General features: G+C 46.0%; 100 protein-coding genes, 1 tRNA gene and 2 pseudogenes (1 of these 103 cut by a window edge). 38 read left to right on the plus strand and 65 right to left on the minus strand.

What is annotated here, in order from left to right; genetic code table 11:
* Positions 1 to 318: 318 nt before the first annotated feature.
* The 3 genes from SEDOR53_RS0115690 to SEDOR53_RS0115700 form a co-directional block, all read right to left on the minus strand.
* The gene (locus SEDOR53_RS0115690) at positions 319 to 1155 is read right to left on the minus strand and encodes an alpha/beta hydrolase family protein (protein WP_026770561.1); all 837 of its coding nucleotides are present in this window, start codon (positions 1153 to 1155) and stop codon (positions 319 to 321) included.
* A 79-nt stretch (positions 1156 to 1234) separates the two neighbouring features.
* Positions 1235 to 3616, minus strand: coding sequence for a M1 family metallopeptidase (locus SEDOR53_RS0115695; RefSeq protein ID WP_026770562.1), 2382 nt, complete (start codon positions 3614 to 3616; stop codon positions 1235 to 1237).
* A 20-nt stretch (positions 3617 to 3636) separates the two neighbouring features.
* On the minus strand, positions 3637 to 4218 hold the full coding sequence (locus tag SEDOR53_RS0115700; protein ID WP_026770563.1) for a HupE/UreJ family protein: 582 nt from the start codon (positions 4216 to 4218) through the stop codon (positions 3637 to 3639).
* A gap of 53 nt (positions 4219 to 4271) precedes the next feature.
* On the opposite strand from SEDOR53_RS0115700, the gene SEDOR53_RS0115705 reads away from it, so the two are divergent.
* Positions 4272 to 4760 carry a DUF6702 family protein gene (locus SEDOR53_RS0115705; protein WP_026770564.1) on the plus strand — a complete coding sequence of 163 codons (489 nt, stop codon included), beginning with the start codon at positions 4272 to 4274 and terminating at the stop codon, positions 4758 to 4760.
* 2 nt (positions 4761 to 4762) lie between these two features.
* On the opposite strand, the gene SEDOR53_RS0115710 is transcribed toward SEDOR53_RS0115705, so the two are convergent.
* Genes SEDOR53_RS0115710 through SEDOR53_RS0115725 form a run of 4 tightly spaced genes read right to left on the minus strand, consistent with a single transcriptional unit; the run spans position 4763 to position 9107 of the window.
* Positions 4763 to 6058: a hemolysin family protein gene (locus SEDOR53_RS0115710; RefSeq protein ID WP_026770565.1), complete on the minus strand. Its 1296-nt coding sequence runs from the start codon at positions 6056 to 6058 to the stop codon at positions 4763 to 4765.
* The gene (locus SEDOR53_RS0115715; RefSeq protein WP_026770566.1) at positions 6055 to 7710 is read right to left on the minus strand and encodes a glycosyltransferase family 39 protein; all 1656 of its coding nucleotides are present in this window, start codon (positions 7708 to 7710) and stop codon (positions 6055 to 6057) included. Before SEDOR53_RS0115715 ends, SEDOR53_RS0115710 begins: the two co-directional genes overlap by 4 nt.
* Positions 7707 to 8345, minus strand: a complete 639-nt coding sequence (locus SEDOR53_RS0115720; RefSeq protein ID WP_051416698.1) for a phosphatase PAP2 family protein — start codon at positions 8343 to 8345, stop codon at positions 7707 to 7709. The genes SEDOR53_RS0115715 and SEDOR53_RS0115720 overlap by 4 nt, the downstream gene beginning before the upstream one ends.
* A gap of 18 nt (positions 8346 to 8363) precedes the next feature.
* Positions 8364 to 9107, minus strand: a complete 744-nt coding sequence (locus SEDOR53_RS0115725) for a bifunctional 2-polyprenyl-6-hydroxyphenol methylase/3-demethylubiquinol 3-O-methyltransferase UbiG (protein WP_026770568.1) — start codon at positions 9105 to 9107, stop codon at positions 8364 to 8366.
* Between the two features lie 84 nt (positions 9108 to 9191).
* Between SEDOR53_RS0115725 and glmM the strand changes: the two genes are divergently transcribed.
* From glmM to SEDOR53_RS0115740, 3 genes are all read left to right on the plus strand, one after another.
* The gene (glmM, locus tag SEDOR53_RS0115730; RefSeq protein ID WP_026770569.1) at positions 9192 to 10571 is read left to right on the plus strand and encodes a phosphoglucosamine mutase; all 1380 of its coding nucleotides are present in this window, start codon (positions 9192 to 9194) and stop codon (positions 10569 to 10571) included.
* Between the two features lie 21 nt (positions 10572 to 10592).
* Complete coding sequence (locus tag SEDOR53_RS0115735; RefSeq protein ID WP_026770570.1) at positions 10593 to 11720, plus strand: cysteine desulfurase family protein; 1128 nt, start codon at positions 10593 to 10595, stop codon at positions 11718 to 11720.
* Positions 11721 to 11785: 65 nt separating this feature from the next.
* On the plus strand, positions 11786 to 12349 hold the full coding sequence (locus tag SEDOR53_RS0115740) for a hypothetical protein (protein ID WP_157576857.1): 564 nt from the start codon (positions 11786 to 11788) through the stop codon (positions 12347 to 12349).
* A gap of 14 nt (positions 12350 to 12363) precedes the next feature.
* Here the strand turns inward: SEDOR53_RS0115740 and SEDOR53_RS0115745 are convergent, their stop codons facing one another.
* Together SEDOR53_RS0115745 and SEDOR53_RS0115750 are read right to left on the minus strand one after the other, a co-directional pair.
* On the minus strand, positions 12364 to 13914 hold the full coding sequence (locus tag SEDOR53_RS0115745; protein WP_026770572.1) for a sigma 54-interacting transcriptional regulator: 1551 nt from the start codon (positions 13912 to 13914) through the stop codon (positions 12364 to 12366).
* Positions 13915 to 13920: 6 nt separating this feature from the next.
* Positions 13921 to 15018, minus strand: coding sequence for a VWA domain-containing protein (locus SEDOR53_RS0115750; protein ID WP_026770573.1), 1098 nt, complete (start codon positions 15016 to 15018; stop codon positions 13921 to 13923).
* 820 nt (positions 15019 to 15838) lie between these two features.
* Between SEDOR53_RS0115750 and SEDOR53_RS0115755 the strand changes: the two genes are divergently transcribed.
* Both SEDOR53_RS0115755 and SEDOR53_RS0115760 read left to right on the plus strand, forming a co-directional pair.
* Positions 15839 to 18781 (plus strand): FAD-binding and (Fe-S)-binding domain-containing protein, encoded by a 2943-nt coding sequence (locus SEDOR53_RS0115755; protein WP_037361463.1) that lies wholly within the window; start codon positions 15839 to 15841, stop codon positions 18779 to 18781.
* Entirely contained in the window at positions 18781 to 21408 is a 2628-nt protein-coding gene (locus SEDOR53_RS0115760) for a gliding motility-associated C-terminal domain-containing protein (RefSeq protein WP_026770575.1), read from the plus strand. The genes SEDOR53_RS0115755 and SEDOR53_RS0115760 overlap by 1 nt, the downstream gene beginning before the upstream one ends.
* 222 nt (positions 21409 to 21630) lie before the next feature.
* Here the strand turns inward: SEDOR53_RS0115760 and SEDOR53_RS0115765 are convergent, their stop codons facing one another.
* Together SEDOR53_RS0115765 and SEDOR53_RS0115770 are read right to left on the minus strand one after the other, a co-directional pair.
* Entirely contained in the window at positions 21631 to 22041 is a 411-nt protein-coding gene (locus SEDOR53_RS0115765; protein ID WP_026770576.1) for a hypothetical protein, read from the minus strand.
* 132 nt (positions 22042 to 22173) lie between these two features.
* Positions 22174 to 22773, minus strand: coding sequence for a hypothetical protein (locus SEDOR53_RS0115770; protein WP_026770577.1), 600 nt, complete (start codon positions 22771 to 22773; stop codon positions 22174 to 22176).
* Between the two features lie 427 nt (positions 22774 to 23200).
* On the opposite strand from SEDOR53_RS0115770, the pseudogene SEDOR53_RS19165 reads away from it, so the two are divergent.
* Positions 23201 to 24267: pseudogene (locus tag SEDOR53_RS19165) on the plus strand (IS3 family transposase); the annotation flags it as partial.
* Positions 24268 to 24786: 519 nt separating this feature from the next.
* Here the strand turns inward: SEDOR53_RS19165 and SEDOR53_RS0115790 are convergent.
* From SEDOR53_RS0115790 to SEDOR53_RS18710, 3 genes are all read right to left on the minus strand, one after another.
* Positions 24787 to 25158 (minus strand): hypothetical protein, encoded by a 372-nt coding sequence (locus SEDOR53_RS0115790; protein WP_157576859.1) that lies wholly within the window; start codon positions 25156 to 25158, stop codon positions 24787 to 24789.
* 314 nt (positions 25159 to 25472) lie between these two features.
* A complete protein-coding gene (locus tag SEDOR53_RS19350; protein WP_051416699.1) occupies positions 25473 to 28718 on the minus strand; it encodes a DUF2723 domain-containing protein in 3246 nt (1081 codons plus the stop codon).
* A 64-nt stretch (positions 28719 to 28782) separates the two neighbouring features.
* Positions 28783 to 29244, minus strand: coding sequence for a DUF4258 domain-containing protein (locus SEDOR53_RS18710; protein ID WP_084220455.1), 462 nt, complete (start codon positions 29242 to 29244; stop codon positions 28783 to 28785).
* A 96-nt stretch (positions 29245 to 29340) separates the two neighbouring features.
* Between SEDOR53_RS18710 and mtaB the strand changes: the two genes are divergently transcribed.
* Complete coding sequence (gene mtaB, locus SEDOR53_RS0115810) at positions 29341 to 30615, plus strand: tRNA (N(6)-L-threonylcarbamoyladenosine(37)-C(2))-methylthiotransferase MtaB (protein ID WP_026770581.1); 1275 nt, start codon at positions 29341 to 29343, stop codon at positions 30613 to 30615.
* Between the two features lie 4 nt (positions 30616 to 30619).
* Here mtaB and SEDOR53_RS0115815 read toward each other — a convergent pair whose 3' ends face one another.
* Both SEDOR53_RS0115815 and SEDOR53_RS0115820 read right to left on the minus strand, forming a co-directional pair.
* Positions 30620 to 31126: a UpxY family transcription antiterminator gene (locus SEDOR53_RS0115815; RefSeq protein ID WP_026770582.1), complete on the minus strand. Its 507-nt coding sequence runs from the start codon at positions 31124 to 31126 to the stop codon at positions 30620 to 30622.
* A 9-nt stretch (positions 31127 to 31135) separates the two neighbouring features.
* The gene (locus tag SEDOR53_RS0115820; protein ID WP_051416701.1) at positions 31136 to 33274 is read right to left on the minus strand and encodes a carboxy terminal-processing peptidase; all 2139 of its coding nucleotides are present in this window, start codon (positions 33272 to 33274) and stop codon (positions 31136 to 31138) included.
* Between the two features lie 178 nt (positions 33275 to 33452).
* On the opposite strand from SEDOR53_RS0115820, the gene SEDOR53_RS0115825 reads away from it, so the two are divergent.
* From SEDOR53_RS0115825 to SEDOR53_RS0115835, 3 genes are all read left to right on the plus strand, one after another.
* Positions 33453 to 33526, plus strand: a tRNA-His gene (locus SEDOR53_RS0115825).
* A 49-nt stretch (positions 33527 to 33575) separates the two neighbouring features.
* A complete protein-coding gene (locus SEDOR53_RS18325) occupies positions 33576 to 34043 on the plus strand; it encodes a hypothetical protein (protein ID WP_051416702.1) in 468 nt (155 codons plus the stop codon).
* A 143-nt stretch (positions 34044 to 34186) separates the two neighbouring features.
* A complete protein-coding gene (locus SEDOR53_RS0115835; RefSeq protein ID WP_037361465.1) occupies positions 34187 to 36847 on the plus strand; it encodes a TonB-dependent receptor domain-containing protein in 2661 nt (886 codons plus the stop codon).
* Between the two features lie 3 nt (positions 36848 to 36850).
* On the opposite strand, the gene SEDOR53_RS0115840 is transcribed toward SEDOR53_RS0115835, so the two are convergent.
* Positions 36851 to 37507 carry a protein-L-isoaspartate(D-aspartate) O-methyltransferase gene (locus tag SEDOR53_RS0115840; RefSeq protein WP_026770585.1) on the minus strand — a complete coding sequence of 219 codons (657 nt, stop codon included), beginning with the start codon at positions 37505 to 37507 and terminating at the stop codon, positions 36851 to 36853.
* A 91-nt stretch (positions 37508 to 37598) separates the two neighbouring features.
* Positions 37599 to 39326 (minus strand): phospho-sugar mutase, encoded by a 1728-nt coding sequence (locus tag SEDOR53_RS0115845; protein WP_026770586.1) that lies wholly within the window; start codon positions 39324 to 39326, stop codon positions 37599 to 37601.
* A gap of 130 nt (positions 39327 to 39456) precedes the next feature.
* Here SEDOR53_RS0115845 and SEDOR53_RS0115850 point away from each other — a divergent pair, with 130 nt between their 5' ends.
* A complete protein-coding gene (locus tag SEDOR53_RS0115850) occupies positions 39457 to 39759 on the plus strand; it encodes a hypothetical protein (RefSeq protein ID WP_026770587.1) in 303 nt (100 codons plus the stop codon).
* A gap of 9 nt (positions 39760 to 39768) precedes the next feature.
* Here SEDOR53_RS0115850 and SEDOR53_RS0115855 read toward each other — a convergent pair whose 3' ends face one another.
* Positions 39769 to 40269, minus strand: a complete 501-nt coding sequence (locus tag SEDOR53_RS0115855; protein ID WP_026770588.1) for a phosphoribosyltransferase family protein — start codon at positions 40267 to 40269, stop codon at positions 39769 to 39771.
* Positions 40270 to 40445: 176 nt separating this feature from the next.
* Between SEDOR53_RS0115855 and SEDOR53_RS0115860 the strand changes: the two genes are divergently transcribed.
* The 3 genes from SEDOR53_RS0115860 to SEDOR53_RS0115870 are packed head-to-tail and all read left to right on the plus strand — an operon-like array spanning position 40446 to position 43113.
* A complete protein-coding gene (locus SEDOR53_RS0115860) occupies positions 40446 to 41756 on the plus strand; it encodes a (Fe-S)-binding protein (protein WP_037361468.1) in 1311 nt (436 codons plus the stop codon).
* A gap of 25 nt (positions 41757 to 41781) precedes the next feature.
* Complete coding sequence (locus tag SEDOR53_RS0115865) at positions 41782 to 42561, plus strand: (Fe-S)-binding protein (RefSeq protein WP_026770590.1); 780 nt, start codon at positions 41782 to 41784, stop codon at positions 42559 to 42561.
* 33 nt (positions 42562 to 42594) lie between these two features.
* Complete coding sequence (locus SEDOR53_RS0115870; RefSeq protein ID WP_026770591.1) at positions 42595 to 43113, plus strand: hypothetical protein; 519 nt, start codon at positions 42595 to 42597, stop codon at positions 43111 to 43113.
* Position 43114: 1 nt separating this feature from the next.
* Here SEDOR53_RS0115870 and SEDOR53_RS0115875 read toward each other — a convergent pair whose 3' ends face one another.
* Positions 43115 to 45550 (minus strand): TonB dependent receptor, encoded by a 2436-nt coding sequence (locus SEDOR53_RS0115875; RefSeq protein WP_026770592.1) that lies wholly within the window; start codon positions 45548 to 45550, stop codon positions 43115 to 43117.
* Positions 45551 to 45628: 78 nt separating this feature from the next.
* On the opposite strand from SEDOR53_RS0115875, the gene SEDOR53_RS0115880 reads away from it, so the two are divergent.
* Positions 45629 to 45991: an arsenate reductase gene (locus SEDOR53_RS0115880; RefSeq protein ID WP_198018980.1), complete on the plus strand. Its 363-nt coding sequence runs from the start codon at positions 45629 to 45631 to the stop codon at positions 45989 to 45991.
* Here SEDOR53_RS0115880 and SEDOR53_RS0115885 read toward each other — a convergent pair.
* The 17 genes from SEDOR53_RS0115885 to hisG all read right to left on the minus strand — a co-directional run bounded on the left by SEDOR53_RS0115885 (position 45983) and on the right by hisG (position 62109).
* A complete protein-coding gene (locus SEDOR53_RS0115885) occupies positions 45983 to 47071 on the minus strand; it encodes a TlpA disulfide reductase family protein (RefSeq protein ID WP_026770594.1) in 1089 nt (362 codons plus the stop codon). The two genes, SEDOR53_RS0115880 and SEDOR53_RS0115885, sit on opposite strands and share 9 nt — an antisense overlap.
* A gap of 2 nt (positions 47072 to 47073) precedes the next feature.
* Positions 47074 to 47670 (minus strand): bifunctional phosphoribosyl-AMP cyclohydrolase/phosphoribosyl-ATP diphosphatase HisIE, encoded by a 597-nt coding sequence (gene hisIE, locus SEDOR53_RS0115890; protein ID WP_026770595.1) that lies wholly within the window; start codon positions 47668 to 47670, stop codon positions 47074 to 47076.
* A gap of 11 nt (positions 47671 to 47681) precedes the next feature.
* Positions 47682 to 48440 carry an imidazole glycerol phosphate synthase subunit HisF gene (gene hisF, locus SEDOR53_RS0115895; RefSeq protein ID WP_026770596.1) on the minus strand — a complete coding sequence of 253 codons (759 nt, stop codon included), beginning with the start codon at positions 48438 to 48440 and terminating at the stop codon, positions 47682 to 47684.
* Complete coding sequence (gene hisA / locus SEDOR53_RS0115900; RefSeq protein WP_026770597.1) at positions 48434 to 49150, minus strand: 1-(5-phosphoribosyl)-5-[(5-phosphoribosylamino)methylideneamino]imidazole-4-carboxamide isomerase; 717 nt, start codon at positions 49148 to 49150, stop codon at positions 48434 to 48436. The genes hisF and hisA overlap by 7 nt, the downstream gene beginning before the upstream one ends.
* A gap of 6 nt (positions 49151 to 49156) precedes the next feature.
* Complete coding sequence (hisH, locus tag SEDOR53_RS0115905) at positions 49157 to 49756, minus strand: imidazole glycerol phosphate synthase subunit HisH (protein ID WP_026770598.1); 600 nt, start codon at positions 49754 to 49756, stop codon at positions 49157 to 49159.
* A gap of 11 nt (positions 49757 to 49767) precedes the next feature.
* Positions 49768 to 50538 (minus strand): tryptophan synthase subunit alpha, encoded by a 771-nt coding sequence (gene trpA / locus SEDOR53_RS0115910; protein WP_026770599.1) that lies wholly within the window; start codon positions 50536 to 50538, stop codon positions 49768 to 49770.
* A 5-nt stretch (positions 50539 to 50543) separates the two neighbouring features.
* On the minus strand, positions 50544 to 51740 hold the full coding sequence (gene trpB, locus SEDOR53_RS19175) for a tryptophan synthase subunit beta (RefSeq protein WP_026770600.1): 1197 nt from the start codon (positions 51738 to 51740) through the stop codon (positions 50544 to 50546).
* A 6-nt stretch (positions 51741 to 51746) separates the two neighbouring features.
* Positions 51747 to 52364, minus strand: coding sequence for a phosphoribosylanthranilate isomerase (locus SEDOR53_RS19180; protein ID WP_232214791.1), 618 nt, complete (start codon positions 52362 to 52364; stop codon positions 51747 to 51749).
* Positions 52365 to 52374: 10 nt separating this feature from the next.
* Positions 52375 to 53169: an indole-3-glycerol phosphate synthase TrpC gene (gene trpC / locus SEDOR53_RS0115925; protein ID WP_026770602.1), complete on the minus strand. Its 795-nt coding sequence runs from the start codon at positions 53167 to 53169 to the stop codon at positions 52375 to 52377.
* 2 nt (positions 53170 to 53171) lie between these two features.
* A complete protein-coding gene (gene trpD, locus SEDOR53_RS0115930; RefSeq protein WP_026770603.1) occupies positions 53172 to 54164 on the minus strand; it encodes an anthranilate phosphoribosyltransferase in 993 nt (330 codons plus the stop codon).
* Positions 54165 to 54199: 35 nt separating this feature from the next.
* Positions 54200 to 54766: an aminodeoxychorismate/anthranilate synthase component II gene (locus SEDOR53_RS0115935; RefSeq protein WP_026770604.1), complete on the minus strand. Its 567-nt coding sequence runs from the start codon at positions 54764 to 54766 to the stop codon at positions 54200 to 54202.
* 9 nt (positions 54767 to 54775) lie between these two features.
* Positions 54776 to 56191, minus strand: a complete 1416-nt coding sequence (locus SEDOR53_RS0115940; protein WP_026770605.1) for an anthranilate synthase component I family protein — start codon at positions 56189 to 56191, stop codon at positions 54776 to 54778.
* A 199-nt stretch (positions 56192 to 56390) separates the two neighbouring features.
* A complete protein-coding gene (gene hisB / locus SEDOR53_RS0115945; RefSeq protein WP_026770606.1) occupies positions 56391 to 57521 on the minus strand; it encodes a bifunctional histidinol-phosphatase/imidazoleglycerol-phosphate dehydratase HisB in 1131 nt (376 codons plus the stop codon).
* A gap of 50 nt (positions 57522 to 57571) precedes the next feature.
* Positions 57572 to 58858 carry a sorbosone dehydrogenase family protein gene (locus SEDOR53_RS0115950; protein WP_026770607.1) on the minus strand — a complete coding sequence of 429 codons (1287 nt, stop codon included), beginning with the start codon at positions 58856 to 58858 and terminating at the stop codon, positions 57572 to 57574.
* 26 nt (positions 58859 to 58884) lie between these two features.
* Complete coding sequence (gene hisC / locus SEDOR53_RS0115955) at positions 58885 to 59946, minus strand: histidinol-phosphate transaminase (RefSeq protein WP_026770608.1); 1062 nt, start codon at positions 59944 to 59946, stop codon at positions 58885 to 58887.
* A gap of 2 nt (positions 59947 to 59948) precedes the next feature.
* Positions 59949 to 61232: a histidinol dehydrogenase gene (hisD, locus tag SEDOR53_RS0115960; RefSeq protein ID WP_369751314.1), complete on the minus strand. Its 1284-nt coding sequence runs from the start codon at positions 61230 to 61232 to the stop codon at positions 59949 to 59951.
* A gap of 22 nt (positions 61233 to 61254) precedes the next feature.
* Positions 61255 to 62109 carry an ATP phosphoribosyltransferase gene (gene hisG / locus SEDOR53_RS0115965; RefSeq protein ID WP_026770610.1) on the minus strand — a complete coding sequence of 285 codons (855 nt, stop codon included), beginning with the start codon at positions 62107 to 62109 and terminating at the stop codon, positions 61255 to 61257.
* 273 nt (positions 62110 to 62382) lie between these two features.
* On the opposite strand from hisG, the gene SEDOR53_RS0115970 reads away from it, so the two are divergent.
* A complete protein-coding gene (locus SEDOR53_RS0115970; RefSeq protein WP_026770611.1) occupies positions 62383 to 62853 on the plus strand; it encodes a Dps family protein in 471 nt (156 codons plus the stop codon).
* A 4-nt stretch (positions 62854 to 62857) separates the two neighbouring features.
* Here the strand turns inward: SEDOR53_RS0115970 and SEDOR53_RS18330 are convergent, their stop codons facing one another.
* Positions 62858 to 63901 (minus strand): S8 family serine peptidase, encoded by a 1044-nt coding sequence (locus SEDOR53_RS18330; protein WP_232214792.1) that lies wholly within the window; start codon positions 63899 to 63901, stop codon positions 62858 to 62860.
* Positions 63902 to 64028: 127 nt separating this feature from the next.
* Positions 64029 to 64421 (minus strand): annotated as a pseudogene (locus tag SEDOR53_RS19525) (protease pro-enzyme activation domain-containing protein); the annotation flags it as partial.
* Between the two features lie 191 nt (positions 64422 to 64612).
* Between SEDOR53_RS19525 and SEDOR53_RS0115980 the strand changes: the two are divergent.
* A complete protein-coding gene (locus tag SEDOR53_RS0115980; protein ID WP_037361474.1) occupies positions 64613 to 64852 on the plus strand; it encodes a GlsB/YeaQ/YmgE family stress response membrane protein in 240 nt (79 codons plus the stop codon).
* A gap of 64 nt (positions 64853 to 64916) precedes the next feature.
* On the opposite strand, the gene SEDOR53_RS0115985 is transcribed toward SEDOR53_RS0115980, so the two are convergent.
* From SEDOR53_RS0115985 to SEDOR53_RS0116025, 8 genes are all read right to left on the minus strand, one after another.
* The gene (locus SEDOR53_RS0115985; RefSeq protein WP_198018985.1) at positions 64917 to 65798 is read right to left on the minus strand and encodes an RHS repeat domain-containing protein; all 882 of its coding nucleotides are present in this window, start codon (positions 65796 to 65798) and stop codon (positions 64917 to 64919) included.
* A gap of 58 nt (positions 65799 to 65856) precedes the next feature.
* Positions 65857 to 66977, minus strand: a protein-coding gene (locus SEDOR53_RS0115990; protein ID WP_369751278.1) for an IS3 family transposase whose coding sequence is annotated in 2 segments (ribosomal slippage) — positions 65857 to 66716 and positions 66716 to 66977 — 1122 coding nt in all. Because the reading frame shifts where the segments join, the coding sequence is not laid out codon by codon here.
* Between the two features lie 396 nt (positions 66978 to 67373).
* Positions 67374 to 67763 carry a barstar family protein gene (locus tag SEDOR53_RS18715; RefSeq protein WP_051416703.1) on the minus strand — a complete coding sequence of 130 codons (390 nt, stop codon included), beginning with the start codon at positions 67761 to 67763 and terminating at the stop codon, positions 67374 to 67376.
* 9 nt (positions 67764 to 67772) lie between these two features.
* On the minus strand, positions 67773 to 72419 hold the full coding sequence (locus SEDOR53_RS0116005; RefSeq protein WP_037361489.1) for a DUF6443 domain-containing protein: 4647 nt from the start codon (positions 72417 to 72419) through the stop codon (positions 67773 to 67775).
* A 12-nt stretch (positions 72420 to 72431) separates the two neighbouring features.
* Complete coding sequence (locus tag SEDOR53_RS0116010) at positions 72432 to 73892, minus strand: hypothetical protein (RefSeq protein ID WP_026770615.1); 1461 nt, start codon at positions 73890 to 73892, stop codon at positions 72432 to 72434.
* Entirely contained in the window at positions 73889 to 74863 is a 975-nt protein-coding gene (locus SEDOR53_RS18720) for a hypothetical protein (RefSeq protein ID WP_051416704.1), read from the minus strand. The genes SEDOR53_RS0116010 and SEDOR53_RS18720 overlap by 4 nt, the downstream gene beginning before the upstream one ends.
* Positions 74864 to 74903: 40 nt before the next feature.
* Positions 74904 to 75986, minus strand: coding sequence for a hypothetical protein (locus tag SEDOR53_RS18725; protein WP_051416705.1), 1083 nt, complete (start codon positions 75984 to 75986; stop codon positions 74904 to 74906).
* Positions 75987 to 76036: 50 nt separating this feature from the next.
* Positions 76037 to 76528, minus strand: a complete 492-nt coding sequence (locus tag SEDOR53_RS0116025; RefSeq protein ID WP_026770616.1) for a hypothetical protein — start codon at positions 76526 to 76528, stop codon at positions 76037 to 76039.
* Positions 76529 to 76909: 381 nt separating this feature from the next.
* Between SEDOR53_RS0116025 and SEDOR53_RS0116030 the strand changes: the two genes are divergently transcribed.
* Positions 76910 to 77869, plus strand: a complete 960-nt coding sequence (locus SEDOR53_RS0116030; RefSeq protein ID WP_026770617.1) for a hypothetical protein — start codon at positions 76910 to 76912, stop codon at positions 77867 to 77869.
* Positions 77870 to 78099: 230 nt separating this feature from the next.
* On the opposite strand, the gene SEDOR53_RS18350 is transcribed toward SEDOR53_RS0116030, so the two are convergent.
* Together SEDOR53_RS18350 and SEDOR53_RS0116045 are read right to left on the minus strand one after the other, a co-directional pair.
* Positions 78100 to 78279: a hypothetical protein gene (locus SEDOR53_RS18350; protein WP_037326770.1), complete on the minus strand. Its 180-nt coding sequence runs from the start codon at positions 78277 to 78279 to the stop codon at positions 78100 to 78102.
* Between the two features lie 184 nt (positions 78280 to 78463).
* The gene (locus SEDOR53_RS0116045) at positions 78464 to 79681 is read right to left on the minus strand and encodes a peroxiredoxin (protein ID WP_026770619.1); all 1218 of its coding nucleotides are present in this window, start codon (positions 79679 to 79681) and stop codon (positions 78464 to 78466) included.
* Between the two features lie 138 nt (positions 79682 to 79819).
* Between SEDOR53_RS0116045 and SEDOR53_RS0116050 the strand changes: the two genes are divergently transcribed.
* Positions 79820 to 80950: a lactonase family protein gene (locus SEDOR53_RS0116050; protein ID WP_026770620.1), complete on the plus strand. Its 1131-nt coding sequence runs from the start codon at positions 79820 to 79822 to the stop codon at positions 80948 to 80950.
* Here SEDOR53_RS0116050 and SEDOR53_RS18730 read toward each other — a convergent pair.
* Both SEDOR53_RS18730 and SEDOR53_RS0116060 read right to left on the minus strand, forming a co-directional pair.
* Positions 80944 to 81399: a hypothetical protein gene (locus SEDOR53_RS18730; RefSeq protein WP_026770621.1), complete on the minus strand. Its 456-nt coding sequence runs from the start codon at positions 81397 to 81399 to the stop codon at positions 80944 to 80946. The genes SEDOR53_RS0116050 and SEDOR53_RS18730 overlap by 7 nt on opposite strands.
* Positions 81400 to 81456: 57 nt before the next feature.
* Positions 81457 to 82815 (minus strand): GH1 family beta-glucosidase, encoded by a 1359-nt coding sequence (locus SEDOR53_RS0116060; protein WP_026770622.1) that lies wholly within the window; start codon positions 82813 to 82815, stop codon positions 81457 to 81459.
* 323 nt (positions 82816 to 83138) lie between these two features.
* Between SEDOR53_RS0116060 and SEDOR53_RS0116065 the strand changes: the two genes are divergently transcribed.
* Genes SEDOR53_RS0116065 through SEDOR53_RS0116080 form a run of 4 tightly spaced genes read left to right on the plus strand, consistent with a single transcriptional unit; the run spans position 83139 to position 87759 of the window.
* On the plus strand, positions 83139 to 83762 hold the full coding sequence (locus tag SEDOR53_RS0116065) for a TetR/AcrR family transcriptional regulator (RefSeq protein WP_026770623.1): 624 nt from the start codon (positions 83139 to 83141) through the stop codon (positions 83760 to 83762).
* Positions 83763 to 83811: 49 nt separating this feature from the next.
* Positions 83812 to 84855: an HlyD family secretion protein gene (locus SEDOR53_RS0116070; RefSeq protein ID WP_026770624.1), complete on the plus strand. Its 1044-nt coding sequence runs from the start codon at positions 83812 to 83814 to the stop codon at positions 84853 to 84855.
* Positions 84856 to 84857: 2 nt separating this feature from the next.
* Complete coding sequence (locus SEDOR53_RS0116075; RefSeq protein WP_026770625.1) at positions 84858 to 86441, plus strand: DHA2 family efflux MFS transporter permease subunit; 1584 nt, start codon at positions 84858 to 84860, stop codon at positions 86439 to 86441.
* Positions 86442 to 86478: 37 nt separating this feature from the next.
* A complete protein-coding gene (locus SEDOR53_RS0116080) occupies positions 86479 to 87759 on the plus strand; it encodes a TolC family protein (protein WP_026770626.1) in 1281 nt (426 codons plus the stop codon).
* A 57-nt stretch (positions 87760 to 87816) separates the two neighbouring features.
* Here the strand turns inward: SEDOR53_RS0116080 and SEDOR53_RS0116085 are convergent, their stop codons facing one another.
* On the minus strand, positions 87817 to 88200 hold the full coding sequence (locus tag SEDOR53_RS0116085) for an SET domain-containing protein (RefSeq protein WP_026770627.1): 384 nt from the start codon (positions 88198 to 88200) through the stop codon (positions 87817 to 87819).
* A 77-nt stretch (positions 88201 to 88277) separates the two neighbouring features.
* Between SEDOR53_RS0116085 and mgtE the strand changes: the two genes are divergently transcribed.
* Positions 88278 to 89669 carry a magnesium transporter gene (gene mgtE, locus SEDOR53_RS0116090; RefSeq protein WP_026770628.1) on the plus strand — a complete coding sequence of 464 codons (1392 nt, stop codon included), beginning with the start codon at positions 88278 to 88280 and terminating at the stop codon, positions 89667 to 89669.
* 185 nt (positions 89670 to 89854) lie between these two features.
* Positions 89855 to 90289: an FKBP-type peptidyl-prolyl cis-trans isomerase gene (locus tag SEDOR53_RS18360; protein ID WP_051416707.1), complete on the plus strand. Its 435-nt coding sequence runs from the start codon at positions 89855 to 89857 to the stop codon at positions 90287 to 90289.
* Position 90290: 1 nt separating this feature from the next.
* On the opposite strand, the gene SEDOR53_RS0116100 is transcribed toward SEDOR53_RS18360, so the two are convergent.
* The 3 genes from SEDOR53_RS0116100 to SEDOR53_RS0116110 all read right to left on the minus strand — a co-directional run bounded on the left by SEDOR53_RS0116100 (position 90291) and on the right by SEDOR53_RS0116110 (position 93424).
* Positions 90291 to 92177 carry an ABC-F family ATP-binding cassette domain-containing protein gene (locus SEDOR53_RS0116100; RefSeq protein WP_026770629.1) on the minus strand — a complete coding sequence of 629 codons (1887 nt, stop codon included), beginning with the start codon at positions 92175 to 92177 and terminating at the stop codon, positions 90291 to 90293.
* 134 nt (positions 92178 to 92311) lie between these two features.
* Entirely contained in the window at positions 92312 to 92707 is a 396-nt protein-coding gene (locus SEDOR53_RS0116105; protein ID WP_026770630.1) for a hypothetical protein, read from the minus strand.
* A gap of 99 nt (positions 92708 to 92806) precedes the next feature.
* Positions 92807 to 93424: a GNAT family N-acetyltransferase gene (locus SEDOR53_RS0116110; RefSeq protein ID WP_026770631.1), complete on the minus strand. Its 618-nt coding sequence runs from the start codon at positions 93422 to 93424 to the stop codon at positions 92807 to 92809.
* 99 nt (positions 93425 to 93523) lie between these two features.
* Between SEDOR53_RS0116110 and glmS the strand changes: the two genes are divergently transcribed.
* Positions 93524 to 95362: a glutamine--fructose-6-phosphate transaminase (isomerizing) gene (gene glmS, locus SEDOR53_RS0116115; RefSeq protein ID WP_026770632.1), complete on the plus strand. Its 1839-nt coding sequence runs from the start codon at positions 93524 to 93526 to the stop codon at positions 95360 to 95362.
* Between the two features lie 19 nt (positions 95363 to 95381).
* On the plus strand, positions 95382 to 97607 hold the full coding sequence (locus SEDOR53_RS0116120) for a DUF4954 family protein (RefSeq protein ID WP_026770633.1): 2226 nt from the start codon (positions 95382 to 95384) through the stop codon (positions 97605 to 97607).
* A 12-nt stretch (positions 97608 to 97619) separates the two neighbouring features.
* On the opposite strand, the gene SEDOR53_RS0116125 is transcribed toward SEDOR53_RS0116120, so the two are convergent.
* The 3 genes from SEDOR53_RS0116125 to SEDOR53_RS0116135 all read right to left on the minus strand — a co-directional run bounded on the left by SEDOR53_RS0116125 (position 97620) and on the right by SEDOR53_RS0116135 (position 100886).
* On the minus strand, positions 97620 to 98795 hold the full coding sequence (locus SEDOR53_RS0116125) for an MFS transporter (RefSeq protein WP_026770634.1): 1176 nt from the start codon (positions 98793 to 98795) through the stop codon (positions 97620 to 97622).
* A gap of 161 nt (positions 98796 to 98956) precedes the next feature.
* Positions 98957 to 99553, minus strand: coding sequence for a porin family protein (locus SEDOR53_RS0116130; RefSeq protein WP_026770635.1), 597 nt, complete (start codon positions 99551 to 99553; stop codon positions 98957 to 98959).
* 85 nt (positions 99554 to 99638) lie between these two features.
* A complete protein-coding gene (locus SEDOR53_RS0116135; protein ID WP_026770636.1) occupies positions 99639 to 100886 on the minus strand; it encodes a metallophosphoesterase in 1248 nt (415 codons plus the stop codon).
* A 153-nt stretch (positions 100887 to 101039) separates the two neighbouring features.
* Between SEDOR53_RS0116135 and SEDOR53_RS0116140 the strand changes: the two genes are divergently transcribed.
* The 5 genes from SEDOR53_RS0116140 to dapB are packed head-to-tail and all read left to right on the plus strand — an operon-like array spanning position 101040 to position 104885.
* On the plus strand, positions 101040 to 101720 hold the full coding sequence (locus tag SEDOR53_RS0116140) for a metal-dependent hydrolase (protein WP_026770637.1): 681 nt from the start codon (positions 101040 to 101042) through the stop codon (positions 101718 to 101720).
* Positions 101721 to 101743: 23 nt separating this feature from the next.
* Positions 101744 to 102544 (plus strand): ParA family protein, encoded by an 801-nt coding sequence (locus SEDOR53_RS0116145; RefSeq protein ID WP_026770638.1) that lies wholly within the window; start codon positions 101744 to 101746, stop codon positions 102542 to 102544.
* 27 nt (positions 102545 to 102571) lie between these two features.
* Positions 102572 to 103498, plus strand: coding sequence for a ParB/RepB/Spo0J family partition protein (locus SEDOR53_RS0116150; RefSeq protein WP_026770639.1), 927 nt, complete (start codon positions 102572 to 102574; stop codon positions 103496 to 103498).
* 7 nt (positions 103499 to 103505) lie between these two features.
* A complete protein-coding gene (locus tag SEDOR53_RS18735; protein ID WP_051416708.1) occupies positions 103506 to 104117 on the plus strand; it encodes a DUF5683 domain-containing protein in 612 nt (203 codons plus the stop codon).
* A 51-nt stretch (positions 104118 to 104168) separates the two neighbouring features.
* On the plus strand, positions 104169 to 104885 hold the full coding sequence (dapB, locus tag SEDOR53_RS0116160; RefSeq protein WP_026770640.1) for a 4-hydroxy-tetrahydrodipicolinate reductase: 717 nt from the start codon (positions 104169 to 104171) through the stop codon (positions 104883 to 104885).
* On the opposite strand, the gene SEDOR53_RS0116165 is transcribed toward dapB, so the two are convergent.
* A complete protein-coding gene (locus SEDOR53_RS0116165; RefSeq protein WP_157576865.1) occupies positions 104880 to 105449 on the minus strand; it encodes a hypothetical protein in 570 nt (189 codons plus the stop codon). The genes dapB and SEDOR53_RS0116165 overlap by 6 nt on opposite strands.
* A 69-nt stretch (positions 105450 to 105518) precedes the next feature.
* Here SEDOR53_RS0116165 and SEDOR53_RS0116170 point away from each other — a divergent pair, with 69 nt between their 5' ends.
* Both SEDOR53_RS0116170 and SEDOR53_RS18370 read left to right on the plus strand, forming a co-directional pair.
* Positions 105519 to 105926, plus strand: coding sequence for an Rrf2 family transcriptional regulator (locus SEDOR53_RS0116170; RefSeq protein WP_026770642.1), 408 nt, complete (start codon positions 105519 to 105521; stop codon positions 105924 to 105926).
* 14 nt (positions 105927 to 105940) lie between these two features.
* On the plus strand, positions 105941 to 106681 hold the full coding sequence (locus SEDOR53_RS18370; RefSeq protein ID WP_051416709.1) for a DUF3575 domain-containing protein: 741 nt from the start codon (positions 105941 to 105943) through the stop codon (positions 106679 to 106681).
* Here the strand turns inward: SEDOR53_RS18370 and SEDOR53_RS0116180 are convergent.
* Positions 106678 to 107631: an NAD-dependent epimerase/dehydratase family protein gene (locus tag SEDOR53_RS0116180; protein WP_026770643.1), complete on the minus strand. Its 954-nt coding sequence runs from the start codon at positions 107629 to 107631 to the stop codon at positions 106678 to 106680. The two genes, SEDOR53_RS18370 and SEDOR53_RS0116180, sit on opposite strands and share 4 nt — an antisense overlap.
* Positions 107632 to 107715: 84 nt before the next feature.
* Here SEDOR53_RS0116180 and kdsA point away from each other — a divergent pair, with 84 nt between their 5' ends.
* Positions 107716 to 108570, plus strand: a complete 855-nt coding sequence (gene kdsA, locus SEDOR53_RS0116185; RefSeq protein ID WP_232214796.1) for a 3-deoxy-8-phosphooctulonate synthase — start codon at positions 107716 to 107718, stop codon at positions 108568 to 108570.
* 8 nt (positions 108571 to 108578) lie between these two features.
* Here kdsA and SEDOR53_RS0116190 read toward each other — a convergent pair whose 3' ends face one another.
* Complete coding sequence (locus SEDOR53_RS0116190; protein ID WP_026770645.1) at positions 108579 to 108800, minus strand: PspC domain-containing protein; 222 nt, start codon at positions 108798 to 108800, stop codon at positions 108579 to 108581.
* Between the two features lie 204 nt (positions 108801 to 109004).
* Between SEDOR53_RS0116190 and SEDOR53_RS0116195 the strand changes: the two genes are divergently transcribed.
* Positions 109005 to 111275, plus strand: coding sequence for an aconitate hydratase (locus SEDOR53_RS0116195; protein ID WP_026770646.1), 2271 nt, complete (start codon positions 109005 to 109007; stop codon positions 111273 to 111275).
* Positions 111276 to 111413: 138 nt separating this feature from the next.
* Here the strand turns inward: SEDOR53_RS0116195 and SEDOR53_RS0116200 are convergent, their stop codons facing one another.
* From SEDOR53_RS0116200 to SEDOR53_RS18375, 3 genes are all read right to left on the minus strand, one after another.
* Positions 111414 to 111911 (minus strand): DinB family protein, encoded by a 498-nt coding sequence (locus SEDOR53_RS0116200; RefSeq protein ID WP_026770647.1) that lies wholly within the window; start codon positions 111909 to 111911, stop codon positions 111414 to 111416.
* An 83-nt stretch (positions 111912 to 111994) separates the two neighbouring features.
* Positions 111995 to 112684: a YafY family protein gene (locus SEDOR53_RS0116205; protein ID WP_026770648.1), complete on the minus strand. Its 690-nt coding sequence runs from the start codon at positions 112682 to 112684 to the stop codon at positions 111995 to 111997.
* Positions 112685 to 112690: 6 nt separating this feature from the next.
* Positions 112691 to 113374, minus strand: a complete 684-nt coding sequence (locus SEDOR53_RS18375; RefSeq protein ID WP_232214797.1) for a DUF1080 domain-containing protein — start codon at positions 113372 to 113374, stop codon at positions 112691 to 112693.
* A gap of 56 nt (positions 113375 to 113430) precedes the next feature.
* Between SEDOR53_RS18375 and SEDOR53_RS0116215 the strand changes: the two genes are divergently transcribed.
* Complete coding sequence (locus SEDOR53_RS0116215) at positions 113431 to 114627, plus strand: 4-hydroxy-3-methylbut-2-enyl diphosphate reductase (protein ID WP_026770649.1); 1197 nt, start codon at positions 113431 to 113433, stop codon at positions 114625 to 114627.
* Here SEDOR53_RS0116215 and SEDOR53_RS18380 read toward each other — a convergent pair.
* Positions 114624 to 115343, minus strand: the final stretch of a protein-coding gene (locus SEDOR53_RS18380; RefSeq protein WP_051416711.1) for a putative porin. It continues 1314 nt past the right edge of the window; 720 of the gene's 2034 nt are visible here — the last part of the coding sequence; the start codon falls outside the window, past its right edge — the gene reads right to left on this strand; the stop codon is at positions 114624 to 114626. The genes SEDOR53_RS0116215 and SEDOR53_RS18380 overlap by 4 nt on opposite strands.

Raw genomic sequence — 115343 nt, forward strand, 5'->3', positions numbered from 1 at the left:
GCTGTTGTTTCCAAATTTTCAAAGACCTTCCGTATACTTAAACCCCGAAGGGCTTTACGTCGTTTTTAACCGGGGTGCAAAAGTAGCTATTCTCACCATTCCCTCCAAATCTATCTCACACTTTTTCCTGCCTTTTTTCCTACCCCCACCTCCAAGAACTATCCCGCTTTTTTTACAAACGGGTTGCAAAGATATACAGTTTAATTGCACTTCCAAATTTTATTCAAATTTGTTTTCTTTTTTTCTGCAACTCTAACTGATTCTCAATGAACTATACCGTTTTTTATCGAACGGGCGGCGAAGATAGGGAGCGGATAATTACCCACCAATCTTTTCTTGAAAGTTTTCAAAATATTTTTTGAAAAACAGCAATTGGTAATCAACACTATTGCCCCAGAAATCCTTGTTATGTGCACCCGGTCTTTCCGTGTAATCATGGTCTATCTTCATCTCCAGCAGCTTCCGGTGCAGATCACGGTTCACCTGTAAGAAGAAATCCCCTACACCGCAAGCCATCACCAGCTTCAACTCTCCATTCTTCAATCCACCTGCTATATTGATCACCGTATTGCGCTCCCAGTTATCCTTGTGTAACAAAGTATCGCCCAACACCCGCACCATATCCCAATTGCGGGGAAAAGGCCTGATGTCTACTCCCCCGGCCATACTGCCCGCAGCACCAAACAAGTCTTTGTGCCGCATGCCCAGGTAAAACGCGCCGTGTCCACCCATGCTCAGTCCCGCAATAGCGCGACAACGGCGGTCAGCCACTGTGCGGTAGTTGCCGTCGATATAAGTCATCAGTTCACTGGTAACAAAGGTTTCATAACGCACAGTGCTATCAACCGGGCTATCAAAATACCAACTGTTATAACCTCCATCCGGACAAACCAATATCATATTCAACTCATCGGCCTTTGCGGGCAACTGCGGGGCGTCTTTCAGCCAGGAAGCGTAATTACCGCTGTACCCGTGCAATAAATACACTACCGGGAAATGCTTTTGGGCATCCTGGTCATACGCAGCGGGCCTGACGATCACGACTTTAATATCCTTGTGCATACTGTTACTGTACACTTTTATCGTATCGGTCACGGCTGCCCCGGCAGCCAGGGCAAACAATATGCCCATCAAAAACATGGCTGTTCTTTTCATTGTATTTCCATTAAGTTGACGAAATAAAAAACCACCCTTGCTTTACACGCGGGTGGTTTTCTATCCATCAGGTTAAGCATTATTTCTTCTGTGCAGCATGCTGCATAGGATTCTGTCCTTGTGATTGCCCGCGCATAGCCGCCTTCATCTTAAAGAGCGAGAACTTGCTGGGTTCTTCGTTAGCAGGCCAGCTGTTGTTGCTCTCATCGATATCTGCTGTTTCTTTCATAGGATCCAGCTGGATATGAACGGCTTTCTTTTTGGTGAGGAATACTTTGCTCACATTGTTTTCATTCTTGCGCCAGATCTGTGCAGGTATCTTCTCTGTTTCTTTCGTTCCGTCTTCAAAAGTAAACTCCACAATAATGGGCATCACCAGTCCGCCTTTGTTGGAGAAAGATACTTCATACAAATGAATACCCTGGTATTTTGCTTTTTCTGCATCGGTCAGGGATTCCGCCGCTGCGGGCTGTTGTGCCGGTACTTTAAAAGTAGAGTCGTAGGGCTCAATACCACGATCGTAGCGCCAGTAAAAATCGCGCAGTGTTGTATCTGCATCTGTCAGGAAAATAATATTCTTATTCTCCCTGTTGCGTATCTTGGAGATATCTTCAAACGCATTCACAGCAGGCTTATCAATACCATTGCCGCGCTGCATTCCCATCCTGTTGTCATTGCCTGCTGCATACGCGCCGTTGGGATCGTACACTGCATGCTTTACGCTGTCTATGGCAATATCGCAAGGTTCAATACCATAGAACCATCCTCTCCAAAACCAATCGAGGTCTTCACCGCTCGCATCTTCCATGGTACGGAACAGATCGGCCGGGGTGGGATGTTTGAAAGCCCAGCGCCTTGCATATTCCTTAAATGCATAGTCGAACAATTCGCGGCCCATGATGGTTTCGCGGAGGATGTTCAGGCCGGTGGCGGGCTTGGTATAGGCATTGGGACCGAACCGCACAATGTTCTCACTGTTGGTCATGATGGGTTCCAGCTGGCCTTTAGGCAGTTTCATGTAATCCACAATGGTCCAGGCTGCACCTTTGCGTGAAGGGAATTTATTGTCGTACAATTCTTCTGTCAGGTATTCTACAAAACTGTTCAATCCTTCATCCATCCAGGTCCACTGGCGTTCATCGCTGTTCACGATCATGGGGAAGAAATTATGTCCCACTTCGTGGATGATCACACCCAGCATACCATTCTTGGCAGACTCGGTGTAAGTACCATCTTTATCGGTACGTCCGTAGTTGAAGCAGATCATGGGATATTCCATGCCGTTGGCCGCTTCTATACTCTGTGCCACAGGGTAAGGATAGGGAATAGAAAATTTAGAATAAGATTTGATGGTATGTGCTACCGTTTTGGAAGAGAATTTGCGGTACAGTCCGTACGCTTCCTTGCCATAGGCACTCATACACATCACTTTCTTTCCTTCTACATAAGCAGGCATCGCATCCCAAATAAATTTGCGGCTGGAGCCCCAGGCAAAATCACGCACGTTTTCTGCTTTGAATGTCCAGGTCTTCTTCTGCGTGCTCTTTTGTTGCTCTGCTTTTTTCGCTTCATCCAGTGTTACCACTTCTACCGGTTCTTTGGCGTTCTGCGCCTGGTTCCACCTGCTCAGCTGTGCGGACGATAATACTTGTGCATAGTTCTGGCATTGTCCGGTTGCCATCACCACGTGATCTGCAGGTACGGTCATTTGCACGCTGAAATTACCAAATGTGAGCGCGAATTCTCCGCGGCCGGTAAACTGGTGGTTCTGCCATCCCTGGAAATCACTGTACACACAAAGGCGGGGATACCATTGGCTCATGGTGAAGAGATAATTACCGTCTTCGGGGAAATATTCATAACCGCCCCTTCCGCCAACAGTCATGCGGTCGGTTATTTTATAATGCCAGTCGATGTTGAGTACAAACTGCTGTCCTGGTTTGAGTGGCGCAGGCAGGTCTACACGCATCATGGTTTTATTGATGGTATATTTCAATGCCTTACCGTTTGCATCGGTGAGTTTGGTAATCTTATCTCCGTTTCCGTTGTCTGTCTTGTTCTCCAGCAGTTTGTCTACCATCGTCAGCGACACCTGCTTGCCCAGCGTGCTGGACTCCTGGTAGTTGGCATTATCAATGCTGCTGTGCTCGTTTTCATCGAGTTGAAACCAGAGATACGTGAGCACATCGGGTGAATTATTGTAGTATGTGATGGTCTCTACTCCCTTCAGGGTGAGATTGGCTTCATCCAGTTCGCATTTGATGTTGTAGTCGGCCCGTTGCTGCCAGTACTTGGGACCAGGCGCTCCGCTCGCCGTGCGGTATTCGTTGGCCGTAGGAAGAATGGTTCCCAACTGCTCGAACTTATTACCGTGATTGGAGCCGGGATTGTTCATGATGTTTTGCGCGTGCAGCGTGAGACCGGCACAAGCCAAAATCATCATCGATGTAATCTTTCTCATTACTATAGCTTATTAGTTGTTCAAAAAGGTACTCTCTGTAATGCCATTTGCAGGGCTAATGCAAAAATGCCTCCCGATATGTACAAAAGATATTCGCGCCTGCTGAAACGGAAAATGGTTACGAAAATAAATGAAATCAATAACACTGCGATCACAATGACCAACTGCCCCACTTCCAGTCCTACATTAAAGGCCAGCAGTTGCAGCACCACGCTGTGATCCTTGCCCAGCAAGCTTTTCAGGTAATTGCTGAAGCCCAGTCCGTGGATCAGGCCAAAGAATAACGCAAAAAAGTATATGATAGGAAATCTTGATCTGAAGCTGAATTTCTTCACAAACAAATTACTGATAGCTGTAATAACAATGGTGCAGGGGATGAGGAATTCTATCCAGTGCGCCGAATAACGCACCACATCCAGCACGCTCAGGGCCAGGGTAATGGAATGACCAATGGTGAAGGCTGTTACCAGTATCAGTATCTTTGTCCAGTCGGCAAATTGATACCGCAGGCAAAGCGCCATGATAAACAGGATGTGATCGAGCCCTTTGAGGTCTGCGATGTGCTGATAACCGATCTTAAAATATAATCCGAACTCGTTCATGTGCAGCGATTAAATTAGTGATGGACTGGGTTTGGATAAAAAAATAATGTTGAATGGCAAATATACTGGTTCAATGGATGGCAACGATTCTGCTGGCGGTGCTTCATCCCCTTTTCGTGTCGATGATCGATATCAACCACAATGCCAAAGCGGCTACGGCAGAGATCAGCGTGCGCATCTTCACCGATGACCTCGAGAAAACGCTGGAACATTTTTCCAAAAGCAAGATCGATCTTACCCACCCGGCAGATAAAGCTTTTGTAGAAAAGCAGTTGGCGGCGTATGTCAATCAAAAATTGACATTAAAAATCAATAACCAGTCTGTAGTGTTGCACTACCTGGGGTATGAAATACAGCGCGAAAGTGTGTGGAGCTATTTTGAAGTACAAAAAGTAGCGCCTTTTAAAAAAGTAGAAGTCAATTGCAGCCTGCTCTACGATTTCGAGTCGGGCCAGATGAATATCTTTCACGTGAGAAGCAACAAAACAGAAAAAAGCTACAAGCTCGATAATCCTGCAACTACCACCAGTTTCGATTTCTAAATTCAGAAATTATCCAGATCCATCTCTCCTTCCACCATCGTCACCAATACTTTATCAATGCGGTGATGATCCATGTCTACGATCTCGAAACGAAATATCTTCCATTCCAATGTATCGCCGGTGACGGGTATTTTTTCGAGTTTATGAATGATGAACCCTGCCAGGGTATCAAATCCCTGGTCTCCTTCCATCATCCATTCTTCTTTGTCGAACCTGGCTAAGAAATCATAAAAAGGTATTTGTGCGTCTACCAGGAAAGAGCCATCGGCACGTTGAATGATCTCATAGTTTTCATCTTCAGCTTGCGGTATATCGCCTACAATCGCTTCCAGTATATCGTTCAACGTAATGAGCCCTTCCACCGAACCATATTCATTCACAATAAAGCAATGGTGCATTTTGGTTTGTTTGAATTTTTCCAGCACCTGGTACGCCGTATTGCTTTCCGGAACATACATGGCTTCTTTCATCAATGCATCTACCCTTGTGCCCGCATCGGCTGAGAATAATTCTTTGATGGTAACCACTCCTGTTATATGATCGATATTCCCTTCGCATACCGGGTATACTGAGTGCGTCCTGTCCGCCAGTTCTTTGCGAATTTCACCAACAGTGGTCTTTGTATCAAGCCATACAATATCGCTTCTGTGCGTCATGAGTGAAGTAAGGTTGCGGTCGCTCAGATGGAATACCCGTTCTATGATCTCCTGTTCCGCTTCTTCAATAGTGCCCTGCTCGGTGCCTTCATTGATAATAGCTTTTATCTCTTCTTCCGTTACCTGCGAATCATCTTCTTTAACTTTCAACAGGCGAATAATGAGAAATGACGACTTATTCAGCAACCAGATGAAGGGAAATGTGAGCCAGTATACCAGGCGCATGGGGCTGGCCACCATTTTAGCAATCTTTTCCGGGCTGCTTAGCCCGATCCGTTTGGGCACCAGTTCGCCCAACACCAGCGTGAAATAAGTGATGACTACCACAATCAAAATGGTAGCTACGGTATTACCATAAGGGTTAATGAAATCAAACTGCTGTAACCAGCTTTCCAAGGGTTTCTTAAAATTATCACCGGAATAGATACCGGTAAGCACACTGATCACTGTAATGCCAATCTGAACTGTTGAAAGAAACCTGTCGGGGTGGCCTGACATTTCCAGTGCGCGTTTAGCATCTGTATCGCCTTTGGCCGCCTGCGATTCGAGCCTGGCTTTTCGTGCAGATACCAGTGCTATTTCGGCCATGGAGAAAAGTCCGTTGATAAATATCAATCCCAATATGATGAATACTTCTGTCATAGTTGTATGATGGCATATTTGGTCACTTCTTTTTCCCTGGTTGCCGGGTTAAGGAAGGGAAGGCTGAGCATGGATACACCATAGTATGTTCCTTCAAATATAGTTTGCATATCGGGAAACTGTTGCTTCAGTGCCGGGATACTTTCTGCACGCGTGATCACAATATCATCTTTTTTCAATGCGCCCTGTTCTTTAAAAGGAATAATCTGCTGCGCATAAAAAGCCAGTGCGCGGCTCAGGTCGATATTGTATTGTACCATCCGCGATTTATCCAGCTTTTTTTCATGGATCACATCCGCCACTTTATTGCCCAGTTGGTACTCCAGCAGGTGCGGATAGAAAGCCAGGTTGAGAAAAAAGTTAACACCGATCACCGTAAAGAAAGCCGCGCGGAGAAAGGGATGCATCGTTGTATTCCTTGAAACAATCAGCCGCACACACTGACAAAGACCAAGAATGGCCATTACCAGTATCAACCAAGATATGGATGGAAAAGGAAATTTCATCAGCGCTACCACAGCCATCCATAAAATCAGGAAGATCACTGCGTGTATAATCAATATTGGTTTTCGCCATGCCTTCAGTTCATCCGTATAAAAAAGCCGGTGCAAAAATTTAGCGGTGATGATGGCCACCAGCGGAAACACAACAAAAATATAATGTGGCAGTTGCGCCTGGCTTCGGGCGAGTATGCAATAGGTAACAATGAAACCGCCGGTACTGATCCATTCTTCACCGGCATCCAGTTTGAATTTCTTCACCACAATATCTTTCACTGCAAAAAACAAAGCCGGTAAAAAACAAAGTATCCAGGGCAGGAAGGTCCAGAACATGTTTTCGAGCAGGAAGGTGAAATGGCTCATCTCATGGTAATAGTTCTCTCCTGTGTAACGGCCAAAACTTTGTGTCCAGTAATAGAAACGCAAACCGGAGTGAATGGGTATGCCATTGATAAGCTTGCCCGGATGCAGGTCGTATTGCTGGTACAAGCCAATGCTCATAGGTATGAGCAGCAAAGCCACCAGTAACAATCCTACCAGGTATTCCCAGCGGAAGCATTGCTTCCATTCGCGGCGCAACACGATGTGCGGACCAAACGCAAAAACCGGCACCATCAATGCAATGGGTCCTTTCGTCATCATACCACCTGCGATGGCTGCAAATGCCAGCAATAAGTTTTTCCATGCGGGTTTCTGGTACCATTCGGCCAGTTGCCAGAGGCTGAGCGCTACCCAGCCCATCAACATGGTATCGCAACGTACATCGTGCATGATGAGGAACATGGCCTGTGAAGTGGCCAGTACCATTGCAGCGAGGCGGGCGATGGTTTGGTTATAGAACAGCAATGCCAGCCGGTAAGTAGCATATACTGCCAGCAGCGCAAATAAAAAAGAAGGAATCCGGTAAGCCCAGTCGTGCACGCCAAATATTTTCATGCTCAATGCCGAGAGCCAGAACAACATGGGCGGCTTGTCGAGGTAATCTTTGCCCAGGTCGTACACCTGCAGGTAGCTTTTGTTTGCGAGCATTTCCCTGCTGATGGAAGCATATTGTGCCGCATCGATATCCATCAATGGTATGCGGAACATACCTAAGAGGTATACCAGCAAGCAGGAAGCCAGCACAACAAATACGGTTCGATTGGTGATCATATCGCAGCGGTGGGTTGGTTTTCATCGAAAGAAGGAAGACCTATCTGTTTATTGAAAAACCTGGCGGTAACATAACCAAGGACACAGCCAAGCAGTCCTCCGCATAAAATATCTATCGGGTAATGAACCCCTACATACACCTGTCCGTAACTAATAGTAGCCGCCCAGATGAAAAATACTTTGCCCCATTTTTTCAAAATGGGGAACAAGGTCATGTACACATACATCGCAAAGCCAAAATGGTTGGTGGCATGTGAAGAAGTAAAGCTGTATCCGCCGGAGCAGCCGCTCAGTAATAAACGCATTTGTCCCAGTAGGGCACCTTCCTGGCAAGGCCTGGGTCTTGCTACCCAGTTTTTAAGCAGTGTACTGCTTACCTGGTCTGTCAGCACCACGGTGATCACCGCAAAAAGTATCCAGGGAAGTGCTTTTTGTTTGAAATTCATCAGCGCGAACACGATGAGAAAAAGATACAGGGGTATCCAGGTATTGGCGTCACGCCACCAGGGGAAGACGCTGTCCAGGAAACCATTGGTCCAGCGGGTATTGATCTGAAGGAACAGCTCAGTATCCCATTGATTAAGTTGCTGCCATATCTTTTGAAAAGTACTGAGCAACAGTAGGTCGTGCGACATAGTAATGTAAAGTTAGGGCTATTTCTTCTTCGCCAAGATGATCATTCTGGGCGAAGTATGCACGTCATAATGCCCCAACTGGTAATCGCCGAATACTTCCTGCACCTGCATGTTCTGGTAAGAAAGCATATCAGTAAAATCGCCCAGTGAAAACTTGGCTACCCTTTCGGTGTAGAGGTGTTTGGGTGTTTTATTGGAATCGTCGGTGATCTGTATCTGCTTGAAGAAATGTTCTTCATCTTGCCATTTGGTGATATGAAATGCCACATCTTCGATAGTGGTAATGAAAGATTGCTGCAGCCTTTCTTCCACATAATGCACGTTCAGGTAATCGATCACAAACAATCCCTGGTGTTGCAGGCTTTGCGCAATGGTGCGGATGGCATTATCGTGTTCGCGCCGGGTTCTGAAATAACCAAAGCTGGTAAAAAAATTGAATGCATAATCGAAATAATTCACCCAGAACGGCAGGCGCATATCGTGCTGGTAAAAATGCAGGTGCTCATCTTCACCTGCTTTGGCTTCCGCGATGGAAGCTTCCGAAAGATCGATGCCGGTAACATCAAAACCCATATCGGCCAATGCCTTGCTGTGCCTGCCTTTTCCGCAGGCCACGTCCAGCATCCTGCAACCGCAGGGAGGTTTCAGGTAAGCGATCAGGGTTTTGATGAATGCCATGGCTTCTTCCTCATCCCTGTGCTGGTACAACAAATGATAATAATGCGAATTGAACCAATCTTTATACCACGATTTATCCGGCATGTTCGTCCTTTATGCCGCAAAATTACAGCTGCAGGACAAACAAAAATTTTCAATTATGTTTGCAGTCCATCTAAACCCACCTACATGGCATTGATCAAAAGTATTTCCGGTATCCGCGGAACGATTGGAGGCAAACCTGGCGATACCCTGAGTCCATTGGATGTTGTTCGTTTCACCGCTGCCTATGGCACCTGGCTGATGCAACATGCTAAAAACAGGAAGGTGGTGTTAGGACGCGATGGAAGGATCAGTGGTGAAATGGTGCAACGCCTCGTCATCAGTACGCTGAATGCATTGGGTATTGATGTGGTGGACCTTGGACTGAGCACCACACCTACTGTTGAAATGGCGGTGGTATTTGAAAAAGCGGCGGGCGGCATTATCTTAACAGCCAGCCATAATCCCAAAGAATGGAATGCATTAAAATTGCTGAACGAGAAAGGAGAATTTATCAGCGGTGAAGACGGAGCCAAACTGCTGGATATTGCTTCGAAAGACAACTATACGTTTGCATCTGTTGATAAACTGGGCAGCTACACGGTTAATCACACTGCTTTACAACAACACATCGATGCCGTTGTGAACTACCCGCTGGTAGATGCAGCAGCCATCAAAAAAGCAAAGTTCAAGATAGTGCTGGATGCCATCAACAGCAGCGGCGCTTTTGCCGTTCCGGAACTGCTCAAAGCATTGGGTGTGAAGGACATCACTGTTTTAAACGGAGAAGTGAACGGTAAGTTCGCCCATAACCCGGAACCTTTGCCTGAACACCTGGCTGAATTATGCAATGAAGTGAACAAGCAGGAAGCCGACCTTGGCATTGCGGTAGATCCGGATGTGGACAGGCTTTGCTTTGTTTGTGAAGACGGCAGTCTTTTTGGCGAAGAATATACCCTGGTGGCCGTGGCCGATTATGTATTGTCGCAGCGGAAAGGTAATACCGTGAGCAATATGTCTTCTACCCGCGCCCTGAAAGATGTGACGATCAAACATGGCGGCACATATACGCCCAGCGCTGTAGGTGAAGTAAATGTGGTGAACAAGATGAAAGCCGTTCATGCCGTGATCGGCGGTGAAGGCAATGGCGGCATTATTGTTCCCGACCTCCATTACGGAAGGGATGCACTGATTGGCATTGCACTGTTTCTCACCCACCTGGCCAAGGAAAAAAAGTCGGCCAAGCAGTTGCGCAATACCTATCCCAATTATTTCATGAGCAAGAACAAGATCGAATTGCACGACGGGTTCGACCTGAAAAAGATATTCGATCATATCAAGAAGAAATACAAATCGCATCCCATCAACACGGAAGACGGTCTCAAGATCGAGTTCGAGAACGACTGGGTGCACCTGCGTTCCAGCAATACGGAGCCCATTATCCGCATCTATGCAGAGAGCAACTTCGAGACTACAGCAGCCAATGTGGCGGCCAAGCTGATGAAAGACATCAAAGAAGTGATGTAGTATCGTTACTTTTGCAGTGCTATGGAAAGAATTTATTTCGACAATGCAGCCACTACTGCATTAGACCCGCAGGTGCTGGAGGCCATGATGCCTTACCTGACCACCCATTTCGGCAACCCCTCCTCTATTTACAGCTATGGGCGTGAAAGCCGGCTGGCAGTGGAGAATGCCCGCAAATCGGTGGCCAAGACGCTGAATGCACATCCTGCAGAAATATTCTTTACCAGCGGCGGTACCGAGAGCAGCAATACGGCCATTACAGCCGCCGTGCGCGACCTGGGCTGCAAGCATATTATCTCTTCCGTTATTGAACACCATGCCACCACCCATACGGTGGAATATTTGTACCATAATGGCGAAGCAGCGTTGAGCTATGTAAAACTGTTACCGAACGGACATATAGACATGGAAGACCTGGAGCGCATCCTGGCCGAAAGCGAAGAGAAATGCCTGGTTACGCTGATGCATGCGAACAACGAGATTGGCAATATGCTCGACATCCATGCTGTAGGAGAATTATGTAAATTATACGGAGCCATTTTTCACAGCGATACTGTGCAAACCGTTGGGCATTTCCCCTTCGACCTGCGCAATACACCGGTGCATTTTATTACCGGCGCCGGTCATAAGTTCCACGGCCCCAAAGGCGTAGGGCTGCTGTATATTAATGAGAATGTAAAGATCAAGCCCTTTGTACATGGTGGCAGTCAGGAAAGGAATATGCGTGCCGGTACTGAAAATTTATACGGCATCGTTGGTTTTGCCAAAGCGTTGGAACTGGCTACCGTGCATCATGAACAAGACAGCAGCTATATCAAAGGATTGAAAGTATACCTGATGGAACAGTTGAAAAAACACATCAAGGGTATTTCTTTCAACGGCGATCCATTAGGACGAAGCCTGTATACTGTATTGAGTGTAAGCTTTCCCAAGACAGAAAAAAGCGAGATGATCCTGTTCAACCTCGACATCAACAATATATGCGCCAGCGGCGGCAGCGCCTGTACCAGCGGGGCCGACCAGGGCTCGCATGTGATCCGCGCCATCAACCACAACCCCAACCAGGTTACCGTTCGCTTCTCTTTCTGCAAAAACAATACAAAGGCCGAGATCGATGCGGTGGTAGAGAAACTGAAGGACATGATCTGACAAGATTTTTCTTTACAGGCAACACACGCTTTTAGGCCCGTATCATAGATACAGAAACAAGTACTATGAGAACAAGGCTAAACCTTTTATGGGCATGCTGCTTACTCATGCTTTACCATACTGCCGGTGCACAAATCAAACAGTCATCACTTCCCGTTGCAGGGCCTGCGTTGAATATCTATGGCGATGTGGGTGGTCCCGGAGGAATTATTTCCATCAATTACGACCGGCGTTTCACTGGCGAAAAAGGTTTCGGTTTCAGAGCCGGACTGGGCACTATCCTGCTGTCGAAACCTGTATCTGATATACTTACTGAAACCAAGCCACACCTTACTTTTCCGTTGGAGCTGAATTACCTCATGGGTAAAGAAGGAAATTATTTTGAACTGGGCGCCGGTATGACTTTCGTGGGTAACATGTCTTCCAACCCGGCTGTTACAGAGAAAGATGAGTCAACACCTGCAACTGCACCTGATCGTCCGGATGATATGATCTGGCATGCCACGTTGGGATACAGGTACCAGCCACTCAAAAGAGGTTTCACTTCCCGCATATTTTTAAGTCCCGTGAAAACACCCAACTCTTCTGTATTCCTATACGGCGGCGTATCATTCGGTATCAGGATCTGATCGTGGGCAACTTACTATGACTGGTAATCATCTCCATCCGGTTCATCGGTTTCTTCGCCGAGTTCCAGCTGGTTCAGGTTCATCATGCTGCCCATCAGGTCTTTGAATTCAATTCTTGCGCCAATCATTTTTTTGCTGAGCATGGAATAAGCGGCGAGACCATGCAGCAGCAATTCCATCAGCAAAGTCGTTTCCTGCTCGTTGGCTTGCGGATAATATTTTTTAACCACTGCGTGTAATCCGCTTACCTGGTAAAGTTTAGCCACACGGTCTTCGTCTTTCATATCGAGCAGCAGGTCGAGGTGATTGCCTGCATCGAACCAGCGGGTGATGGCTCTGTACGGGTTCTCCGGTTCTTTTTCTTCTATTGAACGTTTGCCGGTATTCCTTTTTTTCTTGAGTTGATCGGGATTGGGAAAATATTGTGAGAAAACGGTACGGATCGATTTATCGAGCAGGTTCAGGGCTACCTGGTAAGGGCCCTCCTGTTCGCCTTCGTACACCAATTCTATTTTACCGGTGATAGCGGGAATGATCCCTGTTAAATCGCTGATCCATACCTGCGTTTGTTTTTCGCGGAACAAGATGGATCTTCTTTCTGCACTGCTGATCGCATTTTCATAAGCAGCGATGCTGAGACGGGCGCTCACACCGCTTTTCTTGTCAACATATTCATTCACCCTTGCTTCAAATGCCACTTGTTCGATGAGCCTCTTTACAAGCTCGCTCACACGTACAATCTCTTGTTGGGCTTTTGGCACATCCGCTTCCTGTTCGGTAATCATCAGCGCCGTTTCTATGTCTTTGGGATAATGCGTGAGTATCTGGCTTTCTATCCGGTCTTTCAGCGGCGTTACAATGCTTCCCCTGTTGGTATAATCTTCGGGGTTGGCGGTGAACACAAATAAAATATCCAGGGGCATGCGCAGTTTGAAGCCGCGTATTTGTATATCGCCTTCCTGCAAAATATTGAACAGCGATACTTGTATGCGCGCCTGTAGGTCGGGCAATTCGTTGATCACAAAAATGCCGCGGTTGCTGCGGGGGATGATGCCGTAATGGATCACTTTTTCATCTGCAAAGCTCAACTTGAGGTTGGCGGCTTTGATCGGGTCGATATCGCCGATCAGGTCGGCCACGCTTACATCGGGTGTAGCCAGCTTTTCTCCGTAGCGATCGCTCCTGTGCAACCATTGCACAGGGGTTTCATCGCCATGCTCGGCCACCATATCCCTTCCAAATTTGCTCAAGGGGTTCAGCGGGTCATCATTCACTTCAGTGCCTGCGATTACCGGGATGTATTCGTCTAAAAGATCCACCATCTGCCGGGCCATACGGGTCTTGGCCTGTCCCCTGAGACCCAGGAAAAGGATATTGTGTTTGCTCAACAGCGCCCTTTCTGTGTCGGGTATCACAGTATCTTCATATCCCATAATACCTGTGAAAGGGTTTTCTTTGTTCCTGATCTTTTCTATCAGGTTGCTGCGTACTTCTTCTTTGATTGATCTTGGCTGGTACCCTGACTTTTTTAATTCGCCCAGGGTTTTGATATGTTGAATGTTCATGATCGTTTAATACACTGTTTTTCTTTTTCCACTTTCAAAATCCCTGAATATAAAAGCCCCCAGGTTGTCGAGCGATGCAAAGAATGCTTTACCATTGTTCATCTCTGTAAACTCCTGCACAAAATTTTGCAGGTAAGGGTCCGATGCGATCATAAAAGTGGTGATGGGTATTTTGAGTTTCTTGCACTGGGCCGCCAGGTTGATGCAGCGGTTCACCACTTTCCTGTCGAGGCCAAAACTATTTTTATAATAACGTTTACCAATTTTCAAGCAGGTAGGCTTACCATCGGTGATCATGAATATCTGCTTGTTCGGGTTCTTGCGCCTGCGCAGGATATCCATGGCCAGTTCCAGTCCGGCTACCGTGTTAGTATGATAAGGCCCCACTTGCAAGTAAGGCAGGTCTTTGATTTCTATGCTCCATGCATCATTACCGAACACCACAATATCCAAGGTATCTTTCGGGTATTTTGTAGTGATCAGTTCACTCAATGCCATGGCTACTTTTTTAGCCGGGGTAATGCGATCTTCTCCATAGAGGATCATCGAGTGAGAGATATCGATCATCAGCACGGTAGAAGTTTGCGTTTTAAAATCACTTTCCCTGATCACCAGGTCGTCTTCCTGCATGTTGAAGCTGCTGACGCCATGGTTGATCTGTGCGTTGCGGATGCTCTCGGTGAAATCAATCTGTTCGGGCATATCGCCAAACTGGAAGGGGCGGGTATCGGAGTTGCTTTCATCGCCCTGCCCGGGTTTGAAAGTCTGGTGATTGCCCTGTTTGGTTTTCTTCAGCTTACCGAATATCTCTTCGAGGCTCCGTTTGCGGATGGTTTGCTCCGATTTTTTAGTGATGTTGAGGCTCCCATCTTGTTGGTTCTCTTGCAAGTACCCGTTTTCTTTCAGTTCATCGATGAAATCGCCCAAACCATAATCGGGGTTGGTGAGTTGGTATTGCCTGTCGAGCTCATTGAGCCATTGCAGGGCTTCTGAAGCATCTCCATTGGTATAGGTGAGCAGCTGCATGAAAATATTCAGCAATTGTTCAAACTTATCCAAACTCCTCTCTGTAGGATCGAATTTTATAAAACGATGGCCTTTCATATCTACTGCAATTTACGAAAATTGGAGTTAACCTAAGAATCAGCAGCAGTTTTATGGATTACTGTTCACTACGATGTATCTCACATGATCATCCACTCTTGACGAGACAACGGAATTAACTTATTCGTCAATATCTCAGCACTGTGGATGCCGTACTGTAGCATAGTGCACCGAATCCACCACACTGTGGACGCCGTACTGTAACATAGTGCACCGAATCCACCACACTGTGCGCGCCGTGCTGTAGTATAGAGCACCGCATCCTCCACACTGTGCGCGCCGTGCTGTAGTATAGAGCACCGAATCCACCACACTGTGCGCGCCGTGCTGTAGTATAGTGCACCACATCCACCACACTGTGGGCGCCGTGCTGTAGTATAGTGCACCACATCCACCACACTGTGGGCGCCGTGCTGTAGCATAGTGCACCGAATCCACCACACTGTGCGTGCCGTGCTGTAGCATAGTGCACCGCATCCACCACACTGTGCGTGCCGTGCTGTAGTATAGAGTGTCACATCCACAGTGTGGTGGGATGCTCCATTTGAACACAACAGAACAGCTAAAGCATTGATTTGCAAGTTATTGGAATGAAATAAGGAAGATTTGACATTAAATAAGAAAGCGTAGCCACTGATTCGACATCAGAATTTATTCATGTCGAATATTTAAACAAAATTCATCATCAATGAGTTTGAATAGTAACATGTAAGTATCCCTAAATCGCAAGCAGTTTAAAATCAGAGATAAACGTCTAAATTTAAGCCGAAAATGAAAAGGCTGTTTGAGTAACAGAACAAAAAGAATAAATGATCTTATAATGAATGTGAAGCTGCAAGAACTATCTGAGCAATTAGAAGGGATGCTATATACCGATACCACCATGCGTACCCTGTATGCAACAGACGCATCGGCCTACCGGGAAATGCCACTGGCGGTTGCTGTTCCCAAATCAAAAGAAGACCTGAAGAAACTGATCGCTTTTGCCAACAGGGAAAAAACTTCGCTTATCCCAAGAACGGCCGGCACTTCTTTAGCCGGACAGGTAGTGGGCAACGGTATCATTGTTGACGTGTCGAAATATTTTACCGAAATAATAGCATTGGACACCGCCCAACACTGGGTACGCGTACAACCTGGCGTAGTTCGGGATGAGCTGAACCTATTCCTGAAACCTCATGGTTTATTATTTGGTCCGGAGACCTCAACCGCCAACCGCGCTATGATCGGTGGCATGGTGGGTAATAATTCCTGCGGTTCTAATTCTGTTGTGTACAGGAGTACAAGAGAACATCTATTAGAAGTAAAGGCTTTGTTGAGCGATGGTTCAGAAGCCGTATTCAACGCCTTATCTATCGATGCTTTCCATGAAAAATGCGAATTGGATAATCTCGAAGGCGCGATCTATAAAAAAATACGCAGCCTCTTAGGCAACTACGACAACCAGGCAGAAATCAGGAAAGAATTTCCCCGAAAAACAGTGGAAAGAAGGAATACCGGTTATGCCGTTGACCTTTTAGTGGAGACCGCCCCCTTCACGGCAGGCGGAGAAGATTTCAACTTCTGCAAACTGATAGCCGGTTCGGAAGGCACACTGGCATTTATTACGGAAGTAAAATTAAATGTGGTACCGCTGCCCCCGAAGGAAACAGGATTGCTCTGTGTTCATTTTAATTCGATAGATGAATCATTGCATGCCAACCTCATTGGACTCAAATACCGGCCCAGCGCCAGTGAATTGATCGATCACTATATACTGGAATGCACCAAAGACAATATTGAACAAAGCAAAAACCGTTTTTTTGTACAGGGCGACCCCGGCGCTATCCTGGTTATTGAATTTACCAGGTCTACGCGCGAAGAGATACTGGAAATAACAAAAGCTGTAGAAGCCGAAATGCGGGCAGCAGGACTGGGCTATCATTTCCCTGTATTGTTTGGAGAGGACACGAAGAAAATATGGACACTCCGGAAAGCAGGATTGGGTCTCCTGGGTAATTTACCCGGCGATGATAAAGCCGTTCCGGTTATTGAAGACACGGCTGTTGATGTGGATGACCTGCCTGCTTATATCCGCGATTTTAATGAGATATTGAAAAAGCATGGTTTGTATTCGGTGCATTATGCACATGCCGGCTCGGGCGAAATCCATCTCCGGCCTATTATCAACCTGAAAACAACAGAAGGCAACCAACTGTTCAGGACCATTGCAGAAGAAGTGGCTACGCTGGTAAAAAAATACCAGGGTTCACTGAGTGGTGAACATGGTGATGGAAGGCTGCGCGGAGAATTCATCAAACAGATGGTGGGCGAAAAGAATTACCAGCTTTTAAGGGAAATAAAATATACCTGGGACCCGGCCAATATCTTCAACCCGAATAAAATTGTTGACACACCACCCATGAATACGATGTTGCGGTACACACCGGGACAATCTACTCCTGCATTCAACACCATCTTCCGCTTCCATCAACAGGATATTTTGCAACACGCAGAGCAATGCAATGGGTCGGGCGATTGCCGCAAATCACATCTATCGGGCGGAACAATGTGCCCTTCTTTTATGGCTACAAGGGATGAAAAAGACACAACCAGGGCAAGGGCCAATATCCTGCGTGAATTCCTTACCAGGTCGGAAAAACCAAACCGCTTTAACCACCGGGAGATCTACGATGTAATGGACCTGTGTTTGAGTTGTAAAGCCTGCAAATCTGAATGCCCTTCCAATGTAGACATGGCCAAATTAAAAGCTGAATTCCTGCAGCAGTATTATGATGCCAATGGGGTACCCTTCCGGTCGAAGTTGATCGCTAATTTTTCCGCTTCTGCAAAATTAGGATCGCTGATGCCGTCGGTGTATAATTTCATTATCGGTAACCGGATCACAGGTACCCTGATCAAAAAGATCTCGGGGTTTGCCGTTAAACGCAGCATGCCTGCATTATCGGAGAAGACCTTATTAAGCTGGTATAAACAACACCAGGCAGCATTGACAGTGAAAGGCAAAAGAAGGGTATACTTGTTTTGTGACGAATTCACCAATTACAACGATGCGCATATTGGCATCACCACGATATTGTTACTGGAAAAATTAGGCTATGAAGTGATCATCCCGCAACACGAAGAAAGCGGCCGTACCTGGCTTTCCAAAGGGCTGATCAGGAATGCACAAAAGATCATCAACAGGAATATTGCGGCTTTGAGTCCCCTCATTACCGAATCCACTCCTTTAATAGGAATTGAACCGTCGGCCATCCTTACTTTCAGGGATGAATACCCCGACCTGGCATCTGATGAACAATTAGATGCAGCAAAGAATTTAGCTAAAAACGTTTTCATGGTAGATGAATTCATCGCCGGTGAAATAGCCAATGGCCGCATCAAAAAAGAACAATTCACCGTCGAAAAGAAGCAGATCAAATTGCATGGACATTGCCAGCAAAAAGCCATCTCTTCCACAGCCCCCTCAGTAAAAATATTGTCCCTGCCCGAAAACTACCAGGTGGAGCTCATACCCTCCGGTTGCTGTGGCATGGCCGGTTCTTTCGGCTATGAGAAAGAACATTATAACCTGTCGATGCAGATAGGGGAACTGGTGTTATTGCCAACCGTACGCAAACAGCCGGCAGACACCATCATTGCCGCACCCGGCACCAGTTGCCGCCACCAGATCAAGGATGGTACCGGTCGAAAGGCACTGCATCCGGTTGAAGTGTTGTATGATGCACTGGTGAAAAACGAAACAAAACAACCTAACCAGTAATGAAAGCAGTACAGTCTTTTTTGTGGGGATGCCTATTACTTCTTATTTCTGTTGGTGGCCATGCACAATCAGACACTTCTTTTTGGTTTGCGGCGCCTGCCGTTACACCCGGGCATTCCGATACGCCCATCGTTGTAAGGTTATCCAGCTATGCACAAGCTGCGGATATCATCATTAGCCAACCTGCCAACCCTTCTTTTCAACCCTACCATATTCACCTCAACCCCTATGCCGCTACAACAGTTGACCTTACCGGTCAGTTAGAGATCATTGAAAACAAACCCGCTAATACCGTGCTGAACTACGGCATCCGAATCAGTGCTACGGCTAAGATATCTGCCTATTATGAAGTAGAGGGAAAAAGAGGAACGACGTACTATAATCCCGAGATCTTTTCTTTGAAAGGAGCGATCAGTAAGGGGCTGCAATTCATGATACCCGGACAAACTCGTTTTCCCAATGGCTCCTATACGCCGCAACCCAGGAACGGATTTGTGATTGTGGCAACAGAAGACAATACTTCAGTTGATATTTCATTAACGAATCCGGACATGGCAGGGCACTCGCCGGGCCAGGTGTTTACCATTGTTTTAAACAAGGGACAAACCTATGCGGTAGTGGCAGCGGGCATTGCAGGTAGTCTTCATCTTGCGGGAAGCAGTGTAAAAGCAACCAAACCTGTATGTGTTACTATTTATGATGACTCCATTGGCCCGCTAACAGGATGTCGCGACCTGGTGGGAGACCAGCTCATACCGGAAAACAGTAATGGAAAGGAGTTCATCATTGTACGGGGTATGTTGACAGTCGATGGTACTGTGGGCGATTATTATTATATCCTGGCTACTACAGATGGCACAACGATTACGATAAATGGCACTATTGCCGCCACCATCAATCGCGGACAAATTTACGAAGGGCTGTTAACGGACCCCTCGGCTTATATTGTTACCAGCAACCCGGTTTATTTATACCAGTTAACAGGAACCGGCTGTGAAATGGCTACTGCCAACCTGCCCAGCATCAAATGCACGGGCTCACAATTGGTCACTTTTGTACGGTCTGCCAATACACCCTTTTACCTGAACATCCTTTGCAGGAATACAGAGACAGGTAGTTTTTTGTTGAATGGCCAGGCAGGCATCATTACTGCAAACCTTTTTAATGCAGTACCCAGCACCAATGGTCAATGGATGGCTGCAAGAATATCCGTGGCCAACCTGGGCAATATCGATAACCTGATTACACCCGGTGTACCCACCGTGGTTTCCAACACATCCGGCTTATTCCACCTGGGCTTCCTGAATGGTGCTTCGGGCAGTGTGTTCGGTTATTTTTCCAATTATGGTAGTATTAATTTATCGCCGGTTGTGAACAGTGCACAATGCGTGGGCAACGATATCCAACTGTCATCCACCCTCATATCCAATACCACTTACCAGTGGAGAGGTCCCAATCATTTTACCAGCAATCAATACAACCCGGTGATCAGCAACCCCACTGCTGTGAATTCCGGAACCTATTATGTAACAGCCAGTCAGCAAGCCTGCGGCAATTTTACAGACAGCATAACGGTAACCGTACACCCTGTTCCTACGGTTACATTAAAAGGAAGCGATACGATTTGTTATGGCGCCAGTAAAATGCTAACCCTGCAACTAACGGGCAGCCCGCCCTGGAGCCTTTTGTATTCAGATGGTACCGGCACAGATACGCTTACCCATATTACGGCGTCTCTTTATACTTTCCCGGTTACTCCCGGTGTTACCACCAGGTATGTTATCAAAAGCGTTACCGATACCAATGCCTGTATCATGAACAAGGGAGGCAACCCAGCCGATACAGTTGTTACTGTTGCCGTGAGGCCGCAACCCAAAGCCGGTTTTACCGCTACACCCGATACGGTTTGCCAGGATGGTACCATTGCATTCAAAGGCCAGGGGAATGGTTCGGGAGGCCATGCAGTAAAATGGGTGTGGGATCTTGCAAATGGAACTGTTGCTGCCGAGCAGAACCCGTGGAAACGGTTCACGGATTCCGGCAGGTTTGCGATCAGGTATTATTTTTTCAATGCGCTGGGTTGTTCCAGTGATACTGTTTCGAAGGACGTGATGGTATTCCCCAACCCCCACCTGGTACTCGATCCATCGATCAGCGTACTGGAAGGCGAGACGGTCATGCTCAAACCCAGGTTCTATTATGGGCAATCGCTGCGCTTTCAATGGACGCCGGCTACTTATCTAAGCAGTGATACCGTTGCAAGTCCGCAATTGATGCCCACAGGCAATATTACCTATACGCTGAAATTGACGGGATCCGGTGGCTGTTCTGTAAGTGATACGGTTTTTATCAGGTTGCTGAAACACCTTAAAGTGCCCAATGCTTTTTCTCCCAATGGAGATGGCATCAATGATACCTGGCAGATCAGGTACCTTGATACCTATCCGGGGGTAATGGTACAGGTATTCAACCGTTACGGGCAGGTGGTTTTCAGCTCTACAGGATATGCGACTCCCTGGGATGGCACGATGAACGGAAAACCACTGCCGGTAGGCACGTATTATTATATCATCAACCCGAAAAGCGGCAGGCAGGTGATCAGCGGATCGGTAACCATCCTTAGATAGTGAATTACCTTATGGAATCTATCTTTTAATTAACGTATAATTTCATCGCTTCTTCTAATTCAATATTCATAACGTCATCGAAAGAAAATTTATAAAGCAAATCGACCAAATGCATCTACATCCGCTTTATAACGTTCATAGATTTTTATTTTATTCAGTGTGATCATGGTTATAAATCGGTTCGACAATTAAGGGGTCGATACAGCCGATAGATTTAAAAAACTATTTGAAAAAAATAATGCCAACCCATAATAATACAATTGGTAGAAACATAGAAATTAAAAAATAAGTGAGAAAAACCTTGCCGTTATAATATTTATATCTTGGCAAAAGTTTTTCATATCGCTTTTTTCGGAATATCAGTAAATAATTGGCTATGATACAAGGAAGAATAAATAATAACAAGTAAGCCAGCAAGTTATTTATCCGTGTTGGTAAAAAAGGCAAATCAATCTTATAAAAATACTTTTTAAAAACGAGCTTTTCTAAAACTGTCATAGCTAAAATAAAATTAGCTGACATTGCCAAAGTCATAAAGATCATTGTACCAAGCTGCCAGCTTTCTTTATTAGCAGACTGTTGTTTTGCTCTTCGTATGCAATCCATCCATATTTTATAGAATAGATCAAACATTTACTAACTTTAGAAGATTAACGTTTTAAGGTTAAATGTATTCATTTCCTTTTAGGAATTTAGTAATACTATCTGTTGCCTCATCGTTCATACAAGCTTGAAATTGAGTATTGCAATGTCATTACGTCACCGTTATTTTATATAAGAGGTGTCTGAGTAAATTTTCCTGAATTGATCCCCTTTCCAAAAGCGTATATCGTCCATATTATATCTTGGCTCATTATTCGAATAAGGATCTTCTGTAGCCCTACGGCCAAAACAATATTCTCGCAAGGTTTCTTTCAGTTCGAAGTAACTGCTAAAATTTACGAAATTTATCGAGCTATAATCATAGATTTTATAATACGGCAGTAGAGAATCTTTCTTAACAAATAAATAATTGCCGTCATAAACGACTTTAACAAGAGAGCCATTTTCTATGGAATTCCTTGAAGTCTTAGTAATTATCAAAGCTACAATGCCTGTTTTATCGGGGCTATAAATCAGCGAATCAATGCTGATAACCGTATTTGATTTGCTAAATGCCTTGATTGGCACAAAGGGAGATTTTCCGAGGGACAGCATATTATAAAGACGTGATAAAATTTCGTCTTTGTCTTTACTAGTTACCATTCTTGAATTAAATCCATTGTAGTATCTATACTGTAATGGCGTTTTATCGACATATCCTGTGCATGAAAAAAAACAAACCGAAGTCATTAAAAAAAATGGGACAATTTTGTATTTATTCATTGTTTTACCTGTAAGTCATCAGCAAAATATGAACCGAAAGTTATCTAAATTTATGAACAGTTTTCACGCATCAAAGTTTTCCTTTTTTCAATAGAATTAAAAAAACTAGCAAAGTGAATGACAGCACGATATAGAGAATTAGGAGTATGTTCCCTTTTTTAATTTTACTTTCATCGTATTGCATTTGTTCTAACTCTGGCTTTTTTATTAGTATAGCAACCAAAAGAAATATTGGTGCTAGGAATAGCCCCATTTTCAAGAAATTACTGGCCTTCGCCTGACTTCCGTCTGTCGGTATTAAATGCATTCCATCAAATATTACTGCGACTTGAAATAAATGAAGGCCATGACCTCTCCCCAAAAAACCGGGCATATATAAAGTAGAGAATCGGGCCAAAATTGTGTAACTTTTAAAAGCAATACGGCCATGAAAAAGACAAAATTTACCGAGCAGCAAATTGCCTTCGCGCTCAAGCAAGCCGATACTGGCACACGAGTGGATGAGGTTTGTCGTAAGATGGGCATTTCAGAAGCGACCTTTTACAACTGGAAGAAAAAGTATAGTGGTCTTGGGGTGTCTGAACTTCGGCGGCTGCGCCAGTTGGAAGAAGAGAACTACCGCTTAAAGCAGATAGTGGCAGACCTGACCCTGGATAAGCAGATGCTTCAGGACGTGTTAAAAAAAAATCCCTGAAGCTGCGACAGCTTAAAGTATGTGTTCAGCGACTGCGTGATCAATATCGTGTGTCTGTTCAACGTGCCTGCAAAGTGGTATGCATGCATCGCTCGGGTTGGTATTATAAAGCGCATAGAAGGCCTGATGGTCCATTGAGACAAAGGATTAAAGAGATTGCAGCTGTTCGTGTCCGATATGGTCTATGGCGGATTTTTATGGTTCTTAGAAGAGAAGGATGGAAGGACGGCGCTAACCGCGTGTACCGGATTTACAAGGAAGAAGGATTGAATTTAAGAAGTAAGCGCCCCAGGCGCAACAAAGCAGCCGCCCATCGGCTGGAACGAGTGGAAAACAATAGTTTAAACCAATGTTGGAGCATGGATTTCGTTTCAGATAATCTCTTTAATGGCAACCGGTTCCGATGCTTAACTGTAGTGGATAATTTTAGTCGCTTTTGTCAGGCGATACGAGTGGGAAAGTCGTTAAAAGGAACAGACGTCGTGGAAGTAATGGAAGCGCTGAAAAAACAAAATCAACTCGTTCCGGAAAGAATCCAGGTGGATAACGGAAGTGAGTTTATCAGTAAGGATCTGGATAAATGGGCATATGAAAACAAAGTCACTTTGGATTATTCCCGACCTGGAAAGCCCACTGACAATCCATTCATCGAGTCCTTTAACGGATCATTCCGCGATGAATGCTTAAATACGCACTGGTTCCTATCTCTGGAGGATGCTTATGAGAAAATAAGTGGTTGGGTAGCGGAATATAATCACTATCGACCGCACAGTTCTTTAAATGGTAAGACGCCTGCTGAAGTAGTAGATGAACAACTGATAAAACAATCAAAAGAGCGAAAGGAAAAAAACGTACCCAAGGTTCCTCTTCATGAAGGGATGTATTTTGCAGCTACAGAAAATCTGTCGGCTTCACCGGAAAATACATACCTTCATAAAGAGTTTTTTTATCCTTCAAACAGTCTGAATTCTCCAACTTAGGGATGCCCGAAATCCGGAGGGAGGTCAGCCAAACATCATAACCAAAGCACAAAGTGTGCTAAAATATGGTATATCGCTTAACGGACCTGTCGAGTAATACCGATAAAATAAATATGCCACAAATTTTACTGTCTTCATATATTAAATTTGCCATTTAAAAAGCGCATTAGTTAACCCACTTAAATCCGCAGCTACAATAAAAGATTCTACAATTGGATTTGTCTTTACAAAAAGTAATCCTGTTTTAAGCGCAGCTTTAGTAATATTTCCAGCTGTTGGATTTTCATACGCTTCTTTTGCAGCAAGAAAAGCATCGGCGAGGTTCCCTAAGATCTACGTTCATAAGAGATAAATAAACACACTCCATTGCAGAATAAAAAATATTACACTAATATAACCCCATAACCTTCTTTTCCAAATTGGGTTTTCTTCAAATTTTTTTAGAACAAGGTCAACTTTATCCTCTGAATAGTATTTCCAAACAAGTACTAGGAGGCCAATACCAATTAAAAAAAAAGAAAGTTTGAATTCAGCGTTATTATGCAGCCTTGAAAGATCAATAGATAATAAGTTTCTTACCATTACTAATATTAAAGCTAATGTTCCAAACATACACATGAACGTAAAAGAAGCTGCTTTAAGTTTTGGCGATTTTTCATACCTATCATAGCATCTATATGTAGATGCAAAAATATTATTATAAAAATTCATAATCATGGTTTCTTATTTTTTGTATCGAAATCCACACTCTCTTGTATGTATTCACTTATACTTTTACCTGTCGTTATTATCGTCATTAAATTGACTCCATACCATAAAGGCGCAAACATTTCACCAACTGTAAATCTTCAGCAAAATCTGGACAGAAAGTTATCTAAATTTAGAGACAGTTTTCATTGTTAACTGCAAATCAACTGCATGCAAGTGGTCGCAAAATGCGACCACTTCCTCTTTTCCATCCAATTGACACATGAAAAAACAGCCGGACTAAAGTCCGGCTGCTCGTATCGTGATATAAGTTGATCTTATTTTTTACTGCTGTCCGCAGGCGTTAACCCCTTCAGTGTTGAAGCAGGATTGTACATCGCCTGCATCTGCTGCAATGCCTGCAGGTAATTATCAGCAAACCTCCTTTCATCAGCCAGGTTATCTGCCATGGTACCACTGAGTGAATTATAATAACGGAGTTGCTGTTGCAGGTCTTTTTTCACCGAAGCAGATACTTTCTGCGCCAAGGCCGAATCGCCGGCGAGATAACAGGATTCCAGGAACAACAGCGAATTGCGGTTGTGCATATTGCCCCTGCTGGTCATGCCATAATCGAAATTGGCAGGGTCCATCATCTTATCGGCCAGGTTCAGCACTTTACGCGCATCTTCCTTGCGCCCTTTGTTGGCGAGATCATTGCCCAGCTCCGCATAAGCCGTACGGATGGTATTCAGGTGCCTGCGATTCTCTTCATCATAATACACGCCTTTGATCTGCGCATTGCCGAAAGCGAATTTATGCAGGGCCTTATCCAACATCCAATCTGTATTCACACGGCTGCCTATCACAGGCACCAGCCTGAAGCTGAGTCCGTCGCGGCGGAGATACTGGTCGAATCCAAGCTCTACCGATGGCTGGGTGAAATAAATTGGCCTGTTCCATTTGTTGGCAGCGATCACATTCAGTACTGCCAGGTCGTTCTTCATCAACGCATTTTTGGGTATTTCAAAACGCATTTCAGACACTACACTGTCCGTTGCGTTAACGGTTGCATTCTTCAGCACATAGTCCCTGTTTACCGCTACCGACATTTTCTTTACAGGATAGGTATTAACGCTTTCTCCACCTCCTCTGTCTTCCATCTTCGCAGGGTCATCGTTACCGACATAATTCTTCATCATATCATACAGATCATAAAAACGATCTTCGGGGATGCCGGGTTTGGGGCGATAGAGGATATAATTCCGTTTATCACCTTCTATCTGTTCAGGCGTCCATACTACATCGATAGGATTGCTCTGGTTCACTTTATAACGCAGTTGATTGATGTACCAGTCGATACCCAACAGGCTATAGTTGATCACGCGTATATCGGGTCGGATACCTTCCACTTCCTGTGCGTACCACAGCGGGTAAGTATCGTTATCGCCGAATGTAAAGAGGATGGCATTGGGTGCGCAGCTTTCGAGATAATCTTTGGCCAGGTCGCGCGCTAATTGTTTCTGGCTACGGTCGTGGTCGTCCCACTCCTGCTGTGCCATCACTACCGGTACTGCCAGCAAACAGATAAGGGTGGCCAGGATCGAAGCGGTAGCTTGTGATGCCGCTTTGCTCAGCCAGTCGCGCACTTTCAATACACCCAATCCTACCCATACTGCAAAAGCATAGAAGCTGCCCACATAAGCATAGTCACGCTCACGTGGCTGGAAGCCTGCCTGGTTCAAATAAATTACAATGGCAAAGCCGGTGAAGAAAAACATCAAGAAATTCGTCACCGCATCATCGCCACGCTTTTTGAAATGATAGAACAAGCCTATCAAGCCAAGTATCAATGGTAATGCGAACAGTTTGTTGTTCGATTTATTATTCTTGAGGCTATCGGGCATGGCGCTCTGATCGCCATAGAATATCCTGTCAACAAAAGGAATACCGGTAATCCAGTTACCATCCCTTACATTGCCGGTGAACAATCCCTGATTATCATTTTGTTTGCCCGCAAAATTCCACATGAAATAGCGGAAATACATCCAGTACGATTGGTAGCCAATGAAGAACTTCACATTGTCTACCTGGTTCGGCGGCCGCTCATAAGAACCGTCTTTCATCCTGCCGATGCCCAGGAAAGCTGCATAATAATCGGCATGGTTCTGTTCATTGCTCGCATCCCATACGCGGGGAAACACCATTTTGTCTTCGGGTGCGTAAACGTATTTTTTATCCGGACCTACTTCAATATACTTGTTCCTCGCTTTTTCATAACGCATGCCGGTATTCTTCACGTCCTTCAGATCGGCAGTGAATTTCTGTCCGTATACCAATGGAAAATCTCCATACTGGTCACGACCCAGGTAACCTACCAGGCTGATGGGATTGTCTACATTGTACATATCAATGGCCGGATCGGCATTACTGCGGATCATGGTGGTTACATACGTACTATATCCCATGAGCATGAAAGACAAACACCATAATCCAAGGCGCAGGTAAGTCCAGCCTTTTTTAGCAGCGAACCGGAATCCATACCAGAGCACCACTGCGAGGAGAATGAAAAAGAAAGCGAAACCGTAGAAGAAAGGCAATCCCATACCGTTCACGAACCAGCGGTCGAATGTGCCGGCCATTTTAACGGAATACTGGATCACCCCTACCTGCACCAGGCCGGTGATCACACATCCCAATACAAAAAAGATATAGATACCTCCATAGTATTCTTTCTTGTCTTTTTTATATCGCTCTGCCAGCAGCAGGAGTCCGATGGCCGCACCAACGCCCAGCACAACCAATCCTGCCATCGTTCCATCCATACCAATACCACGCTCTTCACTCGCTTCGCCATTGGCAGCAATCAAAGCCAGGATGAAAGCCAACACACCGCCAATCAGGGATAACCTGATGAACCAGGTGCGAATCAATTTATAGTTGAAAGAAGGTCTTCTGCGGAAATAATACACCATTACAATGGCGGGGATCGTAAGCAGGTTCAACAGGTGAACGCCGATAGACAATCCCATCATGTAACAGATAAAAACGATCCAGCGATCGGCGCCGGGCTCATCGGCATGGTTCTCCCATTTGAGGATGGCCCAAAACACAATAGCTGTAAAGAAAGACGACAAAGCATATACCTCGCCTTCCACCGCACTGTACCAGAACGAATCGGTAAAAGTGTATGCAAAAGCGCCTACCATACCGGCACCCATGATGGCCCAGGCCTGCGAGCCGGTGATCACATCACTGGTCTTCACATTCATGATGCGACGCGCAAAATGCGTGATGGTCCAGAAAAGGAACAGGATGGTAAAACCACTGGCCAGCGCGTTCATTATGTTCACCGCTTTGGCAGCCCCCATGGGGTTATTACCAAAAAGGATGATGAACAGGCGGCCCAATATCACAAACAAAGGCGCCCCGGGTGGGTGCGGTATCTGCACCTTGAAACAACTGCTCACAAATTCACCGCAATCCCAGAAGCTGCCTCCTGCTTCTGCGGTTAAAATATACACGGCGCAGGCGATGGCACAGACTACCCATCCCACCATGTTGTTAATTCTCTTAAACTGCATACTGGTTTTCTATTTTAAAAGACGGACAAACATAGCCCAATAATTGTAAATAAAATTGAAAATGTCAATGATGATCACCGGGGCAATCGCAGGGCCATTCCCTATCGAGGTCGATGCAGGTAACCACGGTCATCTCATCCCCGCAGGGGGCGAATATCACGCGCAAACGCTGGTTGTCGCTGGTATTACCTTCCACCGCATATTTATGCCGGCAGGGCTCACCTTCCAGTTCGCTTTTCCGGTAGTTGATGGTTCCGTTTTTGAGTATTTGTAAAATCTCTGCCTCATCTATATGCCGGCAACCCATTCTACAGCGAACATGCCTGGTATAGTGCATGCGGGAAGGGTTCCGGTTCAACCCTTCATCCTGGATCGTTGTACCTGTTGGCTCGCTGGGTGAAGGAGCTGTTGCCGCGGGCGGACTGGCCGGCACTACAGGCGTATGTTTATTGCAATGGCGATTCGAAAGCAGGAATCCGATCAGTATAATGGCCAATAAAAGAGGGACTGTTCTCCGGGAGTTCATATTATACAGGATTAGTGAGGCGAATTAAACACATTTTAGTCATAAAACAGGCCCTCAACCCCCATAATTCTTATATGGCTTATCTTTGCGCCCTCTATGGAAAAGAAGCGTTCGGTAGCCTTTCACACTTTGGGTTGTAAATTGAACTTTTCCGAGACCTCCACCCTTTCCCGGCTAATGGAAAGTGAAGGTTTCGAGAAAAAGGAATTTGACGACCTGGCCGACGTGTATGTGATCAATACCTGTTCCGTTACCGACAATGCCGATAAAGAGTGCCGCCAACTGGTACGCCGCATCCAGCGCAAGTCGCCCGAGAGTTTTGTGGTGATCACCGGCTGCTATGCCCAGCTCAAACCAAAAGAGATCGCTTCTATTCCGGGGGTTGACCTGGTATTGGGCGCCGCAGAAAAATTCAACATCGCCCAACACATCAATGAACTGGCCAAAGGCAACGATGCCAAAGTATGCAGTTGCGACATTGAAGAAGTGAGTGGTTTCAATGCTTCTTTTTCCCAGAACGACAGAACCCGCACTTTCCTGAAAGTACAGGATGGATGTGATTATACCTGTTCCTTTTGTACCATTCCAATGGCAAGGGGCAAGAGCCGGAGTGACAGTATTGCCAACGTGGTAAAACATGCTACCCAACTGGCAGCCGATGGCGTTAAAGAGATCGTACTTACGGGTGTGAACCTCGGCGATTTTGGCAAGGGCCCCGATGGCGGCAGGCATGAAGAAGATTTCTTCAGTCTTGTACAGAAACTCGATAAAGTGGCCGGTATTGAGCGTTACCGTATCTCATCCATCGAACCCAACCTGCTCACCAACGATATCATTGTCTTCGTGGCCAACAGCAATAAATTCATGCCGCATTTTCATATTCCCCTGCAAAGCGGCAGTAATGAAATATTGGGATTAATGCGCAGGCGCTATCGCAGGGAACTCTATGCCGAACGCGTTGGCCTTATTAAAACGTTGATGCCGCATTGTGCCATTGGAGTGGATGTAATTGTGGGATTCCCGGGAGAAACAGATAAACATTTCCAGGAAACTTTTGATTTCCTGCACGAACTGGATGTATCGTACCTGCACGTATTTACCTACTCTGAACGCGATCATACCAAAGCACTGGAAATACAGCCGGTGGTTCCCATACCCGTTCGCAATGAAAGAAATAAAACTTTGCGAAACTTATCTTATATGAAGCTGCAATATTTTACGCAGCAGCAAAGTGGACAAACACGTAAAGTATTATTTGAAGGATTTGACAAGCATGGTATGATGGAAGGCTATACCGATAACTATATCCGTGTGAGCACGCCTTATCGCGGAGAATGGGCGAATCAGATCATTGACTGGGAACTCCGGTAAAAATTTATACCACAGACAGGTATTCCGCCGGAAACTCCACCACCATCACCTGCCCCAGGCTTTGCAGCTTCACAAACACTTTTTTCTTTCCACCCCTGATCACGGTTCCTTCATTGCCCATGAATACGCCGTAGTTCACTTTGATCTTCATTTCATCCATGAACCCCTGTTCGGATAATACAGAGATGCTGGCATCTTTTTCTGCAAGGTATTTTTTGATGGTAGCTACTTCTTCATCACGGATCACGGCCGGCCGGCCCAGGTAATAAACAAAATTCAGGATACCGTCTGTAGCGAGCACTTTTGTTCTTTCGGTATCAGCTATCCGAACAAAGACATAGGATTTGAAAAGCGGGTCTTCAATCACTTTTTTACGGTCGCTCCACTGCCGTTCTACCTTCTGTAAAGGGCACCAGCTTTCGATGCCCTTTTTCAACAACAGTGCATCGATTTTTTTTTCCCAGCGTGGCTTAGTATAAAGGGCAAACCATTTTTTGCTCTGCTCTGTCATAATGCTTATTTATTTGACCACCACATGCGCCTGTTGTGCGCGGGCTACTTCCATCACTGTCTTCACGCTTTCACTGATGTACATATCGGATTTAAGCGATTTGAGCCAGTCTTGATAGCGCAGTCCTTTTGCCGTATCAGCATTGTTGTAAAACTTCGCCTTATCATCCTGCAAAGCACTTACCACCATATCAACACTTGGTTTCAACAGGGTGTTGTTCTGCGTAACCGTTGTACGTATTTGTTTTTGCAACTGGCGATATTTTTCCAGGTTGAGGCTGGCTGGTTCATCGGTTACTTTAGAAAGCCAGAGCAGGTTACTGTTCAGCAATGTGAGCGATGCATTTTGTTTGATACGGTCGTTCTCATGGTGAATCACCGATACATAAGGCAGGTCGCCTTTCCATAACTGGTAAGCGGCTTTGGGGATCTCATCCCAGGGCAATGCAGCAGGATTGTCTTTTTCCCTGATCTTCAGGTACTCGTATGTATCGGGCAGGATCACATCGGGTGTTACGCCTTTCAGTTGCGTAGATCCGCCATTGACACGGTAAAATTTCTGGAAAGTGAGTTTCATCGCACCCAATTCTGTGCGGCCACTGTAAGGGTCTATGCGATTGCCAAAAGGAATTGGCTTTTGCACGGTTCCTTTACCATAAGTAGAAGAACTTCCTATGATGATACCCCGCTTATAATCCTGTATGGCCGCAGCAAATATTTCACTGGCCGAAGCGCTGAGCTCGTTTACCATCACCGCCAGCGGTCCATCGTAAATAGCACCCTGTTGCTTGTCGCTCAATACAGATGAACGGCCATCTCTTTCACGCACCTGTACTACCGGGCCCTGGTTTACGAACAGTCCCACCATCTGCACCACTTCATAGAGATAACCGCCGCCATTGCTGCGCACATCTATGATAATGCCTTTCACATTCTCTGCTTTCAGTTTGTTTACTTCACGCGCTACATCTTCTGAGCAACGCGGGCCATTTTCTTTTTCAAAATCGGCATAGAAATCGGGCAGGTAGATATAGCCTATTTTATCTTTTCCCTCTCCGATCACTGCGCTGCGTACATAAGTTTCATCGAGCACAATCTCATCCCGTATCATAGATACCACTTTAACGGTACCATCTGTTTTTTTCAGTGTCAGCCTTACTTCCGTTCCTTTGTTTCCGCGGATTAACTTCACCGCATCTGTGGTTTCATAACCGGTAACATCTACCGGCTCTGCACTACCCTGCGCTACTTTGATGATCACATCATTCACCGCTATTTCTCCCGACTTCCACGCGGCGCCACCGGTCTGGATGCTCACGATCTTGATGCCGTAATCGTCCTGACCCAGTTGCGCGCCAATACCATAAAAACGTCCGCTCATCTGCTCATCGAAAGAACGCTTTTCAGTAGGCGGCATATAATCCGTATGCGGATCCATCAGTCCGGTAATAGCATTGATAAACGCCGAAAAACGCTGGTTCTCCGTAAATGTTGCCCGGAGCCTGTCGTAACGTTTATCCATGTACTTGAGTATCTTACTACGCGCTTCTTTTTCAAGCTCGGCATCTGATTTCACCACGAAATTTTTTTGTCCTTTGTTCTTTTCACGCAGGTCCAGCAGATCTGCATAACGCTCCAGCGTATGAAATTTCAACTGTTTGCGCAGCCTGTCTTTCCGCTCGGCTTCTGAAGCGGCATACTGCAACTTGTCTGCATCCAACACCACGGTTTCGTTGGTGTTGAAATCAAACGGTTTGGAAAGTATCTCCTTATAAAGGGATACTACCTGTTCAATGCGCTTATCATAAATCGCGCTTACCGCGGGTTCAAATTCTATGGGTGCTCCATGTATTTCATCATCGATGCGCAATTCATATTTTTTCAATGAATCGAGATCGGCTTTCAGGAACATTGTTTTATCGGGATCCAGATCTTCCAGGTATTTCTGGAACACCTGTTTAGAGAATGCATCGTTGATATCTTTGGGACTATAGTGTTGCTTTTCCAATAAATATCCAACCGTTGATAATAATTGCTGGCGCTGTGCGGCCGATACATCGGTTCCACCCAGCCACTTATTTCTGAATGCAAAAAATAAACCTCCGAATAAGGCCACAGCCAGTATCAACAACCCTTTTCTACTCTTCATAAATCGTATAAATTTTGGCATTTGCTGCAAGATAGGTACCAAAAATAGCTGAAAAAGGCCGTACCTTATATCCGTACAACCCAATTAACAAAGGTTTGCAAGCTGGCGGGTAAAAAAAAGCCCATTCCCTGGTATTGACTAAAGCGGTTTTACCTTACTTTTGCAAACCCAATAAACGGAGAGCGTAGCTCAGTTGGTTAGAGCGTCAGTTTGTGGCACTGAAGGCCGTGGGTTCGAGACCCATCGTTCTCCCGCTAAAACCTATAAGGATCGTCCTTATAGGTTTTTAAATTTTAGTAAGATGCATTACACTTTGATCCTGATCCCCTTTATTTCGGCTTTTATCGGATGGTTTACCGTATGGATGGGCGTTCGGCTGCTTTTCCGCTCCGGCAAGTCTTTGTTTTCGTTCGATGAGATCAGGCGAAAAATTACCCACCCCGATAATGTGCAGCAGATCATGCCCCTGGTAGAGGCCCATATCGACCATTTTCTGCGCGAGAAACTGTCCGCCGAAATGCCCATGATCAGCATGTTCATCGGTGAAAAGACCATCCAGCAGTTGAAGGGTATCTTCATTGCCGAGATCCAGACCCTTTTCCCCGATATGCTATCGCAGTACCTGGATAAGCTCGAGCGTGAACTGGACCTCAAAAAGATACTGGCGGTACAGCTCCGAAAGCCCTTGCGCAAAGCCCGGATAATGGCCGGGGTATTTGGCTTCGCAGTAGGGTTGGTACAGGCCGGTTTACTACTCTTTTGGCGCTGATCACCGATGTTCAGCCCTTTTATTCCAGCCTTCACCCAGAACTCACCCATTCAGGATTGCCTAATGACCGCTTATATAATGAAGCCGCGGTCAGGGATAGCGGCTGCGCAATTTTGCAGTGTATTTCACTATAAAAGATCATCATGAGAAAGGTTTTTATTCTATTATTTGTATTGATTTCAGGGCTTTCGGCCGAGGCCCAGTTCCCCGGAGGCGGTGCACGCCAGGGCGGCGGCATGGGAGGCGGCGCCAATATCGGCCACCTGTACGGTAAAGTGGTGGATAATACCACCAATAAAGGGATCGAATCCGTAACCATCCAGCTCATGGGCAATAAGTTCGATACTTCCACCCATAAAATGAAAGAAGTGGCCCTAGGTACCATGATTACCAAACCCAACGGCAATTTCAGTTTCGAAAACCTGCCGGTGATGGGGAAATTCAAACTGAAAATTGGGGCCATCGGGTATAAAGCATTAGAAAAACCAGTAAGTTTTGACATCAAAATGCCCTCCCCGGGCGGCGGTATGCAGTCCGGCGGAGGCATGCAACAGATGCTGGGTATGGTAGACAAAGACCTGGGCAATATCAAGCTTGTACAGGATGCTACCGACCTGGGAAATGTTACGGTAACGGCTACCGCCAAACAGCAGTTCGAGCTGGGTATCGACCGTAAAATATTCAACGTAGATAAGAACCTGGTGAGTTCGGGTCAAACAGCTACCGAGGTGATGAAAAGCATTCCTTCGCTGAATGTGGATATCGACGGCAACGTAACCATGCGTAATGCCACCCCTACGCTGTTCATCGAGGGTAGGCCCACTACCCTTACCCTGGACCAGATTCCGGCAGACATCATCGATAAAGTGGAGCTTATTACCAACCCTTCCGCTAAATTCGATGCATCGGGTGGTAATGCAGGTATCCTCAATATTGTGTTGAAGAAAAATAAAAAAACAGGTTATAATGGAGGTGTGCGGGCCGGCATCGACTCAAGGGGTAAGATCAATGGAGGGGGCGACATCAACCTGCGCCAGAACAAATTCAATGTTTCGCTGAATGCCAATTATAACCAACGCAAATCGATCGGTACCGGAACTACCGACCGTGATAATTTCCTTACCATACCAAGTTCGGTACACAACGAGAATGACGGTACCAACCTGGGATCGTTCCGGTTTTTACGGGGCGGGGTCGATTATTTTGCCGACAACCGCAATACCATTTCTGTTGGCGCCAATTATGTACATGGTTCATTCGACAACGACAATTTCCAGAAAGTTGACTCTACCATCAAAGGCGCTTTCTCTTCTTACAGCAATATTGCCAGCAATAGCCAGTTCTCGTTCACCAATGTGGGTACGCAATTAGGCTATAAGCACAATTTTGCCAAGAACGGTGAAAACTTTACTACCGATTTCAACTACAACTCCAGTACCAACGACAACCATTCACTCACAAGCACACAGACTTTTAATCCCGATAATTCTGTAAAAGGGCGTGCACTATTGCAGCAAACCTTGGGTGATGGTTATAATCGTTTCTATACGATACAATCTGATTACGAAAATCCCATTTCAGAAGACAGCAAACTGGAAGCAGGCGCCCGCGCGGCCATCCGCGATTTTGGCAACTCCAGCAACCAGTACATCTTCAACCCCAATACCAACCAGTACATGCTCATCCCTGCGATCAGCAACCACTACAAGTTCAACGACCAGGTGTATGCAGCGTATACTACGTATAGTTTCAAAATAAAAAAATGGAGCTATCAATTGGGATTGCGGGCAGAAAGTTCCAACTATACCGGGACCCTGCTGAATGCAAGCGGCGCCGATTCATCGCAGTTTAAAGTGAAGTACCCGCTGAGCCTGTTCCCCAGTGCCTTCATCACCTACAAATACGACGATAAGCAGGATTTCCAGATCAACTATTCACGCAGGGTAAACCGTCCTAACTTCTTCCAGTTGATGCCTTTCCCGGATTATTCTGATCCGCAGAACATCAACATTGGTAACGCGGGACTGAAACCAGAGTTCACCCATTCTTTTGAAGTGTCTTATAACAATGCTTACAAACGTGGCGCGAATTTCCTGGCTACCGTATTCTTCAAATATTCTACCGACCTCATTACCCGGTATGTATACAGGGATAAGAATGCGTTAAGTCCGACTGGTGACAGCGCGTATTTCAGCACTTTCATCAATGCCAACAACAGTTATTCTTACGGCGTGGAACTGACCAATAAGATTCCGGTGACCAAATGGTGGGATCTTACACTGGCATTCAACCTGTACGATTCCAAGATCAATGCGTCTGTTCCGGGCCAGACATTAGACAATTCGCTCGTGAGCTGGTTTGCCAAAATGAACAGCAATTTTAAATTGACCAAGACCATTTCGGTACAGTTCAGCGGCGATTACCAGGCCAAGACCGTATTGCCTCCCAGCTCTGGTGGTGGTGGACGCGGCGGCGGCGGACCTATGTTCGGTGGACCGCAGGGTACCGCGCAAGGTTATTACCTGCCCCGTTATGGTTTCGACCTGGCTATCCGCAAAGATTGGAACTGGAAGAACGGACAAAGCGGTTCACTTACACTTAGCATGAACGATATTTTCCGCACGCAGGTATTCAAGTCTTATTCTGTGAGTACACTGTTTGACCAGACTGCTGAAAGGAGAAGAGACCCGCAGGTACTGCGCCTGAACTTCAGTTACCGTTTCGGTAAATTCGATGCCACCTTGTTCAAGCGTAAAAACACCAAGGCAGACCAGGGTGGTGGAATGGATATGATGCAGCAATAATCATCAGCCGTTCCTTCCTGTTAACATAGGAACAAAAGAAAATTGGTCGAAGGCTTCTTCTATGAGGGAGCCTTCTGCCGTTTTGGTGATGCGCAGCATGCGTTGCGAGTTGCCTTCGTCTACCGGCAATACCATAATACCGCCGGGTTTCAGTTGTTCTACCAGTTTTGGGGGCACGAAGGGCGCCGCAGCTGTGATGATGATCTTATCGAAAGGCGCAAAAGTGGGCAGTCCCTCGAAACCATCACCATAGAAAAATTTCAGGTTGGGGTATTTGTTGCGGAAGTAATATTTCTTGTGCAGTTCGTATAATTTTTTTTGCCGTTCAATGGTAAATACCCAAGCGCCCATTTCTGCCAGGATGGTGGCCTGGTATGCACTGCCGGTTCCTATCTCCAGTACTTTATCTGATTTCTTTACCTGCAGGAGTTGCGTTTGGTAAGCAACTGTATAAGGTTGTGAAATGGTTTGTCCTTCTCCTATCGGAAAGGCGCGGTCTTCATAAGCTATCTTATCGAAGGCGGAATCGAGGAAAAAATGCCGCGGGATGGCATTGATGGCATCCAGTACTCTTTCATCACTGATGCCTTTTTCTTTCAACAGGTTTACCAACTGGCGCCGCAGTCCCTTGTGCTGATATGTATCTTCGTAACTTCTCATAAACGGCACGAATATACTGTTAACCAGCCAAGCGCCTGGTGCATATAGGTCGTTGTGAAAAGAAAAATCTCACTGTAAAATTACGCACAGTTTATTTCAATTTCAGCCCGGCAATGATGCTTTTGATCTTTGCTTCCAATGCTGCAAACTGGCGGTCGAAATCTTCTTTTTTCTCCAGTTGGGTGCACACGCTGAAATAAAACTTGATCTTGGGTTCTGTACCCGATGGCCTGGCCGATATTTTGCTGCCGTCTTCCAGTATGAACTGTAACACGTTGCTTTTAGGAAGCTTAATGGCCCAGCTTTCACCGGTTAATAAGTCCTTACCCGTTTGCAATTCGTAATCAAGTAATTGCTGCACTTTTACACCGTTGATCTCTTTCGGTGGGTTGTTACGATATCCCTCCATCATATCGGCAATTTCCTTCTGGCCGTTCATGCCTTTCTTGGTAATGCTGATGAGGCTCTCATAGTAGAATCCGTATTGGATGTACAGTTCTATCAACTTATCGAACAAGGTTCTGCCCTGGTTCTTTTCATAAGCGGCCATTTCACACAGTAATGCCACGGCGCTTACGGCATCTTTATCTCTTAGCTGGTCTCCGATCATCAGGCCAAAGCTTTCTTCTCCGCCGATCACATAATTTTCTTTGCCTTCTTTTTCCTTGATGAGTTCGGCGATCCATTTGAAACCGGTGAGCACATTGTAACAGGCTACTCCGTTTTGTTTCGCCAGCTCGTTGATCATAGCTGTAGTAACGATGGTGGTGATGACCATATCGTTGGGTTGTGCAATGCCTTTCGATTTGCGGGCTTCGATGAGGTAGGCAAAAGCCAGTATGGCTGTTTGGTTACCGTTCATGAGCACCCATTCTCCTTTGTGGTTTTTTACGCCAACACCTACCCTGTCTGCATCCGGATCGGTGCCCAATAAGATATCCGCATCCATGGCTTTGGCTTTTTTCAATCCGATGCTCATGGTTTCGCTCTCTTCCGGGTTTGGATATGCCACGGTAGGAAAATCGCCATTGGGTGTGGCTTGTTCTTCCACCACGGTTACATTGGTAAACCCAAAGCGGCTCAACACTTCCGGTACCAAAGTGATGCCAGTTCCGTGAATAGGAGTATATACAATTTTAAGATCGTGTTGTTCGGCAATCACATCGGGGTAAACGCTCAGTCCCTTTACCATGTCCATATAAGCGTTGTCCATTTCTTTACCCATCAATGAAATATTGGCTTCGCCGCCATTCCATTTTACTTCACTCACGCTGGTGATGGCTTCCACTTCTTTGATCACATTTTTATCATGCGGAGGTACCAGTTGCCCGCCGTCGTTCCAATAAGCTTTGTATCCGTTGTATTCTTTGGGATTGTGTGAAGCGGTACATACCACACCGCCCTGGCAATGCAGTTTGCGTATGGCGAAACTGAGCTCAGGCGTAGGCCGCAGGGCTTCAAAGAGAAACACTTTGATACCATTCGCAGCAAATACATTGGCAGTGGTTTCTGCAAAAAAGCGGCTGTTGTTGCGGCTGTCGTGACCAATGGCCACGCGTATTTCAGCCGATCCGTAAGTCTTTTTGAGGTAATTGGCAAAGCCTTGTGTAGCCATGCCCACCGTGTATTTGTTCATCCGGTTGGTGCCTACACCCATGATGCCACGGAGGCCGCCGGTACCAAATTCGAGGCTTCTGTAAAACGAATCGGCCAGGTCATCGGGGTTGGTGGTCTGCAATGATTGGATAGCATCTTTCGTAGCCTGGTCATAATTACCTTCGAGCCAGGTATTCACTCTTTGCTGTATAGCAGTATCCATGGGTTTAGACTTTTAAATATTGACTTTGGTGTTTGTTTTCGTGCTTATACGCAAGTTACTGGATTCATTTTTAATATTTACATAATCTCATTTGTTCGCGGTTGTTCTTCTCCTTCTATACTTTAGTCGCATGAATAACCGCCACCTGGCGCCTGTTACTTATGTTATTGCGTTGGTCGCTTTTTGTATTGCGGCTTATGCAAAACTGTCCGGATCATTGATGCACCCGTTGATCCCCTCCATCTCCTGTTTTGTATCACAGGCAGTCTTCAGCTCCATCGCCATTTACGAAGTGGGCCTGTCTGCCCAACTCAACGCTACAGAAAAAAGGAACTGGCGTTTGTATCTGTTCTTCCTGCCGTTGGTGTTCGGCTTTTTTTATCTCGGATGGGTCCGGAAAAAGGCTTTTGCATCTCCTGCTGAAGCCATCTGAAGCTTATCGTCAAACAATATAAGCGCCTTCTACTTCGCCGTTGGACACTTCTACCTGTATGTGATCCTGTAAAGTAGTGGCAATAGATAATCCTACGTAATCGGGTTTTACGGGGAAGAGTTTGTGCATCCTTTCTACGAGCACCATGGTTTGTATACTCTTGGGATGATAAGCCAACAAAGGCTTCAAAGCGTATAGCAGGGTTCTGCCGCTATCCGTAACATCATCTATCAACACAACGTGCAGTCCGTTGAAATCTATTGATTCACTCAGCGTTACTTCTTTGGGCAGGGTTTTATCCAGGCTGGCGGCAATGATCCTGATCTCGCTCGCGATGTATTGTTTCAGAAAGCTGCCTATTTTCTCCGCTACCACCATGCCGCTGTTGCGGATACCGATCAATACCACCGGTACACCGTCGCCGTTGAGGTTTTCGGCCAATTCCAATGCCATGCGATGTAATTTCTGTATGGCGGCTTCTTTATTCAGGATATTTTTCTTTCCAGGCATAAAATTATTTCTCTTCAAATATACGTCATCCTGAGCGAGCGAAGCGAGTCGAAGGACCTGCTGAAGATGCGGGCAGATCCCTCGGCTGCGCTCGGGATGACGTGCATTGACTCGCTTCGCTTGCTCGGGAAGACGGTTAGAAATTTTCACGCTATCTTAGCACCTTAACCTTGCGTATGATCCAACAGGTAGTTTTTGCAGCGCTCTCCCTTACAGCCATCTGGCTATTTGCCCGGAAAGCCGGTGAGATCAGGCGGAATATTTTACTGGGCAAGGAGGAGGATTTCAGCGGCAACCGCCCCCAGCGCAGGCGTAACCTGTTGTTGCTCGCTTTCGGTCAGAAAAAAATGTTCCGTAACCCGCTGGTAGCCGTCATGCACTTTGTAATTTATGCCGGCTTCATCATCATCAACCTCGAAGTGCTGGAGATCGTGCTCGATGGTTTGCTGGGTACGCACCGTTTGTTCCTGGCGCCCCTGGGTTCGCTGTATAATTGGCTTATCAACGCTTTTGAATTCCTGGCGGTAGGCGTAATCACTGTCTGCGTGATTTTCCTTTGCAGAAGGAACATCATCAAACTGCGCCGCTTCATCAGTAAAGATTTGAATGGCTGGCCCCGAAGCGATGCCAACTACATCCTCATCACCGAGATATGCCTGATGCTGCTGTTCCTCTTTCTCAACGCATCAGACCATGCATTACAATTGCGTGGCAACCCGCATTACCATCCTGCCGGACCTTTTTATTTTTCTAACTTTCTCGTTCCACTTTTTCAAAACACCAGTGAAGACACATTGCTGGGTATAGAACGCACTTGCTGGTGGTTGCATATCGCCGGTATTTTTGCTTTCCTCAATTACCTGCCTTATTCCAAGCACCTGCACATCATACTCGCTTTCCCCAATGCTTATTATGCGAGATTGGATCCAGAGGGTAAGATGAAAAATATGCCCGCTGTACAGAAAGAAGTGCTCTATGCCATGCAGCCCGAATTGGCTCCTGCCGATGCAGCACCGCCGGCTCATTTCGGCGCCAAAGATGTTTTCGATCTCAGCTGGCGTAACCTGATGGATGCCTACAGTTGCACCGAATGCGGACGATGCACAGCCGCCTGCCCTGCCAACACAACGGGTAAATTATTAAGTCCGCGCAAGATCATGATGGCTACGCGCGACCGCCTCGAAGAAGTAGGCAGGAACATCAACCAGCATAAAAATTTTGTGGCCGATAACAAATCACTCCTGCACGATTATATCAGTGTGGAAGAACTGCGCGCCTGCACTACCTGTAACGCCTGTGTGGAAGAATGTCCGGTGAGCATTTCTCCACTCGAGATCATTACTGAGCTGCGCCGGTCACTGGTGATGGAAGAAAGCAATGCGCCGCAGGAATGGAACAGCATGTTCAGCAATACCGAAAATAATTTTGCACCCTGGAAATTCGCACCCGATGAACGCGACCATTGGACGCAGGAGATGGCATCATAAACGATAACACGCATAACCGAAGTATATGAAGGTGAATACCATGGCTGAAATGATGATGAATGGAGAAACCCCTGAAATCCTTTTCTGGGTTGGTTGCGCAGGCAGCTTTGACCAGCGCGCACAAAAGATCACCAAGGCCTTTGCCACCATCCTAAATAAAACAGGTATCAAATATGCCATCCTGGGTAAAGAAGAAGCCTGTACAGGCGATCCTGCACGCAGGGCCGGTAATGAATTCCTTTTCCAGATGATGGCCTACCAGAACATACAGGTGCTCAACGGCTATGGCATCAAAAAAATTGTAACTACCTGTCCGCATTGCTTCAATACACTGAAAAATGAATATCCCGAACTGGGCGGACATTACGAAGTCATTCACCACACAACCCTCCTGCAACAACTGATCGATGAAGGGCGCATCCGCCTGAAAGAAGGCGGGTCTTTCAAAGGTAAAAAAATAGCTTACCACGACAGCTGCTATCTCGGCCGCGCCAATGATATCTACGAAGCACCCCGCAAAGTGCTGGAAGCGCTGGACGCCGAATTGGTTGAAATGAAACGCTGCCGCTCCAAGGGTCTTTGCTGCGGCGCCGGGGGCGCGCAGATGTTCAAAGAAGACGAGCCCGGCAGCAAGCGCATCAATATTGAAAGGACCGAAGACGCCCTGGCTACCGGCGCATCCGTGATCGCATCGGCCTGTCCCTTTTGCAATACCATGATGACCGACGGTGTCAAGAACAAAGAAAAAGAGCAGGAAGTGACAGTACTTGATATCGCCGAATTGATCGCTGCCGACCTCGCCTAGGTCCATTTACCAGGGAATTGGTATTTTTGCAGTATGGATTTCGAATACAGTCAATATGTGCCGGAAGATTTTCATGCTTCTTCCAGGGTCTGGATTTACCAGAGCAACCGTCTTTTTACCATCAGCGAAGCATTACAGATAGAAGACCTGTTAAAGCAATTCCTCGCAGAATGGAAAACACATGGCGAACCGGTGAAAGGTTATGCCAACCTGCTCTTTGGACAGTTCATCGTTTTCATGGCCGATATCACCACCGGTGGCGGCGTGAGCGGTTGCAGCACAGACAGCTCTGTGAGGGTAATAAAAGAAGTGGAAAAAATGTTCGGTGTAGATATGTTCAACCGCCAGAACCTGGCTTTCGTTGTAAAAGAAAAAGTACAGGTATTGCCCATGGCGCAATTGAATTACGCCATTGAAAACCGTTTCATAGAAGCCCACACACCTTATTTCAACAACCTGGTATCTACCAAAGAAGAATGGCTGCACCAATGGCTCAAGCCGGTGAAAGAGAGCTGGCTTTCAACAAAAATACCCGCGTTACAAACGGTCTGATCTAGGATTTGTGCTGTACTTTTTCCAGCGCTTCTTTTTGTTTTTCTTCGCTCAGTTTCCTTTTGATAATTGTTTTATTCAATTGATAACTCACCGTGATCCGGAAGTTGCGGGTATTGCTCCTGCTCTGGCTTTGTATGATGAAGTTGGGCGCATAGGTATACCCGTTGTATTGCAGCAAACCAAGCGGATCAATCGCCGCCACGCCAACGATCAGTTTCCTGTTGAAGAACTTGCGTTGCACACCAAAGCTCATACTCATATTAGTCCGCGATCTACCCTGTGGTGAAGCAAAACTGCTGTAACGGGTACTGCCTTCGATCACTGTTAATTTATCTGGTGTATAACTAAAATTCAAACCTGAATAAAAAGATCCGCCATCGTTGTAGCGATACAGTTGTTTCATCCTCGCATCGTACTGGTTGTAATTGTATCCCGAACTGATGTTCACACGGAGCGACTGGCTCAGCGTAATCCCCGTCCATAAACTGGCGATGTATTCATTCTGATCGGAGATATTCTGGTAGCTGATCTGTGTTTTACCACTATCTACAAGGGTTCGGATGCTGTTGAATACATTCTTGATCCTGTTATATCCTAACGAGGCATTGATATTGAATTTGCGCTGGTTGTAACCGATGTTCAAATCGAAATTATCAATGAGCGAAGGTTGCAGGTACGGATTACCAAAGCGTATATTGTAGGGATCGCTGTAGTCGATGCTGGGGTTCAGTTCCACCATACCCGGCCTTCGGATGGTTTCCCTGAATACCAATGCCATGTTGAGTTCCCTGGTGATATCTTTCCGTAGCGTGGCGTTGGGTAACAATCTCCAATAACCGTTATTGGCATCGGATGCATTGCCTTTGATGAAATGGAAAGTGGTACCGGAATGTTCAGCCTGCACGCCTGTGATCAGGCGCCAGCGCATGGGCAACGATACAACCAACCCCGCGCGAACGGTAAGGATGTCCTGGTCGAAATAAAAATTATTACTCAGCAAATCGTTGCGGATATATTGGTTGTCGCTCTTGCGCAGGAAATCCGTATTGAGCACATTGTGAAAGCTGTTTGATGAATAAGCCACACCACTGGTTAAAAAAGTGGTGCCGGTATCATTGAGCGGCTTGTTGTAATTGAGTTTGGCATACCAGGAAGTAGTATACGTATCAAAGAACTGCGATTGGGTGGAATCGATACCCGTAGGCAGAAAATCGGGCTGCAGGAACTGCTGGTAGAAATCGCGGTTGTTCTCATTCTTGCCCAGGTTATATCCTGTGTACAATTGCAGTTTCTCTACCGGGTTCTTACCCTTCCACTGGTAAGAACCATATATGCCGTGGCTATAACCGCTTCCATCGTAATGATTAGACCTTGAGCTGGCTTTGTACACGTGCAGCAGGCTGTCGAGGTTGGTATAAAAAGTAGTGTTGCTGTTATCAGAATAATTCATGTAGCCCTGGTACACAAAACTCATGCTGTTCTGTTTATCGGGGTCGTAATCTGTCTGGAGCCGCATGTTGGGCATGGTGCTCCTGTTCACGTAAGATGATTGAGAATAAAAATAATTGACCGAATCTTTATAAATATTCTGGCGATGGCTGTACGAATTGCCCCTTGCTTCCAACCAGCCAACACCGGCATTGGCATTGACATTGAGCTGCGCGCTCCGGTAACTGAAATTCGAAGAAACACTGCTCTCTCCCCTGCTTCCCGCACTGGCGCTGAGCCTGCCGTAAATACCTACCCTGCCTTTTTTGGTAACGATGTTGATCACGCCACCCGGATAAGTAGCATATTCCGGCGGCGGGTTGACCATGATCTCCACTTTCTCGATCACATTGGCAGGGAGACTTTCCAGTAATTCGGTAAGTTGCTGCGCGTTGAGGTTCGTAGGTTTCTCATCCATCAATATCAAGGGCTCCTTGCCTCGCAACAGGATGGTACCATCGGAATTCACATTGACCAATGGCATGTTCTTCAGCAATTCAGAAGCATTGGATCCATTGCCAAGCGGACTTTCCGACACATTGTACGATATCTTGCCATCCCTGTTTTCAATGAGCGGCTTCTCTGCATACACGATCACTTCATTGAGTGATGAAGAAAGTTCGTGCATCATCATTTCACCGAGGTTGATATCGGTGCGGTCTGCACGCAATACAATGCTGTCTATTTGCAGTTTAGAAAAGCCAATGGATTGAATAGTGAGCCGATAATATCCCAATCCCAGTTTTGAAAAAGAAAAATTGCCGTCTTTATCGGCGGCCATGGCGTATTGTTTTGCCGAATCGCCCATTCTCCTGAGCTGAACGCTGGCCCGTGCAATGGACTTACCCGTTTTAGCTTCCAATACGATACCGCTGACAGTACCCTGCGCTGAAACATTCCTTATCGTTGCCCCAATAAAAAGAAAAAATATTAAAAATCTATACATGTATTCAATTCCAGCAAACAAAATAAACTATAAGCAGGTATTTATTCAAATAAAATAGCTGATCGGTTAATTTTGCTTATGAAAAATGTAAAAATGTATACTATTTACGGAATTCCGAATTGCGATACGGTAAAGAAAACCTTAAACTGGCTGGAGTTACACCAGGTCAAATATGATTTTCACGACTATAAAAAACTGGGTATCGGCAAAGAGAAATTACAGGCCTGGTGCAAGCAGGCGGGATGGGAAACGATCCTGAATAAAAAAAGTGCTACCTGGCGCGAGTTGGGTGCCGATGTGCAGGCCACCATCCAAACTGAGGCAAAAGCGATTCAGGTAATGCTGGCAAATACCAGCATCATCAAGCGTCCGGTGATAGAAAAAAACGGGAAACTGCTTGTAGTAGGGTTCAACGAAAAACAGTACGGGGAATTATTTTAATACCTTTCTCAATGTTTCCTGCAAGGCCTCTTCGCGAAGGTCGCGGGCGATGATCTTACCATCCGGATCGATCAGCATATTGGCCGGAATGCCTTGTATATTGTACATCCTGGCCACTTCGTTGTTCCAGTATTGGAGGTCACTCACATGCGTCCAGGTGAGGCCATCGGCCCTGATAGCCTGTATCCAGGATTCCTTGTTCTGGTCGAGCGATACACCCAGTACGGTAAAGTTTTTGTCTTTGAACTCATGGAAGGCTTTCACCACATTGGGGTTTTCATTCCGGCAGGGCCTGCACCAGCTTGCCCAAAAATCTACCAACACATACTTGCCTTTGAAAGAAGTGAATGAAACAGGTTTATTTGCCGTGTCTTTTTGGGTGAAGACGAGCGCTTTGGAACCTACCGCCCCTACCCTGGATAATTCAATATTTTTTTCGATCTGTTGTGCATAAGCAGTGGTTCTGGCACCTGCTTTCAACTGACCATAATTCGCTTCGATCTCGCTTATGCCGCTCATCAACGGGGCAGTAACCAACAACACAAAACCACTTACCGGGGAAGCCGGTTTGTCCTGTATAAAACGTGCCGTTGCCGCCACCACTTCATTTTTATACCGGTTGAAGAGTCCCATCAAAGAGTCGCGCCTCGACGGGTCTTTTTCTGCATCGATCTTCATGGCCGCGCCATTCAAATGGTCTTTCAACGGATTGAATCGCTGTTTGAATTCTGCGTAATCATCCTGCACCCATGACCCTTTCACGGTAGCATCATTGATATCCGTTGCTTTGCCGGAAACAGTCACTTTATCATTCGGGTTCATGAACAGGTCGATGTTGTCACTTTTCCCTGGAAAAGTGATCTGGCAAATACCCGGAGCCGTTAATTTACCCTTCAGGGTAAACAGGCCTTGCCTGGCAGCAACCGATGTAATTTTTTTACCATCGGTGCCATTCATCAGCACTACTTCGCTGCCTTCTTTCAATCCTTCCAGTTTTCCACTGATTTGAAAGCCTTCCGGTTTATTGGCCTGGGCCAGTCCCACCAGGGGACACAAAATTGCTATCCAGATCTTCTTCATAATTATTTCGAATGTCTTTTTTGTAACACTTCAATTACCCGCTGCAAATTATGCCCTTTGGCGTTAAGCAAAAGCAAATAGTGAAACAGCAGGTCGGCCGCTTCTTCCAAAAACAACTCATCATTCTCGTCTTTCGCCTCAATCACCAATTCCACTGCCTCTTCTCCCACCTTCTGCGCAATCTTATTAATACCCTTGGCAAACAAACGGGCCACATAGGACTCGTCCGCCGAAGCCTGCCGGCGAAGGCGGATAATGTCTTCAAGATACAATAAAAAATCATTACTGTGGTTGCGTTCACTCCAGCAGGTATCTGCGCCGGTATGGCATACAGGCCCCAGGGGATGCGCTTTGATCAACAATGTATCGTTATCGCAGTCCACCGTAATGCTTTTGAGTTCGAGAAAATTGCCGCTTTCCTCGCCCTTGGTCCACAAGCGTTGTTTACTGCGACTGTAAAAAGTTACTTTGCCCTGCCGCTCTGTTTCTTTCAACGCCTCTTCATTCATGAAGCCCAGCATCAACACTTTGTTGGTGGAATAATCCTGTACAATGGCGGGAACGAGTCCGTCGGCATATTTCGAAAAATCTATTTTCATGTTGCTTTGTTTCAGATGCGCACCACAATGCCTTGCTGGTGCAAATATGTTTTCAAATCGGGTATCGCAATTTCTTTAAAATGAAAAATACTGGCTGCCAGGGCTGCATCGGCTTTTCCTTTGTTGAACACCTCCACGAAATGCGGCATGGTGCCGCCTCCTCCTGAGGCAATCACCGGCACCGGCAATTCCGTGGCCAAAGTTCCGGTAATATCCAATGCAAAACCCTGTTTGGTGCCATCATGATTCATGGATGTGAGCAATATTTCCCCGGCGCCCAGGTCTACTGCCTGGCGGGCCCAGTCGAGACAACGGGTATCTGTTTTCACTCTTCCCCCGTTGAGGTACACATACCATTCTCCATCAGCTTCCTGTTTGGTATCGATGGCCAGTACCACACACTGGCTGCCGAATTCGCGGGCCAGGTCGTGCACCAATGCAGGTTTCTTAAACGCCGCGGTGTTGACCGATATTTTATCGGCGCCATGCTGCAACAGCACCTGCACATCTTCCACGCTCCCGATACCGCCCCCTACCGTAAAAGGTATATTGATATGATGCGAGATACGGTTGACTAATTCACTCAGGGTCTTTCTTTTTTCGTTGGTGGCCGTGATGTCGAGAAACACCAGCTCATCGGCGCCCTGTTGCGCATACAAAGCGCCCAATTCAACGGGATCACCTGCATCGCGGATATTTTCAAAATTGATGCCCTTAACGGTTCTGCCATCTTTGATATCGAGGCAGGGTATGATTCTTTTGGTCAGCATATTTTTTTCAGATCATTCAGTGATATCCTGTTTTCATAGATCGCTTTCCCTACAATGGCGCCCGCGCAACCGATCTCCTGCAAACCATACAGATCATCGAGTGAGCTCACGCCCCCGCTGGCAATAAAATGCAGCGAAGGGAATTGTTCAATGATGTTCTTGTACAACAAGGTTGAAGGGCCTTCCAGCTTGCCATCCTTGCTTACATCGGTGCAGAACAGTTGTGTAATGCCATGCGATTGATATTTCGATATAAAATCGTAGATACCGATCTCTGTTGTTTCCAGCCAACCGCCCACCGCAATCTTTTCGTCTTTTACATCAGCGCCTAACAAGAATTTGTCAGCCCCATATTGTTGCAGCCATTGCACGAATAATGTTTCATTTTTAACTGCGAGGCTTCCAATGGTAGCCAATGCCGCACCCGATTCAAAAATGATCTGCAGGTCTTCCTCTTTTTTGATGCCGCCGCCAAAGTCGATCACCATGGAGGTATTACCGGCAATGGTTTCCAGCACTTTCCAGTTCTTCACAGCGCCGGCTTTGGCTCCGTCCAGGTCAACCAGGTGCAGGCGTTGCAGGCCGGCATCTTCAAACTGTTTCGCTACCTCCAGCGGGTTCTCATTGTAAATGGTCTTCTGTCCGTAATCGCCCTGTGTAAGCCGAACGCACTTTCCATCGATGATATCTATTGCGGGAATGATCTGCATGAAAGCTTAGTGAATTAACGTGATGAAATTTTTGAGTATCTGCTCTCCTACTGCTGCACTTTTTTCCGGGTGAAATTGTGTGCCATAAAAATTATCCTTGTGCAAAGCGGAGCTGTATGGTTGCACATAATCGGTGGTAGCAATCGTATGCTTGCCTAGTGCAGCATAATATCCATGCACAAAATAACAGTAACTGTTCTGCGGCACCTGTGTAAACAAAGGCGTTTGCAGATCGTAGATATTGTTCCAGCCTATCTGCGGCACTTTCACAGTGGTATCTCCCAACCTTTTGAACCACTTCACTTCTTCATCAAAAATACCCAGGCAGTCTGTGTTGTTCTCTTCAGAATACTTACACATCAGTTGCATACCCAGGCAGATTCCCAACACCGGCTGTTTCAGGTTGCGGATCACTGTATCCAGTTTCCTTTCTTTCAGGTAACCCATGGCCGAACTGGCTTCTCCCACGCCGGGAAAGATCACTTTATCGGCCGATTGTATGGCTTCTATATCATCTGTAACCAATGCTTCCGCACCTATCCTTTCCAAAGCATATCGTACCGATTGAATATTACCTGCGTTGTATTTGATAACGACTAAATTCATGTGTTCCTGCTTTACGATAATACCGTAGATAAAAATTCTTTGGTTGAAACAGCCAGGTCTTTTGTTTTCTCCAATGCTTTGATATAGGCCGTTCCGATGATTGCACCGTTGGTGTACTTAGACGCTGCCTGGAAAGTTTTCTTGTCTTTTACACCGAATCCCACCAACACCGGGTTATTCAACTTCATATTTTGCAAACGCTTCAGGTACGCTTCCACGGCGGTAAAGTCTTTGTCCTTGCCCGTGGTAGCGGAAGAACTTACTGCATAAATAAATCCGCTGCTCAGCGTATCCAGTTTGCGCACCCTGGCTTCACTTGTTTCGGGTGTTACCAGGAAAATGAAATCGAGACCGTATTTTTTAATGATCGCACCATATTCTGTTTCGAATTCGTATTCGGGTAAATCGGGCAATATCAATCCGTCAATACCTACTGCTTTCGCATCTGCACAAAATTTTTCAAAGCCGTATTGCAATACCGGGTTCATATATCCCATCAGTATCACCGGCACCTGTATTTCTTTTCGGAGGTCTTTCAGTTGCTCAAACAGGATGGCCATAGTCATACCATTCGCCAGCGCTACGCTGCTACTGGCCTGTATCACAGGGCCATCGGCCAGCGGATCGCTGTAAGGCATACCCAACTCTACCAGATCGGCACCGTTATCCTGCAAGGCTTTCACCACTTGCAGGGTACTATCCAGTTGCGGGTATCCTGCCGTGCAATACACATTCAATACCTGCTTTTGTTTTTTATCAAATAAATCCTTGATCCTGCTCATCGCAATTATAATTTCATGTTGTTCATATAGGTAGCCAAATCTTTATCTCCCCTTCCACTCAGGCAAAGCACTATCTTATCTGTAGGTTTCAGCTTCAGTTGCTTCAAGGCAGCAAATGCATGCGCCGTTTCCAGTGCGGGAATGATACCTTCTGTTTTGGCTACATGGAAAGCAGCCTCCAACGCTTCTTCATCGGTAGCACTCAGGAACAATCCTCGTTTGCTATCGAATAAATTGGCGTGCAGGGGTCCGATGCCGGGATAGTCGAGTCCCGCTGAAATGCTGTGTGGCTCCACTACCTGTCCGTCTTCTGTTTGCATCACCAGGCTTTTACTGCCATGCAGCACACCCGGCTTACCCAACTGCGTAGTGGCGGCCGACATACCGCTGTTCACCCCATGGCCTGCCGCTTCTACCGCTACCAGTTGCACGGAGGGTTCGTCGAGGAAATGATAGAAAGCCCCGGCTGCATTGCTGCCGCCGCCTACACAGGCAATCACATGTGTGGGCAATTCCGATCCGGTAGCTTCTTTCAGCTGCCACCTGGTTTCTTCACTGATCACACTTTGGAAACGCGCTACCATATCGGGATAAGGGTGCGGTCCCACTACACTACCAATAATATAATGCGTGTCGGTTGGATTATTGATCCAGTCGCGTATTGCTTCGTTGGTGGCGTCTTTCAATGTTTTACTGCCACTGGTAGCAGGGATCACTGTAGCACCCAGCATTTTCATTCGCGCTACATTGGGCGCCTGCCTTTCGATGTCTTTCTCGCCCATATACACAATGCATTCCATTCCTTTCAAGGCACATACAGTAGCGGTGGCCACTCCATGCTGACCGGCTCCTGTTTCGGCAATGATCCTGGTTTTACCCAACCTGCGCGCCAGCAATATCTGGCCGATGGTATTGTTAATCTTGTGTGCGCCGGTATGACAGAGATCTTCGCGCTTGAGGTAAAGTGAAGCATTGAGTTCTTTGCTCAACCGGGTAGCCAGGAACAAAGGTGTAGGCCTTCCCACATAATCTTTCAGCAATTGCCTGAACTCTTGTTGGAAAGTTTTCTCCTCCATGATCTCGAGGTACCTTGTCCGCAGCTCTTCTACATTGCGGTAAAGCATTTCCGGTATATAGGCCCCACCGAATTTTCCATAATAACCTTGTTCATTAGGTTGTTGGTATGTCATTGTTGTACTCATGTTCTTTTAAATCTGTTTAACAGCCGTTACAAATGGCCTGAGCTTATTCATGTCTTTGATACCGGGCGAAATTTCGAACCTGCTGTTCACATCAATGGAAAACAGGTCTTTGGCAACGGGCTCGGCAGCAAATGATTTCAACAGGTCTATGTCTTCCGGCTGTATGCCCCCACTCAGGAAAAAGGGTTTGCCAATGTTCAGTCCTTTGAGCACACGCCAGTTGAATTTTTTACCGGTTCCTCCGTATCCTGCACCTTCGGTATCAAAAAGGAACATATCGGCCACCTCCTGGTAGTCTTTGATCTTCCACAATATATTATCGTCTTCACGCAGGCGGAATGCTTTGATCACGCCTACATAGTCTGCGATCTTTTCGCAATAACGGGGTGTTTCATCGCCGTGCAGTTGCACGAGATAGAGGCCGCAGTCATCTACTGTTTGCAGCACTTCTTCTACGGGCGCATTCACAAACACGCCCACTTTATTGATCTGCCCCCTGATCTTTTTGATCTCGGCCCTGGGCATGGAACGGAAAACATAGCGGGGCGATTTGGGATAGAAAATAAATCCGCCAAATTCCACGCCCATTTCATCGAGCTGCAATACCTGTTCGGCACTTGTCATGCCACAAACTTTAATGCGCATGTTGTTTTGCTTTTAGTTGATTAACGAAATCAGTAAAAGCAATCGAAGGGTCAGCCTGTTTCATAAAATTTTCTCCTATCAGGAATCCTTTGAATCCAGCCTGTTGTAAAGTTACGATAGTATCTACATCGCTGATACCGCTTTCGGCAACAGCCGGTTTGGTATGCGGTATCTGCTCTATCAACTGCAGGGAAGTACGGATGTCTACCTCAAAGGTTTTGAGGTTGCGGTTGTTCACACCCACCATATCTACCAGGCCGGTAATATGTTCCAGTTCCGCTTCATTGTGTATTTCCAGTAATACTTCCAATCCCAAACCTTTTGCGCAGGCCGCCAGGTTCCTCACTTCTTCCGGTGTAAGGCAGGCTGCTATCAGCAAGATCACATCGGCGCCCATGGCTTTGGCTTCATACACCTGGTATTCGTCGATCATAAAATCTTTCCGCAGGATGGGCACCTGGTTTACGCGGGCAGCTTCCAGGTCGGCCGTGGCGCCGCCGAAAAATTGCGTATCGGTCAAGACCGATAATCCGGATGCCGCCGTAGCATAAGCACGGGTGACCGCCAACACATCTGCCTTGTCATTGATGATGCCCTTGGAGGGTGATTTTCTTTTGAACTCGGCAATGATACCGGTGCGGGTTTCATCGGACAAAAAATGGCAGAGTGATAAAGTAGGCCGGGCAAAAAAAGGTTGCTTTTCCAACTGCGCGAGTGAAGTAACTGCTTTCCTTTCCGCCACTTCTTTTTGTTTCTGTGCGATGATGGTATCCAGTATGTTCATGTTCATTGCAGTTTGATCAGGGTTTGTAAAGATTGATGGGCTTTGCCGCTTTCCAGGCTCTCGACAGCAGCTTCATACGCCTGTTCATAGTTCTTGTATACACCTGTACAGTGTAACGCCATGGCTGCATTGGCCAGCACCACGGCATTCTGCGCCCAGCTGCCTTCACCTTTGATAATTTTAGTAAACAGCTTAGCCGCCTCTTCTACCGTATTACCACCGAATATGTCTTCGGCTGCCACTATGCGTTTACCCAGTTGCTCGGGTGTCATGATGCGCTCGCCGGTATTGGTGATCACTTTGGTATCGTTGGTCAGTGATATCTCATCATACCCATCGAGACTGTGGATGATGGTGAATGCCTTGCCTGTTTCCTGCAAGAGGTAATTGTAAATACGCGCCATTTCCAGGTTGTACACGCCTACCAGTTGAAAATCGGGTGCGGCAGGATTTACCATAGGTCCCAGCATGTTGAAGAACGTACGGATACCCAGGTTTTTGCGGATAGGTCCTACTGCCTTCAATGCCGGATGAAACATGGGCGCATGCAGGAAACAGATATTCGCCGCTTCGATTTCTTTTTTCAATTGCGCCGTATCATTCTTGAATCGATAACCCAGTTGCTCCATCACATTCGACGCACCGCTAACGCTGGAAGCGCCATAGTTACCGTGCTTGGCCACTTTCTGACCCGCACCGGCCACAATGAAACAAGCCAGTGTGGAGATATTGAACGTGTTCTTACCATCGCCTCCTGTTCCTACGATATCGATCACTTTATAACCGTCGAGGTTTACTTTCACGCAGAGTTCCAGCAATGCATCGGTAAAGCCCTGCAACTCTTCAATGGTAATGCTGCGCATGAGGAATACCGTAACAAATGCGGTAACCTCGCTTTCATTGTACTGGCCCGAAGATATCTGCAACAGCACTTCCTTTGCCTTGCTGCGGGAAAGCGTTTTATGTTCGAATAAATATTGAAGTATTTTTTTCATACACTTAAGAATTGAGTAAATGATGCATCGGCATATTATTGATGCAACCAGTTGTACAATATTTTTTCTCCCTGCGGCGTCAAAACACTTTCGGGGTGAAACTGTACCCCTTGCACATCGTAGGTCTTATGCTGCAAACCCATGATATAATTGTGTTCATCACGCGCGGTTATTTCCAGTTCCTTAGGAAAACCTTCATCACTCACCACCCAACTATGATAACGGCCTACTTTTAGATTTTTATCCAACCCACTGAATATTTTATCGGTATGGTTCAGTTGAATATCAGTGGCCACACCATGGTACACGGTAGACAGGTTCACCAGCTTCGCTCCGAACGCTTCGCCGATGGCCTGGTGCCCGAGACAAACACCCAGGATAGATTTGCTGGAGGCGTAAGCTTTGATCAGCGGTAACAATAATCCTGCTTCGGAAGGAATACCCGGACCGGGAGACAGGATGATCTTATCGTAATCTTTCACTTTTTCCAATACGATCTCGTCGTTCCTGGATACATCTACTTTCTGGTGCAATATCTTTTCTACCAGGTGCACCAGGTTGTAGGTGAAGGAATCGTAATTATCGAATACTAATATTTTCATGTCGCGGTATTAGATGGTGGCGGCTATTTCAATAGCTGTTTTCAATGCGTTGAGTTTATTGTTCACTTCCTGCAATTCGCTTTCAGGGTTGGATGCGGCTACAACACCCGCACCCGCCTGGTAAACCAGGGTATTGTTGCGACTGAGGAAAGTCCTGATCATGATGGCGTGATTACAACTACCGTCAAAGCCCATGAACCCGATGGCGCCGCCGTAATAGCTGCGTGCTGTGGGTTCATAACTGTCTATCAGTTCCATGGCCCTGAACTTGGGTGCGCCGCTCAATGTGCCGGCAGGAAATGTCTTGGCCAGCAATACAAAGGGATTTTGTTTCTCCGGTACTTTAGCGGTCACTTCACTTACCAGGTGTATTACGTGACTGTAATACTGCACCTGGCGGTATTGGCTAACCGTTACGTTTTCACAAACACGACTGAGGTCATTACGTGCCAGGTCTACCAGCATCACGTGCTCTGCATTTTCCTTTGCATCGGCCAACAACCGGGCAGCCGCCTGCTGATCGATCTCATCATCACCGGTGCGTTTGAAAGTACCGGCGATCGGGTGCACAATGGCTTTCCCGTTCTTGATCACCAGTTGCGATTCGGGTGAAGAGCCCATCAGTTTATAATCGCCGTAGTCGAAAAAGAACAGGTATGGTGAAGGGTTAACGCTTCTCAATGCACGATACACATTGAACTCATCGCCACTGAATTGTTGTTCAAACTTCCTGCTCAATACGATCTGGAATACATCTCCGCGCAAACAACTCTGTATGCCTTTCCGCACCATCTGGCGATAGTCTTCATCGGTCATGTTGGAAGATTCCGCACCTTTCACGCTGAACGGGTACACCGGCACATCCTTGCTGCGTATCAGGGATTCTACTGCATTCAGGTCGCTTTCTATACCTGGTATCTTGTTCTCACAGATGAACAATTCATCTTTGAAATGGTTGAAAGCGATCACATACTGGTACAGGCGGTAACGCATCAGCGGAATGGCCGGCTGGCTGGTTTCGCGGTCTTTCAGTTGAATGGTATCGAAGAATTGCACCGAGTCAAAAGCGGCGTAACCGAATAAACCTTGTGAGAATTTAGCTTCTTTTTGTTCTGAAGGTTTTACATCGAAGCGTTGCATGAAATCCCACAGTTGAACCGGCACCTGTGAAGCATCGGAGAACGCTATCCTTTCAGGCTTCTGTGCCGGCAATTTGAACTCGATACTTTGTTTGTTGCTTATCTCCATGCCTGCAATGGCATTGATGCAGATAAACGAGTAACTGTTCTCTGCCGCATGGTGATCGGTGCTCTCCAACAATACCGTATCGCGGAAACGGTCGCGCACCCGCAGGTAGATGCCTACCGGTGTGAATACATCGGCCAGCATTTTCTTGCAAGTGGTTTCTAAACTGATCTTTTTCATGTAACGCTGTTGCTTTTGGCGATAAAAAAAGCCCCGACAAAATCTGTCGGGGCTCTGAAAATATATTTCATAAAGTATTGGCTATGCCATTACAATCCCCGAACGGAGTTTGAATGCCACCACCAATGTTTATTTGTTATTTGTTTCATTACGTGTGCAAATATGGGTCAGAATCCGGTTTTCTCCAAATTTTTTTTAATTACAATACCCCTTTGGTGGAGGGCAGGTAATTCGACAAAGGATCGCGCTTCACCGCCATTTTAATGGCTTTGGCAAATGCTTTGAAGATGGCTTCTATCTTATGGTGTTCGTTATCTCCCTTGCATTCAATGTTCAGGTTGCATTTGGCTGCATCGCTGAATGATTTGAAGAAATGGAAGAACATTTCCGTAGGCATCTCTCCTATTTTCTCTCTTTTAAACTCTGCATTCCAGACAATCCAGTTGCGTCCGCCAAAATCAATCAGCACTTTGGCTTCCGCTTCATCCATTGGCAAAGCAAAACCATAGCGTTCCATGCCCCGTTTATCTGTGAGCGCTTTGGCAAACGCTTCGCCCAGGGCAATGCCCGTGTCTTCAATGGTGTGGTGTTCGTCTATGTGCAGGTCTCCTTTTGTTATAATGGTCATGTCCATTTTACCGTGCCGGGCTATCTGGTCGAGCATGTGGTCGAAGAATCCCAGGCCGGTATGTATAGCTGCCTTGCCGCTTCCATCGAGGTTCAGCTCTACATGTATTTTCGTTTCGTTGGTGTTACGATCGTGCACTACTTTTCGCTGGCCCAGTTTCAGGAACTCATAAATAGCAGGCCAGTTATCTGTTTCCAACGCAACGGTTGCGCGCAGACCGGTTTCCTGCTCAGGCGTGAGTTCATGCAAAGGAGAGCGCAGGTAAATGGCTTTACATCCCAGGTTCTTTGCCAGTTGTATATCACTCCAGCGATCGCCTATCACAAATGAATGGGCCAGGTCGTATTGCTTGTTGTTGAAGAAATGTTGCAGCAATCCCGTGCCCGGCTTGCGGGTGGGTTGATTCTCACTGGCGAAGGTTTTGTCGATATGCATTTCATCAAATACAAATCCCTCTCCTTCCAGTGTACGTACCATCAGGTTATGATAGGGATGAAAATCCGATTCGGGATAAGAAGCCGTTCCCAATCCATCCTGGTTGGTGATCATCACTTTGTAAAAATCCAATTCGGCGGCTATGCGCGATAAAGCTGTGATCACACCCGGTAAGAAGGTTGTTTTTTCTATGCTGTCTACCTGAAAATCTGTAGGTGGTTCCTGTAATACTACTCCATCCCTGTCTATGAACAAAACCCTTTTCATTTATTGCTGATTTCTGATTTGATGATTGCTGATTTAATGCTTCCGTTATTTTACCGGTATATTATTCTATAAATGGTTCCTTTCAGATCGTCTGTTACATACAATGAACCATCCGGTCCCTGTGCCAATCCACATGGCCTGTGTTGTGCGCCGTTAGCAGCATTTACTGTAGCTACGCCTGAAAAACCATCGGCAAATACTTCCCATTTGCCTGTTGGCTTTCCGTTCTCAAAAGGCACAAAGACTACAAAATAACCTGCCTGTGGTAATGGTGCGCGGTTCCATGATCCATGGAACGCAATGAATGCGCCATTCTTATACCGTGCAGGGAACTGGTTTCCTGTATAGAACAGCAATCCATTGGGGGCGAGGTGTCCGGGAAAAGCCACAACAGGATCAATCGCATCCTGTCCGCCTTCTTTTTTACCATCTCCTCCGTATTCCGGCGCCATTATTTTTTTGTGTTGTAACTGATCGTAATAGATATATGGCCATCCCGCATTATCGCCCTTCTTCAACGCGTACATACATTCTGCCGGTAATTCTGCACTGGCCTTGTCATCGTATAGCTCGGGAAACAAATCGTGTAACTGGTCGCGGCCATGCTGCATTACAAAAAGCTGGTTCAATTGGGTGTTCCAATCGAGTCCTACTACGTTGCGCAGACCGGTAGCATATTTCGTGCCTTCAGGATAAGATTGATTGAGTTTATCGGCGCTGAACTGCCAGATCCCACCGGCTTGTTCTAAAATCGGACAGGGCATCATGCCTTTGGATCCCTTGGTCCTGTCCTGCTCCTGGCAGGAGTTGGAATAGGCGCCGATGTTCACATAAATATTACCTGCATCATCCAGTGTAATGGATTTGGAGGAATGTTGTCCCTTGCTGATGAGTCCTGTGATGATTTTTTCGGGTTGATCGGGGTTCATCACTTCTCCTTTATCGTTCAACTTGTAACGGAATACTTCTTCGTCTGAAGAAGCATAGAGGTAATTTTTTTTGATGGCAATACCCGTTCCCCCGTAATTGCCAAAGCCGGTGGTTTCTTCTGCTTTACCATCTCCGTTGGTGTCGCGCAAACGCAAGATGCCTTTGCCTCCTACCGGTGCGGAAAGCTTCACATAAATATCTCCCTGTGGCGTAACCACAATATGGCGCGGACTGCCCGTGTTCTCAGCCACTTTCAGCGCGCTAAAGCCCGGCTGTAACCTGAGGCCCGCATTATTGGAATCGGGTTTCACTGCGGCAGTTTCTGTTGCTTTGTTTTTGCCTTGTCCGCATGACCAGAGCACAACAGCAAGCATTGCAAAAGCCAGGATGGATACTAACTTCTTCATACAATTGAATTTGAGCATGAAATTACTCATTTTGTCTGCAATGCAAACCAATCCTGCAGGGCATCTACCAATACCGTATTCTCCTGTTCGGTTCCAACGGTAATGCGCAGGCAGTCTTCACAGAGTTTCACATTGCTGCGATCGCGCAATACGATGCCTTTGGTGAGCAGGAATTCATACACTTTCCTGGCATCTTTTATTTTCACCAGGATGAAATTGGCATCGGAGGGATATACTTTCTCCACGGTAGGCATGGATTCAAAAACGCCTGCCAGGGCGCTGCGCATGTCTACCAGTATTTTGATCATGTCGTTCACCTGGCCTACTTCTTCCAGCGCCTGCAATACCAGCTCCTGTGTTGCCTGTCCGATATTATACGGTGGTTTTACTTTGTTCATCAGCTCAATAATAGCTGTTGAGGCAAAAGCCATTCCCAGGCGAAGTCCGGCTAGTCCCCATGCTTTGCTCAAGGTTTGCATCACCACCAGGTTGGGATATTCTGCCAGTTCCTGTACGAGCGATTTTTGTTTTGCAAAATTGATATAGGCTTCATCTACTACTACGATACCGTTGAAATTGTTCAGCACTGTTTCTATATCGGCACGGTTCAGGGAATTGCCTGTAGGGTTATTGGGTGAGCAAAGCCAGATCAGCTTGGTGTGTTCGTCTACCAGGTTTTCTATGTGCACGAGATCAAGCTGGAAGTCTTCGAGCAAAGTGGCTTTGCGTACTTCCACGTCGTTGATGTTGGCGCTTACTTCATACATGCCATAGGTAGGCGGACAAATGATTACATTATCTTTCCCCGGCTCACAGAAACAGCGGAACAGGAGATCGATGCACTCGTCGCTGCCGTTGCCCAGGAAAATATGTTCGGAAGCGATGCCTTTGATGGCGCTCAGTTTTTGTTTGATCATTTGCTGGTGCGGATCGGGATAGCGGTTGTACCATTTGATCAGCGGTGACCCGAGGCTGTTCTCATTGGCGTCTAAAAATACTTTGGCTTCCCCGCTGAATTCATCGCGGGCAGAAGAGTAAGGCGTCAGTTTTTTTATGTTAGTCCTGGTAATTGAGTCGAGATTGAACATGTTTATTGCTTTAATCGTATCGAGACTGCATTTTTGTGTGCATCGAGTCCTTCTGCCTCCGCCATCAGTTCTACGGTATTGCCGATGGCCTGTAATCCTTCTTTGGATAATTTCTGGTAGGTGATCTTCTTCACAAAAGAATCAAGACTCACACCACTGTAAGCTTTGGCAAAGCCATTGGTAGGCAGGGTATGATTGGTGCCGCTGGCATAGTCGCCCGCACTTTCGGGTGAATAATTTCCCAGGAAAACAGAGCCTGCATTGGTGATCCTCTCTGCTATCGCTTCTTCTTTATCACAGGCAATGATGAGGTGTTCTGCCGCGTATTCATTTACCAGTGCGATGGCTTCGTTGATGTCTTTCACTACAATGGCTTTGCTGTTTTGCAGTGATGCGGTGGCCATGGCTTTCCTGGGCAAGGTCTTCAACTGGTATTCAAGTTCCTTATTCACTTTTTCTACAAGCGATTCTTCGGTTGTTACCAGCAATACCTGACTGTCGGTGCCATGCTCTGCCTGGCTTAACAGGTCTGCGGCCACAAAAGCGGCGTTGGCAGTGCCATCGGCCAGCACGCATACTTCGCTCGGTCCGGCCGGCATATCAATGGCAACACCTTCTTGTTGTACCAATTGTTTGGCACAGGTAACATATTGGTTGCCCGGTCCGAATATCTTGTACACCTGCGGCACTGTTTCAGTGCCATAAGCCATGGCAGCGATCGCCTGCACGCCCCCTATCCTGAATATTTTGGAAACACCCGTGAGTTGCGCTGCATATAGTATGGCAGGGTTGAGTTTACCGTCCTTACCCGGAGGAGAGCAGAGAATGATTTCTTTACATCCAGCCATTTTCGCCGGTATGGCCAGCATTAAGATAGTAGAGAAGAGCGGCGCAGAACCGCCGGGTATATAGAGACCTACTTTTTCAATACCCACACTTTTTCTCCAGCATTGTACACCGGGCATAGGTTCCACTACTTCTACAGCAGCTATCTGTTTTTCATGGAAGCACTTAATATTAGAAGCAGCCTGTGCTATCGCTTTTTTCAGGTCATCGGGAACTTCTGCTGCGGCTGCTTCGATTTCCGCTGCGGGCACCAGGAATTCTTCCAGGTTCACTTCATCAAACTGACGGGTGAATTGCCTCACGGCTTTATCGCCGTCCTGCTTCACCACATCCAATACGCTTCTCACCTTCTGTTGTAAGGCAGCAGTGTCGAGTTCGGGTCTCAGTAAAATTTTGTTCCAGTCTTTCCGGGAGGGTTGGGTAACAACATTCATGATCATATAACCTATAATTAAGTTTCTGTTAAACCACCATCTTCTCAATAGGCACTACCAATATCCCCTGCGCACCAGCCGCTTTCAACTGTTCAATGATATCCCAGAACTGGTTTTCATTGAGTACGCTGTGTACGCTGCTCCAGCCTTCTTCGGCGAGGGGCAACACAGTAGGACTTTTCATCCCAGGTAACAGCGATATGATCTCTTTCAGCTTCTCATTGGGTGCATTGAGCAACACGTATTTGTTGTTCTTTGCCTTCTTCACTGCCTGAATCCTAAACAATAATCGGTCCAATAATTGCTGCTTTTCCGCGGCCAGGTCTTGATTTTTGATTAAAACTGCCTGTGATTGCAGGATGGTTTCCACCTCTTTGAGTCCGTTCATAAACAGGGTAGATCCACTGCTCACCAGGTCGCAAATGGCATCGGCCAATCCTATACCGGGGGCGATCTCCACACTGCCGCTGATCTCGTGTACCTCTGCTTCAATGCCTTTTTCCTTCAGGAAACGGGATACGATCACAGGGTAGCTGGTGGCGATCTTTTTACCTGCCAGGTACTGTGCTCCCGGGTAATCTTCGTTCCGGTGTACGGCAATACTGAGGCGGCATTTACCGAAGCCCAGTTCGTGGGCTACCGCTACTTTTTTTGCTTTTTCATACACTACGTTCTCTCCTACAAATCCGATATCTGCTACCGCATCTTCCACGTATTGCGGGATATCATCGTCGCGCAGGAAATATACTTCCAACGGGAAGTTGCTGGCATCGGCTTTCAGTTTGTTTACACCGTTACTGACGTCGATACCGCATTCTTTGAGGAGCCGCATGGAATCATCGTGCAGACGGCCGCTTTTCTGGATCGCTAATTTCAACTTCATACTATTGCTTTACATTGCTTTAAATGACAAAGGGCCTACCTTTCGGTAAGCCCTTCAATGTTTTATCTGTACACACAAAACACCAACAGCCTACCCTTTGGGTAAGTAATGATGATGGTGGATATGTGCGAATAATTTCATAATCGGGCACGAAGGTAATGACTGTGTGGCGTATCTCAAAATTTATTTCGACCCGTCATCCCGAGCAACGTCACTTCGTTCGCTCGGGATGACGCTTATTTTTTATGTATCTTTAATGAAAATCGCTAAAATATGAAAGCAAACATTGGCATTACCGATAAGAATTTGCAGGCGGTAGCATTGATGCTGAACAAGATACTGGCCGATGAATATGTATTGTACACCAAAGTGCGTAATTACCACTGGAACATAGAGGGCAGTAATTTTATGGAAATGCATAAGTTTTATGAAGACATGTACAATGGCATTGATGAGCTCATCGATGAAATCGCAGAAAGGGTTCGCAAGCTGGGGCATTATTCTGAAGGCAGGCTGAAAGATTTTCTCAAACTGACAAACCTTACTGAAGAAACCTATTCAAGCGAGCAGAAGAAACAGTTACAGAATTTATTGAACGATCACGAGACATTGGCCCGCAATCTGCGTAATGATATCAATGCATGCAGCGATAAATACAAAGACCTGGGTACTGCCGATTTTCTTACCGGTCTGTTGAAGCAACACGAGACATGGGCCTGGTTCGTGAGAAGTTATCTCAAATAATCATTCAGCTTAAGGCAAACAGTACACCCCATCCTGTACAGGCATCCCAACCGGGAGTGGCCACATAACCTTTAGCGCCCGCGACTGTTTTATTGTCGCCCAATACAATATCACGGTATTGATAAGCGCTTTTGGCGCTGTATAATTTAGGATGTATAAAACCCACGGGTTTGCCTTTCTGTTCATTGATCCTTGCGATCAATCCTGCCATGAGAGGAGCTACAGCGCTGGTGCCGCCGATCACCAGGTCTTGTCCGTCTACACGCACCCGATAACCGGTTCCCGGATCGGCATTACCGGCGATATCGGGTACACCTCTTCCGGCAAAATTATTGTTTAATGATACGGGCACATTAACAGGATCCTGGTAATTGGGCTTGGGGAAAAACTCACTCACGCCACCTCCTGTGGCGCCGCCATCGATGTTATGCCAGACAATTTCCGATTCTACTTTTTTATCTTTTGTTGTGAGTGTGGTGCCTCCGCAACCCAATACAAAAGGGCTGGAAGCGGGGAAATCCACATGCACTTTCCCATCCTGTTCCCCATCGGCCGAGCCATTATCGCCTGCTGCAGCGCATACGGTTACGCCCAGCATGGCCGCGGCCTGGAAGGCTTCGTTAAAGGCTTTGAGCGATTGCTCGGTCCAGTTCTTTTCTGAAGCGCCCCAACTGATGGAGAGAATATTCGGATTGTGTGTTGTATCGTGAACAGCCGTTTGTATGGCATTGAAAAAACCTTTGTCGGTATTGGGTGCGAAATAAACCACGATCGTAGCATCCGGCGCAATAGCGGCGGCCACTTCAATATCGAGCATCACTTCGGCATCGGCACTGTCTGCGGTAGTGGGTGCATTCGTTCCGCCATCTACCAATACCTCTATGACCCTGGGAATGGGTAATTTCAATTGTTTGAAATAGGTATTGATATCTTCGATGCGGTAGCCGCCTCCTAATTCTATGATGGCGATACTTTGTCCCGCTCCCGTTCCTTTTTTTGGAAACCCGTAGATGTCTGATAGCTGGTTGGGATAAAAACTCCCGGGCAAAGCGCTGTGTGAGATGAACTGTCCGTTTTTTTTTTGCGATAAGGTATTTGGGGGAAGCGGCGGGACGGTCATCAAGTCCGAATATCGCTTCTATTACCGGCAACAATTGTTCGGGCAAATGGATATTGCCTATTCTTCCACGGAACACAATACCATCTTCATCGCAGCAGGTAGAAAGTTGTACCCGGAAAGCCCTTTCGAAAGCATCTACCGTTCCCTGCAAATGAATGAGTCTTTGTTCGGGCAATTCTTCTATGATGTTCAATCCGAAATTCTCGGCAAAAGCTTCTACCAGTTGAATATCGGCTTCGCTTGCATGGAATTGGGAGGCGAATTGTTCACGGGTTTTGATGGCGGCGCGGGTCTTGTAGTTACCGGGATTTTTCTCGTAACGCAAGAGGAGCGTTACGCTGATAGGCATACGCGGATCCAGGTCGCCTAAACGGGTGGTGTTATTTGTTTCGCGATAGCTACCTTCCAATGGAAAGTATGCTGCTTTATTGAAGTTAATGGCAGACATTGGATCTTTTCTAATAGTACTACAATTATTGTGCAAAAAAAGGTTTAAGTCCAGCCAATAAATATTTCACAGTTATTTTTTTTATCGTATATTTCGTATGATTATAGTGATTTGAGCCGTTAAATGATCTATTTGCCAATATACCCAATCCAATAAATTTCATTTATCAAACCCTTAAAACAAACAATCCTATGATCTGGCATTTAATTTTAGGCGGAGTAGCTGGTTTTTTGGCCGGCAAAGTAATGAGTAGTGGTGGTTACGGTATTTTAGTTGACATTATTCTTGGCATCGCGGGCGGCTGGCTCGGCGGTTGGCTAGGTGAAAAATTAGGCATCCATTTAGGTGGAAGCATCGGGTACCTGGTTACTGCATTTGTGGGGGCCATCATTTTGGTCTGGGCTGGAAGAATGATTAAAAAAGTGGCATAACAGGGTACCATGCATTGGCCCTGTTTTACCAAAAATAACCTTCTCCAGTCCCGAGGAGGTTATTTTATTGTCCTTGATAACTGTATTTCATAGTTTTAATAATATTCCCATTCATATCGCGTATCAATAACAACCTTCCCAAAGCGTCATATTCATAATAGATGGTCTTTCCCGACGGATCTGTTTGGCTGGTCATTCCAGTTAATGGTTTATAAGTATAAGTTGTTATCTGAGCATCAACAGGAAAAATTCTAATGTCATCCACAGGACCGCTTAAGGTCATATTAGCAGTATAGTTCTGTTGGTTAAATACCCATTTCCCACTGACTAGATTCCACCACTGAATTATATAGCTCCTGCTATCAGGCGGGGCAAAAGAACAAGTGTAGTTAGCATTATAATATTTATTACCCGTATGAGCGGTCCCTGTAACTGCCGAAAGGTTTTCTTCAAAATTCTCAGCGAAATACGCCTTGGTACCTGCCATTGCTATCATCATACCCTGATAGGTGAAAGAAAGAGAATAATTAAATGTAAAACTGCTGAAAGAGGTACTTACCGTGTAGTTCAATGTATACTGGCCAGTCGGCATATTATTATATGTGATGGTAGATGGAGTTGATCCGCAACTCGCACCACCGGAACCGGAATTGCACATATAGCCACTTTGACCGGATGGTCCTGTTAGGGTAAAATTGACGGTCACATTAGCGCCATTGGGCAGCGATGGCATTGTTAAAATAATGCTTCCAGTTTGGGTTTGAGTGAATGAATACTGGCCTCCATAAGTGGTAGTGCTTCCGCCAATTGGGAAGTTAAAGGAAGTGTTAACTGTACTAGGCAGCAGTGTCTCTTTAATATGATTGGCCGCATTCACAGTCTTAACAATAGGCAAGCTGCTGTTATATCCCCAATCATAACCTGATGATACGCCGTCTCTGGACAATGAATTGATTATATTTCCTTGGTTGGATTTGTCGGCTCCCCTTTATTTTTACCCACGCTTAGTTAGAGTTTTCTAAGATAAGGTTTTTTCGTTCTTCCATCATTTGCGCATACCTGATCGGTGAGAGATAACCTAACGATTTGTGTGGTCGTTCAGTGTTATAGTCGATCCTCCACTCTTCGGTCTGTTCTCTCACTTCTGACAAACGATAAAACAGGTAAGCATTCAATACTTCTCTTCTGATGCTTCCATTCTTCCTTTCTATGTATGCATTTTGTGTGGGTTTCCCCGGTTGAATAAATTGTATCGTAATCTGTCTTTGCTCATCATTGCACCACTCTTCCAGTTTGTGGCTGATAAACTCTGGGCCATTGTCGCAACGGATATTGGCAGGCTTGCCTCGCTGAACAATCAGTCTTTCCAGTACCCTGATCACCCTGAGTGCCGGAAGTGAGGTGTCAACCTCTATCGCCAGCGATTCACGGTTAAAATCATCCATCACATTGAACAATCGGAACCTTCTGCCATCTACGAGCGTGTCGGTCATAAAATCAATGCTCCATACCTGGTTAGGTGCTGTTGGAACGTTTAAGGGTTGCTTTATCCGCTCTGGGAGCCGTTTCTTGCCTCTGCGACGGATATTCAGCTTCATATCTGTGTATACCCGATAGATCCGTTTATGATTCCATTCATGCCCTTTATTCCAAAGACGATAGCAACACTGCCAAAATCCAATGGCAACATGTTTGGTTGTTAAAACCGTCAGTGCATCCTGAACTTCACTGTCATCCTTAGGTTTTGGTTGATACCGGTAGGTGTTGCGGGATATNCCTGCCAGTTCGCACGCCTTACGGTTACTTAACTGCTCTTCTTCCATCAGATGATGAACAGTTTCCCGTTTCGCTTCAGGCGTTAAAACTTTTTTGCGATCAGGTTCTTCATTGCCCGGTTCTCCAGGCTTAACTCCGCCACGATCTTCTTGTACTCACTGATCTCAGCTTCCATCTGCTTCATTTTTACAACATCACTCACTTCCATGCCTCCATACTTAGCCTTCCAATTGTAAAACGTTGCTTCGCTGATACCCATCTCTCGGGCAATCTCTTTAACAGCAATTCCTGATTCCTGTTTCTTCATTGCAGATACAATCTGCGCTTCGGTAAATCTTCCTTTTTTCATGTGTTTCAAAGTTTAAAGTTAACAAGCTTTTGGTCGTTAACTCTAACCTCACATGGGTAACATTCAGGGGAAGCTTACACTGTGGGTCAAGATTCCTAAAATGCGTATCATACCATTCCAGGCCTGATCCATCACTGAATTCCTGGTGTTGTAATTCACTACCTCTATTAAATTTATACTTATTCTCTAGCTTTCCAGCAGCTTTGCTACTGATCCCCGCCATTGTCAGCCCAAACGGATAGTAGTCTAGCTCCTCCAAAAGAGGAACAACTTTTTTTCCTGACCCGGGTTCCCGGTTCCGATCAGTTTTTATCAAAGAGCTTTATATGAACAATATATAGCTATGCATCTTCTATACAGTTCTAACGCTGAAAGAAGGTGCTTCAAATAGAAATCTTACATAAAATGAACTATAAAATGAGATTTTTTCCTGTATTCATCTTCACCTGGATAATTAGGCACATTTTCCCATTCCTTATGAATATCTGAAAGAAGATTATGAACATATTCCTTATCGTCCCCTTGTCCCATTTTAAGCAACTCTTCCGAAGATATAATTAATAATAAATAATCAGATTTCTCTAGCCATTCTAAATCATTAATTATCTCACGAAATGAATTCATGTTATCAGAGTAATAATCAGGAAATTTAAATGCTATACTCATCTCATGTACAAACCCCTTTAATGTTTGTGATTTATGTCCATCAATAATTGCAACATATGTCGTCTTCGGATTCAACTTATACGTATCTAATGCGTCTGTAATAATTTCTTGCAAGTTCATATCATTTAGTTATTTCATTTCAGTAAATGAAAGATAGTGGTCTTTAGTATAATATGATTTCCCATTACTTCCGATCACAACTCTTTCTTCTCCCCTATTTCTCCCTTGAATTACTGGGTTTACATCGTATTCTTTATAAGTGATTGAATTGCCTGACACATCCTTTTGAGGTAGTATTTGCCCACCATTTCTACCATCATTTTCAAAAAATCTACCCCCCTTATAACCAGGTTGAGCTGCTCCATTTTTCCTACTAGCATAATCTACCACATTTCTTGCAGCCTCAGGAGCATTAACCTCAGATGCACCACTGGCTGATGAAGTAAACAATGAAATCAGTCCACTAATTCCTCTTCCTATCATTAGTCCAAAGCCAAAGTCTGCAACATCCATTCCGACTGGATCAGCATGTGATATTGAATAACCAGCTTGTTTTAACCACTTTTCTGTCTCTCCTTTTTGGGCTTCAGTTGTCTTACCGCCATTAACCCTTACAGCATCTACATCATCATTAGTCTTAGTAACAGTAGCTGTTTTGTTTTTTGTATTTATACTAACAATATCATCCTCCTTGTTCTCTTTTCCTCTAAGCCGAGTTAAAATCTCAGCGATATCGTCAGCTTTATCAAATATATACCCTTCACCAGCTGCTGCTTTAAGAGACATTCCATCCGGGTCTATAAATCTAATGGGATTATTGACACCATAAGTATAAGGGCTCCACCTCCTATACTGATCTGATAATGGATCAATCACATGCCATCTTCCTATTTGCGGGTCTTGCATCCTGGCTCCATAATCGTACAACTCTAACCCACTGCCATCACTGAACTCCTGGTGTTGCAACTCTTTACCATTGTACTTATATCGATTTTCTATTTTCCCCGCCGATTTAGAGCATATCCCGCTCATGGTGAGGCCGAACGGATAATAATGTGTTTCCTCTAATAATGGTCCTCTCGTTTGTATCACCTGCAGGTTATCAAAGAATACATCTGTGTTGCTCTCATTTGAACAGTAGACATAAAGATATCCATTCCTGGTGACGCCTACACTTTGAGCAGGGTGCGTGTATACTACATTCGCATCACTCACCATACTGAATCCACTGCTTCCACTCACTACCCTGAATTGCTCATCAAAGAGTATCCAGTTGATATAAGCTTTGGGACGAACACCTGTGTTCGGTTCATTGTTCGTGAGCCAGTTGTTCACATCTCCCGGTGTTACTGCCGAACCTGTTAGTGTGGCAATTGTAGCTTTACCGGTACTGGCCACTGCACTGGTCCCCGCTAATGCTGTCAGCAGGTTGTTCACTACAATATTATAACCTGTATTAGTAGGAGTACCTCCCTGCCAGAAGCTCTTGCCATAGATCGCTACATTATCGCCTGCCATTACTCTCAAAGTGATACCCAGTCCCATCTTATCGCCATTGGCTCCGTTGAGCCGGTACATCTTCAGGCTGGTGGCTGTGGTATTGCTGGTCGGGTTGGTATTATAAGGTGGATTACCATTGTTGTTCGGGTAAGTCACCGGCAGAGGTGGGTTTGGCACGATGGCGGCTGGGTTGATCGAATAATAGAGGCCCTCCGTAGTAGTGGCTCCATCTTCCAGGGTGGCTACAGGGTACACATCCTGCTGCTGCTCATCGGTGAGTACCATCCTAGTGTTACCCAGGTGATCTTTTACAAAATAATCATAGACGAATACCGTAGGACTGTTTACTGATACATTGTGATTCAGTCTCACCCTTCCTTCTTCATGACCCAAGAATTGCAGCACACTATTTTCATATACAAAACCTCCCAGGTAATCCGTGGTCATGGTAAGAGTGCCCTTCAGTGAATCACATACGCGCTTTTGCAACTTGTTGCCTGTTGCATCATAGATATAAGTGATGGTATCCTTGCCTCCTACATATATTCGGTAGGGCAGGTTCAAGTGATTATAACTAATACCACTAGCACTGCTGATTCCTATATTCTTGTTCAGGTCTTTTACGAGGTTGCCATTATTATCATAGCTGTAGTCTGCTGTAGTGGCAGTTTTGCTGCCAATGCTTTTCAGATAGGCTTGTGAAGCTCTAAAATCTCCCAATATCGTACTGGGATCATTCTGTGCATCGATCACATTGAGCAGCTTATTGCTATTGGTGTTGTAATTGTAACTCAGGTTATCGATCAGTGAGCTGGCATTTAGCTTCAGACCCTGCTGCTGCATAGCCAGGATATTGCCGTTGGCATCATAAGCGCTCGATGCATTGATGCCATCTCCCATTTTCACTGAAAAGTCGATCGTGAAATTGGCATTTGCTGGATCTGATTTCTGCCAACTGCTGCCAAAGTGCTGGTTGAAATCTCCGTACAATAACCGGTTGGCGGCATCATAGCCATATCCATAATCTCTTTCTGCTCCATCACCTGCACTCTGCCAACGCTGTCCTCCTATATTTCCATTGAACTGATTGCTGCCAAAACCCCAGTCGTAGCTCAGGTCCATGGCAAACCATTTGTTGCTGGCTATATTCATTTGCGAAGTGGTGGGTCCGGAGGCAGCTCCATAATTCCAGTTCATGCCCTTGAGCCAGCCACGGATATTGTAGCTGTAGTCCTGGTTGTTCAAGGCAGTGGTATCGGTCATGCTTTTCTGGCCTAGTTCTTTACGCAATAATTGCCCCAAGGCATCGTAACTGTTCCTAGCTACAAAGCGTTTGGTGCTATCGTTATCATTGAGTTGTTTGGTAACAGCAAGCAAACGACCGGCATGGTCGTAATCATAATTGGTTCTTATTCTTTCTACATCATTGTCGGCAGGGTTGTTATGCAGCAGGTAGCTGCAAATCAGCTTATTATTAAAATCATAGCGATTGGTAGTAACATCCTGCCCTCCACGGTAATTATCGGCATTGCTTTGTATCGCTCTGCCTTTATCATCATAGAATATGGCTGTTTCCATCCAGTTACCCAGAGCCAGGTTGGCCGGGTTCTCTATCACTCTTACCCGGGTAACAGTAGTCAGGCCGCGGATTTGAGCACTGGCAGCCGGTAGAAGGCTGTCTCCATATACATTGTTACCAATACCCAGTTTACTGTTGTTTGCAGTGTTATAAGTCTTAGACGTAGCACTGTAATCATCATAATAAGTATAGGTCAACGGGATGGGGTTGGTTCCCGCAGAGAGCGGGTTATCCATCACTGTTACCGTATTATTGAAGCTGGCAGGAGTGACAGCTACAATAGAAGCTATGAATTCTGCACTGCTCTCACTGGAAAATCCATCGGTGAAGTTGATGCTGTTGGAAGCCTGGTAACTGCCACGCCCCACTTCCCTGACGCCTATGGATAAATCTGTGGGTGTAGCCGGAACATAAGTACCACTGGTAGTTACTGTACCGGCATTGTTGTTTCCTGTATTCGCAGTTACATAACTCTGCAAAGCAGCCGGGGTACCGGTATAGGTCAGCATACCTGTCTGTACAGGACGGTTGAGTCCATCGTACAAAGTATACAACCACTGGTTGGTAATGCCCATATTGGCATCCTGGGTAAATACCAGCCGATCCCGTTGGTCATAAATCATGTATACCCAGCCTGCTCCCGGTACTTTCTTCGCAATCATTCTGCCCCTGCCATCATACTCATAACGAAAACAAAGTTCATTGATCAGGCTGCCTGTACTAATAGTCAAGTCCCAGGTAGCGTTGTTCAATAAAGTAGCTACAGCTTTAGGAGGGATCACAAAACGAAGGTTACCTATGGCATCATATACATAATAAGTACAGAGCCATCCTACATGCGCCGTACCAGGAGAGACAGCGATCTGTACCTTCTTTAAAACAGCACGTCCGTCTTTGTCCTTGTATTCAACAACATTATTACCTTGTTCATCTATCGTAACATTTTTATACAGCTGCCCAGCGCCGTATGCACCTGTCGTAACAGGAATATTAGTGCTTACATCATTATTGGTATAAGTAAGCGCATTATTGATTATGTTCCATACCTGCACCGAGTCGCTGATCGTGCTTACCAGGTACTGTTGTTGCACGGCATGTTCTGTAGCACCGCCTTCAGATCCTGCCCAATTATTGCCAGGAGCAAAAGATTTCGATACACGGTTTAGTGGTGAAGCTTCGTAATTGGTCTTCCCATAATATACTGACTCCCCATTATAAGCAGTTTGCTGTGAAGGATAGGTGGTGCCATAGAAAGAACTCTGCTCTCCAAATGGATTTGTTTTAAAAGAGCCGTCCGTTCCAGGAGACGCATAAGGCAAAAAATGGTATTGTTCGCGGCCAAAGGCATCATATATCGTTGGAGCCACCAAGTCGTTCTGTGCTGGAGAGGCTTTCCAGTTAACCGATTGGATCGCTCTTCCCAAGCCATCGATGTACTGGATGTTTTTATTCACCTGTGTTACATTCGTGCTCCCCCTCACTAAAGCCGTATCCGTAAACGGTATCCTGGGTTGCCAGGTATTGACGTAATTGAGTGGCACGCCACCGGGGTAAGCTGCCGGCAGGTACACCGACGACACAGCACCCCCTACTTTTGCTTGAGTAGTGGATGGCTGGTTGGTTTGCGCACTTAGTTGTAAGCACAATAAAAAAAGCGCGGCGATCAATGCATGGATCTTAAAAATAACTTTCATCATGTCAATGGTTTATTAAAACATATACCCTATTCTGAATTTCAACGGTTGTGTCTGAGGCATCTGGCTGTAACTCAAAAAATCCCACAGCAGTTGCAGGTTGCCCTTCTTCTTACCTATCCTGTACTTCTTGCTCAGTCCCACCAAACCGCTTCTCTGCCAGGCATCCAGGTTCTTCAGTTGCTCAATTTTGGAAAAAGACTGCTGGTAATTGAGTTCATAGCCTCCTGTGATCCAGATGCTGCCCTTGTATTTTATATCCAGGTAGCTTCTCAGTGAAACACCCTCACCTGTGATCCTAATACTATTGATGTTTTTACCCCATCCCATTTTATATCCTGCCCCTACTCCCACCGTAGCTTTATCATTTAGTTTGTATCCTGCCGTTAAGGCAAGATCACTGGTAACAGGCAGCAGGCTGTTCGTCTTTTGGGATTGTATGTTCAACCCGTATTCTATTCGCTTCCAGAAGGTTTTTGTCTTCTGGTTATTGGGTTTAAAATCCGGCATCTCCAGGTCACTGCTGCTCCCACCGCCGGCCTTATTGATCTTATCTTTTAATTGGTTTAATTCTCCCTGGGCTTGCTGTACCTGTTGTTGCAGGTATTGTTGCGGGTTACCTCCTCCAGCAGCACTAAGCTGTTGGGTTAACTGTTGTTGCACGCTGGTTCGGGTTTGCAATCCGCTCAGTGCCAGGGAGGGGTCTCCATAGCTTCCCGGCATCGGGAACAGTTGGGCCAACAAACTGTTCTTACTCATAAAATCCTTGAAGGAAGGAGTGTTTCTCACGACTGACAATAGCTTTTCGGCCATTTTATCCGGGTCGTTCATCATCTTCCTGTACTGCTCTACCTGTGCCTGGTAGTAATACATTTGCTTATTGAAATTTTGCAGGGGTTTGCCCAGCGCATTATCCAATTGTTGTTTCAGCTGTTCTTTTCTTTCCTTAAGCATCGCTTTGATATTCGTCACATTTTGCATCTGGCCCTGTAGTTTGCCCAGGCTGCTGTTCAGGTCTCCCAGGGCTGTGAGTTGACCGGGTGATAGCCCACCAAGTTTTGTCCCGGCCTGGGAGATGTATTTGCTTACCGCCTGCATACTGTCCAGGGAGGGGACATAGCTGTTCAGATCCTTTAGTCTGTTAGCGGGTTGTTGAAGTTGCCCCTGTAGCTTCTGATAGAATGCATGACTACTCTGTGCCATAGCGGCCACCTTTGCACTATCGGCTCCTTTTATTTTCTTCCTTAACTTATTTTCTTCCTTTTGCAGTTTTTTCAGGTAGTGTTGCGTTTTCCTGGTCACCCTTGTTTCTATCTGGTCGTATTGTTTCTCCAATGCATGGATGCTTTTAGTTTTCAAGCCACCGATCCAGCTTGTGAGTTTGCCGATGGTGCTATCTGCCGGCAGTTGGGCCTGCGAAGCAGTAACACAGCCAATAAGCAATACCATCACTATGATACGTCGGATGAAAGTCATTTATTCTCTTGTTTGTTTTTATTGATATTCAACTTGCCTTTTAGCATTTCAATTTCTTCCTGCTGTTTTTTACTTTCTTTCTTCATTTCAATCATGTACAAAGTCAACTCTTCGATCTTCTTCAACAGCAAAGCCTGGTTATCTCCTACACTGATACCCTTCTCTTCTACTTCTTTTGCAGAAGGGACTTCAGGTAAGCGCTTATTCTCTTTAATGAATACTTCAACTTGCGAAAGGGGTTTCAACTGATAAGATGGATCGAATACATAATCGCTCCAGCCAGTTTGAGTAACAATCATTTTTTGCGCTTTGACATTCCCTTTTACAGAAAGCATTTCCGTAGGCGCTGTTGTTCCTATACCTACATTTCCACCAGAGAAAAAAAAACTATTGTTACTACTTACCGTAAACAAAGCGTTGTTTGATTGTATGGAAGTACTGGCATAAGTCTGACTTGTTCGGTCAAATGTGATGACATAACCGCTACCACTTGAAACACCTATCTCTGTACCAAGCCCAGTACCAACATGATACCATCCTTTAAACCTGCCTTGCCCACTTTCTACTTGCAAATCGCCGCCATCAACCGACAGCCGGGAAACAGGAGCAAGGGTACCAACACCAACATTACCACCGGTAAAAAGAAAACTATTATTGTTACTTACCGTAAACAAAGCGTTGTTTGATTGTATGGAAGTACTGGCATAAGCCTGACCTGTCCGGTCAAATGTGATGACATAACCGCTACCACTTGAAACACCTATCTCTGTACCAAGCCCGGTGCCAGCATGATACCATCCTTTAAACCTACCCTGCCCACTTTCTACCTGTAGATCGCCACCGTTAATTGTCAGTTGAGAAACAGGACTAAGGGTACCAATGCCAACATTCCCAGATGAGGGAAAGGTATTCTGCGCAAAAGTCAAACCGCAATGAAAAAGGCAATACACTCCAAGTAAATATTTTTTCATTTATTACTAATTTTCTTCATTAATCTTTTTATTCTGTTCTTCATTTTCGTTCCAATTTTTGTACTCGTTTCCGCAAGGCTATATTCTCTTTTTTTAACTCGATCATATAAAGTGTCAACTCTTCTACCTTCTTCAACAAAGCTGCTTGCGTAACTCCCATATCCAATCCCTGATTTGCTATTTCTTTTGCAGAAAGGACTTCGGGCAAATGCTTGTTTTGCTTAACAAATTTTTCCACTTCCAAAAGGGGTTTCAAGCGATATGTGGAGCTAAATACATAATCGGGCCATGTTGAGGGTTGCTTGACTTTAATCTGGCCGGCAATGATGGAGCCGGCAACAGCAAGGTTATAACCTTTGGTATCCGTGGTTCCGATACCAACCTTCCCATAAAAATAAGTGGTGGAATCCGGCGATATCTGAACAACCGGATAGGTTATATTACCATCGCTATATTCGAAAACAAAGGGCTTGTAATTTCCTGTAGCCCTTTTCTGCATCCGCATTCCGAATTTATGAGATGTGGGATACGACAGGTTGAAAAAGTCAACATACTCCTCTTCATTGTCACCATTAACCAGCGCCACTGTTGACTCATAAGCATTCCTTGAACTGGTAGGACTCCACACCTTGAAGACAGTGAAATCATGTCCATATCTCCTGAAGTAAGGTATGCCGGAAGTTCCATACGTAAATATCAATGAAGAACTTGGGTTCGGAACTCCCAGTCCTGCTTCATACATATCATAGGACCTGTCCCACCGGTCAGCGCCATTACTGCGGATAACAGCGGCACCATCACTATTTCCTCCCACAACAAACGGATCGTTATAACCCATTGATGATCCCAATACCGTTACGCTTCTATTCGCATATTCCGCACCAAAATCAAAGTGGGCCTGGTTATCAAACCACGATTTGCCGTATGCCTGCAAATTATAAGTAGGATGTAAATCACTGGTCGCCCCAATTAACCCACGTCCGTTGATCCAGAAGTTAGCAGTTTGAGGAACGCTTATCTGGTTCTTAATAGAACTGTCTGATTGAGCGTTGGATTGCGTGGTCAATAATATGCCCACCAGGAAAAACAATACCAACGGCACTTCATTCACGATTCTTTTCATTATTTGCTTCATTTGTTTAATCTTTTATTTGTAATGATTGCAGTGGAATTTCAATTACGGTTTACGGCAGTATCTCTTTTCCACATCAAATGATTTCCGGGATGGTTTTCTTTTTGTTGTTTTAATTCACCCTTAATCGTATGAGTAGTAGAATCTGCCTTATCAGGCTGCATTGTTTTATCAGGGAATGTAGCAGTCATTTTTCTGCCGGAAGAAACATGGTTCATTGTTGAAGATGGTGTATCATTTTTTTCAGATAATGGATGCCCGTTTTTATTCAGATCTGCTTCCTCTCTTTTATATAAATTGCTTTTCTTCAATTGTTGAGTAGTATGATCTTCTTTCCACAGTAAATGATTCCTGACATCGGAGGAATCGTTTTGCAATTTGATATTGCTTTTCGCTGTTTTTAAAGTATCCTTCTGCGCAGGGTGGATTTTAACCTGGGAAATAACACTGCCAATGAGTATTGTATTGAATGATAACAACAAAACAAAACGTAGTGCACATTTTTTAACAGATGGGGGCTTGGTTCCAGGCATAGAAAATCACATTTACTTTATAAATGAACTCAATTGGAATACTATTTCCATTGAATAATTATTGAGGCAGCATTTTCAGGCCTCAATCAAAACATGTGAAGGACATCATTGGGGGGACAAAGCAGACATCCATTGAATTGATAAAACAGAAATACTTCCTTAAACTTGTCTTCCTAAAAAAATATTAAAAACTCTCACCAATTTCGACAATTTGGGTGTAATGGCCGGACTGATGTAAAATACACGTAGATAGAGCACCCCTTATTTTAGGGGTATCAGCATCATTCTTCAATTACCGGTAAAGTTATCCTCTTGCATTTTTCACCGGAGAATAGTATGTTTACAGGTCTCCCCCCCCCCGCTCATACCAATCCTTGTCTCATGACCAAGAACCCTGCTACTCCGGCCGTTCTCCTGGCCTTTCCCATGCTGTTGATTTTCCTGAGTTGTAGTAACAACGGCGGCAACATGAAGTACGAAAAAACCAATGCCGGTTACCAAGTCGATTCTACCAGCAGCAGTAAAAACACAATGGATACTGCAGTTGTTGCCAAGCCTGTAACCAAGCCCGGATCTGCTACTCCATCTACCGTAGATCACGTAGATACTACTGCAAAAAAAAGCATCATTCCCGGCCGTTGGGAAACAGTGCGATTGCGCAGAAAGAGTTTCAACCGCACGGGGGAAGCGCATACCGACAGCCTTGTATTGCTGGTGCCCGCTGATACTGTTGCGCATCCGCAACCTACAGGCAGCGGCGCTCAACCACCAACAGAAAAAATTGGAAAAAGATCCGGCATACTGGGTTATTCTTTTTTCAAGCAAATGAAACGGTCCGAGACCAAGAACATACACGCGTTCATCAGCATCCGGCATTCCGAAAGCGCCCTGCGCGATACCATCCGTATCATCAACGCACAGGAAGAACCCAATAAACGCAACGATACCGTGAGTATTTTCACGCAGAATATCTTGTTGTACCGCTATGTAGATGTGCGGCTCCTGGATCCCGATCATTCCTTTACCATCGCACAGGTGCACGACAGCGCCAGGCAGGAAGTAGATGAAACCGATGGTAATCACTGGGAATGGGCGGTTACACCCAACACCGATAGAAAAGAAGCACGGCTAATATTGAAAGTAGTGGCAGAAAAACCCGATGAACCGGCAGAACCGTTTGACTCACGCACCATACCCATCACCATCAATGTGAACACCAATATTGTGCGGCCGCTCTGGATCTATTTATACGATCATCCGGAATACGTATTTACAGCCATACTCATTCCGGTGGTTGCTTATTTTGGCAAAAAAATATTCGACCGGAGGAAATCATCGTAGCCGGATCAGTTTTTACACATTCGGGGCCTGTTCTTTGTTGATTTTTACCTGACGCTTAGTTGATTCGTGATTTTGTACCCTTTTCTTCGCCGTTTCTTCGGTTATAAGCGAACAAGCTTCGGTAATAGGCGAACAAAGGGTATACAAACAGCGAAGCGGGGGCGAAGAAAACGCGTATGAGGTAATAGCATAATAAGGATCAATCATCAATGAGGAGAGTACCTTCCTAATCAAATATTTTTCTGTCCTTTCTCTGTAATGTACCAGGTCTTGTCGTTCTCATGAGAACGCCTGATCCAGCCTTTTCCAATGAATATCTGGGTTAACAGGCCGCCCAGTTTACCGCGAATTTGGGTATAACGTACAATGGAGGAGTTGGCTTTCTTGGGGGAAGTTTTAACACTTGACATAAATGCCCGTTTTACCTGGAGAATGCGTCTATTAAGATAAACACTCCCCTTTACATTTTTATCTTTTCAAAGGAAGTTTTTTCTGTTCATTTTCAGCGCAATTCCTGTGTAATTAACATAAAAGTAAAGCTGCAAGGGCTTTATGAAGTCCCTCGGCTTGCTACGCTCGCCCGGGATGACGGGGTTATTGTAGCAACCGGTCGATTGTTTCGTTGAACTCTTTTTTCATTTCTTCATAATGCACACCCGTTCCCGGGCCTGTAAACCCAGCTTCGAGCTTGGCCACTTTACCGGTTTTGTCGATGAAAATGGTAGAAGGGAAAGATTTAATAGGCGTGAGCTGCGGCAACGTTTTCTCTGTTTTCTGCTCATCCATAACAGTAACACCGGTAACCAGTATGGGATACTCCACGCCGAAACGTTCTTTGAACTTCAGCAGGCTCTTGCGTGAACGTTCAAAATCGGTGCTGTACTCATACGCGAGGCCAATGATCTCCACGCCGCGCTGTTTGTTCTTTCTATAAAAATCACTTAGGAAAGCCGTTTCATCCATGCAATTGGGACACCAGGAGCCCATAATCTGTATCACTACTACTTTGTTTTTAAAGCGGGCATCGTTGATGGACACCATCTTTTTATTCAGATCGGGGAAACGGAAATTCAACTTGCTTTGCCCTGGCCTCAGGTACATCGCCGCATCATTGGGCAAACCGGCATTGGCATTTTTTTCAGCAAGCCAGTTTTCATGGGCAGCAGGACCGGAATAAAAATCTCCGCCGCTGATGCTATGGTCATTGTTGATCTTGGCCGTGAAGAGGAAAGCATGCACCCCATCGAAAGTGGACAGCTTCAGCGTATCACCACTGACCACCCCACCCAGGTATCGATAATCTCCTGTTGAAGTCAATATAGAACCACTCAGATCGTTTCCTTTTTGCACAAACTCCCCTACCGTAGTATCTGTAAGTGCTTTACCGCTCTGTCCGAAAAAAGTTGCCCAACGGCCGGTGATATTGTGCAATGCAGGTTGCTTTACTTCAAAGCGCTCACCATTGCCCAGTTCAGCGGTGAAAGGCATTTGGATATGCCCCTTGCTCGTACTCCTGATCCACCATCCTGCTATTTTTTTATCAGACAACAGCTTAACCCTGAACTGCGATTCAAAAACAGGCATCTGCACCAGCAGCGAATCACCCGCTGCGCCAATATTATCTACACGCATCCTCTCACTGGCATTCAATATATACCAGACCGTTTTCCCTCCTTCGTGACGAAGCTCGAAATTGAATACGATATGGTTACCATCCGCGCGATGCAATTGCGCTTTCCATAATCCCTGTTCTTGTGCCTGTACCGTGTTGATCATTCCCGCCAACAACATAACCACCAATATCTTTCTCATAGTTCTGTACAACTTTACTTTTCTTCAATAAATAGGCTGCCTGGCAGCAAACTTACCAACAAAACGCCTGCGCATTATCACTTGCCTGTCAAATTATACGAACGGAATGTTTATCTTCCGTTTTCTAAAATAAATGGCATGCGTTCGCTCCTTCTTTTTGTTTGCCTGATACTAAGCCAATGGCTTTTTGCGCAGGATTATTATTTGTTCGTTGGCACTTATACCAGCGGAAAAAGCAAGGGTATCTACGTATATCGCTTCAACAGTCAAACCGGCGAAGCGCAATGGGTGAGCAATACCGACAGCAGCAATAACCCTGCTTTCCTGGCCGTATCGCCCAATGGCAAATTCCTGTATGCCATCAATGAAGCGGGATCTCCCCAATCCGGACATGTGAGCGCTTATGCCTTTGATGCTGCCAATGGTAACCTGCGGCTGATCAACCAGCAGCCGAGTGGTGGATTAGGCCCCTGCTTCGTAACCATAGATAAGACCGGCAAATGGGTGCTCGCAGGCAATTATATGAGCGGAAGCCTGGCCGCATTGCCAGTAAATAAAGATGGCTCGCTGGCTCCTTATACGCAAATGATCCAGCAAGAGGGCAGCAGTGTGAACAAGAACAGGCAGGAAGGTCCGCACGTTCATTCTACTTTCATCACACCCGATCAGCATTATGTGCTGACGCCCAACCTGGGAACCGATAAAGTGATGATCTATGCATTTCATAAAGAAGACCAACAGCCCCTGAAGCCCGCCGCACAACCCTTTGTGCGCTCCATACCGGGCAGTGGCCCACGGCATCTCGACTTCCATCCCAATCGCAAATATGTTTACCTGATTGAAGAAATGAGCGGTACCGTATCGGTATTCGCTTATCATGAAGGCAGGTTGAAAAAGCGGCAGACCATCGCTACGCACCCGGCCGATTTCAAAGGACAGCCCGGCAGCGCCGATATCCATGTATCGCCAGATGGTAAATTTTTGTATGCTTCCAACCGGGGTGAAGAAAATAACATCGCTATTTTTTCTATCGATCCCGTTTCCGGTTTGCTAACGGCCAAAGGCTACCAGGTCCTGCCCGGCAAATGGCCGCGTAATTTCACCATTGATCCCGAAGGGAATTTCCTGCTGGTGGCCAATCAACAGACCAACAATATCGTCATTTATAAAAGAGATAAAGAAACGGGCATGCTGGAAGCTATGCCACAGCAACTGGAAGTACCCAGTCCTGTTTGCCTGAAACTACTGCGCATTGAGTCGCATCAATGATGGTGACGATGATGCCCCTGGTGCTGGTTGTGGTTAGAAGCATGATTCTGCGCATTGGCCTTCTTCATTTGATTTTGAAGAAACCCTAAGGCAACCAGGGAAAATCCCAGCATCAAAAAGAAATACTGCAGGAAAAAATCATTGCCCACCATGAACATCTGGGCAATCACAATCACTACAATAACCAATCCCTGTACCACGATGGCCGTAGGGTACCAATGGACCTTCTTTAAAGTAACGATAATGGTAAAAAGACTCAATACACCGAATCCGATCAGCAATATCCATCCGGGGATGGTATAATCTTTGAACACGGTCCCGTTGAGGAGATAAAAAGGCAGGCCGAGGGAGTTTCCGGTGGGATCCATGATCATGCGGGCTCCGGCATAAAGGTTAACGGCACATACCAATACTAATACTGCAATTGATAATTGGCGAACTGTTTTCATAGGCACGCGGGTTTGTATCTGGCAATCGTATCTATCATCTGTTAAGATACGAAAAAATCACTTACCTGCCAGGAAATCCCGGAACCAATAGCCCGAATTCTTGATGGTCCGCAATTGGGTTTTAAAGTCGGTATGTACCAGTCCGAACCGCGCCGCATAGCCTTCCGACCACTCAAAATTATCGGTAAGCGTCCAGGCAAAATAGCCGCTCAGGTTCACGCCTTCTTTTTTTGCCCTCAGCGCGGCAGCCAGGTATTGCTGGAAATAGTCGATCCTCGCCTGATCGTTCACGGTACCGTTCACCAGCTGGTCTTTAAAAGCCGCCCCACCCTCCGTGATCATGATCTCTTTTACACTTCCGTACAACCAGAACCGTTTGATCATCCAGTAAAGGCTGTCGGCATTGATTTCCCAACCCATGCCCGTTACCGGCACTTTTCGCTGGGTGGCTTTTACTTCTGAGGCGTGGATATAAGGGATCAGCGAATTGTATTTCACCGTAATGGGGAAATAATTCTGTATGCCAATGAAATCGAAATTGAACTGCATGCGCTCCTGGTATTTCCAGGCTTTGTTATGCAGGTGTATTTTATCGAGTAAAGGAAAGTTCTCTACTTCGGGGTAACCTCTGCCCAATGCCGGCTCAATGAACAGTCGGTTCATCAAAGCATCGACCCTTTTGGCCGCCAGTACATCAGGCTCTTTTTTACTGAAGGGCATTACTTCACTACAGGAGAAAGTAGTACCAATTTTTGCCTTTGATACCGCATCACGCACCAGCCGGCCACCTTCGGCCGTGCAGAGCGCTGCATTGTGTATGGCCGGCAGGAAATGAGGCAGTCCGGTTTTACCGGGTGCATGCTTGCCCATCATATAACCCAGCGTGGTAAAGCCCATGGGCTCATTCATGATGATCCAGTGTTTCACTTTACTGCCATAAGCTTCGGTGCATACCTGCACGAAACGGGTGAACCATTTGAGCATCTGGTGACTCGTCCATCCGCCATTTTTTTCCAGCTCCAAAGGAAGATCCCAGTGATACAGGGTTACATAAGGTGTAAGTCCCAATGTAAGGCATTCATCAATGACCTTATGATAAAACGCAATCCCTTCTTTGTTCACCCTGCCAATGCCTTCCGGTAAGATGCGGCTCCATGAAATGGAAAAACGGAATGCAGTAAAGCCCAATGCTTTCACTAATACGAGATCATCTTTATAACGATAATAGAAATCGCAGGCTTCAGATGGTTTAGCAGCACCTTTGATCTTTCCCTGCCGCCGCGCAAAACTGTCCCAGATAGAAAGTCCGCGCCCGTCTACATTGTATGCGCCTTCGTTTTGTGCGGCGGACATGGCTACGCCCCATTGAAAATTGGGACCGAAAGACTTTGCCGATAGGGTTTGATATGGTGTCAACAGTAAAGCTTTGCGCTAAATTGATGAATGATCTTGTTACGATGATATTATGCAATTGTTATTTCTATCTACTGCGCGGTGTTTTAATCAAAATTTAATAACTCAATTCTAAAACCACAATCTACTGATAATCATCAAAATATAAATATCTGTGTTTTCAAAGTAAACTTTCATTTAAATCAAACGTTTGTTTAATTCAAACACTTGTTTAATTTCACACCGTCGTCATCCTGAGCGAGCGGAGCGAGTCGAAGGGCCTGCTGGAGGTTCTGGCGGATCCCTCGGCTACGCTCGGGATGACGGCAGCAATAAATTTTCTGTATATGCATCCCGATAAAAAACAAAACATCATCGAAGCGGCCATGGAGCTGTTTGCCGACAAAGGATTTGAAGGCACTTCCATCCGCGAGCTCGCTGCCAAGGCCGGTGTAAACATCGCCATGGTGAATTATTATTTCGGCTCGAAAGAAAAATTGTTCGAAGCCATGGTGGAAGAGAAATCCACTTATTTCAGAGAGCGGCTCAACAGCGTCCTTATCGATGAATCGAAAAATGAACTGCAGAAAATAGATACTATTATTGAAGACTACGTGAACCGCATCACCAGTCAGCATAAATACCACCGGGTGATCCACCAGGAACTGATGCTGCAGCAACGCGAATCGCTTCATGAAAGCATCATTGCTGTGTTTGCCAAGAACAAAGAAGTATTGAAAAAGATCATTGACCAGGGGGTGAAGAAAAAAGTATTCCGCAAAGTAGACCCTGAGCTCACCATCGTTACCCTCTTTGGTACCATGCACCAGGCGTTACTGTCGAAATCCATGTGTCAGTTCCTGATAGCCAAAGGCGCCAACTTCGATCCCTATACCGATGAAGCTTTTAAGAAAAGACTTATTAATCACATCAAACAGGTCATGCACGCGCACTTATCGCATCAACCATAACGTCATTTATATCATCAACTGTAAACAAGCAATCTAAACACCTTTTCGTATGACAAAACAAAAACCCGCAGCAAAAAAGTCACCCGTAAGAATCGTGGTACTCAGCGTGGTATTTCTTATCGTTGCTTATGTAGGCTATAACAAAATCCATTTCGCCATTACCCATGAGACCACCGACAATGCACAGGTGGAAACCCAGATCACACCTGTACTGCCCAGGGTGGCCGGTTACGTGAAAACCATTTCTGTAAAAGATTATGATTCTGTTGCAGCCGGTCAGCTCCTGGTAGAACTCGACGATGCCGAATTGCAAACGCAATTATTGGAAATGGAAGCCGATTACAAACAGGCTGAAGCCGATCTCATCAATGCCAGGGCGGCACTCAACAATGCCGTGGTATCACTCCGCATCAACAAAGGCAATATCGACCTGAACGATGTGCGTAAGAAAAAAGCGGAAGACGATTTGAAAAGAGACCAGAACCTGTTCAACGACCAGGCCATCACCCGCAAGCAACTCGACGACAGCAAGTACAATGTAGAAACGGCCGCACAGCAGTACCAGAATGCCAAGACCGATCTGAGCTCTGCCGAAAGCCGCATTGCTGTTTTGCAGGCAGGCATAGAAAAAGCAACCGCTGCATTGGCTGTAAAACAAGCCAAGATCGAGCAAACCAAACTCAAGTTGTCTTATACCAGGATCTATGCACCACAGGCAGGCAAGATCGGTAAGAAAAATATTTCAGAAGGCCAATATGTGCAGGCAGGCACGCCCCTGTTCTCTATTGTAAACGATACCACTTACTGGATCGTAGCCAATTTCAAAGAGAACCAGTTAAAAAAATTATATCCCGGTAAAGACGTAGATATAGAAGTGGATGCGTATCCTGATCTTAAAATCAAAGGCGCTATCGAAACTTTGAGTGAAGCCACTGGCGCCAAGTTCTCTTTGTTACCGCCCGATAATGCCAGCGGCAACTTCGTAAAAGTAACCCAGCGCGTTCCCGTAAAGATCCGTATCAAAGACATGGATAAATACAGGAACATGCTGCGTGCAGGTTTAAGCGTTTATATCAGCACTGAAATCAATTAATCATGGCAACGCCTAAAGGATTTGCCAAGGCCATCATCGTACTCACTACCGTTACCGCGGCCATCATGGAGCTCATCGATACCTCCATCGTGAACGTAGCGCTGAGTGATATGAGCGGTAGCCTCGGCGTAAACATAGAAGACATCAGCTGGGTCATCACCGCTTATGCCATCGCAAACGTGATCATCATTCCGCTCACCGGATTTTTAGCGGAATATTTCGGAAGAAAGAATTATTACATCGTTTCCATGATCATCTTTACGATTGCATCGTATATGTGCGGTCAGTCTACCAGCCTCGTAGAGATCATTATCTGGCGCTTTGTACAAGGTGTGGGCGGCGGCGCCCTCCTGTCTACTTCTCAGGCCATCCTCTTCGATGCCTTTGAACCGAAAGACAGGCCCATTGCTTCGGGTTTGTTTGGTATGGGTCTCGTGTTAGGTCCTACCCTCGGCCCTACACTGGGTGGATATATCATTGACCACGCTTCCTGGCCGCTGATCTTTATGATCAACATACCCATTGGTATCATCGCAACTTTTTTATCCTTCACTTTTATTGAAAAGAAAGAAGGCGAAGGAAAAAATAAAAAACACATCACCATCGATTATACCGGTATCCTGCTGCTCATGGTAGGTATCGGCAGCCTGCAGTACATGCTGGAAAGAGGTGAATCTGAAGACTGGTTCAGCAGTAATACCATCATCATTACTTCTGTTCTCGCCTTTGTTGGTCTGATTGCTTTCATCTGGTATGAACTGAGCATCAAATCGCCCGCGGTGAACCTGAAAGTATTGAACAACCGGAACCTGGCATTCACCACCATCTTCACTTTTGTGGTGGGTGTGGGATTGTTTACCTCGGTGTTTGTATTTCCCGTACTGGCACAGAGAACATTGGGTTATACCGCTTATGAAACAGGTCTCACCTTACTCGCACCTACCATGATCACCGTTGTGATGATGCCCATCATTGGTAAAGTGATGAGTAAAGGCGTCTCACCCATTCCTTTTGTGGTGATCGGGTTCCTGCTCTTTGCAGGTTATGCCTGGCTGAGTGCAGGTGTGAGTCCGGATGTGAACAAAGACGATTTCTTTTTACCCCTGGCCCTTCGCGCCGTAGGCATCAGCATGGTGCAGTTACCGCTGATCAACCAGGCAGTAGCAGGCTTGCAGCCCAAAGATTATGCATCCGGCATTGCACTCAACAACATGATCCGGCAACTGGGCGGCGCTTTTGGTATTGCACTGGCCAATAACTACATCGCAAGACAATATGCACAACACCGGTACGACCTGGTTTCCAAAGTAACAGGCGAATCGCAGATGTTCATTGAAAGAAGCCATACGATCGCACAGAGCATCATATTGAAAACGGGCGATGTGGCCGGCGCCGGCACACAAGCCCTCGCTACCATCAACCGGGTGGTGGACAGGGAAGCGTATTTCCTCTCCTACCTCGACACCTTCCGACTCATCACCATCTTCTTTATACTGGTGATACCGCTGGTAGGATTCCTGAAAGTGAAAAAGAAATCAGCCGCCGAAATGGCTGCAACGATGAAAGCGGCGTCGGAAGCGCATTGATGAAATCAACAATCAAAGAAAAAATTCAAAATAGAAGATGAAAAAAATATTGATCATATCATTGTTTACAGCTACAGCATTTTCCGTTGGAGCACAGGTAGCTGTGAACAATGAACTGAAAGGACTGATCAACCAATCCTTTGGTTACTTTCCCAAAGTGAAAGAAGTGGAGCATACCATTACCACAGCCGATGAAAAATTAGCGCTCACCCGCTTGAATAAACTGCCCGATGTAACAGCAGATGCTTCTTACGCCTATGTAAGGCCGAAGATCGAGATCCCGCTGGGCGGAGAGAGTTTCCAGTTTGCTCCTGTACACAATGTAAGCGGTGCACTCAATGCCACTTATGCACTTTTGGATTTTGGCAGGCTGCAGGCCAATATCAACCGCGCAAAAGAAGATCTGCTGTATGCCAAACACAATACCGACTATGTGAAAAGTCAGCTCGCCAACCAGGTAGCCGTTGTGTATTACAACATTGTTTTTTTACAGAAAGCAATTGGCATACAGGACAGCGTACTGAGTTACCTCAACGAGAATAAAAGGATTGTAAACAGCAAGTTGAAAAACGGCGATGCATTGAAGATCGACCTGCTGAACATACAGGCTTCTATCGACAATGAAGAGAACCGCAAGGTAGACCTGAAGAACAACCTGCAAAAACAACTCAACCTGCTCGAGTACACTACCGGTGTGAGCCAGAGCCAGGGTAAGGCATTTGATTTTGATATCAACCTCACCGATGCCGGAAGTGCATTGGGATTGGCCCAGGCCAATAACCTTGAATTTATCCTGGCAAAAGACAAGATCAAACAGGCCGAGAGCGACCTGGCCATTGTTAAAACAGCAGAAAAACCAACGGTTGGACTGAAAGCCGGCGCCGGCATCAAGAATGGTTATGTGCCTTATATCGCAGACATGCGTTTTAATTACATGGCAGGTATCGGTTTTTCAGTGCCTATTTACAATGGTGGCAAGAATAAACAGCAACAGAAATTGCAGGAGAACATCATCAAACAAAATGAGATGGCGGTGGAAAGCCTCAGCAGCAATTACAAAAAAGACATTGCGCAGGCCTTGACCGATGTTGCCACCAACCTCGAAAGGATAAAGAATACACAGGGCCAGATAGAACAGGCGAAAGCCGCACAGGTATTGGCTTCCAACCGTTTCAACAATGGTGTGGGCACTAACCTGGAAATTACCAATGCCAGCACCAATGTACAACGCGCGGAACTCACCAAACTGCAATACGAATACCAATTGTGCTTGGCCAAGGTTGAATTATCCAGACTGATGGGCTACCAGTACTGGTAATAATTAAAAAAACGATAACAGGAAATCAGGATGTAGGCACCCTATCATCCTGATTTTTTATTTCGCTTCAAACCAGATAGGTTTTTCATTGTCCGGATCCGCATTATAATTGATGAAGAGCTCATCTCCTGCTGCAATGGGTTTTACTGTAACGATCTTCATTGTATCTGCATCGAAGTCCATTTCATAGACACAGTTGGCATTGTATGAATGATTGTAAAGAGATAAGTAGCCTAGCGCTACACATGCGCCTTTGAAATCATCGCCCCATTCGAAAATATAATCGTACAGGAGGGTTGCTTCTACCTTCTGCCTGTCTTCCACTCCCAGCACGAGTACCGGGGATATTTCCACTACCGTGCCGGGAGCGATGGGCTCGGAAGCGAATACGCCTCTTCCGCGGTTATCCGAAGGTGCAATATGAAGAATAGGTAAAATCATACTATTGCAAACTACAAAGTTCCATCAGAACCCCCAATTCCCTTGCTGTAATTGGTAATTCCCCTTAAATTGCGGCCATGTCACTGGAACTGGAACAACCCGGCCTTCAAGAACAGTTTGAACAACTGATTGAAAAAGAAGATAAGCTGGAGATCAGGGAATTCCTTGATCACCAGAATATCAGTGACGTGGCCGAACTCATCAACGCCTACCCGGAATACGAAGCGCAGATCATTGCCAATATGGCCATCCACCGGGCATCCAGTGTATTCAAGATCCTGGACATTGCCCAGCAGAAAGACATCGTAAAAGAACTGCCTTCTTCCAAGACCGCCGAATTGCTCAACGAGCTCCCAGCGGATGACCTTACCGACTTCCTCGAAGAATTACCCAAAGCCGCCATACGCGACCTCATTAAGTTGCTCGATCCCGAAGAAAGAAAGATCACGCTTTCTATGCTGGGATACCCGGAAGACAGTGTGGGCCGTTTGATGACGCCCGATTATGTATATGTATTCGCCGATAACACCGTTACGGAAGTGTTCAGCACCATCCGAAAACATGGTAAGAACAGCGAAACCGTAGACGTGATCTACGTGATCAATGATAAGGGTGAACTGGTAGATGATATCCGTATCCGCGATGTGATCCTCGCATCGCCAGAGAAACGCCTCATTGAGATCATCGATGGAAGAGTGGTATCGCTGAATGTGAATGATGACCAGGAACATGCAAGCCAGGTTTTTAAAATGAATAACCGCGTGGCACTGCCCGTGGTAGACGACAATAACATTTTACTGGGCATTGTTACCATCGACGATATGTTGTGGGTGGCCAATGAAGAGTTCAGTGAAGACATACAAAAAATAGGTGGTACCGAAGCATTTGATGAACCTTACCTGGATATACCCTTATTGAAATTGTTCCGTAAAAGAATTGGCTGGCTGGTAGTGCTTTTCCTTGGCGAAATGCTTACGGCTACCGCCATGGGTTATTTTGAAGACGAGATAACCAAAGCCGTGGTGCTGGCCCTTTTTGTACCCCTGATCATTTCCAGCGGCGGCAACAGCGGATCGCAGGCATCCACGCTGATCATACAGGCCATGGCCGTAGGCGAGATCAGTCTGGCCGACTGGTGGCGCGTATTAAGAAGGGAATTATCGAGCGGCTTATTGTTGGGAGGTGTGTTGGGTATCATTGGATTCGTTAGGGTAGTTGTATGGCATTCCATCGCCCCCACTCTTTACGGTCAGCACTGGATGCTGATTGCTTCCACCGTAGGGTTTTCCCTGGTAGGCGTTGTATTATGGGGCACCCTTTCCGGTTCCATGTTACCTATTGTATTGAAGAAGCTGGGTGCCGACCCCGCCGTGTCTTCTGCCCCGTTCGTTGCCACACTGGTAGACGTAACCGGGCTCATCATTTACTTCTCCGTTGCGTTCTTCTTCCTGCAGGGGATACTTCTTTGATCCGTATTTCCTCTTCATCCCGAGCGAGCGAAGCAAGTCGAGGGAGCTGCTGAGCAACTTTTTCTCGTCATCCCGAGCGCAGCCGAGGGATCTGCCCGAGTGTTCATCAGGTCCCTCGACTCGCTTCGCTCGCTCGGGATGACGAAAAGAACAAGCCAACAATATTATCTTTGCACAAAAAACATATGGGTGTTGCAGATCAATTAGCACAAATGAGAGCCGAAAAAGCGGCCGCCAATTTGAAAGCAGGACAAGATTTCCTGGCCGGAAACAAACAAAAGCCCGGCATAACCGAATTGCCCAGTGGCTTACAATACGAGGTCTTAACAGAAGGCAATGGTGAAAAGCCCAAAGCACACAATGAGGTAACCTGTCATTACCACGGCACACTCATCAATGGAACGATATTCGATAGTTCTGTACAACGCGGGCGCCCCGCTTCTTTCCCGCTGAACATGGTGATCAAAGGATGGACCGAAGGATTACAATTGATGCCCACCGGAAGCAAATGGCGTTTTTATATTCCGTCTCACCTGGCTTATGGTGAGAGGCAGGTAAGCGCAGAGATCGGTCCGAACAGTACCTTGATATTCGATGTAGAACTGATCAGCTTCAAATAAATCATTGCAGTTCGCTCAACTCGAGCCAACGCATTTCTTTTTCTTCCAGCAACCGGTTGATCTCGATCATCCGGTTGCTTATTTTTTGCAGTTCTTCAAAAGGCAGTTTAGCGTTGCTCATCTGGTTGGCGAGCGCATGTTTTTCTTCTTCCAATAAAGGCATTTCTTTTTCCAGCAACTCGAATTCCTTTTTTTCTTTGAAGCCCATTTTCTTTTTAGTCGATGCGGAAGCAATCTGGGATTGTGCAGCAGGCGTTGTTGCTTTAGACTCCGTTTCTTTTGCAGCAAGCTCTTCCTGCTCTTTCAGCCAAAGCCGGTATTGTGTATAGTTACCGGGAAAATCGCGTACTTCACCATTACCTTCAAACACAAAGAGATGGTCTACCAGCCTGTCCATAAAATACCGGTCGTGCGAAACAATCATCACACATCCCTGGTATTCGCTCAGAAAACGCTCCAGCACTGCCAGCGTGGGCAGGTCGAGGTCATTGGTAGGTTCGTCCAGTACAAGGAAGTTGGGATTGCGGAACAAAATAGTCAACAATTGCAGTCGCTTCCGTTCACCACCACTCAAAGAAGATAAATAAGTGTACTGTTTATCGGGTGAAAAAAGAAAGAGCTCCAAAAACTGTGCGGCGCTCATGCTGCCGCCTTTGGCCAGGGGAAAACTTTCGGCAAATGTTTTCACATATTCAATCACCCGAAGGTCTTCTTTGATCACCAACCCCTGCTGTGAAAAATTGCCGAATATTACTGTATCGCCTATGTTGATTTTACCGCTGTCGGCAGATTCGATCTGTTGCAAAATGTTCAGGAAAGTAGATTTACCTACACCGTTCTTACCAATGACACCGATACGTTCTCCTTTGCTGAAGGTATAATCAAACCCTTTCAGGATCGCCAGCTCACCGAATGACTTGTACACTTTTTTCATCTCTATCACCTTCCCTCCCAGTCTGCTCATTTTCACCTGTAGTTGTAACTGCGCGTCTTCTATTTTTTGTTTGGCACGGGTTTCTACTTCGTAAAAATTATCCTGCCGGCTTTTACTTTTGGTAGTACGTGCCTTGGGCTGCTTGCGCATCCATTCCAGTTCCTTGCGGTATTCATTCCGGGCTTTGTCGATACTGGCCTGCTCGCTTTCCAGGCGGGCCGCTTTCTTCTCCATGTAATTCTCGTAATCGCCTTTGTATACGTACAGGTTCTCACGTTCGAGTTCCCATATTTCATCGCTCACGGCATCGAGAAAATACCGGTCGTGCGTAACCAGCAGCAACGTAACATTTTCTGCATTCAGGTAATGCTCCAGCCATTCGATCATTTCAACATCGAGGTGGTTGGTAGGTTCATCCATCATGAGCAAAGTGTGCTTATGCTCAAAACCAATATCGATAAGGGTTTTAGCCAACGCTACGCGTTTGCGTTGCCCGCCGCTCAGTTCATTCACCGGGTTTTGTAAATGATGGATATTGAGCTTACCCAGTATCTGCTTCACTTTGGCTTCAAAATCCCAGGCGCCGAGATCATCCATCCGGGTAATGGCATCTGCTATCTGTATACCGTCTTCTGTTTCCACCGCCGCCTCATATTGCCTGATGGCGAGGATAACGGGATGGTTGAGATGGAAAATATTCTCCAGTACTGTTTTGTTCTCATCAAAACGCGGGTCCTGCTCAAAAAGGGCGATGGTAACGTCTTTGTGTACCCATAATTTCCCTTCATCAGCCGTTTCCTGTCCGGCTAAAATGCGCAACAATGTAGATTTGCCCACCCCATTGCGGGCAATCAGCGCCACTTTATCGCCTTCGTTGATGTGAAATGAAATATTACTGAACAGGGGATTGACACCATAACTCTTGGTGAGCCCTTCGGCCGAAACATAATGCATGCCGCAAAGATACGGTGCTTCGGCAGAACGGGCACCTGCTTACACAACAAGACAGCGCCTGTTCAGCACTGCCTCGCCGGTTATGTTCATCAGGATATAAGATATTTCAGCGGAACGAATAGTATGATGCTGTATCAGAATGCCGGGGCCACTTGCAATCCCCTGGCCAGCTGGCGCAAACTCCTCTTAGCATGCCAGAGTCGGTACAACCGGATACCCAGCAGCAGCACAATTGTAAACAGGATGTACAGTAAAACGGAATTGATGAATCCCAGCTTCAAAACCGGTATGACCCCGGTTACCATCAGCACCACGTAAGCTGCCAGGGTAAACAAACCGATCTTGTTGTCGAGCTGCTGTCCGCCTGTGGCATATCGTTTCACAATCTCCTGTTCTAATTGACGATTCTCCGTTTCCGAGAATTGGTTCATGTGTACTTTGATGATCCTTTTCTCCATTTTAAACAAGCCGATTTCGTGTGCAATCTGTTCTATATCAGATGCAGTACTGATGATGATTTTCTTTTCCATAGCGTAGGTGTTGAATATGTCATCACGCAAAAGTAGCAAGGCGCCATAGGTTCCACAAGGGGAAAATAACCCATTTTAGCAGCGTGTTTTCCCCCTTTTTTACCCTCCGCCCCCCTCAACTCCCAATTTATCTTCAAGTTTTTCTTTCACGCCCGGCCATTCTTCTTTCACGATGCTCAACACAATGGAATCCCTTCTCCCGCCTTCCGCTTTGGGCATGTGACTTCTAAGAATACCTTCCGGCTTGCATCCAATGCTTTTCATGGCAGCGATGCTGCGCGCATTGTTGCTATCTGCCCTGAACTCTACCCTTTCCATACCCATCTCTTCAAAAGCAAATCGCAATAAAAGGTATTTACAGTGTTTGTTCAGCCCCGTTCCCTGGAAAGCTTTGCCATACCAGGTGAAGCCCAATTGCAACGTACGATAAGGAAGGTTGATATCATAAAACCGCGTACTGCCGGCATATTGCTGTACACGCTTATCAAAAACAATAAAAGGGTATTCTTTCTGGTTTTCACGCCCCATCATGGCCAATTGAATATAATCCTGGAGATTTTTTTCTCCTGCCGCTTTTTGCAATGAAAACTGCCAGATATCGGGCTCATTCTGGGAAAAAATGCGCAGATTTGCGCAATCGTTTGCGCTAAGAGGACGCAAGAGCACGCAATCATCCTCCAAAATGTAGTCTTTCGAAAAATCAAATGTGTAATGCATTGGAAATATTTATGGTGTGGAACGATCTTTGCCCCAAATTGCGAACCATTCTGAGCAGTAAAATAACTAAACTTGTAACCTAATACAACTTAAAAATTTATGTGTGGAATTGTAGGATATACCGGGCCGAGAGAAGCCTATCCCATCTTATTAAAGGGACTGAAGAGACTGGAATACCGCGGATACGACAGCTCGGGTGTTGCTTTACTCAACAGCAATGGCCTCAACGTGTATAAGAAAAAAGGAAAGGTAGCCGAGATGGAAGAAGACGTGATGGGTAAAAACACCCACGCACATATTGGTATCGGCCACACACGCTGGGCTACACATGGTGAACCCAGCGATCGCAACGCGCATCCGCATCTTTCACAAAGCGGTCAACTGGCTATGATCCACAACGGCATCATCGAGAACTACATGCCCATCAAACAGGAACTGATCAACAAAGGCTATACTTTCAAAAGCGATACCGATACCGAAGTATTGCTGAACTTCATTGAAGACATCAAAAAGAACAACAACTGTTCACTGGAAGAAGCCTTGCGTATAGCGCTGAAACGTATCGTTGGCGCCTATTGTATCCTGCTCATCGACCAACACGATCCTGAAACCATCATCGCAGCAAGAAAGGGCAGTCCGCTTGTGATTGGCATTGGCAAAGGCGAGCATTTCCTCGCCAGCGATGCTTCCCCCATCATCGAATATACCAAAGAAGTCGTTTATGTAAACGATTATGAGATCGCTATCGTAAGGCCCGACGAGCTGATCTTAAAGAACCTGGGTAACGAAAAGCAATCACCCTTCATTACAAAGCTTGATATGGAACTGGCCGCCATTGAAAAAGGCGGATACGAACATTTCATGTTGAAAGAAATACATGAACAACCGGACACTATTTTCGACTGTTTACGCGGGCGGTTGCTGCCGCAATCCGGACAGATCATCATGAGCGGAGTAGATAACCATATCGACGCATTGAAAAATGCACAACGTATGCTGATCGTAGCCTGCGGTACCAGTTGGCATGCCGGCCTGGTAGCCGAATACCAGATAGAAGAATTATGCCGCATTCCTGTAGAAGTGGAATACGCTTCTGAATTCCGGTACCGCAACCCGGTAGTGAACAAAGGCGATGTAATCATTGCTATTTCACAGAGTGGCGAAACCGCCGATACATTGGTAGCCCTGGAAAGCGCGAAAGCTAAGGGCGCTTTCATCTTTGGCGTGGTGAATGTGGTAGGCAGCAGCATTGCACGCTTAAGTAATGCAGGCGCTTATACGCATGCCGGCCCGGAGATAGGCGTTGCCAGTACCAAAGCGTTTACCGGCCAACTCGCCGTGCTCACCATGATGGCACTCAAGATCGGTTATGCAAAAGGATCCATCACCGAAGCGCGTTACCTGCAATTGATGCGCGAACTGTATGAAGTGCCGGAAAAAGTAAAAGAGATACTGAAAGACACCAGCAATATCCAGCGCATTGCTGCTAAATACAAAGACGCTACCGATTTTCTGTTCCTCGGAAGGGGTTATAATTTTCCCATCGCCCTTGAAGGTGCACTCAAACTGAAAGAGATCTCTTATATCCATGCCGAAGGCTACCCGGCCGCGGAAATGAAACACGGCCCCATTGCACTGGTAGATGAAAAACTGCCGGTGGTTTTTGTTGCCACGAAAGACTCTTATTACGAAAAGATCGTTTCAAACGTACAGGAGATCAAAGCAAGAAAAGGAAAAGTGATCGCTGTAGCAACGGCCAATGATGAGATCATCCCAGGCATGTCGAACGATATCATGTTCGTTCCCGATGCAGATGAAGTGATCGCACCCTTGCTGAGTACCATTCCGCTGCAATTGTTGAGTTATTATGTTGGCGTGGCCAAGGGACTGGACGTAGATAAACCCCGCAACCTGGCCAAGAGTGTTACTGTTGAATAAAACAATATAAGCATACTGCATGCCTCAGAACATCATTACCAAATCTCCGCTTGCGGCATTGGGGTACGGTTTTATCAAAGACACCTACCTGCCCAAAGGGAAAGATGAATATTACCTGCGCAATAAACAGAACCGCAACGGCATTACATACCGGCAGCTTACCGCTTATGAGATTGAAATGCTGGTACGCAATGGCAATACCAGCGACAACTGGAATCACTTATTGGTTTCCGATGCGTTCAATCCGGAGTTGGTAAAGAATTGCAAATTCTTCGGCCTTGTGCGCATTGGCAAGCTGGAGCCCCTTTGTCTCAGTTTCAGCGACCTGCAAACGCCGGTAGGCTTGTACAATTCCACCATCATCAGTTGCGATTTCGGCGATAATGTGGTAATCAATAATGTAGAATACCTCTCGCATTATATCATTGGCAATGAAGTGATCATTGTGAATGTAAATGAACTGGTAACAACGAATCACGCCAAGTTCGGCAACGGCATTGTAAAAGAAGGCGAGCTCGAAGATGTACGGATATGGATGGAGGTCTGCAATGAGAATACCGGCCGGCGCGTGATGCCTTTCAATGGCATGCTGCCCGGCGATGCCTTTTTATGGAGCCGTTTCAAAAACGATAACGCGCTACAGGAAAAATTCAAAGCATTCACAGAAGACCGCTTCGATAACAAACGCGGTTATTATGGCAAGATCGGCGACCGTACCGTGATCAAGAACTGTAAGATCATCAAAGATGTATGGGTGGGTACCGATGCTTATTTCAAAGGCGCCAACAAGTTAAAAAACCTCACTGTTAATTCGGGGGAAGAAGGACAAACACAAATTGGTGAAGGTTGTGAGATCGTGAATGGTATCATCGGTTTCGGATGCCGCATATTCTATGGCGTGAAAGCTGTTCGTTTTATCATGGCTTCTCATTCGCAATTGAAATACGGCGCGCGACTGATCAACTCATACCTGGGTAACAATGCCACCATTTCCTGTTGCGAAGTGTTGAACTCACTGATCTTCCCCGCCCATGAACAGCACCACAACAACTCATTTCTTTGTGCAGCGCTGGTCATGGGACAAAGCAATATCGCCGCAGGCGCTACCATTGGCTCTAACCACAACAGCCGCGGTGCCGATGGCGAGATCATTATGGGGCGCGGATTCTGGCCCGGTCTCTGCGTGAGCCTCAAACACAATTCCAGGTTCGCCAGCTTTACCATTCTTGCTAAAGGAGACTATCCTGCCGAGCTTGACATACCTTTTCCTTTTTCATTGGTGAGCAATGATGTGCATAACGACCGGCTCAACATTATGCCGGGTTACTGGTTCCTATACAATATGTATGCACTGGCCAGGAATGCCTGGAAATACGTAGACCGAGATAAAAGAACCGAACGCATCCAGCACCTCGAATACGATTACCTGGCGCCCGATACCATCAATGAAATGTTCCATGCACTACACTTGCTGGAAACAGCCACGGGCAATGCTTATTACAAAGTACACCATCCGCAGAAAACAGTTACACAGGAAGATGCCCGGACAACCGGCAAACAACTACTGCACGGAGATCCAAAACTCGTGAATCAGTTGGAGATCACGATAGAAGGCGTTGAAAACAGCAAGCGAAAAACCATACTTACCAAAGTAACGCAGGCTTATACGTTGTTTACCGATCTCATTTACTATTACGGTATCACACAATTATTACAATTACTGAAACAACAGAAAGCCGCTTCTTTAGAATCATTCATCTCTTCGCTCCCAGCCAAAACTGTCCGTACCAAATGGACCAATGCCGGCGGCCAGCTCATTGCTGCAGATGAGCTGCAGCAATTAAAAGAAAGAATCAAATCGGGCAGGATCAGGTCTTGGGATGAAGTACACGATTATTATGCTGCACTGGGCGGCAAATACCCTCAACAAAAAATGAACCACGCCCTGGCATCCCTGGCAGAGATCACCGGAAAGCCTTTACGGAAAATCGACAACCACGTTTTTAATAACCTGTTGAACATGGTCATTACTACACAGGAATGGATCACCAAAGCGATTTATGATTCAAGGGCAAAAGATTATAACAACCCTTTCCGGAAAATGGTGTATGAAGACCTGGCGGAAATGAACGAAGTGATTGGCAAACTGGAAGACAATGGTTTCATCAAACAACAACTGGCATCACTTGAGCAGTTCAAGAAAGAAGTAGCCGACATACGGAAAACATACAAATTGAAACCATAAGAGCAAACAGCATCAGGATTGACCTATATCAGGCGCTGGAATAAACAAGAAAAAATAAATCAATACAATACCTGCAGCCATTGCTGAAACCAGGAATGTAGCCATCGCTCCGTATTGAAACCAAAGATATCCTGCCAACGCACTCGCCAGCATTGTACAAATGCTTTGAAAACCGGAATAGACACCTATTGCTGTTGCCGTATCTTTCTGACTGGCGATATTACTGATCCAGGCTTTGGATATGCCCTCCGTGGCAGCTGCATACACTCCGTATAAAAAGAATAAACCATAAAAAATAAACCTGCTTCGGGAAAAACCCATGCCTGAATAAACCACAACAAAAAGGAACAAACCAATCAGGAACATTTTTTTCAATCCAACCTTATCACCCAGGATACCTATTGGAAAGGCGCACACGGCAAAAATCAAATTGTAAAAGATATATACGGTGATCACCTCACTATCATTCATCCCCGACTGCCTGATCTTTAATAACAAAAAAACATCCGAGCTGTTCGCCAATGCAAATACAAGCAGGCCGATCACCAGTCTTTTATATAAAACAGGGCTTATCTTCCAATAATGCAAAAAAGAAAAGAACGCCATTTCCCCTCTATGACCGATGCTTTTTTTATCCTTTAATAACAAGGAACACAATACTGCCAGTAACCCCGGTGCAAAAGCAATGATGAAAAGAGGTTTGTACTCGCCCGGATGCCACTGCAGATACGCAAGCGCCAATAATGGGCCGATGACAGCCCCTACGGTATCCATGGAACGATGAAAGCCGAATATTTTTCCTTTTGTTGCAGGAGTCGCCTCATCGGACAGTACAGCATCCCTGGCGCCCGTACGCAAACCCTTACCCAGCCTGTCAATAGTTCTGGCAAAAAATATCCAAACGGGTGCAATGAGTAGCGCCATCATTGGCTTGGATAAAGCGCTTAACGCATACCCCCCTTGCACAAAAGGCATCCGGAGCCCTTTATGATCTGATAACCTGCCGAAATATCCTTTGCTCAGCCCGGCTATGGCTTCAGCAACACCCTCCAACATTCCGATCAACACAATTGAGAAACCAATGCTTTTGAGGTATAATGGCATTACCGGGTACAACATTTCACTGGCAATATCTGTTAATAAACTTACCAATGATAAAATCCAAACTGTTCGAGTTATTATTTTCATTCAGTTATATTAGATCAAATCCTCAGCATTACCACTTTTGGTTTTCGATAAAATATAAAACGTACCCTCTGTTACCAAATAAATATAACCCTTGTTTTCCGTACGTACAAAAAGAAAGCGCCTTGAATAAGGCGCTTTCTCATTTTATGACTCAACTGTAATTAGAACCGGAGTCCTATACCCATCTGGATCTGTTGATTGGTCCATTTATCCTGGTTGCCCACATCGTTCAGGTTCTTCAGACCGATGTTGTAACGGCCGTAGATACGCAGGAAATTAAAGTTCAATTGTGCACCTCCTACGAGTGAGAAGTCGCCGTCCTTGAACGCCGCTTGTCCGTTCTGAACAAAGTTTTTATCCTGGTTAATCAGGATACCGAATTGTGGTCCCGCATTCAATGTAAGCATCTTGCCAACATTGTAGCGCAACAAAATTGGTATAGCCATGTAATCCAGTTTGATCTTCTCATCCTTACTGGTTGCTGAATTGACGATGGTTGGATACAGGTTATCAAAATTGGTACGCTTGGTAGTGGTCTGGCTCCACAATACTTCAGGTTGAATACCCCATTTCTTGTTGAAGTCGATTTCTGCAAATGCACCTACGTGATACGACAGATCAAATCCATTATTGAAGGATTGTCCTGTTATTTTAGTCAGGTTGGTACCTGCTTTCACACCCAGCCTGAATCCGCCTTGTGCAAAGGCGCCTGCTGTAAAAAGAATGAAGGTGGCTGCTACTAAAAAAATCCTTTTCATAAGTCCCTGTTTTGTTTGATGTATTCTTTTCAATGACCATGCCAGAAATAGCAAGGATATCCTAAAACGTATAAATGTCAGTTACTTATACCAGCTCAATGACGGTGATTTCAGGTAATATACCTACTCTTCCCGGGTAACCGATGAAACCGAATCCGCGGTTCACGTATAATTTTTGTTTACCGTCTTCATACAATCCGGCCCATTCTTTGTACATCCATTGTACCGGACTCCATTTGAAATAAGGATTTTCTACTCCGAACTGCATGCCATGCGTATGTCCTGCCAGCACCAGGTCAATATCAGGATAATGCGGTTTGATCTCCGCATCCCAGTGACTGGGGTCATGACTCATTAATATCTTGAATGGAATTTTTTCTGTTCCGGGATAAGCGAGGTTCATTTTACCGTATTTCGGAAACCGGCCTTTGGCACCCCAGTTCTCTATGCCTAATAAAGCAATTTGCTGTCCGTCTTTTTCCAATAGCACATGTTCATTCATCAACAATCGCCAGCCCATATCGGCATGTACTTTTTTCAGCGCTTCCAGGTTGGCAGTCTTAACGGCTTCGGAAGGCCATGAAACATAATCGCCATAATCGTGATTGCCCAATGTACTGTAAACTCCCATGGGTGCCTGAACGCGGCTGAAAAGGTCTTTATAATCATCCATTTCAACAGCCCGGTCGTTCACCAGGTCGCCCGTGAACAGGATGATGTCTGCCTTCTGCAGCAAAACCATGTTCACCCCATGCTCCACTGCCTTTTTATCCTGGAAGCTGCCGCTGTGTATATCGCTGATCTGTACCAGCTTCAATCCGCGGAAGGCTGGTGGCAGGTTATTGAATTTCAACCTCACCTTTAGTACCTGGTAATTGTATTTGTTGCTGAAGCCATATAAAAGCGTGCCAAACAGTCCGCCCCCGATACCCAACCCCACCCAACTGAGAAAAGTGGAGCGGGGAATACTGCTTGTCTCATCCATATACCGTACGCCCATATCGGGGAATATTTTTGTCATGAGCCATAAAGACCCGCGGCGGAGGTCATCGGCCAGGAAAAACACCGAGCCCAGTATTTTGGCAAAGAACAAACCCACCAATATTGAAAAAATATAATTCCGGAACACCCTCGAGGTCTGCAGGGCCTGCACATAAGGAAAACTCAAAATAGTGGCCAGCGTTAAGGCAGATATCACCCAATAAGCAATATGAATGACCATACGGGTCTTTTCAGAAGCATTCTGAGACACGATCCTGAGCGCCTGGTACACATACAGGTCCAGTAAAAACATCACCAGGGCTATGATCCACCAGGTAGTTGCGTTTCGCATAAAATAATCATTATAAGGTACTTCAGGGCTGACGTATGACGGATAAAATTATTGTAAAGCCCTGCTAATTCTTAATTCCGCACAATTCCATTTTTAGGTATCGTTTCCTAATCACAAACCCGTATTTTTGGCGACTTCCAAAGTCTCGATCAGATGAAACTGACTTATTACGGACATTCCTGTTTCTCAGTGGTTATCAAAGGTAAAAAGATCCTTTTTGATCCGTTTATTACGTATAATGAACTGGCCAAACACATTGATCCTGCGCAAATTGATGCTGACTATATTTTCCTGTCACACGGCCATGCCGATCATATAGCCGATTGCGTGAGCATTGCCACCCGCACAGGCTGCCAGGTAGTAGGCAATTGGGAGGTACACGAATGGTTAAATAAGCAGGGTATTGAGAAAACGCATCCCATGAATACGGGCGGCAAATGGCATTTCGATTTTGGTACGGTTAAATGTGTGGTAGCACAACACAGCAGCGGCCTTCCCGACGGTAGTTATGGAGGAAACCCCATGGGATTCCTGTTCACTACCGGCGAAGGGAATTTTTATTACAGCGGCGATACCGCCCTTACGCTCGACATGCAACTGATCCCCTCATGGGTAAAGCTCGATTTTGCAGTGCTGCCCATTGGAGACAATTTTACAATGGATGTGGCCGATGCCATCCGCTGTGCAGATTTCATACAATGCAACCAGGTAGTGGGTGTACATTATAATACTTTTGGTTTTATAAAGATCGATACTCATGAGGCGCTGGCTGCATTCAAGGCCGCAGGAAAGAATTTGTTACTGCCCGGCATAGGAGAAACCATCGAATTATAGTGATATAAAAATATAGAAGACACATGGCGAGAATTATCGGGATTGCCAATCAAAAAGGAGGCGTGGGAAAAACCACCACTGCCATTAATGTGGCAGCCAGCCTGGCAGTGCTGGAATTTAAAACCCTGTTGGTAGATGCCGATCCACAAGCAAACAGCACTACCGGCGTGGGATTCGACCTGCACAATATCACCAGCAGCCTGTACGACTGCATGGTGAATAATACGCCCGCATCGGATGTAATATTGAAAAGTGAAGTACCCAACCTGGATGTGATCCCTTCTCATATTGACCTGGTAGGCGCCGAGATCGAAATGATCAATTACCCCAACCGTGAGAACGTGATGAAGGGTATCATCGATGTGGTGAAAGACCGGTATGATTTCATTATCATCGACTGTTCTCCTTCACTCGGACTGATTACGGTGAATTCCCTGGTGGCTTCTGACAGCGTTATGGTACCTGTTCAATGCGAATTTTTTGCTTTGGAGGGATTGGGTAAACTACTCAACACCATCAAGATCGTTCAGAACAGGCTGAATCCCGAACTGCAGATAGAGGGCATCCTCATGACCATGTACGATGGCCGCCTGCGGCTCTGTAACCAGGTGGTGAGTGAAGTGAGAAGGCATTTCGATGAAATGGTTTTCGATACCATCATCCACCGGAACACCCGCCTGAGTGAAGCTCCCAGTGTAGGAAAACCAGTTGTACTGTTCGATGCAGAAAGCAAAGGCGCTGTCAATTACCTCAACCTTGCCAAAGAAATTTTACAGAAGAACGGCATGACCAAAATGTCGAACGAAGAAAGAATACTTGAATAGCATAGTGCGAATTACAAACCGTGTACAATGACTTCACCCAAACAAAATAGCAAAGAGCTCATAGGCAAAGGGCTTCGATCCCTGCTCAATAATATCGATGCCGACCTCAAAACCACTGCCGGTTCTTTAAAGACCGATGTGGTGAACCAGGTAACGAATACCTCCCGTATTCCCATTGGCGATATACAGATCAACCCCAAGCAGCCGCGCCGCGATTTTGATGAACAGGCTTTGAATGAGTTGTCAGCGTCTATCAAATTACATGATATCATCCAGCCATTGACCGTGTCTAAACTGGCCAATGGAAAATACCAGTTGATTGCCGGTGAACGCCGCTTCAGGGCCGCCAAGCTGGCTGGTCTCAAAGACGTACCCGCCTACCAGCGCCAGGCCAACGACAAAGAATTACTCGAATTGGCGCTGTTGGAAAACCTGCAACGCGAAAACCTCAACGCTGTTGAAATAGCCCTCAGCTATAAACGAATGATGGAAGAGCTGAGCTATACACAGGAACAAGTGGCAGAACGCATGGGCAAGGAAAGAAGTACCGTTACCAATTATATCCGTTTGCTGAAATTACCACCCGATATACAACTGGCTGTCCGCAGCGGTAACATCACTATGGGTCATGCCCGCGCATTGATCAGTGTTGATGTAGTGGATAAACAACTGTATGTGTTCAAAGAAATACAACAGAAAGAACTCAGCGTAAGACAAACGGAAGAATTGGTGCGCAAGCTCTACAAAGCCGATAAACCCTATGCTGTTAAATCTTCGGTAAAGTCGGAACTCCCCCCGGCTTACAAAAAGATCGAAGATAACTTAGCTTCACACTTTGGCACCAAAGTAAAATTGAACCACAACAAAAATGGACATGGCAATATCACCATTGAATATTATTCACTGGAAGAGTTCAATAAAATACTCGATGCCATGAATGTAACCGTGAGTTGATCGTTGCATGAAAGCATATCATCGTTTTATATGGATCATCGTTTGCTGCAGTTGGTTCAACTGCCTGCTGGCGCAAACCGATAAAGGATCGGTGAAAGATACAGTTAAGATCAGGAAACACGATCCGCGTATTGCTACCCGCCGTTCTGCGATCATTCCCGGATGGGGACAAGCCTATAACCGCGAATACTGGAAAATACCCCTTGTATACGGCGTGCTGGCCATACCGGCGAGTTTATATTTTTATAACAACAGTTGGTATAAAAAAACAAAATTCGCTTACGAAGCACTTTACAAAGCATCATTGCCCGTTAATCCCGATTCAAGCATGTTGAAGGATATCGATCCGCAGCTAAAAACACTCAGCATCGGCTCTGTACAGAGTTACCGCAACGCTTTCCGGAGAGACCGGGATTATTCCATACTCTGGTTCATCATTGCATGGGGGTTGCAGGTGGCGGATGCTACCGTATTCGGTCACCTCAAACAATTCGACATCAGTAACGACCTGTCGATGGAATGGAGCCCCAAACTCGACCCCGTTACCCGCACACCGGGTCTTGGTTTCACCCTGAACCTCAAAAACAGCTCCTCCCGGAGGCTGGTAGATGTTCGATAAACAGAATAGTGATACTTTCGCAGAAATTTCCGACTTTTTAAATCCCGGTATATGAAAATTGCACTGATCGGTTATGGTAAAATGGGAAAAGCCATTGAAGAAATTGCGCTTGCCAAGGGGCATGAGATCGTATTGAAAATCGATGTCAGCAATGCGCACGAGTTCACGCAGGAGCACCTGTCACGCGCCGATGTGGCCATTGAGTTCACCGGACCACACAGCGCTTTCGATAATGTGATGAAATGCCTGGCATGGGGCGTGCCCGTGGTATGTGGTTCTACCGGATGGCTGGATAAATGGGATGAAGTGAAAAATTATTGCGAAGCGCAAAAAGGCAGCCTCGTTTATGCAAGTAATTTCAGCATCGGCGTAAACCTGTTCTTTGAAGTGAATACTTTTCTCGCCGGACTCATGAACAAACACCCGGAGTATAATGTATCGATGGAAGAGATCCATCACACACAAAAGAAAGACGCGCCCAGCGGCACCGCTATTACATTGGCAGAACAGGTGTTGCAACATATTGCTACTAAAAAACAGTGGGTAAACGAAACAAGTACCGATCCGGAAAAACTGGTGATCATTTCAGAACGCATCGACCCGGCGCCGGGTACGCATAAAATAAAATACAGTTCTCCAATCGATGATATAGAGATCATACATACTGCCCACAACCGCAAAGGCTTCGCCGGTGGCGCCGTGCTGGCAGCAGAATTTGCCGCTGGCAAAAAAGGTATTTTCGGAATGAAAGAAGTGCTGGGCTTATAACTTGATGGCCAGTCCGGCTTTCAGCAACAAAGCATTGGCCGTTACAGGTTGAGAAGTACCCGCCAGGTTGAATCCGGTATAAGCAGCGCCCAGTTCCAGGAACCCGATTTTCCATCCGGCGCCTCCTTCATACAGGAAAGTGCTGCCCGTTACCGTACTGTTATCGTATTTCTGCATGGCAACACCCAGGTTTCCGTTGAGAAAGAGGCCACCAATCAGGTAACGCCGGATACCTACTTTCAATGGCGTTACTTTCAGATGGGAACTACTGCTGGTGAATGCGATACCTGTAGCGCTGGTAGCAATAAAAGTATTGGGGATATTATAGCTGACCTGTCCGAGTGATGCAATAATGAGCGTTTTACCCATACCAATACCTGCGCCAGCTTCGAAACCTACGCCGTTATTGGAAATATTTTTGAAGTCGCTATTGGAAGGGCTTGCATAAGTAAAATTGGCAAAAGCCAGCACTTTAGGCAACTTGGGGCCCGGCAGTTGTGCCGATGCTTTCATAGAAAGAGCCAGGGCCATGCAAAAAAAGGAAAATTGGATTATCTTTCGCATGTTGATGGTTTTGAAAAAGGAAGGTACAGGTTTTCACTCAATCTTTTAATATTTTAAGTTTTCATTAATATGTTGTCAAAAAAAACACAATATGCCTTTAAAGCGCTTACCTTTATGGCAGAGAAGAAAAAAGACGGCCCGGTATTGATCGCTGAAATTGCCAGCAAAAAAAAGATTCCCCTCAAATTTTTAGAAAATATTTTGCTGGAACTGAAAAAGGCTGGCATACTGGATAGTAAAAAAGGAAAAGGCGGCGGTTATTTTTTTAACGTAGAACCTCATAAAATTCCCCTCGCGAAGGTTATGCGTTTAATCGAAGGTCCTATTGCATTATTGCCTTGTGTAAGTCTCAATTTCTATGAAAAATGTGCCGACTGCAACGAAAAGAGATGCGGTCTGAACAGGGTCATGATCGAAGTGCGCGATAACACGCTGAAAGTGCTGGAGAATAAAACGGTCGCTGATCTTATTGGATAAAGAACCCTCCTTATATGAAACAACTTCTTTTCCTGCTGCTTTGCTTCCCTTTGTTTGCCAATGCGCAACTTTTAGGCTTGGGAAGCAACATCGTAAAGGTGAATCTCAGTTCACTGGCCCTCAAGAATTATAGTTTTTCTTTTGAAAGAAAAATTTCAAAGCGTGTATCCCTTGTACTCGGTTACCGCACGGAGCCCAAGGGCAGTCCCCCCTTCCAATCGCAATTAGAGAACATCATCAACAGTTCCGATATCAACTTCAGTCGCTTCGAAATTGGTAACACCGCCTGGACACCCGAAGTAAGATTTTACCTGGGCAAAGGCAACATGCGCGGCTTTTATCTCGCGCCCTATATGCGATTCTCCAGTTTCGACATTACTTCACCGGTAAGATATACCACTACGGTAAACGGCAGTCCTTACACTAAGGATGCAGATTTCTCCGGGAAGATCACTTCTACCAACGGCGGATTAATGATCGGTACACAACACCGTTTGTTCAAAGTATTGGTAATAGATATCTGGATCATTGGCGGGCACTATGGTTCCAGTAAGGGTGACCTGAATTTTGTGGCCACTACTCCTCTGAACCCACAGGAACAATCTGTTCTGAAACAGAATCTCGACAATATAAATGCAAAGCCTTTCAAATTCACCAATACCGTGTATGCCGATGGCAGTGGTGCCAAGATCACATCAGACGGCCCCTGGGCAGGGATACGCGGAGCAGGTATCAATATCGGTTTCCACTTTTAAGCGTGGCTGAGGTTCTTCAACATATCCTCGGTCATCTTACTTAAATCATATTCTCTCTTCCAGCCCCAGTCCATCCCAGCTACGCTGTCATCAATACTTTGCGGCCAGCTGTCTGCGATGGCCTGGCGGTAATCGGGCGCATAGATCATCTGAAAACCGGGAACGTGTTTGCCGATCTCTGCAGCGATCTCTTTGGGTGAAAAGCTCATACCCGAAATATTATACGAAGTACGGATGCTGATCTTATCTGCCGGCGCCGCCATCAGCTCCAACGTGGCGCGAATGGCATCGGGCATGTACATCATAGGCAGGTAAGTATCTTCTTTGAGAAAGCATTGGTATTTTTTCTCTGCCAACGCCTCGTGATAGATCTCAACAGCATAATCGGTAGTACCGCCACCGGGAGCCGATTTATAACTGATGAGCCCGGGATAACGCAAGCTACGTACATCCACTCCATAACGATGATGGTAATAATTACACCAAAATTCACCGGCATACTTACTGATACCATACACAGTAGTAGGTTCGATGATGGTTTGCTGCGGGCAATTCTGTTTAGGTGAAGTAGGTCCGAATACCGCAATGCTGCTGGGCCAATATATTTTGTGCAGTTTCTCTTCGCGGGCGATATCGAGCACGTTCAATAAACCCTGCATGTTGAGGTGCCAGGCCAGGTTGGGATTTTTTTCACCGGTGGCCGAAAGGATGGCCGCAAGCAGGTATATCTGTGTGATGTTCTGGCGTATCACCTGTACGTGCAACATTTCTTTGTTCATCACATCGATGCTCACATAAGGACCGGTGCCTTCGAGCAAAGGATTCTGTTCACGCAGATCGGAAGCAATGACGTTGTTGTTACCATATTGTTTGCGCAGCGCCAGGGTCAATTCAACACCTATCTGGCCCGAAGCGCCTATTACGAGTATCCTTTCTTTGGACGTGGACATAGCAGTTGATTTAGAGCGAAGCAAAGAAAGCAAAAATACCCTGAAATAGATATGCCGCTCCATTTACGTAAATTTGCTGCGCCGATGAAATCGGTTGCGCAAAATTATCATCTCATGATCCCTTCTTATCTTTCACAACTTTTCAAACAACAGTCTTATAACCCCGATCAATTTTTCCTCATTGCAGGCCCCTGCGTGGTGGAAAGCGAAGAACTGGTAATGGAAGTAGCCGATAAAGTATCCGCCATCTGCAAAAGGCTGGAAATACCCTATGTGTTCAAAGCCAGCTATCGTAAGGCCAATCGCACCAGCGCCAGCTCTTTCACAGGTATCGGTGACGACAACGGTCTTTCTTTGATCAAAAAAGTAGGCACTACCTATCAACTGCCTACTACATCAGATATACATGCGCATGAGGAAGCGGCCATGGCAGCTCCTTTCATCGACATATTGCAGATACCCGCTTTTTTGTGCAGGCAAACCGATTTGTTGATTGCCGCTGCTGAAACAGGAAAGGTAGTGAACGTTAAGAAGGGGCAGTTCCTGAGTGGTCCTTCTATGAAATTTGCTGTGGACAAGATCAAAAAAGCGGGTAACGATAAAGTGATGCTCACGGAAAGGGGTACTACTTTCGGTTACCAGGACCTGGTAGTGGATTATCGCAATATTCCCTGGATGCAGGAGCACCAGGTACCTGTGGTCATGGATTGCACCCATTCACTGCAACAACCCAACCAAACCAGCGGTGTAACAGGGGGTAATCCACAACTGATCGGCACTATTGCAAAAGCGGCTATTGCCACGGGGGCAGACGGACTTTTCATTGAAACACATCCCAACCCGGCCGTTGCCAAGAGCGACGGGGCCAATATGTTAAAGCTCGATCTGCTGGAAGGATTACTGGAACAGTTGGTAAAACTGCGTAAAGCGGTGATCTGAGACCCGTTTTACAAATTCCTTAGTGGATTCCTCCTTCCCGCCAGGATATAATTTTTTATATTGATCCAGAAAGCCAGGATCATATAAACGATAACAGGAGAGCCCAGCGTAAGAAAGGAAATGTAGATGAACCACATGCGGATGCGCGAACTGGCAATACCTAAACGTTCCCCTATTGCCGAACAAACACCAAAAGCCCTCAATTCGAGAAATTCCCTGATTTTTTGCATACACAATCAATTTACAATGCAGTCCGGGGTATAGCAGAAACCGGACCCAATTTACGTATTTTAACGCTATCAGCCAGCAATAAACAGGCCTAAAAAGGCCCAAATTCTGTTAAAAACAGTTTTCCGTTAGCCCTCGTTTTTTCGTAAATTCGCGGCAATTTCCACCCACCTGTAGCAATAACCTACAAACAATAAACTTCTATTATGGCTTTTGACATTGAAATGATCAAGAAAGTTTACGCCAACCTCCCCGCCAAAGTGGACGCTGCGCGTAAAGCCCTGGGCAGGCCACTTACACTGGCAGAAAAAATACTTTTTGCACACCTGCACAGCGACCAGCAGTTATCGAATTTTGAGAGAGGTAAATCTTATGTTGATTTTGCTCCCGACCGCGTAGCCATGCAGGATGCAACGGCCCAGATGGCTTTGTTGCAGTTCATGCAGGCGGGCAGGCCTAAAGTGGCCGTACCCTCTTCGGTACACTGCGACCACCTGATCACAGCCAGGGTAGAAGCCAAGCAAGACTTACAGGTAGCCACCACGGAAAGCAAGGAAGTGTTCGACTTTCTGTCTTCCGTATCCAATAAATATGGCATCGATTTCTGGAAACCCGGTGCGGGCATTATTCACCAGGTAGTACTGGAGAATTATGCATTCCCCGGCGGCATGATGATCGGTACCGACTCTCATACCGTGAACGCAGGCGGACTGGGCATGGTAGCCATTGGTGTTGGTGGTGCCGATGCTTGTGATGTGATGGCCGGACTGCCCTGGGAACTCAAATGGCCCAAGCTGATCGGTGTAAAACTCACCGGCAAGCTGAACGGATGGACAGCCCCCAAAGACGTGATCCTGAAAGTAGCCGGCATCCTGACCGTAAAAGGTGGAACCGGCGCTATCGTAGAATATTTTGGTGAAGGCGCTACCAACATGAGCTGTACCGGTAAAGGCACCATCTGTAACATGGGTGCAGAGATCGGAGCCACTACTTCTACTTTTGCTTATGACGAAAGCATGAGCCGTTACCTCAAAGCCACTGGCCGCGAAGAAGTAGCTGCCCTGGCCGATGGCATCAAAAATTACCTGACTGCTGATGCAGAAGTGTACCAATCTCCCGAAAAATATTTCGATCAACTGATAGAGATCAACCTGAGCGAACTGGAACCTCACCTGAACGGACCTTTCACTCCCGATCTGGCTACGCCTATTTCCAAAATGAAAGAAGTAGCTGTTGCCAACGGATGGCCTACCAAAATTGAAGTGGGTTTGATCGGTAGCTGTACCAACAGCTCTTATGAAGACATCAGTCGCGCTGTAAGCCTGGCCAAACAAGTACAAGACAAAGGCCTGACCCTGAAAAGCGAATTCACCATCACACCCGGTAGTGAGCAGGTGCGTTTCACTATTGAAAGGGATGGTTTCCTGGATACTTTCAACCAGATCGGCGCTAAGGTATTCGCCAATGCATGCGGACCCTGTATCGGTATGTGGGATCGCGTGGGTGCTGATAAAAAAGAAAAGAATACCATCGTGCATTCTTTCAACCGCAACTTCGCTAAACGCGCCGATGGCAACCCCAATACTTATGCATTCGTTGGTTCACCTGAACTGGTAACTGCTATGGCCATTGCGGGTGACCTCACTTTCAACCCATTGACCGATACCCTCACCAACGATAAAGGCGAGAAAGTAAAACTGGATGCGCCCAACGGTGAAGAGTTGCCGGCTAAAGGTTTTTCAGTAGACGATCCCGGCTACCAGGCACCTGCTGCCGATGGCAGTGGCGTACAGGTAGTAGTAGATCCTGCTTCCAAGCGCCTGCAATTGCTGGAACCATTCCCTGCCTGGGAAGGAACCGATCTGAAAGGGCTGAAACTGCTGATCAAAGCCAAGGGCAAATGTACCACCGACCATATCTCTATGGCAGGCCCCTGGCTGAAATTCCGCGGTCACCTCGATAATATCAGCAACAACATGCTCATCGGCGCCATTAATTATTTCAACGATAAGGCCGACAGCATCAAAAATGAACTAACTGGTGAATATGGTCCTGTGCCTGCCACCCAGCGTGCCTATAAAGCCGCCGGTATTGGTTCCATCGTTGTTGGTGATGAAAACTATGGCGAAGGCAGCAGCCGCGAACATGCAGCTATGGAGCCCCGTCACCTGGGCGTTCGCGCGATACTGGTAAAATCTTTTGCCCGCATCCACGAAACCAACCTGAAAAAGCAAGGTATGCTGGCCCTGACCTTCAACGATAAGAATGATTACGATAAAATACAGGAAGATGATACTATTGATATTGAAGGTCTCACGAGTTTTGCACCCGGTCAGCCGCTGACCATTGTACTGCATCACAAAGATGGCAGCGTTGATAAGATCAGTGTGAACCACACTTACAACCAACAGCAGATCGAATGGTTCAAAGCAGGTGGTGCATTGAACATTATTCGTAAGCAAGTTGCTGCAAAATAAAATTTGACAATTAGCCAATTCGGTAATTAGTCAATGTAAAAAAGAAGAGCCCGGATGCTGGAATCATTGCAGACCGGGCTCTTCTTTTTAGTTTCACATCATTTATTCTTTGAGGTTGCAAATTGAAACCTCAAATGCTTACATGTGCGGATCATCGGCACTTGGTCCGTAGCTGCCGGGGATGGGTACATCAAGTAAACGAAGGAAAACGCCCAGTTGGGCGCGGTGATGGATGGTTTGTGAATAGGCCATACGTATCACATCGTGTTTGGGTTCTACAGAATACACTTGCTCGCCATTGCGAAGCGTCCAGTTAGGTAATAAATCCGCATCCATGGCTTTCCACAATGATTTCCTGGCTTTTTCCAGCGACTCGTCGAAGTAACCTAATAAATCCTTTGTATTATCAACAACTCTTGGAGCATAGGCATTGTTGGCAAAATCCAGTTCCTCGGTAGTCAATACCATCTCAACCCAACCGGGTAACTCTGCAACATGGGTTGCCAAACGTTTCAGGGTCATACTTTTGGGATGGGGTTGCCATTCAAATTTGTCTGCCGGAACAAGGGCCAGCATTTTGCGGGTAGTGATTGCTTCTTTTTCCAGTTCTGCCTGGAGCGATTCGATGAATGTCATAGTGCATGTTTTTGTTTGATAGTACAAAGTAAACAGGCACCACTGACAGCCCTATGGCAGTCAATTTTCCGCCGTCAAAAAAATTAATAATCAACCGGCAGTTGCTTCATGTATTGTTCCAGCGGGATATGCTCCCGGACGGTAAATTCAACTGTTGTGTTTTGCAGTTTTACGATACGTTGCACCTTAAAATCCCGGTAATCTTTACGCAAATGGCACCAGGCAATCAGGTGCCAGCTGAATGCATAATAAATAAGCCCTATCGGCTCTACTTCTCGAATACTGTTTTCGTCTTTGGTATTCGTGTATTCCAGCCGCACTACCTGCTTATTGGCAATGGCCGTTTGCAGTATGGAAAGGTGTTCGGAATCGTTGTTGAGCCGCTGTGGCAACTGCAAGCGGATGGTATCGCTCAATGCTTCTACTTTGTCTTTCTGCGCGGCACGCAGTACTGTTTTTACTTTGTTGAGGGCACTGGTATAATGATTACGGATCGATTTATCGGCAAAACCATGTACCAATACTTCCGTGAGCAATAAAGCATTGGCCTCTTCATTGCTGAACGCCACCGGCGGCAGAAAATATCCCTGTACCACAAAATATCCTTTCTGCGCTTCAAAGCTGATGGGGATACCCGATTCACACAAAGCCTTGATATCGCGGTATACCGTACGGATACTGATATTGAATTTTTCTGCGATCTTTTCTGCCGGCACATATTTGCGCGATTGCAGAAAAGTAAGGATACTGAATAATCTGTCTATGCGATTCAAGGAGCGTTAAAGTTTTCGGATCTTGATATTCTTGAACCAGGCTTCTCCGCCATGATCCTGTAAGGCAATATGCCCCATTTTGGACATGCCATATCCTTCTTTATCCTTCCATTTACCAGCTGCTTTATGGGCTTTCCAGCTATCACTCCACAATTCATATTCCACTACTTTTTTCCCATTGAGCCAATGCGCTACATGTCCTTTGTTCACAATGATGCGTGTATGGTTCCATTCACCGGCAGGGCGGGTAGCATCCACCACAGGAGCGTCCATGGCATAATTTGCACCTGTTTTCTGATAGTCTTCAATCTTTTCAGGATAACCGGCATCGTCGATCAACTGGTATTCAGGGCCACTTTCGTATGAAGCGCCGTATTTTTCATTCACCATATAAATGATGCCGCTGTTTGCTTTCGGAGCAATCTTCCAGTCGATCGAAAACTCATAATTCTCAAATTCACCTTCCGTCATCAAATCGGCATGCTGCTGATTACCCTCTTTGTTGGCTTTGCAATACAGCGCCCCATTGCTAACCGACCAGGAACCGGAAGGCCTGTTCTGGTATGTACGCCACCCCTTCAGCGTTTTGCCGTCAAACAGGGATATCCATTGGTGGTGTTGGGCATTGGCATCATACAGCAAAGAACTGCCAAGAAAAGCTATGAACAGCCATAACAATCGGGTTTGCATCATCATTAGGTTTTAGCCATGAAGGTACATAAAAGCCGAATGCCTACCTTTGCCGCATGAAGCAATTCAATGTTCCTACCGGCTACAGAAGTGGCCTGATCAGTGATATCAAGAACCGCAGGAAAGAGCAGGATAAGCTGAAAAAAGATTTTACCCCCACCCTCCTTGATCTTGGCCCCATTCAGATATACCTGGCCAGGCATTTCGGCTTCTGTTATGGAGTAGAGAACGCCATTGAAATTGCTTTCCGCACCATTGAAGAAAATCCCGGCAAACGTATTTTCCTGTTGAGCGAAATGATCCACAATCCCAAGGTCAACCAGGACCTGCAACAGCAGGGTGTACAATTTTTACAAGATACCTATGGCAAACAACTGATCCCTTTTGAAACGCTCACCGCCGATGACGTAGTGATCATACCCGCTTTCGGAACCACCTTGCAGATCGAAGCCATGTTAAAGGAAAAAGGCATTCCTACAGAACATTACAATACTACCTGTCCGTTTGTAGAAAAAGTATGGAACCGCAGCGAACAGATCGCAAAGAAAGGGTACAGCATTGTAGTGCATGGCAAGCCCCAGCACGAAGAAACGCGCGCCACTTTTTCGCACGCATCGCATCATACGCCCACCGTTGTGGTCAACGATATGACTGAGGCAGTGGAGTTATCGAAATATATCACGGGAGAACAGCCGGCTGCACAATTCTATGAAGCATTCAGGGGGCGTTATTCGCAAGGTTTCGATATAGAAAAAGATATGCAGCGCATAGGCGTGGTCAATCAAACCACCCAGCTTGCCAGCGATACACAGGCTATTTCCGATTACCTGAAATCGGTGTATATGAAAAAATACCAGCTCACGGCCGCCAACATTGCTGAAAGGTTTGCCGACACGCGCGATACTCTGTGTTACGCCACCAATGATAACCAGACAGCCGTACAAGGTATGCTCGAAACACCTGCTGATCTGGCCATTGTCATTGGTGGTTACAACAGCAGCAATACATCGCACCTGGTAGAACTTTGTGAAGCCGTTTTACCCACTTACTTCATTGATGCGGCCGAGAAACTGATCAGTAAAGAAACCCTGCTCAACCGCAACTGGCGCACCAAAGAACAATTTACCGTAACCGGCTACCTGCCCGATAAAGAACCCCTTCGCATCCTCATGACCAGTGGAGCAAGTTGCCCGGATGCCGTAGTGGAATCTGTTATCGACAGGCTGGCATCGCTTTATGATGTGGCTATTTAATTCACAAAATTCCACCAGATACCTACGCGTGTCCACAGGCCGGTATTGGGGTACACCCCTGAAACAAAATTAAGTTTGCTGAATTGAAACCCCTTTTCCAGGTTTAGGGTATTCAGGTTCTCCAGTCGTACAAATCCTTTGAAGCTTTTAATTCGGAAATGCAGGAACGCATTGATATCGGGCCGGTTGCTGATGCTTTCCGTATGCTGGTAAAAATACTGTCCTATGAAGGGTGAATAATTATCGGCCTTGTAGGGTGAGTTGTAACGCAGTTCCAATCCGGTTGAGAGAAAGAGATTGGTATAAAAATTCCCTTCAAAAGCAATCCGATTCCGGGTAAGTATCAATGGCAGGTTAACAGGCGGCTGTCCCGTAGTTTGCTGCAGATGCACTTCTGTGTACCAGTTCCAGTGCCTGCTCAGCCTGATCCTTTTCTCCACGCTGAGGTGCAGCACATTGAACAGTGCCGGTTCCTGCCGGGCCAGCATGAAACTGTCGAAATACAGGTAATTGGTTACTGCAAAATATTCAGCGCCCAGCCTTAATGCACTCCTGGGATTTTCATACTGTGCAAAAAGTCTGATCACATTCTCTTTATTGAAATGACCTCTGTTCGCCACCCAAAAATGACTCACCGTATCGGTAACGAGAAAAGAAGGTGAGCGATTCACGTTCTGAAAACCAATATTGAAGTAGCCCAGTTTTTTACCCAGCGA

It is taken from the genome of Asinibacterium sp. OR53 (assembly GCF_000515315.1).
Classification (GTDB): Bacteria; Bacteroidota; Bacteroidia; order Chitinophagales; family Chitinophagaceae; genus Sediminibacterium.

Excerpts from the sequence above, each read along its gene's own strand:
- SEDOR53_RS0115690 (WP_026770561.1), bottom strand. The coding sequence starts at position 1,155 with ATGAAAAGAACAGCCATGTTTTTGATGGGCATATTGTTTGCCCTGGCT.
- SEDOR53_RS0115695 (WP_026770562.1), bottom strand. The coding sequence starts at position 3,616 with ATGAGAAAGATTACATCGATGATGATTTTGGCTTGTGCCGGTCTCACG.
- SEDOR53_RS0115700 (WP_026770563.1), bottom strand. The coding sequence starts at position 4,218 with ATGAACGAGTTCGGATTATATTTTAAGATCGGTTATCAGCACATCGCA.
- SEDOR53_RS0115705 (WP_026770564.1), top strand. The coding sequence starts at position 4,272 with ATGGCAAATATACTGGTTCAATGGATGGCAACGATTCTGCTGGCGGTG.
- SEDOR53_RS0115710 (WP_026770565.1), bottom strand. The coding sequence starts at position 6,058 with ATGACAGAAGTATTCATCATATTGGGATTGATATTTATCAACGGACTT.
- SEDOR53_RS0115715 (WP_026770566.1), bottom strand. The coding sequence starts at position 7,710 with ATGATCACCAATCGAACCGTATTTGTTGTGCTGGCTTCCTGCTTGCTG.
- SEDOR53_RS0115720 (WP_051416698.1), bottom strand. The coding sequence starts at position 8,345 with ATGTCGCACGACCTACTGTTGCTCAGTACTTTTCAAAAGATATGGCAG.
- SEDOR53_RS0115725 (WP_026770568.1), bottom strand. The coding sequence starts at position 9,107 with ATGCCGGATAAATCGTGGTATAAAGATTGGTTCAATTCGCATTATTAT.
- glmM (WP_026770569.1), top strand. The coding sequence starts at position 9,192 with ATGGCATTGATCAAAAGTATTTCCGGTATCCGCGGAACGATTGGAGGC.
- SEDOR53_RS0115735 (WP_026770570.1), top strand. The coding sequence starts at position 10,593 with ATGGAAAGAATTTATTTCGACAATGCAGCCACTACTGCATTAGACCCG.
- SEDOR53_RS0115740 (WP_157576857.1), top strand. The coding sequence starts at position 11,786 with ATGAGAACAAGGCTAAACCTTTTATGGGCATGCTGCTTACTCATGCTT.
- SEDOR53_RS0115745 (WP_026770572.1), bottom strand. The coding sequence starts at position 13,914 with ATGAACATTCAACATATCAAAACCCTGGGCGAATTAAAAAAGTCAGGG.
- SEDOR53_RS0115750 (WP_026770573.1), bottom strand. The coding sequence starts at position 15,018 with ATGAAAGGCCATCGTTTTATAAAATTCGATCCTACAGAGAGGAGTTTG.
- SEDOR53_RS0115755 (WP_037361463.1), top strand. The coding sequence starts at position 15,839 with ATGAATGTGAAGCTGCAAGAACTATCTGAGCAATTAGAAGGGATGCTA.
- SEDOR53_RS0115760 (WP_026770575.1), top strand. The coding sequence starts at position 18,781 with ATGAAAGCAGTACAGTCTTTTTTGTGGGGATGCCTATTACTTCTTATT.
- SEDOR53_RS0115765 (WP_026770576.1), bottom strand. The coding sequence starts at position 22,041 with ATGTTTGATCTATTCTATAAAATATGGATGGATTGCATACGAAGAGCA.
- SEDOR53_RS0115770 (WP_026770577.1), bottom strand. The coding sequence starts at position 22,773 with ATGAATAAATACAAAATTGTCCCATTTTTTTTAATGACTTCGGTTTGT.
- SEDOR53_RS0115790 (WP_157576859.1), bottom strand. The coding sequence starts at position 25,158 with ATGAATTTTTATAATAATATTTTTGCATCTACATATAGATGCTATGAT.
- SEDOR53_RS19350 (WP_051416699.1), bottom strand. The coding sequence starts at position 28,718 with ATGCAGTTTAAGAGAATTAACAACATGGTGGGATGGGTAGTCTGTGCC.
- SEDOR53_RS18710 (WP_084220455.1), bottom strand. The coding sequence starts at position 29,244 with ATGAACTCCCGGAGAACAGTCCCTCTTTTATTGGCCATTATACTGATC.
- mtaB (WP_026770581.1), top strand. The coding sequence starts at position 29,341 with ATGGAAAAGAAGCGTTCGGTAGCCTTTCACACTTTGGGTTGTAAATTG.
- SEDOR53_RS0115815 (WP_026770582.1), bottom strand. The coding sequence starts at position 31,126 with ATGACAGAGCAGAGCAAAAAATGGTTTGCCCTTTATACTAAGCCACGC.
- SEDOR53_RS0115820 (WP_051416701.1), bottom strand. The coding sequence starts at position 33,274 with ATGAAGAGTAGAAAAGGGTTGTTGATACTGGCTGTGGCCTTATTCGGA.
- SEDOR53_RS18325 (WP_051416702.1), top strand. The coding sequence starts at position 33,576 with ATGCATTACACTTTGATCCTGATCCCCTTTATTTCGGCTTTTATCGGA.
- SEDOR53_RS0115835 (WP_037361465.1), top strand. The coding sequence starts at position 34,187 with ATGAGAAAGGTTTTTATTCTATTATTTGTATTGATTTCAGGGCTTTCG.
- SEDOR53_RS0115840 (WP_026770585.1), bottom strand. The coding sequence starts at position 37,507 with ATGAGAAGTTACGAAGATACATATCAGCACAAGGGACTGCGGCGCCAG.
- SEDOR53_RS0115845 (WP_026770586.1), bottom strand. The coding sequence starts at position 39,326 with ATGGATACTGCTATACAGCAAAGAGTGAATACCTGGCTCGAAGGTAAT.
- SEDOR53_RS0115850 (WP_026770587.1), top strand. The coding sequence starts at position 39,457 with ATGAATAACCGCCACCTGGCGCCTGTTACTTATGTTATTGCGTTGGTC.
- SEDOR53_RS0115855 (WP_026770588.1), bottom strand. The coding sequence starts at position 40,269 with ATGCCTGGAAAGAAAAATATCCTGAATAAAGAAGCCGCCATACAGAAA.
- SEDOR53_RS0115860 (WP_037361468.1), top strand. The coding sequence starts at position 40,446 with ATGATCCAACAGGTAGTTTTTGCAGCGCTCTCCCTTACAGCCATCTGG.
- SEDOR53_RS0115865 (WP_026770590.1), top strand. The coding sequence starts at position 41,782 with ATGAAGGTGAATACCATGGCTGAAATGATGATGAATGGAGAAACCCCT.
- SEDOR53_RS0115870 (WP_026770591.1), top strand. The coding sequence starts at position 42,595 with ATGGATTTCGAATACAGTCAATATGTGCCGGAAGATTTTCATGCTTCT.
- SEDOR53_RS0115875 (WP_026770592.1), bottom strand. The coding sequence starts at position 45,550 with ATGTATAGATTTTTAATATTTTTTCTTTTTATTGGGGCAACGATAAGG.
- SEDOR53_RS0115880 (WP_198018980.1), top strand. The coding sequence starts at position 45,629 with ATGAAAAATGTAAAAATGTATACTATTTACGGAATTCCGAATTGCGAT.
- SEDOR53_RS0115885 (WP_026770594.1), bottom strand. The coding sequence starts at position 47,071 with ATGAAGAAGATCTGGATAGCAATTTTGTGTCCCCTGGTGGGACTGGCC.
- hisIE (WP_026770595.1), bottom strand. The coding sequence starts at position 47,670 with ATGAAAATAGATTTTTCGAAATATGCCGACGGACTCGTTCCCGCCATT.
- hisF (WP_026770596.1), bottom strand. The coding sequence starts at position 48,440 with ATGCTGACCAAAAGAATCATACCCTGCCTCGATATCAAAGATGGCAGA.
- hisA (WP_026770597.1), bottom strand. The coding sequence starts at position 49,150 with ATGCAGATCATTCCCGCAATAGATATCATCGATGGAAAGTGCGTTCGG.
- hisH (WP_026770598.1), bottom strand. The coding sequence starts at position 49,756 with ATGAATTTAGTCGTTATCAAATACAACGCAGGTAATATTCAATCGGTA.
- trpA (WP_026770599.1), bottom strand. The coding sequence starts at position 50,538 with ATGAGCAGGATCAAGGATTTATTTGATAAAAAACAAAAGCAGGTATTG.
- trpB (WP_026770600.1), bottom strand. The coding sequence starts at position 51,740 with ATGAGTACAACAATGACATACCAACAACCTAATGAACAAGGTTATTAT.
- SEDOR53_RS19180 (WP_232214791.1), bottom strand. The coding sequence starts at position 52,364 with ATGACAAGTGCCGAACAGGTATTGCAGCTCGATGAAATGGGCGTGGAA.
- trpC (WP_026770602.1), bottom strand. The coding sequence starts at position 53,169 with ATGAACATACTGGATACCATCATCGCACAGAAACAAAAAGAAGTGGCG.
- trpD (WP_026770603.1), bottom strand. The coding sequence starts at position 54,164 with ATGAAAAAAATACTTCAATATTTATTCGAACATAAAACGCTTTCCCGC.
- SEDOR53_RS0115935 (WP_026770604.1), bottom strand. The coding sequence starts at position 54,766 with ATGAAAATATTAGTATTCGATAATTACGATTCCTTCACCTACAACCTG.
- SEDOR53_RS0115940 (WP_026770605.1), bottom strand. The coding sequence starts at position 56,191 with ATGAAAAAGATCAGTTTAGAAACCACTTGCAAGAAAATGCTGGCCGAT.
- hisB (WP_026770606.1), bottom strand. The coding sequence starts at position 57,521 with ATGAAAAGGGTTTTGTTCATAGACAGGGATGGAGTAGTATTACAGGAA.
- SEDOR53_RS0115950 (WP_026770607.1), bottom strand. The coding sequence starts at position 58,858 with ATGAAGAAGTTAGTATCCATCCTGGCTTTTGCAATGCTTGCTGTTGTG.
- hisC (WP_026770608.1), bottom strand. The coding sequence starts at position 59,946 with ATGTTCAATCTCGACTCAATTACCAGGACTAACATAAAAAAACTGACG.
- hisD (WP_369751314.1), bottom strand. The coding sequence starts at position 61,232 with ATGATCATGAATGTTGTTACCCAACCCTCCCGGAAAGACTGGAACAAA.
- hisG (WP_026770610.1), bottom strand. The coding sequence starts at position 62,109 with ATGAAGTTGAAATTAGCGATCCAGAAAAGCGGCCGTCTGCACGATGAT.
- SEDOR53_RS0115970 (WP_026770611.1), top strand. The coding sequence starts at position 62,383 with ATGAAAGCAAACATTGGCATTACCGATAAGAATTTGCAGGCGGTAGCA.
- SEDOR53_RS0115980 (WP_037361474.1), top strand. The coding sequence starts at position 64,613 with ATGATCTGGCATTTAATTTTAGGCGGAGTAGCTGGTTTTTTGGCCGGC.
- SEDOR53_RS18715 (WP_051416703.1), bottom strand. The coding sequence starts at position 67,763 with ATGAACTTGCAAGAAATTATTACAGACGCATTAGATACGTATAAGTTG.
- SEDOR53_RS0116005 (WP_037361489.1), bottom strand. The coding sequence starts at position 72,419 with ATGATGAAAGTTATTTTTAAGATCCATGCATTGATCGCCGCGCTTTTT.
- SEDOR53_RS0116010 (WP_026770615.1), bottom strand. The coding sequence starts at position 73,892 with ATGACTTTCATCCGACGTATCATAGTGATGGTATTGCTTATTGGCTGT.
- SEDOR53_RS18720 (WP_051416704.1), bottom strand. The coding sequence starts at position 74,863 with ATGAAAAAATATTTACTTGGAGTGTATTGCCTTTTTCATTGCGGTTTG.
- SEDOR53_RS18725 (WP_051416705.1), bottom strand. The coding sequence starts at position 75,986 with ATGAAAAGAATCGTGAATGAAGTGCCGTTGGTATTGTTTTTCCTGGTG.
- SEDOR53_RS0116025 (WP_026770616.1), bottom strand. The coding sequence starts at position 76,528 with ATGCCTGGAACCAAGCCCCCATCTGTTAAAAAATGTGCACTACGTTTT.
- SEDOR53_RS0116030 (WP_026770617.1), top strand. The coding sequence starts at position 76,910 with ATGACCAAGAACCCTGCTACTCCGGCCGTTCTCCTGGCCTTTCCCATG.
- SEDOR53_RS18350 (WP_037326770.1), bottom strand. The coding sequence starts at position 78,279 with ATGTCAAGTGTTAAAACTTCCCCCAAGAAAGCCAACTCCTCCATTGTA.
- SEDOR53_RS0116045 (WP_026770619.1), bottom strand. The coding sequence starts at position 79,681 with ATGAGAAAGATATTGGTGGTTATGTTGTTGGCGGGAATGATCAACACG.
- SEDOR53_RS0116050 (WP_026770620.1), top strand. The coding sequence starts at position 79,820 with ATGCGTTCGCTCCTTCTTTTTGTTTGCCTGATACTAAGCCAATGGCTT.
- SEDOR53_RS18730 (WP_026770621.1), bottom strand. The coding sequence starts at position 81,399 with ATGAAAACAGTTCGCCAATTATCAATTGCAGTATTAGTATTGGTATGT.
- SEDOR53_RS0116065 (WP_026770623.1), top strand. The coding sequence starts at position 83,139 with ATGCATCCCGATAAAAAACAAAACATCATCGAAGCGGCCATGGAGCTG.
- SEDOR53_RS0116070 (WP_026770624.1), top strand. The coding sequence starts at position 83,812 with ATGACAAAACAAAAACCCGCAGCAAAAAAGTCACCCGTAAGAATCGTG.
- SEDOR53_RS0116075 (WP_026770625.1), top strand. The coding sequence starts at position 84,858 with ATGGCAACGCCTAAAGGATTTGCCAAGGCCATCATCGTACTCACTACC.
- SEDOR53_RS0116080 (WP_026770626.1), top strand. The coding sequence starts at position 86,479 with ATGAAAAAAATATTGATCATATCATTGTTTACAGCTACAGCATTTTCC.
- SEDOR53_RS0116085 (WP_026770627.1), bottom strand. The coding sequence starts at position 88,200 with ATGATTTTACCTATTCTTCATATTGCACCTTCGGATAACCGCGGAAGA.
- mgtE (WP_026770628.1), top strand. The coding sequence starts at position 88,278 with ATGTCACTGGAACTGGAACAACCCGGCCTTCAAGAACAGTTTGAACAA.
- SEDOR53_RS18360 (WP_051416707.1), top strand. The coding sequence starts at position 89,855 with ATGGGTGTTGCAGATCAATTAGCACAAATGAGAGCCGAAAAAGCGGCC.
- SEDOR53_RS0116100 (WP_026770629.1), bottom strand. The coding sequence starts at position 92,177 with ATGCATTATGTTTCGGCCGAAGGGCTCACCAAGAGTTATGGTGTCAAT.
- SEDOR53_RS0116105 (WP_026770630.1), bottom strand. The coding sequence starts at position 92,707 with ATGGAAAAGAAAATCATCATCAGTACTGCATCTGATATAGAACAGATT.
- SEDOR53_RS0116110 (WP_026770631.1), bottom strand. The coding sequence starts at position 93,424 with ATGCATTACACATTTGATTTTTCGAAAGACTACATTTTGGAGGATGAT.
- glmS (WP_026770632.1), top strand. The coding sequence starts at position 93,524 with ATGTGTGGAATTGTAGGATATACCGGGCCGAGAGAAGCCTATCCCATC.
- SEDOR53_RS0116120 (WP_026770633.1), top strand. The coding sequence starts at position 95,382 with ATGCCTCAGAACATCATTACCAAATCTCCGCTTGCGGCATTGGGGTAC.
- SEDOR53_RS0116125 (WP_026770634.1), bottom strand. The coding sequence starts at position 98,795 with ATGAAAATAATAACTCGAACAGTTTGGATTTTATCATTGGTAAGTTTA.
- SEDOR53_RS0116130 (WP_026770635.1), bottom strand. The coding sequence starts at position 99,553 with ATGAAAAGGATTTTTTTAGTAGCAGCCACCTTCATTCTTTTTACAGCA.
- SEDOR53_RS0116135 (WP_026770636.1), bottom strand. The coding sequence starts at position 100,886 with ATGCGAAACGCAACTACCTGGTGGATCATAGCCCTGGTGATGTTTTTA.
- SEDOR53_RS0116140 (WP_026770637.1), top strand. The coding sequence starts at position 101,040 with ATGAAACTGACTTATTACGGACATTCCTGTTTCTCAGTGGTTATCAAA.
- SEDOR53_RS0116145 (WP_026770638.1), top strand. The coding sequence starts at position 101,744 with ATGGCGAGAATTATCGGGATTGCCAATCAAAAAGGAGGCGTGGGAAAA.
- SEDOR53_RS0116150 (WP_026770639.1), top strand. The coding sequence starts at position 102,572 with ATGACTTCACCCAAACAAAATAGCAAAGAGCTCATAGGCAAAGGGCTT.
- SEDOR53_RS18735 (WP_051416708.1), top strand. The coding sequence starts at position 103,506 with ATGAAAGCATATCATCGTTTTATATGGATCATCGTTTGCTGCAGTTGG.
- dapB (WP_026770640.1), top strand. The coding sequence starts at position 104,169 with ATGAAAATTGCACTGATCGGTTATGGTAAAATGGGAAAAGCCATTGAA.
- SEDOR53_RS0116165 (WP_157576865.1), bottom strand. The coding sequence starts at position 105,449 with ATGCGAAAGATAATCCAATTTTCCTTTTTTTGCATGGCCCTGGCTCTT.
- SEDOR53_RS0116170 (WP_026770642.1), top strand. The coding sequence starts at position 105,519 with ATGTTGTCAAAAAAAACACAATATGCCTTTAAAGCGCTTACCTTTATG.
- SEDOR53_RS18370 (WP_051416709.1), top strand. The coding sequence starts at position 105,941 with ATGAAACAACTTCTTTTCCTGCTGCTTTGCTTCCCTTTGTTTGCCAAT.
- SEDOR53_RS0116180 (WP_026770643.1), bottom strand. The coding sequence starts at position 107,631 with ATGTCCACGTCCAAAGAAAGGATACTCGTAATAGGCGCTTCGGGCCAG.
- kdsA (WP_232214796.1), top strand. The coding sequence starts at position 107,716 with ATGAAATCGGTTGCGCAAAATTATCATCTCATGATCCCTTCTTATCTT.
- SEDOR53_RS0116190 (WP_026770645.1), bottom strand. The coding sequence starts at position 108,800 with ATGCAAAAAATCAGGGAATTTCTCGAATTGAGGGCTTTTGGTGTTTGT.
- SEDOR53_RS0116195 (WP_026770646.1), top strand. The coding sequence starts at position 109,005 with ATGGCTTTTGACATTGAAATGATCAAGAAAGTTTACGCCAACCTCCCC.
- SEDOR53_RS0116200 (WP_026770647.1), bottom strand. The coding sequence starts at position 111,911 with ATGACATTCATCGAATCGCTCCAGGCAGAACTGGAAAAAGAAGCAATC.
- SEDOR53_RS18375 (WP_232214797.1), bottom strand. The coding sequence starts at position 113,374 with ATGCAAACCCGATTGTTATGGCTGTTCATAGCTTTTCTTGGCAGTTCT.
- SEDOR53_RS0116215 (WP_026770649.1), top strand. The coding sequence starts at position 113,431 with ATGAAGCAATTCAATGTTCCTACCGGCTACAGAAGTGGCCTGATCAGT.